Genomic DNA, 111,228 nt, shown 5'->3' on the forward strand with positions numbered 1-111,228 from the left:
GTCTCTCCCCCCTCCTTTTTCTCTCCCTGTGCCTCTTTCGGCTCTTTTCTCCCTTCCCCCCCCCCCCCCCCCCCCCCCCCCCACCCCCCGGCGAGGCTGAATTTGCGCGGCCAGCGCCGCAATGAGCGGGCGAGGCGAGGATGTGCGACGGCAGCGCCGAAAAGGCTGGCGCAGCCGAACCAAGCGGCCCAACCGAAGACGGTGGCGCAGCCAGGCCAGGCGGCGTAGCCGGAGACCGCGGCGCAGCCGGACCCGGCGGCCCAGCCGGAGACCGCGGCGCAGCCCAGCCAAGCGGCGCAGCCGGACACCGCGGCGCAGCCGGGCCAGGCGGCGCAGCCAAACCAAGCGGCGCAGCCTAAGAGGCCGCGTAGCCAAGCCAGGCGGCGCAGCCGGAGACCGCGGCGGGGGCGGAGGGGTGGCTTCGGTGGGGGGTCAGGCGGCCCTGGCTTCGAGGCGGGCCCCGAACTCCCGTACCGCCGCCTCCTCCCGGTACGGCTCCAGTCGCGTGCGGAAGTCCTCCAGGTACTCCGCCCCCCGGTTCGACCGCAGCCCCTCCAGCAGTTCCGCCGCCTTCGTCGCGGTCTGGCAGGCCTGTTCCACCTCGCGCTGCTGGACCTGTGCCGCCGCCAGCAGCAGCAGCCCGATGGCCCGGCGCCGCGCCTTGCCCGCCGGGAGGCCCCGCAGTGCCTCCTCCGCCCGCTTGCCCGCCGCATCCGCCTGGCCCAGGTCCCGGTGGCAGTGCGCCAGCTCGTCCGCGAGGTACGCCTCGTCGAAGTGGCGGATCCACACCGGGTCGTCGCCCGACTCCGGTTCCGCCCGCTCCAGCGCGCTGACCGCCCGCGCCGACAGCACCGCCGTGGCCCGGGTGTCCCCCAGCAGCGCGTGCCCGCGCGCCTCCGCGGCGTAGAACATGGCCTCGACGCGCGGGGTGACCTGCCCCCGCGTGCCCTCCTGGGCGGCCCGGGCCAGCTGCGCGATCTCCCGCGGGTTGCCCAGTTCGGCGGCGAGGTGGCTCATGGACGCGGCCAGCACGTACCCGCCGTAGGCGCGGTCGCCGGCCGCCTGGGCCAGCCGTAGCGCCTGGATGTAGTACCGCTGCGCCAGGCCCGGCTGGCCGGTGTCCACCGCCATGTAGCCCGCCAGCTCCGTCAGCCGGGCGACGGCCGCGAACAGCGACCGCCCCACCGGCTCCCGGTAGGAGCCGCCGATCAGCCCGGACACCACCGAGTTGAGGTAGTGGACGACCACCGGCCGGACGTGCCCGCTGCCGAAGCGGTGGTCGAGGTCCTTGAGCGCCTCGGTGGTGGCCCGTACCGCCTCGACGTCCGGCATGCCGACCCGCGAGCCGCCGCTGCGGGCCACCTGGGTGTCGGCCCCGGTGATCAGCCAGTCACGGCTCGGCTCGACGAGCGCGGAGGCGGCCACGCTCGAACCGGCCAGGAAGTCGCGGCGGCCGACGTCGCTGCGCCACAGCTCGCAAACCTGCTCGATCGCGCCGATGACGGTCGGCGAGAACTGGAGGCCGACGCCGGAGGCGAGGTTCTTGCCGTTGGCCATGCCGATCTCGTCGATGGTGACGGTCCGGCCGAGCTTGCGCCCGATCGCCTCGGCGATGATTCCGGGTGCGCGGCCGCGCGGCTGCTGGCCGCGCAGCCAGCGGGCCACGGAGGTCTTGTCGTAGCGGAGATCGAGGCCGTGCTCCGCGCCGCACATGTTCACGCGCCGGGCGAGCCCGGCATTGGAGCACCCGGCTTCCTGGATGAGCGCCTGCAGCCGTTCGTTCGGCTGGCGGGCGACGAGAGGCCTGGCTGCCATGAAAACCCCCTGCTGACCGCGGGTGATCCGTTGGAATGATCACTTCCCGCCTGATGTGCGGAGAATCTTCCGCTCTGCGTCGTGTCGCTACCCAACTCCAGCGCCCCGGCCTCCTACGCGCCCCCACGCGTGCATCAGTGCGCCCCGTATGCAGGATCGATGCTCCGTCCACCCGCCGGTTTACGCCCGTAACCCCGGGTGACCCGGGGAGTTGTGATGGGCGTGGAAGAGACCATCGGAGTCACGGAGACCGCACCCATCCCCAAGCAGCGGGGCGAACTGCTGCTGGACCATGCCGTGCGGTACGCGGAAGAACGGCACTGGGACGTCTTCGCCGGCACCTGGCTGGAGCCCGGCGACGGCCGGGAGCTGTGCTCCTGCGGAGCGGCGGACTGCCCCGCGCCCGGCGCCCACCCGGCGGTGAAGGACTGGGCGGCCCAGGCCACGGGCAGCGCGGTCCAGGTCCGGCGGGTCTGGGCGAAGCACCCGGAGGCCTCGATCCTGCTGCCCACGGGCCGGACGTTCGACGCGCTGGACGTCCCGGAGTCGGCCGGCTTCCTGGCGCTCGCACGGCTGGAGCGGATGCAGCGCACGCTCGGGCCGGTCACCCTGACGCCCGACCACCGGATGCTGTTCTTCGTCCTGCCGGGCGCCGGCGTCAAGGTCGGTGACCTCGTACGGAAGCTGGGCTGGTCGCCGAGCGGCATCGACCTGGTGGCGCGCGGCGAGGGCGAGTACGTGGCCGCGCCGCCCACCCGCTTCGGCGGCCGCGGCGCGGTCCAGTGGGCGCGGCGGCCCACACCGGCGAACCGGTGGCTGCCGGACACGGAGGAGCTGATCGACGCGCTGGCGTACGCGTGCGGGAGCGAGGCGGCGGCGGACCGCAAGCGCCGCCAGGCCTGACGTGAAGTTCATGATCGGAAAGTCATGACATAAGTAACTGCTCGGCCTCTCCCCCTCCTCCTATGGTGAGGAAGGAACGACCAACGGGGACGCTAGAGAGGCAGGCGCATGCCGGACCAGGGCGATGCGACGGGTGGAACGTACGGGACGGGCGGCGCGCGAACCGCGCCGTCCGCCGTGCGGGTGGAAGGTCTGTGGAAGCGCTTCGGCGAGCAGGTGGCCGTGGCCGGGATCGATCTGGAGCTGCCCGCGGGCCAGTTCATCGGCCTGGTGGGACCGAACGGCGCGGGCAAGACGACCACGCTGTCGATGGTGACCGGGCTGCTGCGCCCGGACATGGGGCGGGTGTTCGTCGCGGGGCCCGACGTGTGGGCGGACCCGACCGAGGTGAAGGCTCGGATCGGGGTGCTGCCCGAGGGGCTGCGGCTCTTCGAGCGGCTGTCGGGGCGCGAACTCCTCGGCTACATGGGCCGCATGCGCGGGCTGCCGGGCGAGGAGACCGACAAGCGGGCGACGCAGCTGTTGGACGTCCTCGACCTCGCGGGCTCGCAGCACAAGCTGGTCGTGGACTACTCGACGGGCATGCGCAAGAAGATCGGCCTGGCGGCCGCGCTGCTGCACAACCCCGAAGTGCTGTTCCTGGACGAGCCGTTCGAGGGTGTCGACCCGGTATCGGCGCAGACCATCCGCGGGGTGCTGGAACGTTACACCGCGTCCGGCGCCACGGTCGTCTTCTCCTCCCACGTGATGGAGCTCGTCGAGTCGCTGTGCGACTGGGTGGCCGTGATGGCCGCCGGCCGGATCCGCGCCGCGGGCCCGCTGGCCGACGTACGGGGCTCCGCGCCCTCCCTCCAGGCGGCCTTCCTCGAACTGGTCGGCGCGCACGGGCGCGACGCGGCCGGGGACGCGCTGGAGTGGCTCGGCGGCGGCTCCGGGACGGTCACGCGATGACGTCGCCCGCTTCGCCTGCCACGCCGACCACCTCCGGCGCCTCCGCCACAGGTGCCACTGGTACCACGGGTGCCACCGGCGCCCGTGCCGGCGCTGCCGCCCCGGCGGCCGCTTCCGCCACCTCCGTCGCGGCGGTCCCACTGACCTCGATCTTCATCCGCCTCAAGCTGTCGCTGCTGCGCAACGGCCTGAAGGGCTCCTCCAAGCGCAAGGCCGCCTACTTCTCGTCGCTGGCGTTCGCCCTGCTCGTCGGCTTCTTCCTGACGCTCGGCCTGGCCCTGCTGCGCGGGAACGCGCACGCGGACACGGTCGTCGTCCTGCTGGCCGCGATCCTGGCGCTCGCCTGGGCGTTCATGCCGCTGTTCTTCCCCACCGGCGACGAGACGCTCGACCCCAGCCGGCTCGTCATGCTGCCGCTGCGCCCGCGTCCCCTCGTACGGGCCCTGTTCGCGTCGTCACTGGTCGGCATCGGGCCGCTGTTCACGCTGTGCCTCGCGGCCGGCTCGGTGATCGCCGTCGCGCGCGGCGCCGCCGGAGCGGTGGCCGCGGTGGTGGCCGCGCCGCTCCTGCTGCTCGGCTGCGTGGCCCTCGCGCGGGCGGTGGCCACGGCCAACGTACGGCTGCTGACCAGCCGCAAGGGGCGTGACCTGGCCCTGCTCAGCGGTCTGCTGATCGCGGTGGGCGGGCAGCTGGTCAACTTCGGCAGCCAGCGCCTCTTCCAGGCGGGCGGCCTGTCGACGCTGGAGCCCGTCGAGGCGGTGGTGCGGTGGCTGCCGCCGGCGACCGCCGTCGGCATGGTGGACTCGGTGAGCGAGGGCGCGTACGGGGTGGCGGCCGCCCAGCTGGCCCTGACCCTGGCCGCCCTGGCCGGCCTCCTGTGGTTCTGGGAGCGGAGCCTGACGCAGCTGATGGTCACGCCGGACGGTTCGACCATCGCCGCCGCCCGGCCGGCGAAGGAGCGGGGCGCGGGCGGTTTCTGGGCGCTGCTGCCCTCCGGCCGGACCGGCGCGGCCGTACAGCGCACCCTGCGCTACGCCGTCCGCGACCCGAAGACCAAGGCCTCCTGGGTGACCGCGCTGGCGATCGGCCTGATCGTGCCGGTCTTCAACGCCCTCCAGGGCACCGGGTCCGTCTACCTCGCCACCTTCGGCGCGGGCATGCTGGGCATGCAGATGTACAACCAGTTCGGGCAGGACACCTCGGCGTTCTGGATGGTCGCGCAGACCATCTCCGGACCGCGCGACGCGTACGTGGAACTGCGCGCCCGCGCCGTCGCGCTGGCCCTCGTCACGGTCCCGTACACGGTGCTCGTCACCGTGGCCACGGCCGCGCTGACCGGCAGCTGGAGCGCCTTCCCGGCGGCCGCGGGCGTGGCCCTGGCCCTGCTCGGCTCGATGCTCTGCTCGGGGGCGCTGGCCTCGGCCCGCTTCCCGTACTCCATCCCGTCGGACGGCGCGTTCAAGAACGTCGTCCCGGGCCAGGCCGGGCTGGCCTGGGCGGGCATCTTCGGCGGGCTGCTCGCCTCGACGGTGATCTGCGCCCCGGTGATCGCCCTGACGATCTGGCTCAACGTGGCCGACCACCAGGGCGTCTCCTGGATCGTGCTCCCCCTTGGCGTGGTCTGGGGCGCGCTGGCCACCTGGGCGGGCCTGCGGCTGGCGGCCCCGAGGGTGGCGCGCAAGCTGCCGGAGATCCTGGAGGCCGTCAGCAAGGGCTGACGGGCACGGGCTCACGCACGCCGAACGGGCCGGTCCGCGCTCCCTCTCGGGTGCGCGGACCGGCCCGTTCCGCGCCTGCGGTGGCCGCCGGCGTCGAGGCGCCGGCGTCGAGGCGCATGCCGTTCTCGGCCGTGACCGTGGTGTGCGCTCCCTGGCGGTCCGTCAGGAGGCTTCGGCCTTGATCCCGTCCAGGAAGGGCTCCAAGGCCGCACGCCAGGCCGTCGGCTGGTCGTAGTGGAGGTAGTGGCCGGCGTCGGGGATCTCCGCGTACTGCCCGGCCGGCAGGACGCGGACCATCTCCTGGGCCTCCGCGCGGCCCAGCTCGCCGTCCAGGCCGCGGACCACCAGCGTCGGGCAGCGGACCTTGGCCAGCTCCTCCCAGTGGGCGTCGTGGACCCAGGTCTCGCGGGCGGTCAGCATCTCGCGGCGGGAGAAGAGGGGGCGCCAGCCGTCCGGGGCCTCGTGCATGACCTCGGCGAAGAAGGCACCGCGGCCGGGATCGGGCCGCTCCACCCGGGGGTCGTCCTCGCCGAACCAGCGGCGGGCCGCGTCCTGGGTGGGGAAGGGCAGGGGCCAACGGTGGAACCAGTCCTCCCATTCCTGCTGGGAGGCAGCGCCGAGGGCGGAGGCGCGCATGTCGCAGATGACCAGGGCTTCGACCAGGTCCGGGCGGCGGGCCGCGAGCTGCCATGCGGTGAGGGCGCCCATGGAGTGGCCGATCAGGGTGACGGGGGCGAGGCCGAGCTGTTCGACGGCGGCCTCGGCGTCGGCCACGAACGCCTCGCGTCCGAAGGAGGCGTGGGACTCGGGGCCGCCGGGCGGGCGGTCGCTCTGGCCGTGTCCCCGCTGGTCCAGGGCCACCACGCGGCGGCTCTCGCGGAGCCAGCGGGCGGTGCCGGACCAGTGGAAGGCATGGCCCATCAGACCGTGCAGTAAGAGCACCCCGGGGCGGGGGTCGGCCTCGGCGGCCGTTTCGCGGAATTCCCAGGCGGCCAGGCGGACTCCTCCGGCCCCTGTCACATCGACGCGCTGTACCACCGCAGATGCACCCCCTTCGCTCCCCGCCAGACTATCGAACCCGCATTCGAAAACCGGGTTCTCGCCTACAACACCGCTCTTTCGAGTGACCTTGCTCAAGGATTGGCCGCCGCTGCCGATGGAGATCCTTTCAACAGGGAGGCGGGCCGCTCGGGGAAGACGGTCCGAAGGGGAGACCTTGAGAGCTCGGGGCTCCGGGTCACAAGGGGAGGACCGGTCCCGGCGCCGCGAGGCGCCGGGACCGCCCACTTCCCACCACTCCAACGAATCGAGCCGACGCCGGCAACGAATCGACGCCGGCGGGCATGACCGCCTGCGTCGAAGTCGAGGTCGCGGAAGCCGTCCGGGTCGTCCAGGTCAGCGCTTCGCCACGAACACGTGGGAAGCGACCTCCGCGTCCAGCTCGGCGGCCTCGCCGCCACTGCCGACCAGCACCCCGCCCGGGGACTCCGTCACGCTCACCACCGAGCCGGGCTGAACGCCCGCCCGCCGGAGCGTGTACATCAGCTGGGCGTCCGTCTGGATCGGCTCACCGATCCGGCGCACGACCACGGTCTTGCCCTCCGTACCCGGGTCGAGCTCGGACAGGCTGACCATGCCGTCCTCCAGGAACGGGTCCGCCTCGGCCTTCTCGCCCAGCTCCTCCAGCCCCGGGATCGGGTTCCCGTACGGCGACTCGGTCGGGTGGCGCAGCAGCTCCAGCACCCGCCGCTCCACCGCCTCGCTCATCACGTGCTCCCAGCGGCAGGCCTCGGCATGCACCTGCTCCCACTCCAGGCCGATGACGTCGACGAGCAGGCACTCCGCGAGCCGGTGCTTGCGCATCACGCGCGTCGCCAGCCGCCGCCCCTCCTCGGTCAGCTCCAGGTGCCGGTCGCTGGCGACGGCCACCAGGCCGTCCCGCTCCATCCGCGCCACCGTCTGGCTCACCGTCGGGCCGCTCTGGTCCAGCCGTTCGGCGATACGGGCGCGCATGGGGACCACACCTTCCTCCTCCAGCTCGAGGATGGTGCGGAGATACATCTCCGTGGTATCGATCAGTCCGGACATTCGTGCCCCTCGGATTGCGTGCGCTGGCCCTGTCCCCAATTCTGACGCATCGGGCCGACAACCGTCCCGTGCCGAGGGTCAAGACGGGTCCCGGACATCTCGTGGCGCCCGTATTGACACGCCCTTGGTCCAGACCGCACGGTGAGCGGCGGACACGGACGCACCCCCACCTCCGGAAGGGCCATCGTCGTATGAGCGAGAGCAAGCTGGCCGGTCAGTTCTTCGACGCCGCCATCGGTCTGCTGGAGCGGGTGCGGGACGAGGAGGCCCCGCACATCGCGGAGGCCGGCTCCCTCGTCGCCGACGCCGTCGCCGGCGGCAACCGGCTCTTCGCCTTCGGGGCCGGGCACTCCTCGCTGCCCGCCCAGGACGTCGTGTACCGGGCCGGCGGCATGGCCCTCATGAACTTCCTCGCCGTCCCCGGCACGGTCGGCATCGACGTCATGCCCGCGACCCTGGGCAGCGCCCTGGAACGGGTCGACGGCCTCGCCGGCGCCGTCCTGGACAGCAGCCCCGCCTCCGACGGCGACGTCCTCGTGATCATCTCCCTCTCCGGGCGCAACGCCCTGCCGGTGGAGATGGCCATGAACGCCCGCGCCATCGGCCTCAAGGTCATCGGCGTGACCTCGGTGGCGTACGCCACCGAGACCAAGTCGCGGCACGTCTCCGGCGGCTTCCTCAAGGACCACTGCGACGTCGTCATCGACAGCAAGATCGCGGTCGGGGACGCCGAGCTGAGCATCGACGGCATCGACGCGCCCTTCGCCCCCGCCTCCACCGTCGTGACCAGCGCGATCATGCAGGCGGTCATGGCGGCCGCGGCCGGCGAGCTCGCCGCCCGCGGGGTGGAGCCCCCGCTGCTGCGCTCGGGCAACGTCGACGGCGGCCACGAGTGGAACGGCCGCGTGATGCAGGAGTACGGCGACCGGATCTTCTACCGGCACTGACCGGGCGGTCGCTGTGCTGTGACCGGTTCACCGGGTTGCGACGCCCGGCAAACCTTTCCGGTCACAGCACTAAGCCGGCGGATGCCCTCCCGCCGCCAGGTCCAGATCGGCGGCCACCCGGGCCGCGACCTCCTCCGCGTACTCGGCGTCCGCCCGCTCGAAGGCCACCCGCGTGGGCCCGCGCACGAAGGTCAGCGCGCCCAGCGTCCGCCCCCGGCTGCGCAGCACCGTGCACAGCACGTGCGCCGCGCCCTCGGGCCACTGGCGGGCCCGCGCCCACTCCGCGTCGGCCTCCCCGCGCGGGGCGGAGGTGCGCACCGAGCCGATCCGGTCCAGGGCCTGGAGGGCCGGATGCCCGGCCGCGTACCGGACCGGGATGGACCCGGGCCCCGGCAGCACCGGCGGGGACGCGGCGGACCGTACGAGCCTTCGCCGCTCGGGGTCGGCCGCGGGATCCAGTACGTCCAGCAGCACGTGCTCGGCGAAGCCGGCCAGGGCGAAGTCCAGGCGTACGGCGGCCGCCTCGGCCGGGTCCTCGCACTCGGCGGCGGCCCGCCCCGCCCGGTGCAGCTGGTGGGACCGGAACCGCAGCTGCGCGGTGTCCAACTGCTCCTGCCGGGCCTGGGTGACGTCCTGGAACAGCCAGCCGACACCCAGCGGCACCGGTTCCTCCGCGAGCGGCGAGGCCAACCGCAGGAACCCGCACCGCCAGCACCTGCGCCGCACCCCCTCGGCGGTCCGCACCGACACCCACATCTCCACCGGCGCGGGCGGCGCCCCCTCGGCGAGCACGTGCTGGAGCGCGCCTTCCAGTTCCTCCACGCCCTGGGTGAGCAGCTCGCCGAGCGGGCGCCCGAGCAGGGCGGTGCGGCCCGTCCCGAAGGCGCGCGCGGCGTGCGCGTTGACCACGGCGGGGCGCAGGTCGACGTCGACGAGGACGACGCCCCACGAGGCGTCCTCCATCAGGGCCTCGCTCAGCGCGATGGACCGCTCCAGGTCGATCTGCGCGTGCACCTCGCTGAAGGCGCAGTACACCCCGGCGGGTTTCCCGTCCGCGCCCGGCACACCGGCCGACTGGGTCCGTACGAGGACGCGCCCGCCGTCCTTGGTGAGCAGCGCGAACTCGTGCACCTGCCGGCCGGGCACGTGCTGGGCGGCCATGAGTCTGTCCTGCACGTCGTGCGCGTCGGCGGCCCGCACCGCCCACCCCTCGAAGCCCTTGCGTCCCACGGCCTCGCCCGCGGACCAGCCCAGGATCCGCTCGGCCTCGCGGTTCCAGTGGGTGATCACGCCGTCGGCGTCGAACGCGCACAGGGCGGCGTCCATCCCGTCCAGCAGCGCGGCGAGCAGATCGTCTGCGGTCTCGTTACGTCCGGAAGCAGTCACCTGGCACCCCCAGCAGGTGTTCGCGTGTGCGGCACGTCGGATCATTCAACTGGAACGTGACGCAGCCCACACCACTTTCCGCGGATTGGGTACGGGAAATCCGGTCAGGAGCCGCCGAAGAGGACGTGCGAGAGGACCGATCCTGCTCCGTGCCGGCGCCACTCCCTCCCGCCGAGGCGGGGCGAAATAAACGGTTGTGGCTGCCGCGACGCCTGCCTAGGCTCGGACGTACACGAGAAGGGAGGTGGTTGCCGCAATGTACGGAAACCGGACGCGTGAGGTGGCTGCGGGCTAAAGCGCCCGTCGTCGCACGCACCCAGTGCGGTGCCCGGCGGGATCGCCAGGCGCCAATCCACCGCAGTCACCCGACCCGCGGGCTCGCCGGTACGTCCGGCCGGCTTCTCTCACTGCAGGAGAGAGACCCAGAGCCCGCGGGTCGCCTGCGTTTGCCGCTCCCGCACGGGGTGAGCAGGGCCCGGGCGGCCACCGCCCGGAGCGCTTCGCACGGGCAGGCCCGCCGACCGGGGCCCTCCCGCACGCCGCCGCACGGCTACGGGCAGAGCCGCTCGACGCGCCACTTGCCCTCGTCCAGGACGTAGCGCAGCCGGTCGTGCAGGCGGTTCTCGTGGCCCTGCCAGAACTCCACCGCTTCCGGGACCACGCGCAGACCGCCCCATTCCGGCGGGACCGGGACCTGCTCGCCCTCCGGGTAGCGGGCCTCCAGCTCGGCGTAGCGGCGGTCCAGTTCCGCGCGGGAGCCGATGACGCTGGACTGCTCGCTCGCCCAGGCGCCCAGCTGGGAGCCGTGGGGGCGGGAGCGGAAGTACGCCGCCGTCTCGTCGCGGCCGATGCGGGCCGCGGTGCCGGTGATGATCACCTGGCGCGAGATGGGGTGCCAGGGGAAGAGCAGGGCGACGTACGGGTTCTCGGCGAGCTCGCGGCCCTTGCGGGAGGCGTAGTTGGTGTAGAAGACGAAGCCGCGCCCGTCGAACTGCTTCATCAGCACCGTGCGCGAGCTGGGTCGGCCGTCGGGGGTGGCCGTCGAGACGACCATCGCGTTCGGTTCGAAGAGGTGCGAGTCGGCGGCCTGCTGGAACCACAGGGCGAACTGGTCCATCGGATGCTCGGCGAGGGTCTCCTCGAAGACGATCTCCGAGCGGTACTGCTTGCGCATCGTGGCGGGGTCAATGTCCTGATCGGTCACGCTGGCCATCCTGCCGCAGCCGGGCCGGCGGCGGTGTGCCGTATGTCACGCTTCCGCAGTCGGGGCGGAGCGGCCAAAATCTTGGGGCCGGTCCGAAGGTCCCCGCGCGGGTGACCATCGGCCGTGCCGGGCATCAACGGGGATGACCGCGCCGGACCGCGAGTCACGCCGGGAGCCGCGCGTGTTCGCACTATCTGAGGAGCCGCCTGATGTCCGACTTCGTACCCGGGCTCGAAGGGGTCGTCGCGTTCGAGACCGAGATCGCCGAACCGGATAAGGAAGGCGGTTCCCTCCGCTACCGCGGGGTCGACATCGAGGATCTCGTCGGGCACGTCTCCTTCGGGAACGTCTGGGGCCTGCTGGTCGACGGTGCCTTCAATCCCGGCCTGCCCGCCGCCGAACCCTTCCCCATCCCGGTGCACTCCGGTGACATCCGCGTCGACGTGCAGTCCGCGCTCGCGATGCTCGCCCCGGTGTGGGGCCTGAAGCCGCTGCTGGACATCGACGAGCGGACCGCCCGCGACGACCTGGCGCGCGCGGCCGTGATGGCGCTGTCGTACGTCGCCCAGTCCGCCCGCGGCCAGGGCCTGCCGATGGTGCCGCAGCGGGAGATCGACAAGGCCGAGTCCGTGGTCGAGCGGTTCATGATCCGCTGGCGGGGCGAGCCGGACCCGCGGCACGTCAAGGCCGTCGACGCGTACTGGACCTCGGCCGCCGAACACGGCATGAACGCCTCCACCTTCACCGCGCGCGTCATCGCCTCCACCGGGGCCGACGTGGCGGCCGCCCTGTCCGGGGCCGTCGGGGCCATGTCCGGGCCGCTGCACGGAGGCGCGCCCTCCCGTGTGCTCGGCATGATCGAGGAGATCGAGCGCACCGGCGACGCCGTGGCGTACGTGAAGAAGGCCCTGGACAAGGGCGAGCGGCTGATGGGCTTCGGGCACCGCGTCTACCGCGCCGAGGACCCGCGCGCCCGCGTGCTGCGCCGCACCGCCAAGGAGCTCGACGCGCCGCGCTACGAGGTGGCCGCCGCGCTGGAGAAGGCCGCGCTGGAGGAGCTGCACGCGCGCCGCCCCGACCGCGTACTCGCCACCAACGTGGAGTTCTGGGCCGCGATCATGCTGGACTTCGCGGAGGTCCCGGCGCACATGTTCACCTCCATGTTCAGCTGCGCCCGTACCGCCGGCTGGTCGGCGCACATCCTGGAGCAGAAGCGCACGGGCCGCCTGGTGCGGCCGTCGGCCCGCTACACGGGCCCGGGCCGGCGCAACCCGCAGGAGATCGAGGGTTACGCGGACATCGCCGAGACCGCGTGAGCGCGTGATCTCGTAGCCGGACGACCGCTGGGCGCCGTATCCCGATCCGGGGGTGCGGCGCCCCGCCGTTTCTCCTTGGTTCCTCCTGCCGGGGGCTCAGGCCAGGGCGGCGTCGAGGATGCGGGACCACTGGGCCACCACGCGGGCCCGGCGGGCCGTGTCGTCGGTGAGGACGTTGGCCAGCCCCAGGCCGCGCGCCATGTCGAGGAGCCCCTGCACGGTCTCCCGTACGCCCGGCACGGACTCGTCGGCGCCCAGCAGCTCCACGGCGATGCGGTGGGTCTCGCGGCCCACCCGGGCCTCCAGTTCGGTGACCTGGGGGCGCAGCTGCTCCTCGTTGGAGGCGGCGACCCACAGCTGGAGCGCGGCCCGGAAGAGGGCGCCCGTGTACAGGTCCACGAGCGCCTCCACCACCGCGGGGCGGGCGGCCGGACCGGCGTGGAACAGGTCGCGCAGGGCCGTGGAGCGTTCCTCGGCGACGTACTCGACAGCCGCGGTGAACAGGTCCTCACGGGTCGGGAAGTGGTGCTGGGCCGCGCCGCGCGAGACGCCGGCCCGTTCGGCGACGACGGCGACGGTGGAACCGGCCCAGCCGTGTTCCGCCAGGCAGGACACGGCCGCCTCCAGCAGGTGGCGGCGGGTGACGCGGCTGCGCGCCTGCTTGGGTCCGGCCGAGTTGGTCACAGTGCCCATGACGGGTCCCGGCGCTCGAAGCGTGCGGTGATGCCCTCACGGGCCTCGGCGGACGCGAAGAGCTCCCCGGACAGCTCCGTCAGGCGCGCGCCGTCCCGGTGCAGGGCCTCGCGCACGGCGGCGGCGGTCAGCGCCTTGGTCGCGGCCAGGCCCTGCGGGGAGGCCTTGCGCAGGCCGGCGAGTACGGGTTCCAGGGCCTCGTCCACGTCCTCGGCGTGCAGGGTGAGCAGCCCGATCCGGGCGGCCTCGGCGGCGTCGAAGGCTTCGGCGGTGAGGAAGTAGCGGGCGGCGGCGCGCGGGTCCAGGCGCGGGAGCAGCGGCATGGAGATCACCGCGGGGGCGAGGCCGAGGTGGGTCTCGGTGAAGGCGTACGAGGACTTCGGCCCGGCGGCGGCGATGTCGCAGACGCCGAGCAGCCCGAGGCCGCCGGCCCGGACGTGGCCGGTGACCCGGGCGACCACGGGCTTGGGCAGCTCCGCGATCTCGCGGAGCAGGGCCAGGAAGTCGGCCGGTGCGCTGGGGGACTTGAGGTCGGCGCCGGAGCAGAAGGTGGTGCCGGTGTGGGTGAGGACGAGGGCCCGGACCGCCGGGTCCGCGGCGGCGGTGGCGAGGGCGGCGCGGGTCGCTGCCACGAGCTCCGCGGAAAGGGCGTTGCGGTTGCCCGGGGAGTCGAGCGTCAGGGTGGTGACTCCCGCCGCCGTCGTCGTGTGAACGGGTTGGACCATGTCTCCTCCGGAGGGGTGTGCGGGTGTCCGTGCTGGCCGGGATCCTCCCGGGGAGGGTATGCGGGCCGCCTGCGTCGTGGCACCACAGGGCCGGGCCGCCTGCGGCGTGGCAGCGCAGGACCGGGCCGCCTGCGGCGTGGCACCGCAGGGCTCTGCGAGGCCCGGCTCCGCCGGCCCCTGGGGCTCCGCCCCAGACCCCGCGCCTCAAACGCCGGCGGGGCTGAAGAGCGCGGCGAGGCCGAAGGATCGGGGATCCGCCCCGCGCCTCGATCGCCGGCTGGGCTGGATTTGGCCGGCGTCAGCCCTGCGAGCGGAGCGCGATTCCAGCCCCTCCGGCGTTTGAGGAGCGGGGTCCGGGGCGGAGCCCCGATCCTTGAGCCCCGCCGGCGATTGAGGCGCGGGCGGAGCACCGGTGGGAGACGTTAGTAGGACTTGGGCAGGCCCAGGGTTTGGTGGGAGACGAAATTGAGGATCATCTCGCGGCTGACCGGGGCGATCCGGGCCACGCGGGAGGCGGTGATGAGGGAGGCGAGTCCGTATTCGCGGGTGAGGCCGTTGCCGCCGAGGGTGTGCACGGCCTGGTCCACCGCGCGCACGCACGCCTCCCCCGCCGCATACTTCGCCATGTTCGCGGCCTCCCCGGCCCCCATGTCGTCCCCCGAGTCATACAGGCGGGCAGCCTTCTGCATCATCAGGCGGGCCAGTTCGAGCTCGATGTGCGCCGCGGCCAGCGGATGCGCCACTGCCTGGTGCGCACCGATCGGCTCCTTCCACACCTGCCGGGTCTTCGCGTAGTCCACGGCCTTGGCGAGGGCGTGGCGGCCCATCCCGATGGCGAAGGCGGCGGTCATGATCCGCTCCGGGTTGAGCCCGGCGAACAGCTGGAGCAGGCCCGCGTCCTCGTCGCCGACCAACGCGTCCCCGGGCAGCCGCACCTCGTCCAGGACCAGTTCGAACTGCTTCTCCGCGGCCTGGAGTTCCATGTCGATGACCGAGCGGGTGAAGCCGGGGGTGTCCCTGGGGACGATGAACAGGCACGGCTTGAGGCGCCCGGACCGGGCGTCCTCGGTGCGGCCGACGATCAGCGTGGCGTCCGCGATGTCGACGCCGGAGATGAAGACCTTGCGGCCGGTGAGGATCCAGTCTCCCCCACCGTCGCGGCGGGCCGTGGTGGTGATCCGGTGGGAGTTGGAGCCGGCGTCGGGTTCGGTGATGCCGAAGGCCATGGTGCGGCTGCCGTCGGCGAGGCCCGGGAGCCAGGCCTGCTTCTGCGCTTCGGTGCCGAATCGGGCGATGACCGTGCCGCAGATGGCGGGCGAGACGACCATCATCAGCAGGGGGCAGCCGGCCGCGCCCAGTTCCTCCAGGACGATGGACAGTTCGGCGATGCCGCCGCCTCCGCCGCCGTACTCCTCGGGGAGGTTGACCCCGAGGTAGCCGAGCTTCGCGGCGTCGGCCCACAGCTCGTCGGGGTGGCCTCCCTCTCGGGCGACGCGGGCGAGGTACTCGCGGCCGTAGCGCTGCCCGAGGGCGGCGACCGCCGTGCGCAGGGCCTGGTGCTCTTCGGTCTCGACGGTGCTGGTGGCGGAGCTCATGACTGCGTTTCCTCCTGGACTACGGCGAGCAGGGCGCCGAACTCGACCTGTTGGCCGGTGACGGCGTGGAGCGCGGTGAGCGTGCCGGAGGCGGGAGCGAGGATGCGGTGCTCCATCTTCATGGCCTCCAGCCAGAGCAGGGGCTGCCCGGCGGTGACGGGGCTGCCGGGGGCGAGGCCCTCGGCGATGCGGACGACGGTGCCGGGCATCGGGGCGAGCAGGGAGCCCGGTTCCGTCCGGTCCTGGGGGTCGGGGAAGCGGGGGACGGGGGTGAGGGTGTGGGCGCCGAGTGCGGAGTCCACGTAGATCTCGGTCGCGTCGGGCTTGTTCGAATTACGTTTCACGTGGAACACCCGCCGGATTCCCTCGATTTCGAGGGTGACGAGGGTGGGGGTGGCGGCCAGGACCCGGATCCCGGGGTGATCGACGAGCCGGCCGTCCTGGTAGCGGACCTCGTACTCGGCGCCGGCCGCGGTGTAGCGGCGGATCTGCGGTTGGGAGCGGACGTTGCGCCAGGCGCCGAGACGGGCGGCGAGCGGGGCGTCCGCGGCGGGGGCCGCGTCGGCGAGGGCGGCGGCGAGGGCCGCCTGCGTGGCGTCCGCGGGTGCCTCGGTGAGGGTGTCGAGGTGGCGCTCGTAGAAGCCGGTGTCGAGCTGCCCGGCGGCGAACTCGGGATGGCGCAGGGAGCGTACGAGGAGTTCGCGGTTGGTGGTGAGGCCGTGGATGCGGGCTCGGGCGAGGGCGTGGGCGAGGGCCCGTACGGCCTCGGCGCGGGTCGGGGCGTGGGCGATGACCTTGGCGAGCATGGGGTCGTAGTGGATGCCGACCGTGTCCCCGTCGGTGAAGCCGGTGTCCACGCGGACCTGGCCGGGGACGTCGAGGGTGTGCAGGGCTCCGGTCTGCGGGCGCCAGTCGCGGGCCGGGTCCTCGGCGTAGAGGCGGGCCTCGACGGCGTGACCGGTGGGCTCCGGCGGCGACGTCGGCAGGGCCTCGCCCTCGGCCACGCGCAGCTGGAGGGCCACGAGGTCGATCCCGAAGACGGCTTCGGTGACCGGGTGTTCCACCTGGAGGCGGGTGTTCATCTCCAGGAAGTACGGGCGTCCGTCGGCGGTGACGAGGAACTCGACGGTACCGGCGCCCCGGTAGGAGACGGCGCGGGCGGCGGCGACGGCGGCGGTGTGGAGGTTCTCCCGCAGGGTGTGCGGCAGGCCGGGCGCCGGGGCCTCCTCGATGACCTTCTGGTGGCGTCGCTGGAGGGAGCAGTCGCGGGTGCCGAGCGCCCAGACGGTCCCGTGGGCGTCGGCGAGGATCTGCACCTCGACATGGCGGCCGCGCTCGACGTAGGGCTCGGCGAAGACCTCTCCGTCACCGAAGGCCGAACGGGCCTCCGCCGAAGCCGCGTCGATGGCCTCCGCCAGGCCGGCGAGGTCGCGGACCACGCGCATCCCGCGCCCGCCACCGCCGGCCGCGGCCTTCAGCAGCAGGGGCAGGTCCGCGGGGGTGGCGGCGGCCGGGTCGACGGGATCCAGGAGCGGTACCCCGGCGGCGCGCATCAGGTCCTTGGCGCGGGTCTTGGAGGCCATGGCCTCGATGGCCTCGGGCTGCGGGCCGACCCAGATCAGGCCGGAGGCCAGGACCTCGCGGGCGAAGTCGGCGTTCTCGGAGAGGAAGCCGTAGCCGGGGTGGACGGCGTCGGCGCCGGCGGCGAGGGCGGCCTTGATGATCAGGTCGCCGCGCAGGTAGGTGTCGGCGGGGGCCGCGCCGGGCAGGCGTACGGCCGCGTCGGCTTCGCGCACGTGCAGGGCGTCGGCGTCCGGGTCGGAGTGGACGGCGACGGTGGCCAGGCCCAGGGCACGGGCGGTGCGGAAGATCCGTACGGCGATCTCGCCGCGGTTGGCGACGAGCAGCGAGGTGATCGGCTGGGTCATGTGCGGGCTCACATCCGGAAGACGCCGAAGCCGCCACGGGCGCCCTCGACGGGGGCGTTGTGGACGGCCGACAGGCACAGGCCGAGGACGGTGCGGGTGTCGCGCGGGTCGATGACCCCGTCGTCGTACAGCCGCCCGGACAGGAACATCGGCAGGGACTCGGACTCGATCTGCGCCTCGACGAAGGCGCGCATTCCGGCGTCGGCCTCCTCGTCGTAGGGCAGCCCCTTCACGGCGGCGGACTGCCGCGACACGATGGAGAGCACTCCGGCGAGCTGCTGGGGCCCCATGACGGCGGACTTGGCGCTGGGCCAGGCGAAGAGGAAGCGGGGCTCGTAGGCGCGGCCGCACATGCCGTAGTGGCCGGCGCCGTAGCTCGCGCCGATGAGCACGGAGAGGTGGGGGACGCGGGAGTTGGAGACCGCGTTGATCATCATCGAGCCGTGCTTGACGATGCCGCCCTGCTCGTACTCCTTGCCGACCATGTAGCCGGTGGTGTTGTGGAGGAAGAGCAGCGGGATGTCGCGCTGGTTGGCGAGCTGGATGAACTGGGCGGCCTTCTGGGACTCGGCGCTGAACAGCACGCCCTGCGCGTTGGCGAGGATGCCGACCGGATAGCCGTGCAGGGTGGCCCAGCCGGTGACGAGGCTGGTGCCGTAGAGCGGCTTGAACTCGTCGAAGTCGGAGGCGTCGACGATGCGGGCGATGACCTCGCGCGGGTCGAAGGGCGTCTTGAGGTCGGGCGGGACGATGCCGAGGAGTTCCTCGGGGTCGTACTTCGGCTCCTCGGCGGGGAGCGGATCGGGGTGCGGTTTGCGGTGGTTCAGGCGCGCGACGACCCGGCGGGCCTGGCGGATCGCATCGTACTCGTCGAGCGCGTAGTAGTCGGCGAGACCGGAGGTGCGGGCGTGCATGTCCGCCCCGCCGAGGGACTCGTCGTCGCTCTCCTCGCCGGTGGCCATCTTGACCAGCGGCGGACCGCCGAGGAACACCTTCGAACGGTCCTTGATCATGATGGTGTGGTCGGACATCCCGGGGATGTACGCGCCTCCGGCGGTGGAGTTGCCGAAGACGACGGCGACGGTCGCAATGCCGGCGGCCGAGAGCCGGGTGAGGTCGCGGAAGATCGCGCCGCCCGGGATGAAGATCTCCTTCTGGGAGGGGAGATCGGCGCCGCCGGACTCCACGAGGCTGATGCAGGGCAGGTGGTTCTGCCGGGCGATCTCGTTGGCCCGGAGGGCCTTCTTCAGCGTCCACGGGTTGGAGGCGCCGCCGCGGACGGTCGGGTCGTTGGCGGTGACCAGGCACTCGACGCCCTCGATTGTGCCGATGCCGGTGACCATGGAGGCGCCGACCGGGTAGTCGCTGCCCCAGGCGGCCAGCGGGGACAGCTCCAGGAACGGCGTGTCCGGGTCGAGGAGCAGCTCGACGCGCTCGCGGGCCAGGAGCTTGCCGCGCCGCCTGTGGCGGGCCGTGTACTTCTCGCCGCCGCCCTGGAGGGCCTTCGCGTGCTCGGCGTCGAGGGCGGCGAGGCGTTCCAACGCGGCGGTACGGGCCTGCGCGTGCTCGGGGGCGTGCGGGTCGACGGTGGTGCGGAGGCGGGTCATGGGCCGGTCCCCTCCGGGGCGGTCGCGGGCAGCAAGTGGGTCGGGATGTCCAGGTGACGGGCGCGGAGCCATTCGCCGAGGGCCTTGGCCTGGGGGTCGAAGCGGTGGCCGGAGGCGACGCCGGCGCCGAGGATTGCGGTGATGGTGAAGTTCAGTGCGCGGAGGTTCGGGAGGCGGTGGCGCGTCACGGGCAGGGCCCGGGCTTCGGGGAGCAGTTCCCGCAGCAGCTCGACGGTGAGGGTGCGGTCGAGCCACGCCCAGGCTTCGTCGGTCTCGACCCAGACTCCGATGTTGGCGTCGCCGCCCTTGTCGCCGCTGCGGGCCCCGGCCACTGCCCCCAGGGGGGCGCGGGTGGTGGGCCCTTCGGGGGCTCCGCCCCCGCGCCCCCGCGCCTCAAACGCCGGCGAGGCTGAACAACCGGGGCTCCGCCCCGCACCCGGCGCCTCGAACGCCGGCGCGGCTTCAAGATCGGGGCTCCGCCCCGCACCCCGCTCCTCAAACGCCGGAGGGGCTGGATTTCGGCCGGCGTTTGAGGCACGGGGGTCGGGGCGGAGCCCCGACGGGGTCTGGGGCAGAGCCCCGGTTTCGGGAAGGGGCGGGGTGGGGGCGAGGCTCCGCGCAGCGGGGATCGGGAGGCGGGTGCCGTTCGGGAGGACTGCCACGTGGGGGACCGCGGCGGCCGGGGTCAGCGTCGAGGTGAAGGTGCCGTACGGCTGGGCCGGGCCCGGGGGCGTGGTGACGTGGAAGCCCGGGTAGCTGCCCAGGGCCAGTTCGATCGCCGTCGAGGTCAGGACGCGGCCCACCCGGTCCGGCGACGGGTCGCGGACGACCAGACGCAGCAGGGCGCTCGCCGTCTCCTCCGTCGGGGCGTCCTCGTGGTCCGTGCGGGCGAGGGTCCAGTCGGCGGTGGCCACGCCCTCCAGGGCGTCGGAGAGCTGCGCGCGGACCAGGGCCGCCTTCGCTTCGATGTCGAGGCCGGTCAGGACGAAGACGACCTCGTTGCGCCAGCCGCCGATGCGGGTGACGCCGACCTTGAGGGTGGAGGGCGGGGGTTCGCCGAGCACGCCGCAGACGCGCACGCGGTCGGGGCCGTCCTCGGCGAGGCGGACCGTGTCCAGGCGGGCGGTCACGTCGGGGCCGAGGTAGCGCACGCCCTGGGTCTCGTAGAGGAGTTGGGCGGTGACGGTGCCGACCGAGACGATCCCGCCCGTGCCCGGGTGTTTGGTGATGACCGCCGAGCCGTCGGCGGAGATCTCCGCGAGCGGGAACCCGGGGCGGCGGACGTCGTGCGCGGTGAAGAAGGCGTAGTTGCCGCCGGTGGCCTGGGTTCCGCACTCCAGGACGTGGCCGGCGACCACCGCCCCCGCCAGCCGGTCGTGGTCGTCGGGGGCCCAGTCGAACCACCAGGCCGCCGGGCCGCTGACGAGTGCCGCGTCCGTGACCCGGCCGGTTACGACCACGTCAGCGCCGGCCCGCAGGCAGGCGGTGATGCCGGCGCCTCCGAGGTAGGCGTTGGCGGTCAGTGCCCCGTCCTCGTGCGGAGTGAGGTCGTCCCCCTCGACGTGGGCCACGGTGACGGGGACGCCCACCTTGGCCGCGAGGGCCCGTACGGCGTCGGCGAGTCCGGCCGGGTTGAGGCCGCCGGCGTTGGCGACGATGCGTACGCCCCGCTCGTGTGCGAGCCCGAGCCCCTCCTCCAGCTGGCGCAGGAAGGTCTTGGCGTAGCCGAGGTCCGGGTTCTTCAGGCGGTCGCGGCCGAGGATCAGCATGGTCAGCTCGGCGAGGTAGTCCCCGGTCAGCACGTCGAGCGGGCCGCCGGTCAGCATCTCGCGCAGGGCGTCGAAGCGATCGCCGTAGAAGCCGGACGCGTTGCCGATCCGCAGCGGGCGGTCGGCGCGGGGCCGGGGCGTCATCGGCCGGCCCCCGGCTCGCGCCCCGCCCCCGGCCCCCGCTCGCGCCCGACGCTCGGCTCCCGCCCCGCCCCCGCCGGGCCCGCGAAGGCCTGGGCGATGTCCAGCCAGCGGTCCGCGTCGGGGCCTGCCGCGGTGAGGGCCAGGTCGGCCCGGTGGGCCCGCTGGGTCACCAGGAGGCAGAAGTCGAGCGCCGGGCCGGTGATCCGCTGCGGGGCGTCCGGCGGCCCGTACGTCCACAGACCCGCGCCCTCGGGGGCCGTCAGCTCGACCCGGAACTCCTCGGCGGGCGCCGGCAGTCCGCGTACGGCGTAGGCGTAGTCGCGGGCCCGTACGCCGATCCGCGCCACGTGCCGCAGCCGCGCGGTCGGGGCGCGGCGCACGCCGAGCGCGTCGGCGACGTCCTGACCGTGCGCCCAGGTCTCCATCAGCCGGGCGCTCGCCATGGACGCGGCCTTCATCGGCGGCCCGTACCAGGGGAACCGGGTGTCGGGCGAGGCCGCGGCGAGCGCCTCGTCGAGGGCGGCCCGCGTGGTGCGCCAGCGGGCGAGCAGTTCGGCGGGCGGCAGCGCCGCGCCCTCTTCCGCGCCCTCGTCGACGAAGGAGTCGGGGGCCTTCAATGCCTCCTCGACCATGACGCCGAAGCCGGCGGCGTCGGTGAGGGAGAGCAGCGAGGCGCGGTCGGTCCAGTGCAGGTGGGCGATCTGGTGGGCGATGCTCCAGCCGGGCGCGGGGGTCGGCAGGGCCCAGTCGGGATCCGTCAACCCCCTCACCAGAGCTTCGAGTTCGCGGCCCTCCTCGCGCAGATCTGCGAAGACGGCGACGGCTGCGTCGACGGCGGACGGATCGGGCACGGTGCGCTCCCCTCTCGGCGTGAGGGAAGACTGGCAGCACCCAGGAAAACAATCAAGCATGCTTGCATGATTTTCTCGGCGGGCGGCGCCTTCCCGCCACCCACCCGAAATCGGCGGCAGGAAAAGGGAGTTGCCGCGCCGCCCCGCCGACCGCAGGTCCCGCGGCGCGGCGGCCGCCGAGCACGGAGGGGGCGATTCAGGCCGTAAGCCGGAAACTCGCGATACGTCACCGGATGTCCCGTCGATACTGAACGTTCCGCTCCGGGCCCGGGCGGGCGCACCACGTTCGATCCGCATTCACTCCACGTTCGATCCGCTCCGGATCCACGACGAAGAGGATGGACTGACGTGACTCCAGCCGCCCAACCCCCCTTCTCCCTCTATCCCGAACTCGACGCCAATGCCCTCAACGTCTTCGTCGCCGCCCTGGAAAGCGGCGACGTCACCGGCCTCGCCCCCGCCCGCGCCGCGGAGGTCGCCGAGGTCCGCTCCCGCGTCGTGTTCACCCGCGGCAAGGTGACCGGCGCCGACGGGGACCTCCTCGACGCCGCGCTCTGGCGGCACATCGGGGCCCAGCCGCGCCCGGTGATCGTCATGCCCTCGCCCTGGACCAGCCTGGGCTGGCTGCCGTACGCCGTCCAGGCCAGCCTGTTCGCGGCCCGCGGCTACAACGTCCTCGCCTACTCCGCCCGCGGCTTCGCCGGCTCCGAGGGCCAGGTCGACGTGGCCGGCCCCCTCGACGTCGCCGACGGCAGCCGGGCCCTGGACCACCTCATCGAGCGCAGCTCCGGGCCCGTGACGAAGATCGGCTTCCTCGGGGACTCGTACGGCTCCGGCATCAGCCAGCTGGTCGCCGCGCACGACACCCGCGTCGACGCGGTGGTCGCGCTCAGCAGCTGGGGCGACCTCGGGGAGGCGTTCTACGAGAACTCCACCCGCCACGTCGCCGCCGTACGGGCCCTGCTCAAGGCGGCCGCGAAGGCGCGGCTGAGCCCGCAGACGCACAGCGTCTTCGACAACGTCCTCGGCAACCGCGACATCCCCGGCACCCTGCGCTGGGCGGAGACCCGCTCGCCCTTCAGCCACATCAAGGAGCTCAACCGCCGCCAGGTGCCGGTCTTCTTCTCGCACGCCTGGCACGAGACGCTCTTCCCTCCCAACCAGACCCTGAAGATGTTCAACGAACTGACGGGCCCCAAGCGCCTCGCCGTGTCCGTCGGCGACCACTCCGGGCCCGAGATGACCGGCATGCTCGGCCTGCCGAACCGGATCTGGACGGACGCCCACCGCTGGTTCGACCACCACCTCAAGGGGATCGACAACGGCATCGGAGCCGAGGGCCAGGTGCTCGGCGAGGTCATGTGGAGCAGGACCCTCGAACCCCGCCCCAGCTGGCCCTCCCTCACCGAGAGCGTGCAACGCCTGCACCTGGTCGACGAGGGGGAGCTGGCCGAGGAACCGCAGGCCGGCTGGACCGCGACCGTCGTGTGCGGGGTGGACACCCCGGCGACCGTCGCCGACAAGGTCGTCGAGTCCGGATACGACGAGATCGCCGGACGCCCGAAGGTCTACCCGACCTACGACATCGACCGCACCCTCGCCGCCGTATGGGAGGCGGAGCCGGCCGCGGAGACCGTCCGGCTGCGCGGCACGCCGCGGCTGCGCGTGACCTACCGGGCGGCGAACCCCGGCTCCACCTTCGTCGCGTACCTCCTCGACGCGGCCGCCGACGGCACGGCCCACCTCGTCACGCACGCCCCGTACACCGACACCGACTCCCCGCCGGACAGCCTGGTCAGCGCGGACATCGACCTCCAGGCGACGGCGTACGACGTCCCGCGCGGCCACCGCCTGATGCTGGTGATCGACGCCCGCGACCCGTTCTACGGCGACGCCAACCTGCCGCGCGCCACGCTGGCGTTCACCTCCCCCGAGGCGACGCCCTCATACCTGGACCTGCCGCTCGGCTAGGCCTCGGGGACCAAGGACCCCCCGGGCAGTCCCCGCCGCCCTCCCCGCAGACACGCGCGCCCGGCCGGACCCCCGTGGCCGGCCGGGCGGGCGTGTGCGTCAGCGACGACGCACGGTGTGGCCCGTCCGGTTGCACCGCCCGGGCCCCGGATTCCGGCCGGGTCCGTGGCGACGTCCGTCAGGCGGGCTGCTCGCGCATCTGGGAGCGGACCGCGCCCATGCTGGCCGCGATCACGAGGGCGATGGCCAGGGCGTCCAGCGTGGACATGGCCTGGTCCAGCACGAGGAAGCCCGCGGTGGCGGCGATGGCCGGCTCCAGGCTCATCAGGATCGCGAAGGTCGGGGCCGGCATCCGTCGCAGGGCGAGCATTTCCAGCGTGTAGGGCAGGACGGAGGACAGCACGGCCACGCCGAGGCCCAGTGCGAGGGTGCTCGGGACCAGCAGGTCCGTGCCCGCGCCGGCGATGCCCAGCGGCAGCGAGAGGAGCGCGGCCACCGCCATCGCCAGGGCCAGCCCGTCCGCCTGCGGGAAGCGGCGGCCCGTACGCGCGCTGAACACGATGTACGCCGCCCACATCGCGCCCGCCCCGAGCGCGTAGGCCGCGCCCAGCGGGTCGAGCGAGCCGAAGCCGGGGCCGCCCCCGCCGTGTCCGGAGAGCAGGACCACGCCGCCGAAGGCGAGGCCGGCCCACAGGAGGTTCACCAGGCGTCGGGAGACGAGGACGGACAGGGCGAGCGGCCCGAGCACCTCCAGGGTGACGGCCGGGCCGAGCGGGATCCGGTCGATCGCCTGGTAGAAGAGCCCGTTCATGCCGGCCATGGCGACGCCGAAGGCGAGCACCGTGCCCCAGTCGGAGCGGGAGTAGCCGCGCACCTTGGGCCGGCACAGGAGCAGCAGCACGACCGCGGCGGCCGCGAGGCGCAGGGTGACGACGCCCGCCGCGCCCGCCCTCGGCATGATCATGACCGCGAGGGCGGCGCCGAACTGCACCGAGATCCCCGCCGAGATCACCAGCGCCACCGGCCCGAGACCACGGCCGCGGCCCTGGGTCTGACCGTGGCCCTGGCCCTCGGCGGGCAGCGGGGCCGGTACGGGGGCGGGGGCCGCCGCGGCGGCCGAAGCGGAAGATGACGAGGGTGCGGGCATTTCTCCAGATTACGCGCTTCGTAAGGAGTGTCGAGCCGTGTCTTGCCTTACAAGCCGTCGGCCAGGAGCTCCGCCAGGTGGCGGGCCCGGACCCCGCCCAGCTGGGCGATCTGGGTGCGGCACGAGAAGCCGTCCGCCTGGACCAGTGCGTCCGGACCGGCCGCGCGCAGCGCCGGGAGCAGCTGTTCCTCGGCGCAGGCCACCGACACCTCGTGGTGGCCCGGCTCGAAGCCGAAGTTCCCGGCCAGACCGCAGCAGCCGCCGCTGAGCTCGCCCACGAGGCCGGCGCGCTCGCGCAGCCGCCGGTCCGCCGCGTCGCCGAGGACCGCGTGCTGGTGGCAGTGGGTCTGCCCGGCCACCGCGCGGTCGAGGCGGGGTGGCCGCCAGTGCGGGGCGTACTCCTCCAGGGTCTCGGCGAAGGTGCGGACGGCTGCCGCCAGGCGGGCCGCGCGGGGGTCGTCGGGGAGCAGGGCGGGGAGGTCCGTGCGGAGGGCCGCGGCGCAGCTGGGTTCCAGCACCACCACGGGTGCCCGGACGTCGCCGATGGCGGTCAGGGTGCGGTGGAGGACCTTGCGGGCACGGTCGAGGCGGCCGGTGGAGACGTAGGTGAGGGCGCAGCAGACCGTTCCGCCGCGGGGGCCGGACACCTGGAGGCCGGCCGCCCGCAGGACCCGTACCGCTGCGTGGCCGGCCTCCGGGGCCAGGTACTCCGTGAAGGTGTCGGGCCAGAGGGTCACGGCGGGGCCCTGCGGGCCGCTTCCGGGCTCGGCCCGGACCCGCGCGTCAGCCCGAGGCCAGGCTGACGCGCGGCCGCTGAACGGCTCGGCCGCCAGGGCCGGGAGCGGCCGTTCACGGGTCAGGCCCGGAAGGGGGAGGAGGCGGGCCAGCGCGTTCGCCGCTCTCGCCCCCCGCACCCGGGTGATCAGGCGGAGCCAGGTCGGGAGGCCGCCCAGGGCGTAGTGGGCGAGCGGGCGGACGCGGCCCGACCAGTGGTGGTGCAGGAACTGCGACTTGTAGGTGGCCATGTCCACGCCCACCGGGCAGTCGCTGAGGCAGCCCTTGCAGCCCAGGCACAGGTCCAGCGCCCCGGCGACCTCCGCCGAGCGCCAGCCGTCCCGCACGATCTCCCCCGCCAGCATCTCGTGCAGCAGCCGGGCCCGGCCGCGCGTGGAGTGCCGTTCCTCCCCCGTGGCCCGGTACGAGGGGCACATCACCCCCGGCCCGCCGACGTCCGTGGTTCGGCACTTGGCGACCCCGACGCACCGCGCAACCTCACCGGCGAACGGCGTGGCCGGCAGCACCGCGAAGCGGAGGTTCTCGTCGAGCCGTGCGGGCCGGACCAGCATCCCCGGGTTCATCCCGCCGGCCGGGTCCCACACGTCCTTGTACGCGCCGAACAGCCGCATCGCCTCCGGCCCGTACATGCGCGGCAGCAGTTCGGCCCGGGCCTGGCCGTCGCCGTGCTCCCCCGACAGCGAGCCGCCGTGCGCGACGACCAGGTCGGCCAGTTCGCCGGAGAAGGCCCGGAAGCGGGCCACGCCGTCCGCCGAGACGAGGTCGAAGTCGATCCGGACGTGCACACAGCCCTCGCCGAAGTGCCCGTACGGGGATCCGCGCAGCCCGTGCGCCGCCAGCAGCGCGCGGAAGTCCCGCAGGTACGCGCCCAGCCGGGCCGGCGGCACCGCGCAGTCCTCCCACCCCGGCCAGGCCATCTCCCCTCCCGGCAGCCGCGTCGCCGTGCCCGCCGCGTCCTCCCGGATCCGCCACAGGGCCCGCTGCCCCGCCGGGTCGGTGACCACCACCGCGTCGAGGGCGTCGGCGGCCCGTACGAGTTCCCGCGCCGCATCCTCGTCGCGCATCTCCACGAACAGCCAGGCCCGGCCCCGCGGCAGTCCCGCCGCCCCGCGCACCAGGTCCTCGGCCATCCCCTCCACCGTCAGCGGCCGGTGCGGGAGCAGCCCGGCGGCCGCGTCCGCCGCCGCGCTCTCGTCGGCGTACCCGAGGACGGCCAGGACCGGCGCGCGCGGCGCCTCCACCAGGCGTACGACGGCCTCCGTCACCACCCCGAGCGTGCCCTCGCTCCCGCAGAAGGCCCGTGCGAGCTCCACCCCGCGCTCGGGCAGCAGCGCGTCGAGTCCGCCGTAGCCGGAGATCCGCCGGGAGAAGCCGCCGCCCATCCCGGTGCGCAGGACGGCCAGGTTCGCGTCGACCAGTTCGCGCAGCCCCTTCGGCGCCCCCGACCAGCCCGTGCCGATCCGGTGCGCGGCGCCCCCGTACGCCGTCACCGCCAGCTCGGCGACGTTGTCCGCGGTGGTGCCCCAGGCGACCGAGTGGGCGCCGCACGCGTTGTTGCCGATCATCCCGCCGAGGGTGCAGCGGGAGTGCGTGGAGGGGTCCGGCCCGAAGGTCAGTCCGTACGGGCGCACCGCGTCCCGCAGCCGGTCGAGTACGAGGCCGGGCTGGACCACGGCGGTGCGGGCGGCCGGGTCCACCGACACCAGCGCGTTCATGTGCCGGGTGAGGTCGAGGACCACTCCGGTGCCGGTGGCCTGGCCCGCGATGGATGTGCCGCCGCCGCGCGGGACGACCGGGACCCCGGCTTCGGCGCACACGCGCAGGGCCGCCGCCACGTCCTCGGCGTCGCGCGGGGCGACCACGCCGACGGGGACGCGCCGGTAGTTGGAGGCGTCCATGGTCGTCAGGGCCCGGGCGGCGGCCCCGAAGTCCACCTCGCCGCGCAGCTCCGCCCGCAATGTCCGTTCGAGTTCCCCGGGTGACGTCACGGCACCACCCTCGCACCGTCCGGCCGCGTCTCATCGGGTGGACGCGCCTCCGACGCGCGGTCCGGGACCGGATACGCTCCGCTTGTGGCCGAGATCCAGATTCCCGCTGACATCAAGCCCGCCGACGGACGCTTCGGCGCGGGCCCCTCCAAGGTGCGGACCGAGGCGCTGGACGCCCTCGCCGCCACCGGTACCTCCCTGCTCGGAACCTCCCACCGCCAGGCCCCGGTCAAGAACCTGGTCGGCTCGGTGCGTCAGGGCATCCGGGACCTCTTCTCCCTCCCCGAGGACTACGAGGTGATCCTGGGCAACGGCGGCTCCACCGCCTTCTGGGACATCGCGACGGCCGGTCTGATCGAGCGGAAGTCCCAGCACCTGACCTTCGGTGAGTTCTCCTCCAAGTTCGCCAAGGCCGCGAAGCTCGCGCCGTGGCTGGACGAGCCCTCCGTGATCTCCTCGGAGCCGGGCACGCACCCGGAGCCGGTGGCCGAGGCGGGCGTGGACGTGTACGCGTACACGCACAACGAGACCTCGACGGGTGTCGCCGCGCCGGTCAAGCGCGTCGCGGGCGCCGACGCCGGTTCACTCGTCCTGGTGGACGCGACCTCGGGCGCCGGCGGTCTGCCGGTGGACATCACCGAGACGGACGTCTACTACTTCGCCCCGCAGAAGTCCTTCGCCTCGGACGGCGGCCTGTGGCTGGCCGCGTTCTCCCCGGCCGCCCTGGAGCGCGCCGCCCGCGTGCACGCGTCGGGCCGGCACATCCCGGAGTTCTTCTCGCTGCCGACGGCGATCGACAACTCGCTGAAGAACCAGACGTACAACACCCCGGCGCTGGCCACCCTCTTCCTGCTGGACCAGCAGCTGGAGTGGATGAACAGCCAGGGCGGCCTGGAGTTCACCACCGGCCGTACGGCGCAGAGTGCGCGCAACCTGTACGGCTGGGCGGAGGCGTCGAAGTACGCGACCCCGTTCGTCGTGGACGCCGACAAGCGCTCCTCGGTCATCGGCACGATCGACTTCTCGGACGACATCGACGCGGCGGCCGTCGCCAAGGTGCTGCGCGCCAACGGGATCGTGGACACCGAGCCGTACCGCAAGCTGGGCCGCAACCAGCTGCGCATCGCGATGTTCCCGGCGGTCGACCCGGCGGACGTGCAGAAGCTGACGGCCTGCATCGACTACGTGATCGAGAAGCTCTGACGGTCCGTACCGATCGGTTCCGAGGCCCCTGGTGACGTGAAGTCGCCGGGGGCTTCGGCGTTCCGTTCCCGTTCCCGTGCCCGTGCCCGTTCCCTCCCCCCTCCCCCTTCCCCGCACGGTTTCGGCCAGCGTCCGAGCTCAAGCAGAGGGAAAGTCCGCATTCCAGTTGCCTCCGGGGGCGGGCGTCCCGCGCAGGGTACGGAAGAGCCCGGCCGGTGGACGGACCGTTCAATGCGCCGACGGGATCCGGCCATTCGAAGATCGCGAGCGGGTGGGGGAGGTTGGTCCGACCACGGGGGCGACGCCTACTGTCGTCCCAGGTCACCACCGGTTCGCGCTCGTCAGCTGATCATCGGTGGGCCTCCCCGCCGTTTGACCCGGTGCGGACGGTCCACGAGCTGCCGGCCGCCCCCGCGATGCCGGGCCACTCCCTCCCGTGGCCCGGCGTCCGGAGCGACGGCGGCACCTCGGTCGAGCCGCGCCCGATCACCTGCGGCGGCCGGCTCGCCCCGGACCGCCCCCCGGATGCCGGCGTCGTCGTGTTCGCGCACCTCACGGGCGAGGCGTAGTTCCGTACGCGATACCTTCAGGGGTCCGGAGGGCACCTCCGGTGGGCAACTCTTGACGGCAGCACAGCGTGGAGGCAGCGGCGTGAGCGTGCGAGTGACGGCGGCACAGAGCGGCGTGGACCCCTTCGGCACGGCCCGGCTGCGGCGCGGGGTGCTCGACGCCTGGGGCGCGGGCCCCGCCCGGTTCCGCGAGGACGCCAACGCCGAGGAGGACCTCGCGCTCGGCGGCTACCGGGACCGGCTCGTCATCGAGCTGGCGCAGAACGCCGCCGACGCCGCGGCCCGGGCCAAGGTGCCCGGCCGGCTGCGGCTCACCCTGCACGAGGGCGAGAACGGCCGGGCCCTGCTCGCCGTCGCCAACACCGGCGCCCCGCTCGACGCCACGGGCGTCGAGTCGCTGAGCACCCTGCGCGCCTCCGCCAAGCGGGAGCCCTCCGGTGACAGCGTCGGCCGCTTCGGCGTCGGCTTCGCGGCCGTCCTCGCCGTCTGCGACGAACCCGCGGTCCTCGGCCGGCACGGCGGCGTCCGCTGGTCCCTGGCCGAGGCCCGCGAACTGGCCCGGGACGCCGCCGTCGGCAGCCCCGGCCTCGGCGACGAACTGCGCCGCCGCGACGGCCACGTCCCGCTGCTGCGGCTCCCGTTGCCCGCCGAGGGCACCGCCCCCGACGGCTACGACACCGTCGTGGTCCTCCCGCTGCGCGACGCCGCTGCCGAGGACCTGGTGGAGCGGCTGCTGGCGGGGATCGACGACGCCCTGCTGCTCACCCTGCCCGGGCTGTGCGAAGTCGTGGTGGAGACCCCCTCCGGCGGCTCCCGCGCGCTGCACCGGCGCGACGAGGGCCCGTACACCGTCATCGAGGACACCACCGCCTCCGGCACCCGCACCAGCCGCTGGCGCACCGTCCGCCACGGCGGTCCCATCGAGCGCGCCCTGCTCGCCGACCGGCCCGTCGAGGAGCGGCTGCGCCCCGCCTGGGCGGTGTCCTGGGCCGTACCCGTCGACTCCGAGGGCGCCCCGCTGCACCCGGCCACCGCTCCCGTGGTGCACGCGCCGACCCCCACCGACGAGCCGCTGGGCATCCCGGCCCTGCTCATCGCGACCCTGCCGCTGGACACCACCCGCCGCCACCCCGCGCCCGGACCGCTGACCGACTTCCTCGTGGAGCGCGCGGCCGACGCGTACGCCGAACTCCTCGGCACCTGGGACCCGGTGAGCACCGGCCTCGTCGACCTGGTCCCGGGCCCGCTCGGCAAGGGCGCACTGGACGGGGCCCTGCGCGCGGCCGTGCTCCAGCGGCTCCCCCGTACGGCCTTCCTCGCACCGGCCGTACCGCCCGAGCACGCCGAGGAGCGCGCCGCCCTGCGCCCCTTCGAGGCCGAGGTGGTGGAGGGCGCGGGCGCCGACACCGTACGCGTCCTCGCCGAGGTCCTGCCGACGCTGCTGCCCGCGGGCCTGGAGCGCCGCGCCGAGCTCCGCACCCTCGGCGTGGGCCGGCTCCCGCTGGGCGACGCGATCGAGCGGATCGCGGGCATCGAGCGGACCCCCGAGTGGTGGCACCGGCTCTACGACAGCCTCGCCGGGGTGGACCCGGACCGGCTGTCCGGACTGCCCGTGCCGCTCGCCGACGGCCGCACGACGATCGGGCCGCGCCACGTCCTGCTGCCGTACGCGGACACTCCGGCGGACCTGGCCCGGCTGGGGCTGAAGGTGGCCCACCCGGACGCGGCGCATCCGCTGCTGGAGAAGCTCGGAGCCCTGCCGGCCACGGCGCGGGCGGTGCTGACGACCCCGCAGGTGCGGGCCGCCGTCGCCGGCTCCCTCGACGCCGGGGAGGTCTGGGACGAGGACGCCGACACCCTGGACGCGGACGAGCTGGCCGAGGTCGTCCTGGGGCTGGCCCGGGACGCCGACCTGGCGCCGGGCGACGAGCCCTGGCTGGGCGCGCTGGCCCTGCCCGACGAGGACGGCGAACTGGTCCCGGCGGGCGAACTGCTGATGCCGGGCTCGGCGCTCGCCTCCGTCATCCGCGAGGACGAGGTCCCGTACGTGGACGCCGAGCTGGCGCAGCGGTGGGGCGAGGGCCCGCTCACCGCCTGCGGGGTGCTGGCGACGTTCCAGCTGGTGCGCGCCACCGACGTGGTGCTCGACCCGGACGAACTGGAGCCGCGCGAAGGGGACTTCGCCGAGCCGGACGACGCGGGACTGCTGGACGCGGTGGACGTGTGGTGCGAGGACCTGCTGGACCAGCTGCCGGACACCCCGGTGCCGCCGGTGGCGACCGAGCTGGTCGCCGTACGGGACCTGGACCTGGTCGACGACGACTGCTGGCCGCAGGCCCTGGCGATGCTCGCGCAGCCGCCGCTGCGCGACGCGCTGACCCAGCCCGTACGGGTGCTGCTGCCGGACGGGACCACGCAGTCCGTGCGCTCGTACACCGCGTGGTGGCTGCGCGACCACCCGGTGCTCGACGGCCGCCGCCCGGCCGGCCTGCGCGCGGCGGGCGGCGACCCGCTGCTGGCGGGCCTCTACACGCCGGCGGACGCCACGGGCTTCGGGGACGAGCAGGTCCTGCGGGCGCTGGGCGTACGGACCACCGTGCCGGCCCTGCTCGACGAGCCCGGCGGCGCGGCCGAGCTGCTGGCCCGGCTCGCCGACCCGGAGCGCGAGGTGACGGCCCGGCAGCTGCACGGCCTGTACGGGGCGCTGGCCGATCTGGACCCCGAGCAGGTCACCCTGCCGGACGAGCTGCGCGCGGTGGTGGACGGCGAGGTCCGTGTGGTGGACGCCGCCGACGCCGTGATCGCCGACGCCCCGGACCTGCTGCCGCTGACGGCGGGGCTCCCGCTGCTGCCGGTGCCGCCGTCCCGCGCGGCGGACCTCGCGGAGCTGCTGCAGGTGCGCCGCCTGTCGGAGACGGTCCCGGCGGAGGTGACGACGCCGGGTGAGGTGCACGAGGTCCCGGAGTCGGTGCGCGTGCTGCTGGGCCCGGCCACCCCGGCGACGTACGTGGAGCACGAGGAGCTGGTCGCGGGCGGCACGGAACTCGACTGGCGCCGCACCCCCGACGGCACCCTCCACGCGTCCACCCTGGAGGGCGTGGCGGCCGGCCTGGCCTGGTCGGCGGGCCAGTGGCCGCGCCGCTTCGAGGTGGCGGCGCTGCTGGAGGACCCGTCGCGCACGGCGGAACTGGCGCGGGACCGCTGGTTCGACTGAGGCTGCTCCGGCTACGGCTGGTTCGGCCGAGGCTGGTTCGGCTGAGGCTGGTTCGGCCGGGGTGCGGCGCCGGTGGGCGTCGCGTTCAGCGGCAGCAGCTGCGGGCGCTTAGCGGCGCGGCCGTCGCCGGAGGAGCGGCCGCGCAGGCGGCGGCCCAGCCAGGGGCCGAGGAACCCGGTGACCCAGCGCAGTTCGGCCGCGGCGGTCGCGGCGGCGGACCGGCCGGCGGCGTGCGGCCGCGGCGGCAGGGGCAGGGTCCAGCTGTCGTCGCTGCCGGGCAGGCGCAGGGCGTGCGCGAGGGCCGCGGCGATCCGTTCGTGGCCGACGGAGCTGGCGTGGAGGCGGTCCGTGGTCCACATCCGCGGGTCGTTCACGGCGGCCGGCCGGGCGGTCTCGGCGACGGTGACCCCGTGGCGGGCGGCCGCGGCGCGGATGCGGTCGTTGAGGTCGGCTATCCGGGGCGAGACGGGCCGGGCCAGGGGCACGATCCTGCCCAGGTCGGGGAAGGTCACGGTCGCCACGTGGGCGCCGGCGGCCGTGAGCGCGGCGAACATCTCCTCCAGCTGCCCGGCGACCTCCGCGGCGTCGAAGCGGGGCCGGAGCATGTCGTTGACGCCTGCGACGACGGTGGCCAGGTCGGGGCGCAGGGCCAGGGCGGGGCCGAGCTGTTCGGCGCGGACCTGGCCGGCGAGGCGTCCCCGTACGGCCAGATTGGCGTACTGGAGGCCGGGGTTGACGGCCGTCAGGTGTCCGGCGAGCCGGTCGGCGAAGCCGCGCAGGCCCGTCGTGTCGTCCCCGTCGCCGAGGCCTTCGGTCTGACTGTCGCCCAGGGCGACGTAGCGCAGGTACTCACCGTTCGGCACGGTTCAGCCTCTCCCTCAGGACGGCGGCACTGCGGCGGCACCAGTCGCGGTGGCCCTGCTCGAAGGCGATGCCGCGCAGGCCCGTCAGGTACCCGCCGATCCGCTCGCCGCGCAGCAGGTACTCCTCCTCGTCCAGGTCGCCGCGCATCTTGCGCAGCACCCTGCCGAGGAGCTCGATCTTGGCCTCGGCCGCGGCCGCCCGCTCCTCGAGCTGGTCGATCACGGGCGCGGTGCCGATCCGGTCGGCGTTCTGGACCTTGACGAGGAGGTCGTCCCGGATGACGTGCGGCTTGGCGGCGGCCGCGGCGAAGTCCTCCAGCTCGGCGCGGCCGGCGTCGGTGACCTGGAACATCCGCTTGTTGGGCCGGCTCTCCTGGACCACCTGGCGGCCCTCGACCAGCCCGTCCCCCTCCAGCTTGGTCAGCTCGGCGTACAGCTGCTGGGGGGAGGCGTGCCAGAAGTTGGCGACGCCGATGTCGAACGACTTCGCCAGCTCGTACCCGCTGTACTCGCCGTCCAGCAGTGCCGCCAGTACGGCGTGCCTCAAGGCCATCGCGGCAGCCCCTTCCCTTTCCTCGCCCTCCCCCGCATCATACTCATGAATATGACTACTCAATTTTATGAGTATGAGGAGGGGCCATGAGGGAACTGGACCAGCAGAGCGCCGAACGCTTTCGCGCCGCCGTCGAGAAGGGCGACCTGAGCGCGGTCGAGGACCTGTTCACCGAGGACGTCCGGCTCTACAGCCCGGTGAAGTTCACCCCCTTCGAGGGCCGCCCCATGGTGCTGGGCCTCTTCGGGGTCCTGTTGCGGATCTTCGAGGACTTCCGCTACGTCGGCCACTTCGAGGGCACGGCCGAGACGAGCGCCGACGGCACGCAGGCCCCCTCGGCGATCCTGGCCTTCCGCGCCACCGTGGACGGCAAGCAGATCCACGGCATCGACCTGCTCCAGTTCGACGAGACGGGCCGCGTCAAGGAGTTCACGGTGATGGTCCGCCCCCAGTCCGCCGTCCAGGCCCTCGGCCAGGCAGTCCTCGCCGGCCTCCGCTCCGAGGGCCTCGCCTAGGCAGGGAACCTGCGGTTCACCCAGTGGAAGGTGAACTCGATCAGGGTCGCGGCGGCCGCGGCCACGGCCACCGCGAGCCAGGGCATCGTCGCGCCCTCCAGCTTGAGCTGGAAGAAGTCCTGGAGCCACGGGACCACCAGGACGATCAGGAAGGCCGCGCCCATCGCGCCGACCAGGGCGACCCGCCACCACGTGTACGGGCGGGCGATGATCACCAGGACCCACATCGAGGTCAGGAACAGCGTGAGCGTCGCCGCGCTGCTCTCGGCCTCCAGGGCGCCCGGGCCGGTGTAGTGGTGGCGGGCGACCAGGTAGCTGACGAAGGTGGCGGTCCCCGCGATCACGCCGCCGGGGATCGCGTACCGCATCACGCGTTTCACGAAGTGCGGCTTCGCGCGCTCCTTGTTCGGGGCGAGGGCCAGGAAGAAGGCCGGGATGCCGATGGTGAGCGTGGACAGCAGCGTCAGGTGGCGCGGGAGGAAGGGGTACTCGACCTGCGAGCAGACCACCAGGATCGCGAGGAGGACCGAGTACACCGTCTTGGTGAGGAAGAGGGTCGCGACCCGGGTGATGTTGCCGATGACGCGGCGGCCTTCGGCGACCACCGAGGGAAGGGTCGCGAAGCTGTTGTCGAGCAGTACGATCTGCGCGACGGCGCGCGTGGCCTCCGAGCCCGAGCCCATGGCGACGCCGATGTCCGCGTCCTTGAGGGCGAGCACGTCGTTGACGCCGTCGCCCGTCATGGCGACGGTGTGGCCCTTGGACTGGAGGGCCCCGACCATGTCCCGCTTCTGCTGCGGGGTCACGCGCCCGAACACGGAGTTCTCGTCGAGGACCCGCGCCATGTCGGCCTGTTCGGTCGGGAGCTTGCGGGCGTCCACGGTGTTCTCCGCACCCGGCAGCCTCAGCTTGCCGGCGACCGCACCGACGGAGACCGCGTTGTCGCCGGAGATGACCTTCGCGTGGACGTTCTGGTCGTCGAAGTAGCGCAGGGTGTCGGCCGCGTCGGGCCGCAGCCGCTGCTCCAGGACGACCAGGGCGGTCGGCCTGACCCCGGTGGCGACGTCCTCGTCGTCGAGCTCGCGGCCGGAGCGGGCCAGCAGCAGGACCCGTAGGCCCTGCTCGTTGAACACGTTGATCTCGTCGAGGGCCGGGTCCCCGGCGGGGAGCAGTACGTCGGGGGCGCCGAGCAGCCAGGTGTTGTTCTCGCCGTCGCCCTCGCTGAAGCTGGCGCCGCTGTACTTGCGGGCGGAGGAGAAGGGCAGCGACTCGGTGCAGCGCCACTCCGCGCTGTCGGGGTAGGCGTCGATGATCGCCTGGAGGCTTGCGTTGGGCCGCGGATCGGACTCGCCGAGCGCGCCGAGCACCTTCTTGACGTACGCCGTCTCCGCGCCGCCGAGCGGGCGCAGCTCGGTGACGTCCATGCCGCCCTCGGTGAGGGTGCCGGTCTTGTCGAGGCAGACCACGTCGACCCGGGCGAGGCCCTCGATGGCGGGCAGCTCCTGCACCAGGCACTGCTTGCGGCCGAGTCGGATCACACCGATGGCGAAGGCCACCGAGGTCAGGAGGACGAGTCCCTCGGGGATCATCGGGACGATGCCGCCGACGGTCCGGGCGATGGAGTCCTTGAAGTTGTTCTCCTTGACGATCAGCTGGCTGATGATCAGGCCGATGGAGGTCGGGATCATCATCCAGGTGACGTACTTGAGGATCGTGGAGATGCCGGAGCGCAGCTCGGAGTGGACGAGCGTGAAGCGGGAGGCCTCTTCGGCGAGCTGGGCGGCGTAGGCCTCGCGGCCGACCTTGGTGGCGGTGAACGCGCCGCCGCCGGCGACGACGAACGACCCGGACATGACCGGGTCGCCGGGCCTCTTGAGGACGGGGTCGGCCTCGCCGGTGAGCAGGGACTCGTCGATCTCCAGCCCCTCGGCCTCGCCGACGGCCCCGTCGACGACGACCTTGTCGCCGGGGCCGAGCTCGATGACGTCGTCGAGGACGATCTCGGAGGTGGAGATCTCGGCGGTGCGGCCGTCGCGGCGCACGCTCGGTTTGGCCTCGCCGATGACGGCGAGGCCGTCGAGGGTCTTCTTGGCGCGCAGTTCCTGGATGATGCCGATGCCGGTGTTCGCGATGATCACGAATCCGAAGAGGCTGTCCTGGATCGGCGCGACGAAGAGCATGATCACCCAGAGGACGCCGATGATCGCGTTGAAGCGGGTGAAGACGTTGGCGCGGACGATCTCGGTGGTGGAACGGCTGCTGCGGACGGGGACGTCGTTGACGTCGCCGCGCGCGACGCGCTCGGCGACCTCGGCGGTGGTCAGCCCGCCGGGCCTGAACCGGGGCGCGGGAGGACGCACCGGGTGGACCGGATCGAGCTCCGCCCCCGCGTCGATGGCGGCGCCGGCTCGCTCCGGCCCGTCCCGCTCGATCTTCGCCCGCTGCGTCATGTCTTCGACGTTAAGCGCGGTTCGAACGCTTCACCCGCCGAGCGGCGGGAATGTCCGACCTCGGGATGACCCGAATCGTCCCTGGGGAGGGGACGGGGTGGCGGCGGGTCGGCGGCGCGGCGGGGCGGGCCGGCGGCGCGGCGGGCCGGCGGCGGGGCGGGTCGGCGGCGCGGCGGGTCGGTTGCACCGGGCCGGTGTGGGGGGCCTGTCGCGGCGCGACCTAGCGGGAGCGGGGGTCGGTTGTGGTGGGGGCGGGCGCGCGCCGGGGCGTCTCCTCGGGCGCCAAACGTGGCGAGGGGTCGGACAGCTCGGCGGCAGTGCGTTTGGCACCCTGCGGGGATCACCCCGACACACACCCACCCCCACCCCAACCGACCCGGCTCGCCGCGCAAATTCAGCCTCCGCCGCGCAAATTCAGCCCCTCCGGCGTTTGAGGAGCGGGGTACGGGGCGGAGCCCCGATCCTTGAGCCGCACCCTCGACCGGGCCGCACCAATTCGGCCTCGCCGCGCAAGTTCAGCCCCTCCGGCGATTGAGGAGCGGGGTGCGGGGCGGAGCCCCGATCTTTGAGCCGCACCTCGGCCGGGCCGCACCATCCGGCCTCCGCCGCGCAAATCAGCCCCTCCGGCGATTGAGGAGCGGGTCCGGGCGGAGCCCGGCGGGGGGCGGGGCGGAGCCCCGATCTTTGAGCCGCAGCCTCGGCCTCGTCGGCGCTTGAGGCGCGGGCGGCGGCTACGGGTGGGGCTCGGCCTGTTCGGCCGCGTGACGCTTGAGCGCAGCATCCCGCCCGCGGACGTACCAGATGCCGATCAGGCCGAGGAAGCCGCCGGCCGCGCAGGTCCAGACCCACCACAGCTGGCCGCGGTCGGCGAACCACCCGTAGAAGGGGAGCTGGACGAGGAAGAGGGCGAACCACAGGATCGTGCCGCCTGTGACGGTCGCGACGACGGGGCCCTCCAGGGGCTCGGGCGCCTCATGCTTCGCAGTCCATTTCGCCATGCGGCAAGTCTAGGCGGGCGGCTCCACGGTCTACGCGCGGAGATGGACGCCCCTTCGCTCATGTGTTCATACTGAAACGGTTTGGGCGTGGCCCATTTCCTTCGTATGAACCACCCAATGAGGACCGTATGAGCACCCCCACGGCCACGGCCCCGGACCCTTCCCTCCAGGGGCCCTCCGGAGGAATCGACCGCTACTTCAAGATCTCCGAGCGCGGGTCCACCGTCGCCCGCGAGGTCCGCGGCGGCTTCGCCACCTTCTTCGCGATGGCGTACATCATCGTGCTCAACCCGATCATCCTGGGCAGCGCGAAGGACATGTACGGTCACCAGCTCGACAACGGTCAGCTCGTGACGGCCACCGCGCTGACGGCCGCCTTCACCACCCTCCTCATGGGTGTCATCGGCAACGTCCCGATCGCGCTCGCCGCCGGCCTCGGCGTCAACACGGTCGTCGCCCTCCAGCTCGCCCCCCGCATGAGCTGGCCGGACGCCATGGGCATGGTGGTCCTGGCCGGCTTCGTGGTGATGCTGCTGGTCGCCACCGGCCTGCGCGAGCGGGTCATGAACGCCGTGCCGCTGGGCCTGCGCAAGGGCATCGCCATCGGCATCGGCCTGTTCATCATGCTGATCGGCCTGGTCGACTCGGGCTTCGTCTCCCGCATCCCGGACGCCGCCCACACCACCGTCCCGCTCCAGCTCGGCGGCACCGGCCACCTGGACGGCTGGCCGGTCCTGATCTTCGTGATCGGCGTGCTCCTCACCCTGGCCCTGCTGATCCGCAAGACGCCGGGCGCGATCCTGATCTCCATCGTGGCCATGACCCTCGTCGCGGTCGTCGTCCAGCTGATCGCCAAGGTGCCCGACACGGGCTGGGGCCTCACCGTGCCCGAGTGGCCGGGCAACCCGGTGGCCGCGCCCGACTTCGGGCTGGTGGGCCAGGTCAGCCTGTTCGGCGGCTTCGGGAAGGTCGGGGTGCTGACCGGCATCCTCTTCGTCTTCACCGTGCTGCTGTCCTGCTTCTTCGACGCCATGGGCACGATCCTGGGCGTCGGCGACGAGGCGAAGCTGATCGACAAGGAGACCGGCGAGTTCCCCGGCATCAACAAGGTCCTGCTGATCGACGGCCTGGCCGTCGCCTCGGGCGGCGCCACCTCCTCCTCGGCCACCACCTGCTTCGTGGAGTCGACGGCCGGGGTCGGCGAGGGAGCCCGTACGGGCCTGGCGAACGTCGTGACCGGTGCCCTCTTCGCCGTGGCGCTGTTCCTCACCCCGCTCGCCACGATGGTCCCGTCCCAGGCCGCCACCCCCGCCCTGGTGGCGGTCGGCTTCCTGATCCTGGCGGGCTCGATCAAGGACATCGACTGGAGCGACTTCACCATCGCCGTTCCGGCGTTCCTGGCCATGGTGATGATGCCCTTCACCTACTCGATCACCAACGGCATCGGCATCGGCTTCATCACCTTCTGCGCCCTGCGCGCGGCGACCGGCCGGGGCCGCGAGGTCCCGGTGGCCATGTACGTGGTGGCGGCGGTGTTCGTCTTCTACTACGCGATGCCGGCCCTCGGCCTCACGTAGGCCCCGCCCGGGCTCACGTCAGCCCGTAGAACTTCTCTGTCTCGTCGACGGCGGCCTTGAAGCGCTCGTCGAAGTCATCGCGGATGAGCGTCCGGACCACATAGTCCTGGACGCTCATTCCGCGTTTGGCGGCGTGAGTCCGGAGCCTGTCGAGGAGCTCCCCGTCTATGCGCATGCTCAGCACATGTGTCCCCATGTCGAAAGAGTCGGGGCAGAGGGTGCGGACGCGTGTCACTTTCGGCCGCCGACTCACCCGTACGAGTGACCCCGCGCACGACCGCCAAAAGTGGTGTTCCTTAGAGAGAGTAATGAGTTACTCTAAATACATGCCTGACCTTTCCCATGGCGACGATGCTGCCGCCGTGAACGACCTCCGCTCCGCCGTCATGCGGCTGGGGCGGCGCCTGAAGCACCAGCGCGTCGACGAGTCGCTGAGCCCCACCGAGATGTCGGTGCTCGGCACCCTCGCCCGCTGTGGCCAGGCCACACCCGGCGAACTGGCGCGGCGGGAGCACGTCCAGCCGCCGTCGATGACGCGCATCGTCGCGTTGCTGGAAGCCAAGGGACTGGTCACGCTGGAACCGCACCCCGACGACCGCCGCCAAAAGGTGGTCCGCCAGACGGAGGAGGCCGAAGCGATGCTCGAAGAGAGCCGCCGCAAGCGCAACGCCTTCCTGGCCGGGCTCGCGGCCGAGCTGACCGAGGACGAATGGGCCAAGCTGCGCGAGGCCGCACCCGTCCTGGAGAAGCTCGCGCACCTGTAGGAACGACGCCAGGAGGCGAACGCTTTTGAGTACGGGAACCGGAGCAGACTCCGCACCCGGCCACACATCCACCCCTACTAAGGCCCCTGCGGGCCCCGCGGGCAGGAACTCGATGTTCAGCTCGCTGAGGATCCGGAACTACCGGCTCTTCGCCACCGGACAGGTCGTCTCGAACACGGGCACCTGGATGCAGCGCATCGCCCAGGACTGGCTGGTCCTCTCCCTGACCGGCTCCGCCTCCGCCGTCGGCATCACCATCGCCCTGCAGTTCCTGCCGATGCTGATGTTCGGCCTCTACGGAGGCGTCCTCGCCGACCGGCTGCCCAAGCGGCCCCTGCTCCTCGCCACCCAGAGCGCGATGGGCCTGACCGGCATCGCACTCGCCGCCCTCACCCTGGCGGGACACGTCCAGGTCTGGCACGTCTACCTCGCCGCCTTCCTGCTCGGCCTCGTCACCGTCGTCGACAACCCGGCGCGGCAGACGTTCGTACCCGAGATGGTCGGCAAGGACCAGGTCGCCAACGCCGTCAGCCTGAACTCCGCCAACTTCCAGTCCGCGCGGCTCGTCGGCCCGGCGATCGCCGGTGTGCTGATCACCGCCGTCGGCTCCGGCTGGGCCTTCCTGCTGAACGGCCTGTCGTTCGCCGCGCCCATCGCCGGCCTGCTGATGATGCGGACGAAGGAACTGCACCCGGTCGAACCCCGGCCCCGCGCCAAGGGACAGCTGCGCGAAGGCCTGCACTACGTCGCCGGCCGGCCCGAGCTGATCTGGCCGATCGTGCTCGTGGGCTTCATCGGCACCTTTGGGTTCAACTTCCCAATCTGGCTGTCGGCGTTCGTCAGCGACGTCTTCCACGGGGACGCGGGCACCTACGGACTCTTCAACACCCTGATCGCGGCCGGCTCCCTGGCGGGCGCCCTCCTCGCGGCCCGGCGCGGCCACTCCCGCCTGCGGCTGCTGGTGGTCGCGGCCGTGCTGTTCTCGGTGCTGCTGCTCGTCACGGCCTTCGCGCCCGGCTTCCGGCTGTTCGCGGCGCTGCTCGTGCCGATCGGCGTCTTCGGCCTGACGGTCAACGTCACGGCGAACTCCAGCGTGCAGATGGCCACCGACCCCGAGATGCGGGGGCGGGTCATGGCCCTGTTCATGATGGTCTTCACCGGCGGCACCCCGCTGGGCGCCCCGCTGCTGGGCTGGATCACGGACACCTACGGTGCGCGGATCGGCATGGCCGCGGGCGGTGTGATCTCGCTGGCCGCCTCTGTCGCCATCGCCGTGGTCCTGGCGCGCGTCGGCAACCTCCGCGTGCGGCTCAGCCGCCGGGGCGTGACCTTCGTCCCTGCGGCCACCACCTCGCGCCGCCGCGAACTGGTGACGGTCGTCTGACCCTCCCGAGCTCAAAGACCGGGGCTCCGCTCCGAACCCTGCCCCAAACTCCGTCCGGGGGGACCCCCCTCCTCAAACGCCGGAGGGGCTGAACAGGCCGAGGCCGGCCATATCCAGCCTCGCCGGCGTTTGAGGCGCAGGGTTCGGGGGCGGAGCCCCCGCAGCGGCGGTGCGCGCGGCTACGCTCGCGGCATGAGACTGTTCGCAGCCGTGCTGCCGCCGGCCGCGGCCGTCGCCGAGCTGGCCCGGGCCGTGGACGCGGTCCGCGACGACCGGCTGACGTGGACCGCGCGAGCGGGCTGGCACTTCACGCTCGCCTTCATGGGCGAGGTACGCGACGACGTCCTGCCCGAGCTGCACGCCCGCCTCGACCGCGCGGCCCACCGCACCGCCCCCTTCCCGCTGCGCCTGCACGGCTGCGGGCACTTCGGGGACCGCGCGCTGTGGGTCGGCGCGGCCGGGGAGCTGGCCGCCCTGCGGATGCTCGCGGAGCGGGCCGACGCCGCGGCCCGGCGGGCCGGGGTGCCGATGGAGCAGCACCGCCGGTACACCCCGCACCTCACCCTGGCCCGCAGCCACGGCCATGGCCACGGCGGCCACGGCCACGGCGCCGTCACGCCCCTGCGCCCGTACCTGGACGCCCTCGCGGACTTCGAGGGCACGCCCTGGCAGGTCGACACGCTCAGCCTCGTCCGCAGCAACCTCCCCGTCAGCGGGGTTCCGGGCGAGCAGCCCCGCTACGAGACGGTCGGGTCCTGGCCGCTGCGCGGTTGAGCCGTACCGCGTACGGGATCATCCGCGGCCCGCGTTAGGCTCGACGGGTGGATCCCAAGACCAGAAACCGTGTGATGGCCGGTGTGCTCGTGCTGATGTTCGTCGTCGTGGCCGTGGCGGCTGCCGTCGGGCAGTAGCTACCAGGCGAAGGCCTCCGGCGACGCCCCGGGCCCGGGGAAGATCTCGTCCAGGGCCGCCAGGACCTCGTCCGAGAGCTCCAGCTCCACCGCCCGCAGCGCCGAGTCGAGCTGCTCCTGCGTGCGCGGCCCGACGATCGGCCCGGTGACCCCCGGACGCGTCAGCAGCCAGGCCAGGCCGACCTCGCCCGGCTCCAGGCCGTGCTTGTCCAGCAGGTCCTCGTACGCCTGCACCTGCGCACGTACGGAGCTGTTGGCGAGCGCGTCGGCGGACCGGCCGGAGGCGCGGCGGCCGCCCGTCGCCTCCTTCTTGATGACCCCGCCCAGCAGGCCGCCGTGGAGCGGGGACCAGGGGATGACCCCGAGCCCGTACGCCTCGGCGGCCGGGATGACCTCCATCTCCGCACGCCGCTCGGCGAGGTTGTAGAGGCACTGCTCGCTGACCAGCCCGAGCCGGCCGACGCGCGCCGCGGTCTCGTTGGCCTGGGCGATCTTCCAGCCGGGGAAGTTCGAGGAGCCCGCGTAGAGGATCTTGCCCTGCTGGATCAGGACCTCGACGGCCTGCCAGATCTCCTCGAAGGGGGTCAGCCGGTCCACGTGGTGGAACTGGTAGAGGTCGATGTAGTCCGTCTGGAGCCGCTTGAGGCTGGCGTCGACGGCCCGCCGGATGTTCAGCGCCGACAGGCGGTCGTAGTTGGGCCAGGTCTCGCCCTCGGGCGCCATGCTGGCGTAGACCTTGGTGGCGAGCACCGTCTTCTCGCGGCGCCGGCCGCCCTGGGCGAACCAGGTGCCGAGGATCTCCTCGGTGCGGCCCTTGTTCTCGCCCCAGCCGTAGACGTTGGCGGTGTCGAAGAAGTTGATCCCCGCGTCGAGGGCGGAGTCCATGATCGAGTGGCTTTCGGGCTCACCGGTCTGGGGGCCGAAGTTCATGGTGCCGAGTACAAGTCGGCTGACCTTGAGGCCGGTACGTCCGAGCTGTGTGTACTTCATGGGGCACTAGCCAACTGCTTGGAGTGCGCTCGAAGCAAGACCCTCTCGTGAAAGGGGTGTTACAGCACGTCGTTCTGCACCCGGTCGGGCCTGTACGGGCCGCCGATCCCCCACGCCTGGTGCAGGACGGCCGCGAACTCCCCCGCCAGCCGGTGCTCGCCGGAGGCGTTGGGGTGGGTGCCGTCGTAGGTGTCGTGGTGGATGTCGTACGCGTCCGGGCGCGCGGCCAGCAGGACCGGCGAGGCGGAGGTCGTCAGGTCGGCCACCGCCTTCGCGAGGAGCTCGTTGAAACGGGCGACCTCGGCCGCGAACGGCGCGTCCTCCTCGGCCCGGCTGTTCGGGATGACGGGCAGCAGCACCATGCGGATGCCGGGGCGGGTGGCGCGGGCCTCCGCCATGAACCGGCGGACGTTGGCGGCGGTCTGCTCGGCGTCGGTGTAGAAGCCGAGGTCGATCAGGCCGAGGGAGACGAGCAGGACGTCGGCCCGGGCGGCGCCGGCGGCGGGGCCTATGAGCGGGGCCATGTGCTGCCAGCCCTCGCCCCAGCCGGCCAGGTGGCGGCGGGCGTGCGCGGGGAAGTCCGGGTCGGCGTACGCGTCGGAGCCCTCGTACAGCTCGGTGCGCGGGCCGACGATCCGGTAGGGGCCGCCGAAGGTCGAGTCGAGGTGCTGCCACATGCGGTAGCGCCAGGTGAAATCGCCGGCGCGTCCGATGGTCATGGAGTCGCCGACGAACATGAAACGCATCCGGTCATCATCGCGGATCGCGCGACAGAAACCTCTGTGACGCCGGACACGGGGTACGTACTGGCAGGCTGGGGGCATGCGCATGCCCCTGCCGTCCGCCGCCGGCACCGCCGTTGCCGCCGCCGTCGCCTCCGTGGCCCTCGCCGCCGCCCTCGCCGTGCCGCCCGGCGCGGCCTTCGCGGCGGGGGCCCCCGGATCCTCCTCGTTCACCATCTCCGATCCGCGGATCAAGGAGTCCAGCGGGCTCGCCGCCAGCCGGATCCACCCGGGCGTGTACTGGACGCACAACGACAGCGACGACGGCCCGTACGTCTACGCGGTGGACTCCGCCACGGGCAGGACGGTGGCCCGCGTGACCCTGACCGGGATCGGCAGGCCGCGCGACGTCGAGGCGATCTCGCTGGGGCCGGACGGGCAGCTCTACGTCGGCGACATCGGCGACAACCGCAACGGCACCTGGGACCACGTGTGGATCTACCGCTTCCCGGAGCCGAAGCAACTGGGCGACGTCACGGTCAAGGCCGCGCAGTTCACGGTGCGGTACGCCGACGGGCCGCGCAACGCGGAGGCGCTGATGGTGCATCCGGTGACGGGGCGGGTGTACATCGCGAGCAAGGACGAGAACAAGGGCGGGCTGTACGAGGGTCCCGCGGAGCTCTCGGCCGACGGGTCGAACGTGTTCCGGCGGGTCGCCGACGTGCCGTGGGTGACGGACGGGGCGTTCTCCCCCGACGGGAACCGGCTGACCCTGCGGGGTTACTTCTGGGCGCGCACGTACCCGTGGAAGGACGGCAGGCCGGAGGGCGAGGGCGAGCGGGTGGACGCGCCGTGGCAGGGGCAGGCCGAGTCGGTGACGTACACGCCGGACGGCTCGACGCTGATGTTCGGCGCGGAGGGGGAGGGCAGCCGCGTGATCGCCGTCCCGGCGGGCGCGGCCCCGACCGCGGGCGCCTCGGCCGCGCCGCCGGCCCCCGGCGCGCCGGGGCCGTCGGCCGCGGAGCCGACGGGGAGCTTCGGCAAGGGAGCCGTGGTCCTGGCGGTCGGCCTGGCGGCCGTCTTCGCCACCAAACGCCTCCTGGCCCGCCGCCGCCGCAATTGAAGCCCGCCGCTTGGCTGCCGCCCGGCAATTCCGGCCCCGCCGACGTTCGAGGCGCGGGGTGCGGGGGCTGGTCCCCGCCCCCGCCGCTGCTGGGGCTCCGCCCCGGACCCTCCCCCAGACTCCGTCCGGGGGGACCCCCCCTCCTCAAACGCCGGAGGGGCTGGATATGCCGCTCCGCGGCCAACCAGCCCTCCGGGCGAAGGCACAGGCCGGCGCCGGCCAAATCCAGCCCCGCCGGCGTTTGAGGCGCGGGGGTTCGGGGGCTGGCCCCCGACCGCGGCGCCGCACCGACCACGCGCTTCGACGCCCCGCCGCTGCTGGGGCTCCGCCCCAGACCCTGCTCCTCAAACGCCGGAGGGGCTGGAATTGCCGCTGCGCGGCCAACCAGCCCCTCCGGGCGGAAGGCACAGGCCGGCACCGGCCAAAATCCAGCCCCGCCGGCGTTTGAGGCGCGGGGGTGCGGGGGCGGAGCCCCCGGAAACGGCGCCGCACCCGACCGTGCGCGGAGCTACTCCTCCCGGATGGGGACGCGGCCGTTGACCGTGGGACCGGCGGAGCCACCGGCAGGGGGCTGGCCCATCGAGGCCAGCAGCTGGCGGGCCACGCCCAGGCCCGTGCCGCCCATCGTCAGGGCCTTGGCGAACATCTCCGACATGCCCTCGGCCCCGTTCAGCAGCACCATGTGCTCCACGTTCCCGAAGGCGCCCGCGCCGGCCTCCACGATCGCCGGCCAGTTCTCGGCCAGCTGCTGCGCGACCACCGCCTCCTGGTTCTCCGCCAGCGCGGCGGCCCGCGCCTTGATCGCTTCCGCTTCGGCCAGACCGCGCGCCTTCGCCGACTCCGCCTCCGCGAGGCCCCGCGCCTGCGTCGCCGCCGCCTCGGCCTCACCCGTCGCCCGCGTCGCCTTCGCCGACGCCAGACCGCGCGCCTCCGTGGCCGTCGCGTCCGCGGTCGCCGCCGTCGTCACCCGCGTGGCCTCCGCGGCCGCCGCGAGCTCCGTCTCCTTCGCCTTCGCCTGCGCCGCGGAGATCCGCGCGTCGCGCTCGGCCTCCGCCCGGGTCCGCGTCTCGTACGCCGCCGCGTCCGCGGGCTTGCGTACGTCCGCCTGCAGCTGCTGCTCGCGCCGGTGCGCCTCGAGTTCCGCGACGCGGGTCTCCTGGACGACGACCTCCTGCCGTGCGGCCGCCTCGGACAGCGGGCCCGCCTGACGGGCCGTCGCCGCCGCCTTGTCGCGTTCGGCCTGGTAGCCGGCCTGCAGGATCTCGCTGTCGCGCGTCGCCTCGGCCATCCGGGCGAAGGCCGCCTGTTCGGCCTCCGTGGCCAAACGGTTCGCCTCGGCCTGGGCGATCCGCGCGTCCCGCTGCACGGCGGCCGCGTGCGGCATCGCCAGGTTCTTGATGTAGCCGGTGGGGTCCTCGATCTCGTGGATCTGCAGCGAGTCGACGATCAGGCCGAGCTTCTCCATCTCGGTGCCGCAGGCCATCCGGGTCTGGCCCGTCAGCTTCTCGCGGTCGCGGATCATGTCCTCGACCGTCAACCCGCCCACGATGGACCGCAGATGGCCCGCGAAGACGATGTGCACCCGCTCGGGCATCATCTTCTGCTGGTCCAGGAAGCGGCGGGCCGCGTTGGCGATCGACACCAGGTCGTCGCCGACCTTGAAGATGACCACGCCCTTGACGCGGAGCGGGATGCCCTGGTGGGTGACGCAGTCCACCGACAGCTGCGTCTCGTTGAGGTCCAGGGACAGTTTGCGCACCGCCTGCACCCCCGGCAGGACGAGCGTTCCGCGCCCGGTGACGATCCGGAACCCCATGCCCTGACCGACGCCCTCGGTCTTGTGCGTGGAACCGGAGATGACGAGTGCCTCGTTGGGCTCGGCCACCCGCCACATGAGCTTGAACAGGCCTATCGCGGCCACGATTGCGGCGAGAACGATTCCCGCCACGACGCCGATAGCCATCGGCAACGCCCCCTTTGTCGCAGTGCCGTTCGGCACCGGTGAGGGCGAGTCTGCGCCTGCCGCGACCCGGCGTGAAGACGGGAACGCGTTCTTGTCGCCATCTTGATACGCACAGGTCGCACGCCGATGGGCGGTGTCTCAGTTGTCGTAGGCCGCCATCACGTACACCGTGCGCGGCGGCTGGTACTCGACCACCGTCACCACCGTGCCGACGGCCAGCCGGCCGGTGCCGTGGACCGGGTGCGCGAGGAAGTGCTCCGCCCCGCCCCGGATCCGTACGATCACCTCGCCCACGAGACCCGGCCCGACCGTCCCGGTCACCCGGCCGGTCATTCCCACCATGTCCGTGTACGCGCCCGTGTCCCCCATGGGGCGAGGGTACGCCGCCGGGCCGCGCGGCGACCCGGCCGCGGCGGTGCGCCCTTACGAGTGGCCGAGGTCCTCGGCAGGCAGGTCGGAGACCGGGACCGAGCCGGTGTCCTCGGACACGACCGGCCGCAGGGTGAACTCGTCGGAGGCCATCGAGTCGAGCACCGGCGGAGCGGGCCGCGGCGGCGTCGGCATGACCGCGGCCTCCGAGTGGCCGCCGCAGCCGTAGGACAGCGACACCAGGCGGCCGTCGGCCGGGCTGAACTCGTTCGCGCAGACACCGAAGGCCTGGCCGAGCGAGCCGCCGATCGCGACGAGGAAGCCGCAGGAGACACAGGACGCGGGCGCGGCCTGCGCCATCGGGGTCTTCGCGCCGAAGTTCTCGTCCCAGCGGTCGGCCGCGCTGTGCAGCCCGTACCGCGACAGCACGCGCGCCCGGCGCATGCCCAGTTCCTCGGCGACGGACGTGATGGAGCCCCGTACGGGGACCACCGCGCGGTCGGTGACGTCGGCGTCCTCGGCCTCGACCAGTTCGGCCATTTCGGCGGAGACCACCGAGTTCGGCGGCGGGGCGTCCTCTCCGGACCAGCCCGGCTCCAGGCGCAGGTCCTCGGCGTCGGTGGGCAGCAGGTCGCCGGGGCCCATGTCGCCGGGACGCAGCCGCTCGCTCCACGGCACCCACTCGGGGGCCAGCAGGGCGTCCTCGCCGGGCAGCAGCACCGTTTCGTCGAGCGTGACGTTCTTCGCGCGGGAGGCACGGGTCACGGTGACGGCCCAGCGCCAGCCCCGGTAGCCCGGTTCCTTGGACTCGAAGAAGTGGGTGACGACGCGGTCGCCCTCCGCGACGGCGGAGACGTGCGCGCCCACCACTCCGGGGAAGGCGGCCTCTTCGGCCGCCGCGCGGGCGAGTTCTACCGCCTCGACGCACAGGCGGTCGGGGGTACGCGGGGTACGGCTTCGCGTCGTCGCAGCACTCACTGGTCTCGTTCTCTCCTACGCCGTCTCACGTGTGCGCCGTCCGTACTGTCGTCCACAACGACCCGTCGGTGCTGTCCGTACGTGGCGCGGGCGGAGCGGACCAGAGGGCCGCGTCGACGTCCGCACCCGATCGGACTCCGGGCGCACCTCACTGCGACCCATTCTGCGGGATCACGAAGAGGCGCGCGGCCAGGAGCAACCGCCGGTGGCGCGCTACGCACGCTACCTCCTCTTAAGCCTCGGGCACACATGCAAGGTCCGATTCGCGGACAAGCCACCGGCTCCGCGACGCGCCGGGAGGCGCCCACGGGGGCCCGGTGGGGCACTATGTCGAGTGTGGCACCCGCACGGTCGTCCGACGACGGCTCGGGACCGGCCAAGCGGGCCGGCCGGGCTGTCGGGCGTGCCCTGCACCTTCCGTTCACGGGTACGGCGCGCGGGATCCGGCGCGCCACGCACGCGCACGGGGCGGGGGAATCGGGCCTCGGCAAGCTGATCGAGCTGCACGCCATCAACGGCGCCGGCGACATGATGATCACGGTGGCACTCGCCTCGACGGTGTTCTTCTCCGTGCCCACGGACGAGGCGCGCGGCCGGGTGGCCCTGTACCTGGCGATCACGATGGCCCCCTTCACCCTGCTGGCCCCGGTGATCGGGCCGCTGCTGGACCGGCTGCCGCACGGCCGCCGGGCGTCGATGGCGGCCGCGATGCTGGCCCGGGCGCTGTTGGCGCTGATCATGTCGGGCGCCGTGGAGACCGGGGGCATCCAGCTGTATCCGGCGGCCCTGGGCGTACTGGTCGCGTCCAAGTCGTACGGGGTCGTGCGCAGCGCGGTGGTGCCGAGACTGCTGCCGCCGAAATTCTCACTCGTCAAGGCGAACTCGCGGGTCACCCTGGCCGGGCTGCTGGCCACGGGCGTGGCGGCGCCGGTGGGCGCCGGACTGAACGCGATCGGGCCGCAGTGGCCGCTGTACGGGGCCTGCGCCATCTTCGTGTGGGGGGCCTTCGCGGCGTTCACGCTGCCGCACCGGGTGGACGAGGCGAAGGGCGAGCGCCGGGCGCGGCTGTCCACGCACGAGGCGCACTCGAAGCGGCCGGGGCTGCGGACGGTCAGCCGCTCGGTGCTGTGCGGGCTGCTGGCGAACGCCTCGATGCGCGCGCTGTCCGGGTTCCTGATCTTCTTCCTGGCGTTCCTGCTGCGCGAGCATCCGCTGGCGGGGCAGAGCGCGGCGGTGTCGCTGGGCATCGTGGGCGTCTCGGCGGGCGTCGGCAACGCCTGCGGGACGGCGGTCGGCGCGTGGCTGCGGGCCCGGGCGCCCGAGGCCATCATCGCGTCGGTGCTGTGCCTGACGCTCGGGGTCGCGGTGCTCGCGGCGATCTTCTTCAGCGGGCTGTTCATGGCCGTGCTGGGGGCGACGGCGGGCTTCTGCCAGGCGCTGGCGAAGCTCTCGCTGGACGCGATGATCCAGCGGGACGTCCCGGAGGCGGTGCGCACGTCGGCGTTCGCCCGTTCGGAGACGGCGCTCCAGGTGGCGTGGGTGCTGGGCGGCGCGATCGGCATCGCCCTGCCGCTGAACGGCGTACTCGGCATGTCCGTCGCCGCGGCCATCGTCGCCCTCGGCACGACGATGGCGCTGCGCGGTGTCGCCGCGGCGCCCCGCCACCCCAGCGCCTCCCGACCCCGGGTCGCCTGATCCAGCCTTGCCTGGGGGGCGCCCGCCGCCCACCCGGAGCAGCCGGCCGCTGCCGCGCAGCCGGTGGACCGCGACGCCGGCCCCCTCCCCCGGACGGAGTCGGGGGGAGTTCGAGGCGAGAGGTCCGGGGCGGAGTCCCGGCAGCGGCGCCGCTGCCCCCGAGCCCCCGCGCCTCAAACGCCGGCGGGGCTGGATTTTCCAGCCCGCCCGGCGTTTGAGGGCACGGGCGCGGAGCGCGCGTACGGGGTCCGGGGCGCAGCCCCGGCGTGAGAGCCGCAGCCGAGTCCCGCGCCGCGCCGCAGGCCAGCGGTACCCCATGCAGCGGCGCAGCCCAGGGGCCCGATAGCCTTCGGCTCATGACCGCACCGCTTTTCTCGGGTAGGGCCCGCCGCAGCGTCGCGGCCCTCGGAGCCGTGTCCGCCGGCCTCCTCCTCCTCTCCGCCTGCGGGGAGGAAAAGCCGACACCGCTGGCGACCGTGACGGTCGGCACCTCGTCGGTGTCCACCGAAGCCTCCTGCCAGGGCGGCAAGGAGCCGCTGTCCATGGAGAAGGTCCAGGAGTGCCTGACCAACCTCAAGGACCCCAAGACCATCGAGTACGCCCGCGGCGACACCCTGCGCCTCGGGGTCGAGCCGGAGGTCGTCGAGGACGGCAAGCGCTGGTCGGCGGTGCTCGACGGCCAGCCGATCACCGAGCCCTCCTCGAACACGTACCGCAGCTTCCCGGGCGCCGACGTCTTCGCGACCGGCGGCCAGGGCGAGGCGCCCGCCTCGAAGAAGCTGGCGTTCCTGCAGATCGGCGAGGACGGCAAGCCGCTCGCCGTCTGGTCCTTCAACCTCAAGCTCAAGTAACCGGACGGCACCGGTGCGCGCGCTCGTCGTGACCGCGGTGGTGGCGGAGGCCGACTCCGTCATCACCGGTCTGACCCCTCATCCGGACGCTCCCGGTCCTGAGCCGCGCACGCTTTCCGGCGGGTACCTCATCACCCGCCGGGACCTTCCGGGCATCGCCTTCGACGTGCTCGTCGGGGGCGTCGGGCCGGCGGCCGCCGCCGCCGGCACCGCCACCGCCCTGGCACTCGGCGAGTACGAGCTCGTCGTCAGCGCCGGCATCGGCGGCGGGTTCGATCCCGCCGCCCCGCCCGGCTCCCTGGTGGTCGCGGACGCGATCGTCGCCGCGGACCTGGGTGCCGAGACCCCCGACGGTTTCGTGGACGTGAGCGCGCTGGGCTTCGGGCGCAGCGTGCACCTGCCGCCCACCGAGCTCGCCGCGCGCGCCGCCGAGACGACCGGGGCGCTGCTGGCGCCCGTGCTGACCGTCTCCACCGTCACCGGGACCGCCGCGCGGGCCGCGGAGCTCGCCGCCCGGCACCCGATGGCCGGGGCCGAGGCCATGGAGGGCTTCGGGGTCGCGGAGGCGGCGGCCGGGCACGGGCTGCCCGTACTGGAGATCCGCGCCGTGTCCAACGCCGTGGGGCCGCGCGACCGTGCCGCCTGGCGGATCGGGGACGCGCTCGCCGCGCTGACCGCCGGCTTCCGCGTGCTGGGGCCCGTACTCGCGAACTGGGGAGAACGTCATGAGCACGATCACCGGTGAACCGCTGAGGATCGCCTATTCGCCCTGCCCGAACGACACGTTCGTCTTCGACGCCTGGGCGCACGGCCGGGTCCCGGGAGCGCCCGCCCTCGACGTCACCTTCGCGGACATCGACCTCACCAACGGCATGGCCGAGCGCGGCGAGCTGGACGTGCTGAAGGTGTCGTACGCGGTGCTGCCCTGGGTGCTGGAGGAGTACGCGCTGCTGCCGTGCGGCGGTGCGCTCGGACGCGGCTGCGGCCCGCTGGTCCTGACCCGGGAGCCCGGCCTGGACCTGGCGGGGAAGACGGTCGCGGTGCCGAGCGAACGCTCCACCGCCTACCTGCTGTTCCGGCTGTGGGCGGCGGACGTGCTGCCCGAGGGCGTCGGCGAGGTCGTCGTCCTGCCGTTCCACGAGATCATGCCGGCCGTGCGCGACGGCCGGGTGGACGCCGGGCTGGTCATCCACGAGGCCCGGTTCACCTATCAGGACTACGGGCTGCACCGCCTGGCCGACATGGGCGAGCACTGGGAGTCCACGACCGGTCTGCCGATCCCGCTCGGCGCGATCATCGCGAAACGCACGCTGGGTGCGCGGCGGCTGCGCGAGCTGGCCGAGTCGGCCCGTACGTCGGTCCGGATGGCGTGGGACGACCCGGAGGCCTCCCGCCCGTACGTGCGCGCGCACGCGCAGGAGCTGGACCCGGCCGTCGCCGACCAGCACATCGGGCTGTACGTCAACGAGTTCACCGCCGACCTCGGCGATTCCGGCTATGCGGCGGTGCGCGGCCTGCTGACCCGAGCGGCCGCGGAGGGACTCGTACCGGCCATCGCGCCCGACGCCCTGGCCTTCCCGTAGCGGCGTCCGCCTGCCGTACGACTGCGCCCCGCCGCTCTTTCGAGTGGCGGGGCGCAGGTGTGCGTACGGGGGTCAGACGTCGAGCTGGTCGGCCACCGCGCGCAGCAGACCGGCGATCTTCGTGCCGTGCACCTTGTCGGGGTAGCGGCCGCGCTCCAGCATCGGGGTGATGTTCTCCAGCAGGGTCGTGAGGTCCTGCACGATCGAGGCGAGCTCGTCGGGCTTGCGGCGCTGCGCCGCCGCGACGGACGGCGCCGGGTCCAGTACCGTCACCGAAAGTGCCTGGTCACCGCGCTGTCCCGCGACGACACCGAATTCGACGCGCTGGCCGGGCTTGAGGGCGTCGACCCCGGCAGGGAGCACCGACGAGTGGACGAAGACGTCGCCGCCGTCGTCGCGGGAGAGAAAGCCGAAGCCCTTCTCACTGTTGAACCACTTGACCTTGCCGGTAGGCACGTCCGTCCTCTGTCCTTGTGCTCGTCGGGGTCCGGGGGGCCGTGAACGGCTCCGGACAACAGCGCAGCGGGCCATGTGTGACCCGCCACCTCAAGGCTAATGGTCGGGGACCGGGTGACAAGACGTTCCCCGGTCCTTCGCCGTCGGCTGCCTTCGGCCAGGGAACTACCCTGGTGGGGTGACTGTTACTCCTCATTCCGACGAAGCGCGGCCCGGCGACGGGCTGGTCAAGGCCGGTGGCATCGTGTTCATCGCCGGGGCCGTGGCCACGCTCGCGACGATGGCCCCGCTGTTCCTCGACGTCGATCCGTTCCCCCCGTACGCGTGGGCGGTGTGCATGCTCATGGGCGTCGGCTTCGCCATCTCCGCGGCGGGCGTGCTCCGCTCGGCCGCCGCGCAGCGCAAGGCGGCCCGGGCCTCGCAGGCGTAACGGCGCTCAGACGGGCTGCGCTGCGACGTACCGGGCGAGCCAGTCCGGGAGCGCGGTGAGGTCGGGCAGCACCACGTCCGCGCCCGCCGCGCGCAGTTCGGGCTCCGGGCACGGGCCGGTCGGCACCGCCACGGACAGCGCGCCGGCCGTGCGGGCCCCGCGCACGTCGCCCACGTGGTCACCGACGTAGACCTGCGCGCCGTACTCGCGCAGCGCGCCGGCCTTGGCCTCCGCCCAGAGCCAGCCGATGACCGCGTCCGGCTCGATGCCGAGGTGCGCCAGGTGCAGCCGGGCGTTGGGCTCGTGCTTGGCCGTGACGACGATCGCGCGGCCGCCGAGCGCCTGCACGGCCTCGATCGCCTCGCGGGCGCCGGGCATCGCCGGGGTCGGCTCGATGGCGTAGGTGGGGTAGATCTCGCGGTAGCGGTCCGCCATCGCCGGGATCTCGGCCTCCGGGAACCAGTACGCGAGCTCCTCGTCCAGCGGCGGGCCCAACCGCGTGACCGCCTCGTCGGCGTCGATGAACGTCCCCGTCTCGGCCGACAGGGCCCGGTAGGCGGCCCGGATGCCCGGACGGGAGTCGATGAGGGTCATGTCGAGGTCGAAGCCGACGGTGAGGTTCATGGCGGCCATTGTGCCGAGGCGGGGTGACAGGAGGCCGACACCGGGCCTACGACGGGCGAACGGCGCGGGGTCCGGGGCGCAGCCCCGGTCCTCTCAGCGCCGGCGGGCCCGCCACACCAGGTAGACCACGGAGGCGGCGGCGGCGCCCCGCGGCAACCACGGCCACATGCCCTGCACGGCCCCGCTCAGCTGCTCGTCGGCCAGCGTCTCGCCCCACTTGCCGTTCATCCGGCCCCACAGCCACACCCCCGCCCCCGCGAGGACCACGCCGGGCGGGCCGAAGACGGCCCACTTCCGCTCGGCCGGCCGCAGCACGCGCGAGGCGTACGGCAGGAGCCAGCCGATGATCAGCAGCAGCCAGTACCCGGTGGCCACGCCGACGACGAGGACGGCGGCAGCCAGCAGCAGGAAGGCGTTCGGCCGCGGCCGGGCCACGGCCGCGGCCGCCGCCTCCGCCTCGCCGCCCGCGGCTGCGGCGGCGGCCTCCTTCCGGGCCCGCCGCCGCTCGCGCAGGAACCGTACGAGGCCGCGCACGGCCGAAGGCGGGGGCCCGGGCGGGTCCTGCGCCGCCTTCCCGGCGCCGTTCCCCGTGGCCTTCCCCGCCTCGTCCCGCTCCTCCTCGACGAACGCGTCCGGGAACTCGATGCCGCCCGCGAAGCCGTCGACCTGCGGGCCCGATCCGTACGCGCCGGGCGACATCCGCCACCACTGCGGCTCGGCCCCGCCGGACGGGCCCAGCTCGTCGAGCCCGGCCAGGTGCGGCGGCACGTTCACGGGCTCCGCCGCCGGCTTCGGCGCGGGGGCCGGCGTACCCGGGCGGCGCAGGCGGCCGGGGGCCCGCTGGACCGGTACCGACGCGCCCGGATCGGACGGCGCGCCGGACCCGGGGGCGGGGGCGGCGGGGCCCGGCCGGGAGCCGTGGGTGTCCAGGACCTCCTCCGGCGTGCCGATGCGCTCCAGGATGCGGCGCACGGCCGCCGGGGTCTCCGGTTCGTACTTGGCGCGCCGACGGTCGATCTCGTCGCGCAGGCCCGCCACCAGGCGCATCCGGTCGCCGGAGGAAAGCTGCCGCTGCTGGGCCAAGTCCCCGACGCGGCTCAGATATTCGTAGACCAGATGGTCGCTTTCGATCCCCATGCCCCGGCTCCTCCCGTACCGCCCATCCGAAAGGTAGCGCGTGCGCCCGTGGAGCCGCCGCGGGCACAGCGGATACCGTTGGCCGGATGGGGACCGGCCGACCGTCCGGCCGACGCGACCAGGAGGCGACTGTGCCCGAGGCAAGCACTGCCGGGGGATCCGGCGGAAGCGGAGCCCCGCGCTCCCTCGCCGAGGCGCTGCGCGCCCGCGACGACGCGGCGCTCTCCACGCTGCTGCACGCCCGCCCGGACCTGCTCAGTCCGGTGCCCGGCGACGTGACGCAGCTGGCCACCCGCGCCGGGACCCGGGCCTCGGTGGTGCGGGCGCTGGAGCGCCTGGACCGCTTCGCGCTGCAGACGGCCGAGGCGCTCGCCGTGGCCCCGGACCCTTGCCCGTACCCGGTGTTGGAGTCCCTGCTGACCGGCGAGGAGGGCACCACCGGCGAGGACAACGGCGCCCGCGCCGCGCTCCCCCGCGCCCTGGGCGCCCTGCGCGACCAGGCCCTGGTGTGGGGCGACGACGACCGGCTGCGCCTGGTGCGCACCGCCCGCGAGCTGCTCGCACCCTCCGCGCAGCGGCCCTCCCCGACCGGCCTCGGGCCCACGGTCGCCGAGGCCACCGCCGGCATGTCGCCGACCCGGATCCAGGAGATCGTGGCGGCGGCCGGGCTGCCCGCGACGCACGACCCGGTGTCCGCGGTCGCGGCGCTGACCGGGCTGTTCACCGACCCGGAGCGGATGTCCGCGCTGCTGGACGAGGCTCCGGCGGAGGCGCACCAGGTGCTGGGGCGGCTCGTGTGGGGGCCGCCGTACGGTGAGGTGACCCCCAGTCCGACCGCGCCGGTGCGCTGGCTGCGCGACCGCGGGCTGCTGCTGCCCGCGACGGCGCGGACCGTCGTACTGCCCCGCGAGGTGGCGCTCCACCTGCGCGGCGGCCTCGCACACCGGGACACCGCGCCGGTGCCCCCGCCGGTGGTCGCGCACCGCGAGCACCGTCCACAGCTTGTGGACGCGAACGCCGCCGGGCAGGCGCTGGCCGCGCTGTCCACCGTCGAGGAGCTGGTGAAGTCCTGGGAGCACGCCGCTCCGCTGGTGCTGCGGGCGGGCGGGCTCGCGGTACGGGACCTGAAGCGGGCCGCGGCCACCCTGGACACGAGCGAGCCGTCGGCGGCCTTCTGGATCGAACTCGCCTACGCGGCCGGACTGCTGGCCAGCGACGGGGAGGCGGACGAGCGGTACGCGCCCACGCCCGCCTTCGACGACTGGTGCGAACTGCCGCCCGCCGAACGCTGGTCGGCGCTGGTGACGGCCTGGCTGCCGGCCACCCGCACGGCCGGCCTGGTCGGCGAGCAGGACGCCAAGGGGCGCACGCTGTCCGCGCTCGGACCCGAGCTCGACCGCTCCGCCGCGCCCGAGGTGCGCCGGCGCGTTTTGGAACTCCTCGCCGCCCTGCCCGAGGGCGGGTCCCCCGACGCGCAGGCCGTGCTGGACCGGCTCGCGTGGGAGCGTCCCGTACGCGGTACGAGCGATCTGCGCACCCGCCTCGCGCGCTGGACGCTGACCGAGGCGGAGGTCCTCGGCGTGACCGGCCGGGGCGCCCTGTCCGGGCCCGGCCGGGCCCTGCTCGCGCACGAGGACCCGGCGCCGCTGCTGGCCCCCCTCCTCCCCGAGCCGGTGGACCACGTGCTGCTCCAGGCCGACCTGACGGCGGTGGCCCCCGGCCCGCTGCGCCGGCCGCTCGGGGACACCCTGGCGGTGCTGGCGGACGTGGAGTCCAAGGGCGGGGCGACGGTGTACCGCTTCACGCCCAGCTCGGTGCGCCGGGCCCTGGACGCCGGCCATGCCGCCGCCGACCTGCACGCCTTCCTCAAGGAACACAGCCGCACCCCGGTCCCGCAGCCCCTCGCCTACCTCATCGACGACGTGGCCCGCCGCCACGGCCACCTGCGCGTCGGCGCGGCCTCCTCCTACGTGCGCTGCGACGACGACGCGATGCTGGGCGAGATCCTGGCCGACAAGCGCTCGGCCGGGCTGGGGCTGCGCCGCCTGGCCCCCACGGTCCTGGCCGCGCAGGCCGAACCGACCACCCTGCTGGAGGGATTGCGGGCGATGGGGTACGCGCCGGCCGCGGAGTCCCTGACCGGCGACGTACTGGTGGCGCGGGCCGACGCGCACCGCGCACCGGCCCGCTCGGCGCCCGTACCGGTCCCGGACGGCCCGCCGGTGCCGGACGCGACGCTGCTGGCGGCGGCGGTACGGGCGATCCGCGCGGGCGACCTGGCGGCGACGGCGGTCCGCAAGGACCCCGCGCCGTCCACCGGCACGCCGGGCGAACTCCCGCGCACGAGCGCGGCGGAAACCCTGGCGACCGTCCAGGCGGCGGCCCTGACCGGCTCGGCGGTGTGGATCGGCTACGTAAACGCGGACGGCGCCGCCAGCCAGCGCGTCATCGCCCCGGTCCGCGTGGAGGGCGGCTTCGTCACCGGCTACGACCACACGGCCGACGAGGTCCGCACCTACGCCCTCCACCGCATCACGGGCGTGGCGGAACTGGCGGAGGACCAGGTCTAGTGCGGTGACCGGGCCGTCGAGGGCGCGGCACCGCACGGAAAACGGCTGGCCGGCCGCCGGGCCGTCCGGCACGGTGGGCCCATGCACGCCGCCACTCCCACGCCCACACCCGCACCCGCACCCGCACCCACCCGCCAGATCCGCGCCTCGCACACCGCCACCACGGTCACCGTCTACCAGGCGTACGCCCCCCGCATAGGCGAGCCGGCAGCCCGCGACGGCCGTTTCCCGCCCGCCTGGAAGCGGGAGCGGATGACGTGGATCAAGCCCTCGTTCCTGTGGATGATGTACCGCTGCGGCTGGGCCACCAAGGTCGACCAGGAGACCGTGCTCGCCGTCGAGATCAGCCGCGAGGGCTTCGACCGGGCCCTGCGCGAGGCCTGTCTCTCCCACTACGTGCCGGGCGTGCACGCGGATCGGGCCGCCTGGCAGGAGTCCCTGCGCGGGGCGCCCGCCCGGGTCCAGTGGGACCCGGAGCGCGACCTCCACCTGAACCCGCTGCCGTACCGCTCGCTCCAGCTGGGCCTGTCCGGTCCGGCCTCGCGCGCGTACGCCGACGAGTGGACGGTCTCCATCCGCGACGTGACGCCGCTGGCCCGGCGGATCCACGGCCTGCTGCGGTCGGGCGAAGCCGAGGCGGCACGCGCGCTGCTCCCTGCGGAGACCCCGTACCCGGCGGGCCCGCTGGAGCACCTCGGTGCGGGGGCCGCCGTCAGTCCCGGATGAGCAGGACGACGAATCCCGCGACGACGCCCAGCAGCACGCAGAACCAGGCGACGCGGGGCCGCGACTCGCGCAGCACCGGGAGGTAGTGGTCGGCGGCGAAGCGGCCCGGCCCGGTCAGGGTGAGGGCGACGACCCCGGCGAACAGCAGCACTTCGAGTTCCACGCCCTTCGGCGGGAAGTAGGCGCTCAGCCCCCGGACGTCGAGGACGTTGATGAGGACGCCGATCAGGGCGGCGCCGGCGAGCGGGGTGAGCAGGCCGAGGGCGAGGCCGAGGCCGCCCAGGGTCTCGGACAGGCCGGCGATGATCGCCATGGCGTCCCCGGCGGGATAGCCGGCCATCGTGAAGCCCTTGCCGGTGGCGTCGAGGCCGGGGCCGCCGAACCAGCCGAAGAGCTTCATGGTGCCGTGGCCGACCATGCTGAGGCCGACGACGAGCCGGAGCACGAGCAGGCCGATGTCGTGGGTGGCGGTGGTGGCGGGGGTGGCGGGGGCCGAGGCGGCACGGAAGAGCGCCTGGTCCCGTCGATCTTGCGTCATGAGCGTCCGTTCCTCCGTCGCCTGCGAGCGACGGCCACCGTATGACGCCGGTCCGCGATGACCCGGCCGCAACGTCGCCGACCCCCGCCGACGACCCGTTCGGCCGCAGGCCGCCACGGCCGGGCGTGGGCGAGGTCGGCCCGGCCGGCCGGTCGGCTGCGCCGCGGGTCGGCTGCGCCGCGGGTTGGCTGCGCCGCGGGTTGGCTGCGCCGCTCGGGCGGGCTACGGCGGGCGGTTGCACCGGGGCCTGGTCGGGTGCGGGGGTCGGTTGGGGTGGGGGCGGGCGCGCGCCGGGGCGTCTCCTCGGGCGCCAAACGTGACGGGAGGTCGGACAGCTCGGCGGCAGTGCGTTCGGCACCCTGCGGGGATCACCCCGACACACACCCACCCCCACCCCAACCGACCCAGCTCGCCCCGCCAATTCAGCCCCGCCGCGCAAGTTCAGCCCCTCCGGCGTTTGAGGAGGGGGGGGTCCCCCCGGACGGAGTCTGGGGGAGGGTCCGGGGCGGAGCCCCGATCTTGGGGCCGGGCCCTCGGCCGGGCCGCGCCGATTCGGCCTCGCCGCACCAAATTCAGCCCCTCCGGCGATTGAGGAGCGGGGTACGGGGCGGAGCCCCGGGCTTTGAGCCGCACCGGCCGGCGCCGCGCCCCGCCGGCGGGGTGCGGGGCGGAGCCCCGGGGAGAATCGCCCGCCGCGCCCGGGGATACGGCAGACTGGAGGTTTGGCCGCCCGCGCCCGGGCGGCCGTCTCACCGCCGGAAAGGGACGCGCGTGAACGGACCGCTCATCGTCCAGAGCGACAAGACCCTCCTGCTCGAGGTCGACCACGAGCTCGCCGGAGCCGCGCGGCGCGCCATCGCTCCGTTCGCCGAGCTGGAGCGGGCCCCCGAGCACATCCACACCTACCGGATCACCCCGCTCGGCCTGTGGAACGCCCGGGCCGCCGGGCACGACGCCGAGCAGGTCGTCGACGCGCTCGTCGAGTACTCCCGCTACCCCGTCCCGCACGCGCTGCTCGTCGACGTGGCCGAGACGATGGCGCGCTACGGCCGCCTCACCCTCTCCAAGCACCCCGTGCACGGCCTGGTCCTGACCAGCACCGACCGGCCCGTGCTGGAGGAGATCCTGCGGTCCAAGCGGATCACCCCGCTGGTCGGCGCGCGGCTCGACGCCGACACCGTGGCCGTGCACCCCTCCGAGCGCGGGCAGATCAAGCAGACGCTGCTCAAGCTGGGCTGGCCGGCCGAGGACCTCGCCGGTTACGTCGACGGCGAGGCGCACGCCATCGACCTCGCCGAGGACGGCTGGGCGCTGCGCCCGTACCAGCAGCAGGCCGTCGAGGGCTTCTGGCACGGCGGCTCCGGCGTGGTCGTGCTGCCCTGCGGCGCCGGCAAGACGCTGGTGGGCGCCGGGGCCATGGCGATGGCCAAGGCGACCACGCTGATCCTCGTCACGAACACCGTCTCGGCCCGCCAGTGGAAGCACGAGCTGGTCAAGCGGACTTCGCTGACGGAGGAGGAGATCGGCGAGTACTCCGGTACCCGCAAGGAGATCCGGCCCGTCACGATCGCCACGTACCAGGTCCTGACGACGAAGCGGAAGGGTGTCTACCCGCACCTGGAGCTGTTCGACTCCCGGGACTGGGGCCTGATCGTCTACGACGAGGTGCACCTGCTGCCGGCGCCGGTATTCAAGTTCACCGCCGACCTCCAGGCCCGCCGCCGCCTCGGTCTGACGGCCACCCTCGTGCGCGAGGACGGGCGTGAGTCGGACGTCTTCTCGCTGATCGGGCCGAAGCGGTTCGACGCGCCGTGGAAGGAGATCGAGGCGCAGGGCTACATCGCGCCGGCGGACTGCGTCGAGGTCCGCGTCAACCTGACGGAGTCGGAGCGGCTCGCGTACGCGACCGCCGAGACGGAGGAGAAGTACCGCTTCTGCGCGACGACGGCGACGAAGCGGAAGGTCACGGAGGCGCTGGTGCGCAAGCACCGGGGCGAACAGACCCTCGTCATCGGGCAGTACATCGACCAGCTCGACGAGCTCGGCGAGCACCTGGACGCCCCCGTCATCAAGGGCGAGACCTCCAACGCGCAGCGCGAGAAGCTCTTCAACGCCTTCCGCGAGGGCGAGATCAGCGTGCTGGTCGTGTCGAAGGTCGCGAACTTCTCCATCGACCTGCCGGAGGCCACGGTCGCCATCCAGGTGTCGGGCACCTTCGGCTCCCGCCAGGAGGAGGCGCAGCGCCTGGGCCGTGTCCTGCGTCCGAAGGCGGACGGCCACGAGGCCCGCTTCTACTCGGTCGTCGCGCGCGACACCATCGACCAGGACTTCGCGGCGCACCGCCAGCGCTTCCTGGCCGAACAGGGCTATGCCTACCGGATCATGGACGCCGACGAGCTGCTGGCGAGCGACTGACCGAGGGGGCGCCGAGCACTACGCTGGCTGCATGCCGCACCAGGAGATCTACGAGGTCCTCTTCACCGAGTCGGCGGGCCGCGACCGTGATGGGTTGGAGCCCGTGCGCCGCGCGTCCTTCGACAAGGCGCTCGAGATCCTGGCCCGCGATCCGTACACGGAGCTCTCGCGGCCGATAGGAGCGGGCGAGCAGGATCGTGAGATCCGGCTCACCTCAGAGATCGTGGCCGAGTACATGGTGTCGCGCGGGCGCCTGCTGCTCGTGGTCCTGCGGGTCTTCGACGACGCGGACATCCTGCTGCCCGAGGGCTGACCTCGGCGCGGGGACCCGCCGGGCGATCAGCAGGGCCAGCAGGGGGACGGACCAGACCCACAGGGCCGGCCAGTCCGGCAGCGGGGTGCTGCGGGCGGCGGCGGGCAGTTGGCGCATCCAGGCCCTTGCCGAGCGCGGCGCCCGGCCGGCCGAGGTCCCACAGGACCAGGCAGGCGAGGGCGAGGTTGACCTGGCCGGGGAGCGGCGCCTGGAACAGCGGCCCCAGCCACAGTCCGGCGACGGTGGCGGCCAGGACGGGCCCGGGCCTGGCCGCCAGTCCCGCGAGCCGCCAGGACAGGCTGATCAGCAGGGCGAGCAGCCCGGCGTCACCGAGGAGCAGGACGGCCTTCAGTACGCCGGCGGGCAGCCCGGCGGCCGGTGTGAACAGGATCGCCGCGAACGGCGGATACGCGGCGGACGGACGCCACTCGGCGGCGGAGAACCCGTCGAGGAGGGCATCGGCCACCGGCACCCGCAGCGCGACGCCGAGCACGCCCAGCACGAGCAGCGACCCGGTCACCAGCACGCCGGCGAAGGGCAACGGGAAGCGGCTGTGGGCAGGGCTCCGGGTCACGCGCGAGACCCTAGTGGATCACCCAACGCACCCAGGGGTGTTGCCGGTACGGGCGCGACCACCCCGCCGCCGGCGAGCGCGGGCGGCGGCAGTGGTCAGCGGCGTATGACGCCGGCGTCCTCGGCGTATTCGCCCAGGACGACGACGCTCACGGCCGCCGCGGCGAAGATCCTGGCGGCGTGCAGGGCGCGGCCGAGGCGGTGGGTGGGACGGGCGTCGGAGAGGGGGGTGGCGCCGCGCGGGCGGCCACCCTGGACCGGGGTGAAGGTTGCGGTGCTCATGTGTCCATGGTGCTTTTCCGCCCCGCCCGCCACATCGCCCTGGGGGCTGAACCTCGGGCCCCGCGGCATCCTCCTCCCGGCCCATGCCGACCCCTCGGGACCTCCCTGAGGTATGACACTCCCCCGTATGACACCCGTACGGGGGTCCCGTGCGGGACGGACGAAATCCATTCGCGCCGCCCCGCCCCGGTGGTTAGAATCTCCGCTCTTGCCGCCTCCCACCGCCTCATCGGGGAGAGCCGCCCCCCGGTTGGAAACCGGCGGGCTTCTGTTCCGCACCAGCAGCTGGAGGCAGTCCCGTGCCCGCGCACGCCCCCGAGTCCGAGTCCGACCCGCTCGCCCGCGAACGGGCCCACCTCTCTCGCTCGCGCTCCGCCCTGCGCGCGATGCGCGAGGACGTCGAGGCCCTCGACATCCGCGACGTGACCGCGAACTGGGTCAACGCGATCGTCCTCCAGGCCCAGATCGACGACCGCATCAAGGCCCTCGCCGACCTCTCGCACACCCCGCTCTTCTTCGGCCGCCTCAACTACCTGCACGCCCCCGGCGCCGAGCTCGCCGAGGGCGCGGAGGGCGAGCAGTTCTACATCGGCCGCCGCCACGTCCACGACGCCGACGGCGATCCGATGGTCATCGACTGGCGCGCGCCCGTCTCGCAGCCGTTCTACCGGGCCTCCAAGGCGGACCCGCAGGACATCGCGCTGCGCCGCCGCTTCGGCTACACCGGCGGCGAGCTGACCGCGTACGAGGACGAGCACCTGTCCGACCCGGCCGAGGCCGCCGCCGTCAGCAAGCTGCTCCAGCAGGAGATCGAGCGCCCGCGCGTCGGCCCCATGCGGGACATCGTCGCCACGATCCAGCCGGAGCAGGACCAGATCGTCCGCTCCGGCCTGTCCGGCTCCGTCTGCGTGCAGGGCGGTCCCGGCACCGGGAAGACCGCCGTCGGCCTGCACCGTGTCGCGTACCTCCTCTACGCGCACCGCGACCGCCTCGCCCGCACGGGCACGCTCGTCATCGGGCCGAACCGTTCCTTCCTGAACTACATCGAGCAGGTCCTGCCCGCGCTGGGCGAGCTGGAGGTCAAGCAGGCCACCGTCGACGACCTGGTCGCCCGCGAGGGCCTGGAGGTACGCGGCACGGACGCCGCCGAAACCGCCGTGGTCAAGGGCGACGCCCGGATGGCGGAGGTGCTGCGCCGCGCGCTCGGCTCGCACGTCACCGCGCCGACCGAGCCGCTGATGGTGGTGCGGGGTTCGCGGCGCTGGCGGGTGCCCGCGTACGAGATCGCCGAGATGGTCGAGGAGCTGCAGAAGCGCGACATCCGCTACGGCGCGGCCCGCGACGCGCTGCCGCAGCGCATCGCGCACGCGGTGCTCGTACGGATGGAGCAGGCGGGCGAGGCGCCGGACGACCGCGTGCAGGACGCGGTGGCCCGCAACGCGGCGGTGAAGGCCGCGGTGAAGGCGGTCTGGCCGGCCGTCGAGCCGGCGAAGCTGGTGCTGCGCCTCCTGTCCGACCCGGACTTCCTCGCCCTGCACGCGGCGGACGTCCTCACGGCGGACGAGCAGAAGCTCCTCCTGTGGCCGAAGCCGTTCCGGAGCGTGAAGTCGGCGAAGTGGTCGGCGGCGGACCTGGTCCTCATCGACGAGGCCGCGGACCTGGTGGAACGGACGCACTCGCTGGGCCACGTCGTGGTCGACGAGGCCCAGGACCTGTCGCCGATGCAGTACCGGGCGGTGGGCCGGCGCTGCACGACGGGCTCGGCGACCGTTCTCGGCGACCTCGCGCAGGGCACCACCCCGTGGGCCACGCGCAGCTGGGACGAGGCCCTGACGCACATGGGCAAGCCGCAGGCGGTGGTGGAGGAGCTGACGGCGGGCTTCCGCGTGCCGCGCGAGGTGATCGCGTACGCCTCCCGGCTGCTGCCGTCGATCTCGCCGGGCCTGGCCCCGGTCTCCTCGGTCCGCGAGACCCCCGGGTCCCTGCAGGTCTCGCAGACCTCGGATCTGACGGCGGACGTGGTGGCGGCCTGCCGCGCGTCGCTCGCCCACGAGGGGTCGATCGGCCTGATCGCGGCGGACGCGCGGATCCCCGTCCTCGCGCAGGCCCTGCTGGCGGCGGGGCTGCCGTACCTGTCGCCGGGCGAGGAGACCACGGCCGAGTCCCGCCTGACCCTCGTCCCCGCCTCGCTGGCGAAGGGTCTGGAGTACGACTACGTGGTCCTGGACGAGCCCGCCGCGATCGTCGACGGCGAGCCGGACGAACGCACGGGCCTGCGCCGCCTGTACGTCTGCCTCACCCGAGCCGTCTCGGGCCTCTCCCTCCTCCACTCGGCCCCCCTCCCCGCCGCCCTGTCCTGACCCGCGCCACCCACGGGGCCCCGGCCCTGGGGTCAGGTCAGGGCGGCGCGCCATTCGGCGACGGCTTCGGCCGAGACCGGGTGGTCCCACCCTGAGGGGCGGGCCGCGCCGCCGATGTGGAACGCGTCGAGGCCGGCCGAGCGCAGTGCCGGCAGGTGCGAGAGGGTCAGCCCGCCGCCGACCAGCATCCGCGCCCCGTACCCCGGCTCGCCCCGCCGCGCCGCCTCGGCGACCAGCACCGGCAGTCCCTCCTCGACCCCGGCCGCCGAGCCGGCGGTCAGGTACGTGTCCAGCCCGGGCAGGTCGGCCAGCGCCTTGCGCAGCTGGTCGCGGTCCGCCGCGCGGTCGATCGCCCGGTGGAAGGTCCAACGGCAGCCGGCCAGCTCCGCGACGACCGCCTCGACGGCGGCCAGGTCGGGGGTGCCGTCCGGGTTCAGGAAGCCGAGGACGAACTCCTGCGCGCCCTCCGCCCGCAGCTCGCGGGCCGCGCGGACCAGGACGGAGACGTCGCCCGCCGCGAAGCCGTCCGTCTTGCGGAGCATCACGCGCAGCGGGATGTCGACCGCCGCCCTGATCGCCGCGAAGGTCTCGCGCGGCGGGGTGAGCCCGTCGGCGGCCATGTCGGTGACCAGCTCGAGTCGGTCCGCCCCACCGGCCTGGGCCGCGATCGCGTCCTCCGCGTCGAGGGCGATCACCTCCAGGAGCGCACGGTTGCTCATTCGTTGCCGTCCTTCGTCCGGTAGGAAAAATAGGTCTAGTCCAATATCCAGGGTACGGGCCTCCACCCGGGCTCCACCAGCACAATCACGCCACCCCCACAATGTGCCCATGGACACAGGCACCCAGCACCGCGACACCCCCCGCAGCACCGGCCCCGACACCACGGCCCTCCGGGCCCGTTGGCGGGCCACCGTCACCGCCGCCGGAGCCGGCGCCGACCGCGATCCCGACCCGTACGCCGAGCGCCTGCTCGCCGCCTGGGCGGAGCCGCAGCGCCGCTACCACACCACCGCGCACCTGGCCGACGTACTCGCGCGGATCGACGTACTGGCTCCGCACGCCGCCGACCTCGCCGCCGTGCAGCTCGCCGCCTGGTTCCACGACGCCGTCTACCGCCCCGACCGCTCCGAGAACGAGGAGCGCAGCGCCGCCCTGGCCGAGCGCGCCCTCCCCGAGCTGGGGGTGGGGGCCTCCCGCACCGCCGAGGTGGCCCGGCTGGTCCGGCTCACCGTCACCCACGACCCCGCCCCGGGCGACACCGACGGCGAGGTCCTCTGCGACGCCGACCTGGCCGTCCTGGCCGGCGCCCCGGAGGCCTACGCCGCCTACGCGGCCGCCGTGCGCGCCGAGTACGGGTTCGTCCCGGACGAGGCCTTCCGCACCGGCCGCGCCGCCGTGCTGCGCCAGTTGCTCGACCTGCCCCGGCTCTTCCGCACGCCGTACGGCGCCGCGCACTGGGAGGCCCCGGCCCGCGCCAACCTCGCCGCCGAGCTCGCCGCACTGGAGGCCCCGGACGGCTCCGAAGCCTCCGATGCGCCCGACACCCCCGAGGCCTCCGAAACCCCCGGGGGAATGTGATCGCTTTCGCGCTGGTTGGTGACAGTCATGCCCGCAGATGCCGCACGCCCCCGCATGCCCGTCGCCGTCTACGTCCTCGGACTGTCCGTCTTCGCGCTCGGCACCAGCGAATTCATGCTCTCCGGGCTGCTGCCACCGATCGCCGAGGACATGGGCGTCACCATCCCGCAGGCGGGCCTGCTCATATCCGCCTTCGCGATCGGCATGGTGGTCGGCGCGCCGCTGCTGGCCGTGGCCACCCTGCGGCTGCCGCGCCGCACCACCCTGATCGCCCTCATCAGCCTCTTCGGCCTCGGGCAGGTCGCGGGTGCGCTGGCCCCCACGTACGAGCTCCTCTTCGCCTCCCGCGTCGTCTCGGCCTTCGCCTGCGCCGGCTTCTGGGCCGTGGGCGCGGCCGTCGCCATCGCCATGGTCGACCGCGACCAGCGGGCCCGCGCGATGGCCGTCATGATCGGCGGGCTGTCGATCGCCAACGTCCTCGGCGTGCCCGCCGGCGCCTTCCTCGGCGAGCACCTGGGCTGGCGCTCCGCGTTCTGGTCGGTCGCAGCGGCCTCCGCGGTCGCCCTCGCCGGCATCCTGGCGCTGATCCCGAAGATCCCGCTGCCCGCCGAGAAGCCCTCGCTCGGGCGCGAGCTGCGCATCTACCGCGACCGCCAGGTCTGGCTCTCCATCGCCGTCACGGCGCTGGCCGCGGGCGGCGTCTTCTGCGCCTTCAGCTACCTGTCACCGCTGCTCACGGACGTGGCCGGGCTGGACTCCCGGTGGGTCCCGTGGGTCCTCGCGCTCTTCGGCACCGGCGCGCTGGCCGGCACCACCGTCGGCGGCCGGGTCGCCGACGCGCACCTGTTCGGCGTGATGATCTGGGGCATCACCGCCTCGACCGTCTTCCTCGGCGCACTCGCCCTGCTGGCCTCGTTCCAGGTCGCGGTGGTCGCCCTCGCCTTCCTGATCGGCTTCTCGGCCTTCTTCACCGCCCCGGCGCTCAACGCCCGCATGTTCAACGTGGCCGGCGCCGCCCCGACCCTGGCCGGCGCCACCACCACGGCCGCCTTCAACCTCGGCAACACCGGCGGCCCCTGGCTCGGCGGCACCGTCATCGACGCGGGCCTCGGCTTCGCCGCCACCGCCTGGGCCGGCGGCGCGATGACGGTCACCGCCATCGCCCTCGCCGTGGTCGCCCTGCGCCTGGACCGCCGTACGCCGCCCCACCCGACCCGCGTGGTCGCCTCGGGCAGCCCGGCCCCGGGCCGCGCCGCGGCGCCCGCGGGGGCCCCGGCGGGCGCCTGACCCGGTCCCGGCTCCGGCCCGGTCCCGGCCCCGGCCCCGGCTCCGGTCCCGGTCGCCGCTCCGGACCCGGCTTCCTACGATGGGAAGGTCCGCTCGGGGACCAGGGGACCGCTCGGGGACGTGCGTCAGAGGTGATGCTCCATGGGCCGGTACCGCACGCCCACCGTCTTGGCCGCCGCCTCCCTGCTGCTGACCGCGCTGTGCGCGGGCCAGGCCCCCGCGTCCGCCCCGCCGGGCCGGGCCGACATCGACCCGGCGACCGCCGAGCAGCTCGACGACGCGATCACCGCGGCCATGCGCAAGGCCGCCATCCCCGGTGTGGGCGTGGGCCTGTGGATCGACGGCGAAGACCCCTACGTGCGCGCCTTCGGCACCGCCGACAAGGCCACCGGCGTCCCCATCAAGACCGACATGCACACCCGCATCGGCAGTGTCACCAAGACGTTCACCGTCACCGCCGTCCTCCAGCTCGTCGACGACGGGAAGGTACGGCTCGACGCGCCGATCTCGACGTACCTCGACGGCGTGCCCGGCGGCGACGAGATCACCGTCCGGCAGCTCGCCGACATGCGCAGCGGCCTCTACAACTACACCGAGGACCCCCGCTGGACGGCCGTCTTCAAGGCCGACCCGCACCGCTCCTGGACCCCGCGGCAGCTGCTGGACATCGCCTTCCGGCACCCGGCGGGCTTCGCGCCGGGAGCGCGCTGGGAGTACTCGAACACCAACACCGTCCTGCTCGGCCTGCTGGTCGAGAAGGTAGGCGGACAGCCCCTGCACACCTACCTGCAGCAGCACGTCCTCGAACCGGCCGGCCTGGACGCGACCTCGCTGCCGACCGGAGCGGAGATCGCGTCCCCGTACGTGCACGGCTACACGAACTTCACCCCGAACGGCGCGACCGTCGACGCCTCCACCTGGAACCCCTCCTGGGGCTGGTCGGCCGGCGCGATGATCTCCACCATGGACGAGCTGCGCTCCTGGGTCCCGACCCTGGTCACCGGGAAGCTGCCCGACGGCGACCGCCTGCTGGAGCCGGGCACCCAGGCCCAGCGGCTGCGCATGCTGCCCACCGGGCACCCCGACGTGGGCTACGGGCTCGGCATCGCCGAGCTCGACGGCTGGATCGGCCACAACGGCGAGCTGCCCGGCTACGAGACCATCGCCGTCCGGCTCCCGCAGGCCCGCGCCACCATGGTGATCGTGGTGAACTCCGACGTCGACGGGAAGTTCGGCAGCCTGAGCTCCCTCATCGCCAACGCGGTCACCAGGATCGCGACCCCGGACCACGTCTGGGACCTCCCGCCGGCGGCCCAGCCCAACACCGTCCCGGAGCCGTCCGCACCCGCGACCCCGGCCCCGAAGCCGAGCTCCTGACGTCCGGGCCTGTCTCCTGGCAGCTCCGACGCCTCGGAAGCGGGCCGATTACTCTGTCGTGATGGCCAAGAGGACCGAGTCGGAACTGGTGGTCGACCTGCGAGGCAGGCCGATCGAGACGCTCGATGATTTCTGGGACGCCGTGGCCGAGCCTTGCGGACTGCCGGATTGGTTCGGTCGGAACACCGAAGCCTGGCGGGACACCATCCAGACGCGGGGCATCTCCGAGGTCATCGACAGCCATGACGTCCTGGTCGTGCACGTGGACAAACGAGGAGTCTTCGCCGCCCGCAACCGTGAGGCCCGAGACCTGCGGAGCGCCTTCTCGGGGAAGCAGTCGCGCCTGGTCGTGCACGAGCTGCCCTGATCGTGCGCGAGCTGCTCCGATCGTGCACGAGCTGCCCTGATCGCCGCGTCGAGCGGGACGGGGCCCTGCCAATACCGCGTCGGGGGATGCGGATCCCGGCCAGGACGGCCTCGATGCCGGAGCATCCACCCGCCCGCCCAGCTAGGCCGCCGGGCGGCCCTTCGGGCGGCGCAGGCCGGCCGCGGTGAGCCGGCGGACGAGTTCCTTGCTGCCGATCTCCACGGCGCCCGCGCCGACCGCGTCCGCGTACCGGTACGAGGGCACGTCGTAGTGGTCCCGCTCGAAGGCCCGCGGCGGACAGCCGATGCGGGCCGCGAAGGCGTGCAGCTCCTCGTACGAGACGTCGCTGACCAGGTGGGACCACATGCGGCCGTGGCCCGGCCAGGTCGGCGGGTCGATGTAGACGGTCACGGGCGGCTCACCGGAGACCGAAGACGGGGCCCAGGCCGCCGACCGCGGCCACTTTCACGCCCGCCTCCGAGCACACCCAGTGCGGGTCGGGTCCCAGTTCCGGTTCCACGTCCAGCGCGTGCGGATCGCCGTGGGTGCAGACCGGGCACAGCGGCCAGCGGCCGTACTTCTCCAGCAGCGCGTCCTGCACGTCCTGGGCTACGAGCCCGGCGAGGTAGTCGACGCCCTCCGGCCACTGCTCCACCCACCACCGGCGGTGCGTGACCGAGTCCTCGACGAGGGAGACGACATCGGCGTCGGCGACCTCGCCGGCGGCGAGATCGGCGAGAACAAGTGCACGGGCGACGTGCAGCGCCTGTTCCAGGGGGGTTGCGTGGTCCATGGGCCCATTGTGGACCTGAGGAGGCCCGGCGACGAAGGCCCTCTTTGCAGGGGCCGTATGGCGTATTGACGCTCACCATCACCGAAAATAACTTTCAGGTGTGATCGAGAACACGAAAGAAACTTTCACTCCGCGTCCGAAGACGGAGACACGGACCGGGCCCGCCCCCGCGCCCTCGGCCCTCCGGGCCCGGGTACGGAGCCTCGCTCCGTCCATGACGCGCTCCGTGCGGGCCGTCGCCGAGGCCGTCGCCTCGGACCCGGCCGGCTGCGCACGTCTCACCGTCTCCGGTCTCGCCGCGCACACCGGCACCAGCGAGGCCACCGTCGTCCGCGCCGCCCGCCTCCTCGGCTACCCCGGCTACCGCGACCTGCGCCTCGCGCTGGCCGCCCTCGCCGCCCAGCAGGAGTCCGGCGCCGCCCCCGCCGTCACCGTCGACATAGCCGTCGACGACCCGCTCGCCGACGTCGTCGCGAAGCTGGCCCACGAGGAGGCGCAGACCCTCACCGACACCGCCGCCGGACTCGACCTCACCCAGCTGGCCGCCGCCGTCACCGCCCTCGCCACCGCCCGCCGCATCGACGTCTACGGCGTCGGCGCCTCCGCCCTCGTCGGCCAGGACCTCGCCCAGAAGCTGCTGCGCATCGGGCTCGTCGCGCACGCCCACGGCGACCCCCACCTGGCCGTCACGGGCGCCGTCCAGCTGGGCCCCGGCGACGTCGCCGTCGCGATCACCCACTCCGGCTCCACGGGCGACGTGATCGAGCCGCTCCGGGTCGCCTTCGAGCGCGGCGCCACCACCCTCGCCCTCACGGGCCGCCCGAACGCCCCCGTCGCCCACTACGCCGACCTGGTACTGGCCACCTCCGCCGCCCGCGAGACCCAGCTGCGCCCGGCCGCCATGTCCAGCCGGACCAGCCAACTGCTCGTCGTCGACTGCCTCTTCGTCGGCGTCGCCCAGCGCACGTACGACACCGCCGCCCCCGCCCTCGCCGCCTCCTACGAAGCCCTGGCCCACCGCCACACGCCCCGCTGACCACCCCCACCCGCCACCCCAGCCCCGCCGGCGTTTGAGGCGCGGGGTCCGGGGCGGAGCCCCGATCGTGAAGCTCAGCCCGCCCGCCGACCACCACCCACCACCCGCCAAGGAGCCCGCCCCACCGATGACCGCACACGCAGACCTCCGCGCCCAGCTGGACACCCTCACCACCGAGGCCTTCCGCCAGGACCTCGCCGAGATCGACCGGCTGTCCACCCTCGACATCGCCCGCACCATGAACGCCGAGGACGCCACCGTCCCGGCCGCCGTCGCCACCCAGCTCCCGCACATCGCCGCCGCGATCGACGCGATCGCCGTACGGATGGCCCGCGGCGGCCGCCTCGTCTACGCGGGCGCCGGCACGGCCGGCCGGATGGGCGTCCTGGACGCCAGCGAGTGCCCGCCCACCTTCAACACCGACCCCGCCGACGTCGTCGGCCTCATCGCGGGCGGCCGCTCCGCCATGGTCACGTCCGTCGAGGGCGCCGAGGACTCGCCGGAGCTGGCCGCCGCGGACCTCACCGCGCTGGGGATCGGCCCGGACGACACGGTCGTCGGCATCTCCGCCTCCGGCCGCACCCCGTACGCGATCGGCGCCGTCGCCTTCGCCCGTACGCGCGGCGCGCTGACCGTCGGGCTCTCCTGCAACGCCGGCTCCGCCCTCGCCGCGGCCGCCGAGCACGGCATCGAGGTCGTCGTCGGGCCCGAACTCCTCACCGGCTCCACCCGCCTGAAGGCCGGTACGGCCCAGAAGCTGGTCCTCAACCTCATCTCGACGATCACCATGATCCGGCTGGGCAAGACCTACGGGAACCTGATGGTCGACATGCGCTCCTCGAACGAGAAGCTGCGCGCCCGCGCCCGCCGCATCGTGGCGCTGGCCACCGGCGCGCCCGACGCCGAGATCGAGGCCGCGCTCGCCGCCACCGACGGCGAGGTCAAGAACGCCGTCCTCGTGATCCTCGGCGGCGTCGACGGCCCGAAGGCCGCCGAACTGCTCGCCGCCTCGCACGGCCACCTCCGCGCGGCCCTCACCGAAGCCCGCTGACGAAGCTCCCTGCCGAAGCCGCTGCCGAAAGCCCCGCATCCCGTCCACCACCCGACGCAAGGCGACCACCACATGTCCACTGACAAGAACCGCGCCACAGCCGCCGCGATCCTTCCTCTGGTCGGCGGCCCGGACAACGTCACCTCCATCGCGCACTGCATGACCCGACTGCGCATCACCCTGCGCGACCGTTCCCTGGTCCAGGACGAGGCCCTGCGGGCCCTCCCGGCCGTCCTCGGCGTGGTCGAGGACGACACCTACCAGATCGTGCTGGGCCCGGGCACCGTCGCCCGCGTCACCCCGGAGTTCGAGGCACTGGTCGAGGAAGGCCGCGCGGCCACCCCGGCCACCCCCGTCCCTCCCGTTACCCCCGCCGCCCCGGTCACCCCCGGCGCCCCCACCCCGCACGCCGTCACCGCGGAGGACCTGCAGGCCCAGGGCGCGGCGCTGAAGGAGGCCCAGAAGGCCCGCAACGCCACCCCGTTCAAGCTCCTCCTGCGCCGGATCGCGAACATCTTCGTCCCGCTGATCCCGGCGCTGATCGGCTGCGGCATCATCGCCGGGCTGAACGGCCTGCTGACGAACCTGGGCCGGCTGCCCGCCGTCGTCCCGGCGCTCGCCGCCATCGCGTCCGGCTTCATGTCGCTCATCGCCGTGTTCGTCGGCCACAACACCGCCAAGGAGTTCGGCGGTACGCCGATCCTGGGCGGGGCGGTCGCCGCGATCATCGTCTTCCCGGGCGTCGCCAAGATCGACGCCTTCGGCCAGCAGCTCTCCCCCGGCCAGGGTGGCGTCCTCGGCGCGCTCGCCGCGGCCCTGCTCGCCGTGTACGTCGAGAAGTGGTGCCGTACGTGGGTCCCCGAGGCCCTGGACGTCCTGGTCACCCCGACCCTCACCGTCCTGATCTCGGGCCTGGTCACCCTCTTCGGCCTGATGTTCCTCGCCGGTGAGGCCTCGGCGGCCATCGGCACCTTCGCCGACCGGCTGCTCGCGACCGGCGGCGCCTTCGCGGGCCTGGTCCTCGGCGGTCTCTTCCTTCCCCTCGTGATGCTGGGCCTGCACCAGGCCCTGATCCCCATCCACACCACGCTCATCGAACAGTCCGGCTACACCGTCCTGCTGCCCATCCTCGCCATGGCGGGCGCGGGCCAGGTCGGCGCGGCCATCGCCGTCTACTGCCGGCTCCCGCGCAACGGTTCGCTGCGCGCCACCATCAAGTCCGCCCTCCCGGCCGGCTTCCTCGGCGTGGGCGAGCCGCTCATCTACGGCGTCTCCCTCCCCCTCGGCCGCCCCTTCGTCACCGCCTGCGTCGGCGGCGCGGCCGGCGGCGCCTTCGTCGGCCTGTTCAACCAGCTCGGTGTTGCCTTCGGCTCCACCGCCATCGGCCCCTCGGGCTGGGCCCTGTTCCCCCTGCTCGACGGCAGGTCGAGCGTCGGCGTCACCCTCGCCATCTACGCGGGCGGCCTCGCCGTCGGCTACCTCGTCGGCTTCGCCGCCACCTACTTCTTCGGCTTCACCCGCCAGATGCTGACCGACCTCAACACCGACCCGGACGCGACCGCCGCGGCCGCCGAGCCCCCCAGGGAACCGGCCCTGACCTGACGCCCTCCCTTGCCATGACCGCGCCGGAGGGAATGCGCCGCAGGAGCTTGCCCTCCAGTTGGTCGAGGGCCCTAGCGTCGGCGGCCATGACCTCCCTCGACACCGTCCGGCACGGTCCGGCGCGCCCGGCCCTCCCCCGCGCGTACCTCGTCTGGCTCGCCGGCACCCGCGCCTCGCTGCTCGGTGACGCCGTCCTGTACTTCGCCCTCGGCTGGGCGGCCAGTGCCCACGGCGGCGGTACGGGCGCCCTGGTCCTGACCGCGATCACCCTCCCGCGGACGCTGCTCCTGCTGCTCGGCGGCGCCGTCGGCGACCGGTTCGGTGCGCGCCGGGTGATGGTCGTCGGGGACGCCGTGATGCTCACGGCCACGCTCGCGCTGGCCCTCGCGAGCTCGCGCCCGGACCCCTCCCCCTGGCTCCTGGTCACGGTCGCGGCCGTGGTCGGCACGGTCGACGCGTTCTACCTGCCGGCCGCCGGGTCCATGCCCCGCAGCCTGGTGGGCGAGGCGCGGCTCCCTCGGGCGTTGGCCGTGCAGCAGGCGGCCGGGCAGGTCGCCTCGTTGCTCGGGGCTCCGCTGGGCGCCGTACTCGTCGCGGCCGCCGGCCTGACCGGCGCGGCGCTCGCCGACGCGGGCACCTTCGCGGTCGTCCTCGTCGTACTCCTGCGCGTCCGGCCGGCCCATCCCGTGGAACGGTCCCCTCGCGGGGAGGGCCTCCTCGCCGGGGCGGCGGACGGGGTGCGGGTCGCCGCGGGGGACCCGGTCCTGCGGTCCGCGCTGCTGCTGACGGCCGCCGCCGCGTGCTTCCTCCTGCCGGTGGTGTCCCTGCTGAACCCGCTCCTGGCCCGGGAGCACGGCTGGAGCGCCGGGGCCGCCGGCCTGATCGCCGGCGGCCAGAGCCTGGGGGTGGTCGTCGTGGCGCTGGCGGTCTCGCGGTGGGGCACCGTGCGCCGGATCGGCCGGGGTGCGGCGCTGGGGCTGTGTGTCGCGGCGCCGGGCGTGGCCGCGGTGGCGCTGGCCGGGGAGACCGGCGCGGCCGTCGCCGTGGCCGTTGCGGGGGCAATCGTCACCGGTGCGGGTTCTGGGATGTTCGCCTGCCACATCGGCCCGCTGGTGCTGAACGGCGCCCCGGGCACCCACCTGGCCAGGCTGCAGGCGTCGCTGACGCTCGTTCAGAGCCTGGCGCTGGTGGTCGGCAACAACGCCCTCGGCGCACTCGCCGACGCCCGCGGGGCCACGGCCGCCACGGCGCTCTGCGCGGCGGGCACCTGCGCCGCGGGCCTCACGGGCCTCGCCCTGAAACCCCTGGGCCGTCTGCGCCAGCCCTAGAACCCCGCCCCAATCGCCCTCACCACACCCCCACCGCCGCCGGCGTTCGAGGCGCGGGGCCCACATCCAGCCCCGCCGGCGTTTGAGGCGCGGGGCCGAGCTCCGGTCTGGCGTGTGCGCGAGGATGCGTCCATGATCGACTCGATACCCCCCGTGGTCCCGGCCGGCCGGATGCGCGAACTCCCCCAGCCGGAGTTCGACCTCCCGCACGGCATGCGCCTGCGCCCCTGGGCGGCCCCGCAAGACGCCCCCGCCCTGGTCGACTGCTTCCTCGACCCCGACATCCGCCACTGGAACCGCCCGAGCCGCCTCGACCTCCCCGGGGCCGAGGAACGGATCGCCCGCTTCCACGAGCGCTGGCAGGCCGAAGAGGCCGCCATCTGGGCCATCGCCCCCGCCACCGGCGGCCCCGCCCTCGGCCTGATCGGACTCGCCGACCTCGACCTCCCCGGCGGCAGCGGCGAGATCCTGTACTGGCTGCTGCCCGCCGGCCGCGGCTGCGGCGTCATGGTCCCTGCCACCACGCACGTCACCCGCTGGGCCTTCGACGACCTCGGCCTGCACCGCGTCCGCATCACCCACTCCGTGGCCAACCCGGCCTCCTGCGCCGTCGCCACGAAGGCCGGGTTCCCCCTGGAGGGCACCATGCGCGGCGCCCTCCTGCACGCGGACGGCTGGCACGACGAGCACCTGCACGCCCGGCTGCGCACCGACTCCCCGGTGTAACCGGCTCACTTGGGCGCGGGCGCGGGCGCCGGCGCGGGCGCGGGCGCCGGTGTGGGCGCGGGCGTGGACGGGCTCTCGCCCTTTTCGGTGGCACGTGCCTTCTCCAGGAGCTCCCGGTACGGCGTCTGCGCCGTGGCGCCGCGCACCTGCGAGAGGCCGTACCGTTCACTGGCCTCCTGGTTCTCCAAGGGCAGGTTGGGAACGAAGGAGATCCGTTCACCCGGGGGTGACACATGCACGTCGACACGCGGCCAGTTGCCGCTGTCGACCCGCCACACGGTGATGCGCTGCTTGCCTCGGGTCACGTTCAACATTTCGCTGCTGTTCGAAATATTGGCCCAGTACCTCGAGGTCGCACCGCCCGGATCCCCTGGCTCGCACATCACTCCGAAGCGCCACTTCCCTTCCAGGTTGGCGCGCTTGAAATCACTGGCCATGGTCATTCTGTCTTTCCTGATCACGTACACCTCGGTCTGGGCCCTGATCGCCTCATAACCGCGCTTCTCCGGCTCCGTGACCTCGACGACCACGTCCTGTGCGACTTCCTCTCCCGGATTCAACACGCGACCGACCGGGGTGACGAACTCGCCGTAGTAGATCAATTTGTACTCGCCGGTCTTCACCTCGGCGGGACCGCTCGCAGGGCCGCCATGGAGCCAGTAGCTGCTGCCGAGGACGTAGACGGGAACCTGTCCGGCGTTCTTCACATACAGATGGGCCGTCACGAACATCGACGCCCCTTCCTTCACCTGGTTCGACTCCCTGAACTCGGCCCCGCTCTGGATCAAGGGGGTCGTCACGTAGGGAACGTAGATCTGTGCGTAGGCCAGGTTGGCGACGCCGAGAAGAGTGGAGATGAAGACCCCGATCGCGATCTTCCTGGGAATGGTGAGACCCTTCCACGCCCGACATCTGGCCAGTTCGACCAGGGCCACCGAAGACCAGACGAGGAGGCCCACCGCGATCAGGGTGTAGCCGGTGAAACGCTCGCCCATCTGCAGCAGAACGACAGAAACACTGCAGAGGAGGGTGATGACGACTCCGATGAGAACGACCACCCCCGAGTAACTCCACAGCCGCAGTATCCAGAAGTCGACGGCGGCCACGGCGGCGAGCACCTCCACCAAGGCCACGACCAGAATGGTGAATCCGGCGATGCGCCCGCCGTAGGTCAGGGCGTCACCACTGTCCGCTATTCCGATCCGGAAGAGCAGCCATCCCGTCACGAGGAGGCCGAAGACCAGGCACACACAGGTGATTCGCCGGCTCCACGCCTGGTCGGGCCAGTAAGTGCCGTCCTCGCCGAGGAAACGGACGGGGTGTCCGTCCTCGATACCCTCACGCCTCAGGAGGCTCTGGAGTTGCTCCTCGGACCAGACCCTGCCCACCGACCTGCCGTCGATCAGGACCTTCCGCAAGCCGAGATCATCCGGTGCGCCCACGGTCACGATGCGCGTGTTCGCCATGACTCCAGCCTGCCGCTTGTCCGCGGCAAGCGCTTCCGGAGCCGGCACCGCACGTGCGCCCGCGCGTCAGGGTGCGCCCGGCGCGGCGAAGGGGGAAGCTGGTGTTGAGGTGTTGCCGTCCCTCGTCCCCACGGGAGTTCTCATGCGAGCACGACTTCTCGGCTTCACCGCCGCCCTCGTACTGGCCGCGCTCGGCGCCACGATCCCCGTCGCGCAGGCCGCCGTACCGGCCGTCACCGGGCCGGTGTGCGCGGACGGGGGCGGAACGGTGGAGTACGACTCCACCGCCGGTCAGTGGATCTGCCTGAACGGCGCGTACGACGGCGAGCTCATCTCCAAGACCTGAGCGGCGGCCGTACGCGCTTCACGAAAACAGCTCAGCCGGCGGCGGCACGCAGGAACCGCACCAGGTCATCGGTGTCGTACCCGAGCTTCGGACCGCGCTCGGCGGCCATCAGCAGCAACTGGCCCACGATCTCGGCGCCCCAGCCGTCCGTGCCGTCCTGCGACCACTCCCACAGCTTCTCGATGCCGAGGTCGGACATGAGCAGCCCGTGCTCCGCCCGGATCTCCCGGCAGGTCTCGGCCACGGCGTCCAGCAGCCGCGCGCCCGGCCGTTCGCAGCGGAGCCCGAAGTACCCGCCGACGTCCTCGACGGCGCAGCCCTCCGGCGGCCTTGCCTTGAGTCCCTCGTAGCGCTGGTCGTCGAACCCCGGATGGTCGCCGAGCGGGCAGTGGATCAACATGAACCGCTGCCGGCCCTGCGGCGCGGGCGGCAGCGGCCGCCTCGCGGTCAGCCCGAAGGCCTCGTGCACCAGCGCCGTGGCCTCGTCCGCCGTATCGGCCGACCGCCTCTCCCGCCGGTCCCCGTCATCGCCGACCGCGGTCCACAGCCCGCCGCCCTCGTCGTACCGCACGCGCACGGACAGTCCCGTCCCCCCACGCCTCCACCCGCCCGGGCCGACCACGGCCTCCAAGCCGCGCAGCCGCCAGCCCAGCTCGAAGGCGAACTGAGCGGCATCGACCGCCTCGCTCACTCGCCGGCCGCCCGCTCGTGCAGTACGGCTGCCAGCCGGAGGGCGGTGTCCAGATTGCAGCGGCCGAGGTCCACGAGCGGCAGCCCGTACGAGCCCGCCGCCGAGACCCGTTCCACGTCGAGCGACGGGAACAGCACCCCCACCCCGGCCAGGGACTCCTTGAGCTGCCGCACCGCCTCCTCGGCCGCCTGCATGCGCTCCTGTGGAGTGAGCACCATGACATGTCACCTTTCTACTCTGAGTGTTCGCCTTCGACACACAGAGTGGCGACGGGCTCGCTAGCCTTCAAGGAAGCACCGAGAACAACCCCACCTGTTGGCCCGGGAGTTGCCATGGCAGGTAAGAACCTCGACCCCTCCTCCTCACCCCGCGCCCTGCTCGGCGCCGAGCTCCGCGTGGCACGCGAACGAGCCGGGCTCAGCCAGGCCGAGTTGGGCGAACCGCTCTTCGTCAGCGGCTCGTTCATCGGCCAGCTCGAAGCCGGCACGCGCCGCATGCACATCGAGTTCGCGCGCCAGATAGACGACATCCTCGACACGAACGGCTTCTTCGTCCGCAACTGCGGGGCCGCCGCCAAGTCCAAGTACCCGGACCACTTAGCGGCGGCGGCCGAAGCGGAGGCTCTGGCGACGACGATCCGGGAGTACGCGCCGCAGCTGATCCCTGGGCTGCTCCAGACGGCGGCGTACGCGCGCGAGGTCTTCCGCGCGTACCAGCCGACGGCGACGGAAGAGACCATCGACGAGCTCGTCACGAACCGACTGGCACGGGCCGCGCTGTTGAACGATCCAACAACCCCGATGTTGTGGTGCGTCCTTGACGAGGCGGTACTGCGCCGGGCCGGGGATAACCCGGCCATCCTGGCAGAGGCCTTGCGCCACATTGCAGCCCTGATCCGCTCCCGCCGGATCATCGTCCAGGTTCTCCCGTTCAGCGCAGGCTTCCACGCGGGCCTGGATGGCGCCCTCAAGCTGATGACCTTCGAAGATGCGCCCCCGCTTGCCTACGTCGACGGCATCGGGATGGGCCAGTTGTTCGACGATCCGGCCACCGTCGCCCGCCACACCCTGACCTACGATCTCCTCACGGCCAACGCGCTGTCACCGCGCAAGTCCCTGGCCTTGATCGAGTCGGTGGCGGAGGAATACGAAAATGACCAGCAAGCCTGAGTACGACCTGTCAGCGGCCGTTTGGCACAAGTCCAGCTACAGCGGCGGCGACGGCGGCAACTGCCTGGAGATGGCCACCTGGCGGAAGTCCACCCACAGTGCGGGCGATGGCAGCAACTGCCTGGAAGTCGCCGACGGCCACCCCGGCATCGTCCCGGTGCGGGACTCCAAGGTTCCGGACGGACCTCACCTCACCTTCCGGGACACCGCCTGGACGGCGTTCGTCACCAGCCTCTGACCTTCGCCAGCACCACGTACGACGGCAGTTCGCCCGCCGGGTCCAGGTTCACGAACGTGTAGCCCTCCGGGCCCTGCGGGTAGATCTCGAACCGCCTGCCCAGGGGGACGTCCCGGAGGATCGTGGGCTCGGCCTTCGCCCTGCCCGTGGTCCCGTCCAGGTGCCACAGGTGCGTCCGTGCGGCGGTCGACGTCACCACGTCGACCCCGCCCGGCTCCCGGCCCCGCACGAGCCCGAGGACCGTCGCGCCGTCGAGCGCGGCGTGCCACACGCGCCTGCCGTCGAGTACCGAGTACGCGGAGACCCCCGGGACCTTGCCCTTCACCGGGGTGATCAGCAGGTCACCGCTCACCACCGGCGCGGGCCCCTCGGTCAGGTCTTCCCGCGGGCCCGCCACCGGCACCGCGCCCCGCTCGCGTCCGACGTCGTCGAACATCAGCACCGAGCCCCCGACGCGCAGCACGATCGGCTGCGCCGACAGCATCCGCACCTGCGCCGACGGGCCTGTGGCGCGCAGCGGGCTCTGCCAGGCCGGGGTGCCGGTCCGCGCGTCCAGCGCGAGCAGCCGCGACGAGCCGCCGCCCGGGCAGTCCTCCACGTACAGCACCCGGTCCCCGGCTCCGTCGAGTGCGCGGACCCGGCAGCCGGCCGGTACCGGCGCCCGCCAGCGTTCGTCGCCCGTGCGCAGGTCCAGGCCGAGGAGGGCGCCCTCCGTCACGGCGACGGCCGTATCGCCGACCGCGGCCACGGGCACCTCGGCCGCGTCCCGGCCCGGCGCCACCGGGAGGTCCTTGGCCCAGAGCTTCCCGCCGTCCTTCAGGTCCACGGCCAGTACCTGCCCTCCGCAGCCGTCGGGGGTGCGCGCGGCGGCGACCAGCCCGATCTCGTGGGGGACGGTCCGGCTCACGGCGCAGAAGGTGACGTCCCCGCCCGCGCCCAGCCCGCCGGCCGAGCGACCCCCGCCGTCGTAGAGGCGCAGGCCGTCCGCGCGGACCCGTACGAGCCCCGACGAGGGGCGCAGCCAGGCGCCGACCGGCCGGGCCGACTCCGGCTTCTCCCGTTGCCACCAGGTCCACACGTACGCCTGCGGGCCGCGCATCCCCTCGTACGCCTGCCAGGCCGGCCACAGCGCGGCCAGTGCGACGGTCGCCGCGAGGCACCGGACGAGCGCGCCCCCGGCGGCGCCGCGGGCCCGGGCCAGCAAGACGTACGCGACGAGGCCCAGGGCGGGGGTGAGCAGGAGCAGCCGGCCGGCGCCGCGGGTCCAGTCGACGAAGGCCATCCGCCCGAGCAGGACGAGGTACAGCGCGGTGACGGTGGCGACCGCCACGCCGGCGACGAACAGGGCGCGCGGCAGCCACCGCGCGCCCTGAGGTGTGTGGTGGTCCATGATCCCCCCTTGGGCGCAGCCTAGTTGGCGCGTCCCTCGGGGGATCCGGTCACCCGGTCCGGGTCAGAGGCCCGCGGTGAAGAGCAGCTTGTTCGGGCTGGCGGGGCTGAGCCTGGTCAGCACGTCCTTGGTGGTCTCCTGCTCGAGGAACGCGGCGATCTCCCCGGGCGCCGCGCTCGGGTGCGCCTGCTTGTAGAGGACGGCGACACCGGTGGCGTGCGGTGCGGCCATCGACGTGCCGTCCAGGGACACGCTGCCGCCGCCGAGCCTGGCGGAGACGATGGCCTGGCCGGGTGCGTACAGGGTGACGCACTGCCCCCAGTTGGAGAAGTCGGTCTCCTCGTCCCACTGGTTGCTCGCCGCGACCGTGAGCACCTTCCCCGCGGACGCCGGCGAGACCCCGCACGCGTCCTTCGCGGAGTTGCCCGCCGCGACGACCGGCAGCACGCCCGCGTCGGTGACCGCGTCCGCGGCGTCGTTGACGGCCTTCGACAGCTCCCCGCCCAGGGATGCGTTCAGCACCGCCGGCTGCTTGGCGTTCTTCGCCACCCAGTCCAGGCCGGCGATGATCCCCGACCAGGTGCCCTTGCCGTCGCAGCCGAGGACGCGGACGCTGACCAGGCTCGCCTTGCTCGCGATCCCGTACGTCCTGCCGGCGACCGTGCCGGCGACGTGCGTGCCGTGGCCCTGGCAGTCCTGGCCGTCGCGGCCGTCACCGATGGCGTCGAAACCGAAGCCGGCGCGGGTCGCGTCGGGCCCGCCGAACTCCGTGTGGTGGTAGTCGATGCCGGTGTCGAGGATGTACGCGGTCACCCCGGCGCCGTTGCCCTGAACGGTGAAGTCGTTGTCCAACGGCAGGTTCTTCTGGTCGATGCGGTCCTGGCCCCACGAGTTCGACGGGGAGCGCGTCCCCTCCGCGGAGGTCGGCGTCGGCACGGACTGGACCGAGGCGTCCTCCTCGACCGACTTCACCCCCGGGGCGTTGCGGACGAGCGTCAGCTCGAGCGAGGTCAGGGGCACCGCGAAACCCGTCATCGCCGAGGTGTAGACGAACGACGGCTTCAGACCCAGCTCCTTCGCGATCCTCGCCGCGTCCTGCCCCTTCTCCAGGGTCACGATGTACTTGCCGGGCACCGGCTTGGCGGCCTTGACCAGCGGGGCGGGCTCCGGCTCCGGCGCCGCGGCGGAGGCCGTACCGGCCGCTACGGGGGTGACGGCGAGGAGCGTGGCGGTGGCCAGGCATGCGAGCAGGCGCATGGAAGGAACTCCCTGACGGGGTCTCGGCAGACGAACACGGGTGAGCCGCCCTCCCGGCACCAGGTGCTCACGCGGGGCGGCCCTCAGCTCCATCGGTGCCACCTCCCACCGGGTTGAACCAACCCCTCACCTGGTTGCCCGTCCGGCGCCCGCGCCGGATGGGCGTTCGTCCGGCCGTGCGGAAAGGGTTGTCCCGCTGCGCCGCCCCGGCCCGCCCCCGGACCTCGTCCCCCACACCGCCGCAGCAAGATCACCCGTACGGCCCGCCCCCACACCAGGGAGCGCTCACCCGGTGCGCCGCCCGTGCCCCCGCCTCACCCCGGGACCTCGTTGACCTGCACCGCAGCGCGTGATGGCCTCGTCCCATGCGCAACCGTCTGAGCCGAGCCCTGCCCGTGGCCGTCGCCGTCCTGGCCGCCGTCACCGTCACCGTCGCCCTGCCCGCGTCCGCAGCCACCGCCGCCGAGTCCGTACCCGTGTCCCACGCGGTTCCCGCCGACCACGCCACGTACATCGTCACCGTGCACCCGGGCCTCGACCCGGCGGCCGTCGCGGACGCCTACGGGATCACCCCGCTGCACGTCTACCGCGAGACGCTGAACGGCTTCGCCGCCCGCCTGACCCCCGAGCAGGTCGAGGACCTGCGGGCGACCGCGGTCGTGGAGTCCGTCGAGAAGGACGGCAGCGCGGCCACGTTCGGCCCGGGCATCTGACCTCGGCCGCATCCCCCGAACACCCCCGCCTTTACGCGCCGCTTAAAGTAAGGCGGATCAACTCATCGGTTGATCGGGGGGCCGGGGGGATCGGGGAGGCCGATGAACAGCGCGACCGACGTGTTCGAGCCGCTGCACGCGGAGGATCCGCAGACCGTGGCCGGGTACCGCCTCGCGGCCCGGCTCGGCGCGGGCGGCATGGGCCGGGTCTACCTCTCGCACACGCCGGGCGGCCGCCCGGTGGCGATCAAGGTGGTCCGGCCGGAACTGGCCGAAGACCCGGCGTTCCGGCGGCGGTTCCGCCGCGAGGTGGTGGCCGCCCGACGCGTCCGGGGGGCCTACACCGCCGAGGTCATCGACGCCGACGCCGACGCGGTACCGCCGTGGCTGGCGACCCTCTACGTACCCGGGCCCTCGCTGTCGGAAGCCGTCGCCCAGCGCGGACCGCTGCCGGTGCCCGCGGTGCTGTGGCTGATGGCGGGCGTGGCCGAGGCCCTGCAGGCCATCCACGCCGAGGGCATCGTGCACCGGGACCTCAAGCCGTCGAACGTACTGCTGGCCTCCGACGGGCCCCGCGTCATCGACTTCGGCATATCGACGGCGTCCGACACCACCGCCCCCACGGCCACCGGCAGCACCATCGGCACCCCCCAGTACATGGCCCCCGAACAGGCGCTGGCGGGCGAGACCACCGCCGCCACCGACGTCTTCGCGCTGGGGCAGACGGCGGCGTTCGCGGCACTGGGCGAGCCCCTGTACGGCACCGGTCCCTCCATGACCGTGCTGTTCCGGATCGTGCACTCCAGCCCCGACCTGTCGCGGCTGCCGGAAGAGCTGCAGCCGCTGCTCGCCCGCTGCCTGGCCGCGGACCCGGAGGAACGGGCCACTCCGACGGAGATCGTGGAGTGGTGCCGCAAGCAGCTGGGCGAGGACGCCGACGACACGAGCGGCGGCGGCCCGGCGATCTGGCGGGAGGTGCTGGGGCCGGAGGTGGTGGTCCCCGATCCGGCCCCGACCCCGGCCCCGTACCCCACCCCGGCGCACGCGACGCCGATCGTCTGGGGACCGAAGCCGGTCACCCCGGAGGAACGGCGCAAGCGCGGCCGGCGCGCCGCGGTGATCATCACCACGCTGACGGTGATCGGAACGCTGATGGTGGGCGGCCTGGTCTGGCTCCTGGTGGACGCGGCGCAGAAGGTACGCCAGAAGGAGGCAGCCGCAGCCGCCGCCGCATCCCGATCGCCCGGCCCGGTGGCGTCGGGCGCGTCCGGCTCGCCCACCGGCGGCAAGGCGGCCACCGGACCCGCATCGGGCGCGCCCAAGTCCCCCGAACCGTCCAAGCCGCCCACGCCGGTCCCGTACCCGGGGGTGTGGCTGGGCGAGGAGAACTCGATCGACATCAAGGACGGGGTCACGCGCAAGGACGGTGACCGGGGCGGCGACATCCGCCTGGAATGCGACCGCCAGGACTGCGAGCTGACGAGCGACACCAGCGTGCTGATCACGATGTACGGCAAGGCGGGCTCGGCCAACTACGAGACGTGCCGGGCCTATGGCGAGGTTGCCAAGCCGCACGCGATCCCGCTCGCGGCGGTTGCCGCCGGCACGGAGATCTGCGTCAGGCGTTCCTCGGGGGAGGTCGCGATGTTCGTGGTCCAGATCGAGTCGAACACGCGGGTGGCGGGCCTGCCGAGCTGGCTCACGATGGACATGACGGTCTGGCGCACGCCCTAGCCCGCCTCCCCCTGCCGAGGCTCCGCCCCGCACCCTCCCCCAGACTCCGTCCGGGGGGACCGCCCCTCCTCAATCGCCGGAGGGGCTGAATGGGTGCGGCGAGGCCGAATTGGTGCGGCGCAGCGGGAAGGTGCGGCTCAAAGATCGGGGCTCCGCCCCGGACCCCGCGCCTCAAACGCCGGCGAGGCTGGATTTGGTGTTGGTCGGCCGGGGCGGTTGGGGTGGGGGTGGGTGTGTGTCGGGGTGATCCCCGCAGGGTGCCAAACGCACTTCCGCCCAGCCCTCCGACCCCTCGTCACGTTTGGCGCCCGAGGAGACGCCCCGGCGCGCGCCCGCCCCCACCCCAACCGACCCCCGCACCCGACCAGGCCCCGGTGCAACCGGCCCCCGTACCCGGCCCGAGCGGCGCAGCCAACCCGCAGCCAACCCGCGGCGCAGCTGGCTAGCCCCGCGCCGCCTCGATGAAGGCGCGGATCAACTCCGGCGACTTCACGCCGCGTTCCCGCTCCACCCCACTGGACACGTCCACGCCCCAGGCGCCGGTTACCTCGACCGCCTCCCGCACGTTGCTCGGGTTCAGCCCGCCGGCCAGCAGCCACCGCCCCTCGGGCGCGGCGAAGTCCGCCGAGCCCCAGTTCCACGGCTTGCCGGAGCCGGGGTCGGGGGCGTCGAGCAGGAGCAGGTCCTCGCCGTACTGGCCGCAGCGCTTCACGTGCTCGGCGGTGGCCCGCAGCAGCGTCCGGCCCTCGGCGCGCAGCGCCGCGAAGTCCCCGGGCCCCTCCTCGCCGTGCAGCTGAACCCCCCGTACGCCGCTCTCCTCCGCGAAGCGGCGCACCTCCGTGACCGGCTGCCCCCGGAACACGCCGACGGTCAGCACACCGTCCGGCACCCGCGCGGCGAGATCCCGCGCGGTGGCGGCGTCGACGGTGCGCGGGCTGCCGGGCGCGAACACGAACCCCACGGCGTCGGCCCCGGCCGCCACGGCGGCGTCGAGGTCCCGCGCGGTCTTCAGCCCACAGATCTTGACGAAGAGGTCAGCCATGCGCCCAGCCTATGCCGGGGGCTGCGCCGCGGGTTGGCTGCGGGTTGGCTGCGCCGCTCGGGCGGGGTTCGGGGGCCGGTTGTTCCGGGGCCTAGCGGGGAGGGGGGTCGGTTGTGGTGGGGGCGGGCGCGCGCCGGGGCGTCTCCTCGGGCGCCAAACGTGACGACAGGTCGGACAGCTCGGCGGCAGTGCGTTTGGCACCCTGCGGGGATCACCCCGACACACACCCACCCCCACCCCAACCGCCCCGGCTGCGCCGCACCATCCGGCCTCCGCCGCACAAACTCAGCCTCGCCGGCGTTTGAGGAGGGGGGGTCCCCCCGGACGGAGTCTGGGGGAGGGTCCGGGGCGGAGCCCCGATCTTTGAGCCGCACCATCCGGCTGGGCCGCGCAAAAAATCAGCCTCGCCGGCGTTTGAGGCGCGGGGTCCGGGGCGGAGCCCCGATCCTTGAGCCGCACCGTTCGGCTGCGCCGCACCACATTCAGCCCCGCCGGCGATTGAGGCGCGGGGCGGAGCCCCGGCTTTGAGCCGCACGCCGCGTCGGCCGGGAACGCCCGAGGGCGGCACCCCGTGCGGGGTGCCGCCCTCGTTCGAGAACAGCCGATCGGACTTCGGGCCGGAGCCCGGGGTCGATCAGAAGTCCATGTCACCGCCCGGCATGCCGCCCGGGGCACCGGCGCCGGCCTTCTCGGGCTTGTCGGCGATGACGGCCTCGGTCGTCAGGAACAGCGCGGCGATCGACGCGGCGTTCTGCAGCGCGGAGCGCGTGACCTTCGCCGGGTCGATGATGCCCTCGGCGATCATGTCGACGTACTCGCCGGTCGCGGCGTTCAGGCCGTGACCGATCGGGAGGTTGCGCACCTTCTCGACGACGACGCCACCCTCGAGACCACCGTTGACGGCGATCTGCTTCAGCGGGGCCTCCAGGGCGAGCTTCACGGCGTTGGCGCCGGTCGCCTCGTCACCCTCGAGCTCCAGCTTCTCGAAGACCGCGGAAGCCTGGAGCAGGGCCACGCCACCACCGGCGACGATGCCCTCCTCGACGGCCGCCTTCGCGTTGCGAACGGCGTCCTCGATGCGGTGCTTGCGCTCCTTGAGCTCGACCTCGGTCGCGGCACCGGCCTTGATGACGGCCACGCCGCCGGCCAGCTTCGCGAGGCGCTCCTGGAGCTTCTCGCGGTCGTAGTCCGAGTCGGAGTTCTCGATCTCGGCGCGGATCTGGTTGACGCGGCCCTGGACCTGGTCGCTGTCACCGGCACCGTCGACGATGGTGGTCTCGTCCTTGGTGATGACGACCTTGCGGGCGCGGCCGAGCAGGTCGAGACCGGCGTTCTCCAGCTTGAGGCCGACCTCCTCGGAGATGACGGTGCCGCCCGTGAGGATGGCGATGTCACCGAGCATGGCCTTGCGGCGGTCGCCGAAGCCCGGGGCCTTGACGGCGACGGACTTGAAGGTGCCGCGGATCTTGTTGACGACCAGGGTCGACAGGGCCTCGCCCTCGACGTCCTCGGCGATGATCAGCAGCGGCTTGCCGGACTGCATGACCTTCTCCAGGAGCGGCAGCAGGTCCTTGACCGAGCCGATCTTGGAGTTGACGATCAGGATGTACGGGTCGTCGAGGGACGACTCCATGCGCTCCATGTCGGTGGCGAAGTACGCCGAGATGTAGCCCTTGTCGAAGCGCATGCCCTCGGTGAGCTCGAGCTCCAGACCGAAGGTCTGCGACTCCTCGACGGTGATGACGCCTTCCTTGCCGACCTTGTCCATGGCCTCGGCGATGAGCTCGCCGATCTGGGTGTCGGCGGCGGAGATGGAGGCCGTCGAAGCGATCTGCTCCTTGGTCTCGACGTCCTTGGCCTGGGCGAGCAGGGCGGCGGAGACGGCCTCGACGGCCTTCTCGATACCACGCTTGAGGGCCATCGGGTTGGCGCCGGCGGCCACGTTGCGCAGGCCCTCGCGGACGAGCGCCTGGGCCAGCACGGTGGCGGTGGTCGTACCGTCGCCCGCGACGTCGTCCGTCTTCTTGGCGACTTCCTTGACCAGCTCGGCGCCGATCTTCTCGTACGGGTCCTCGAGCTCGATCTCCTTGGCGATGGAGACACCATCGTTGGTGATCGTGGGGGCGCCCCACTTCTTCTCAAGGACGACGTTGCGACCCTTGGGGCCAAGGGTGACCTTGACGGCGTCGGCGAGCTGGTTCATCCCACGCTCGAGGCCGCGGCGGGCCTCCTCGTCGAACGCAATGATCTTGGCCATCTGAAGTGGTCCTCCCGGACAGCGGTGGATTGCTCCCAGGACCGCGCCCGCGCCCGCGACGGACGGCCTGCGTGCCCGGCGGTTCCTTCCCACCGGACCCTGCGGGCCTCACCGACCCGGTCCTCGTTCAGTAGCACTCTCACCGGGAGAGTGCTAATGCCAATGATTAGCACTCGACCCCCGAGAGTGCAAGCGGCTTCGAAGAAGCCTCGGGGACCGGGCGTGGCGCGGGCGCACGTACGAGGGGCCCGCATCCCGTGTCCGGGATGTGGGCCCCTCGTAAGGTCGTGCAGGTCTTCGTTGAACGCTGTGCGTCGGTGGTCGATCGCTCCAGGACTAGCCGAGCGCGAGCTTGACCATGTCCGCCTGAGGACCCTTCTGGCCCTGCGAGATCTCGAACTCGACCCGCTGACCCTCTTCAAGGGTGCGGTACCCGTCCATCTGGATGGCGCTGTAGTGGACGAACACATCCGCACCACCGTCGACCGCGATGAAGCCGTAGCCCTTCTCCGCGTTGAACCACTTGACGGTGCCCTGAGCCATGCCTAACTCCCCTATTACTGGCCCTTGCGCGGGAACGCACTTCGCGTTCCCGGGTCAGAACTTGCGTCGGAACGCGTCGACCGAGGCTGAATGTATCTGCGCGAGTGCTGTCTGCAACAGGTCAATCCGACGAGAATTCTGGACACGGGGAAACATTGAAATAGAGTGAAAATTTGCCATACTCCCGGGCAACTCGGGCCTGACATATCTCGCCAAAGCCCCATACCGCGCTTGCACATTGACCCGATGTCGACCCTCACGCGACCCGTTCATATGCGGCGGGCAAGTCCGGCGGAGGGGACTTCCCCAACTCTACCGCGCCCAATCAAGCAGAATTACCCCCTCCGCTTTTAGCGGAGGGGGTAATTTCGGTTTGCGCGTGTCACCTGCCGGGTGACAAAGGAACCCTGAGGATCAGCAGCCGCCCGCGACGGCCGGAATGATCGAGACGCCGGCGCCGTCCGGCGTCTTCGCCTCCAGCCCGCCCTCGAAGCGCACGTCGTCGTCGTTGACGTAGACGTTCACGAAACGGCGCAGCTTGCCCTGGTCGTCCAGGACGCGCGCGGCGATGCCCGGGTGGCTCGCCTCCAGGGACTGGATGACCTCGGCGAGGGTCGCGCCCTCGGCGGGCACCTCGGCCTGACCGCCGGTGTAGGTGCGCAGGATGGTGGGGATGCGGACGTTGACGCTCATGGCGCTACTGCCTTTCCGGTAGAGCAGGAGGGGGAGGGGTGTCCGGCGGGTCGGGGCGGGGACCCGGCCCCGACCCGCCGGACACCCGCTAGGCCAGGCCGGCGGCGCGGAACGCGTCCAGGCTCGGGCGGATGGTGGCGGTCTGCCCGCTCTCCGCGGCCACCGCCTCCAGGGTCTTGAGGCCGTCGCCGGTGTTGAGGACGACGGTGGTCAGCGTCGGGTCGAGCTGCCCGTTCTCGATGAGCTTCTTCGTCACGCCGACGGTCACGCCGCCCGCGGTCTCGGCGAAGATGCCCTCGGTCTGCGCGAGGATCCTGATCGCCTCGACGACCTGCTCGTCGTTCACGTCCTCGACGAAGCCGCCGGTGCGCCGCGCGATGTCCAGGACGTACGGGCCGTCCGCCGGGTTGCCGATCGCGAGGGACTTGGCGATGGTGTTCGGCTTCTGCGGGCGGACCACGTCGTGACCGGCCTTGAAGGCGGTCGACACCGGGGAGCAGCCCTCGGCCTGGGCGCCGAAGATCTTGTACGGCTTGTCCTCGACGAGGCCGAGCTTGATCAGCTCCTGCAGACCCTTGTCGATCTTCGTCAGCTGCGAGCCGGACGCGATCGGGATCACGAGCTGGTCGGGCAGCTGCCAGCCGAGCTGTTCGCAGATCTCGTAGGCGAGGGTCTTGGAGCCCTCTCCGTAGTAGGGGCGCAGGTTGACGTTGACGAAGCCCCAGCCCTCGCCCAGCGGGTCGCCGATGAGCTCGGAGCAGAAGCGGTTGACGTCGTCGTAGTTGCCCTCGATGCCGACCAGGTCGCCGCCGTACACACCGGCCATGACGACCTTGCCCTGCTCCAGGTCGTGCGGGATGAACACGCAGGAGCGGAAGCCGGCCCGGGCGGCCGCGGCGCCGACGGCGCCGGCCAGGTTGCCGGTGGAGGAGCAGGACAGGGTGGTGAAGCCGAAGGCGCGGGCGGCCTCGACGGCGATGGCCACGACGCGGTCCTTGAAGGAGTGCGTCGGGTTGCCGGAGTCGTCCTTGACGTACAGCTTGCCGGTGACCCCGAGCTCCTTGGCCAGGTTCGCCGCGTCCACGAGCTTGGTGAAGCCCGGGTTCAGGCTCGGCTTGGAGGCCACGTTCGCGGGGACGGGCAGCAGCGGCGCGTAACGCCAGATGTTGGTGGGGCCGGCCTCGATCGCGGCGCGCAGCGCCTCGGGGTCCCCGGTCGGGAGGTCGTAGGCGACTTCCAGAGGTCCGAAGCACTCGGCGCACGCGAAGATGGGGCCGAGCTCGAAGCGGGTACCGCACTCGCGACAGGAAAGACCGTTGGCAGGTCCGAGATCGACAGAGGTGGCGACAGTCTGTGCAGCCATGATGGCGAGGCCCTTTCTCCTCATCTTCCCCATGGCGCACTTCGCCATGAGACGGAATTGGCACCTTCCCTAGCCGGGGACCTCGCTGACGTCGCTGAGCGATCGCGAGAACCGACTGGAGGGTTGCCGGGGCTTCAACGGGCCGTGTCCCTCTGCCCCTCTGGATGAGCGGTATGGCACCGGCACACGCGCTCTGTGGCGCGCCGGTGCGTTTGTACGCGGGGACCCCCGGCATGCGGTGGTCCTTCGCGTTGTTCAAGACTGTAACCGAAGGGCCGGGCGGTTGAGACAGCCGTCCGAACCGCGAGATGGATCTCAAATCGGCCGATAACGCCGACACGCAGGGAGTGCTGAGGGTGCTGGAAGAGGTGGAGCGCTGGCTGGCAGACCGCTCCTGGTCAGCCGCCGACCGACCGCTCGACCAGCTGCTCGACCGGAAACGGGCGGCCGGGACCACGGTCAGCGTGGTGCTGCCCGCGCTGGACGAGGAGGCGACGGTCGGCGCGATCGTCGAGGTCATCCGGCGCGAGCTGATCGAGGGACTGCCGTTCCCCCTGGTGGACGAGCTGGTCGTGGTCGACTCGGGCTCCACCGACCGTACGGCGGAGGTCGCGGCGAAGGCCGGCGCCCGGGTGGTGCACCGCGACGAGATCCTGCCGAGGATCCCGGCGCTGCCCGGCAAGGGCGAGGTGCTGTGGCGTTCGCTGCTGGCCACCAGCGGGGACGTCGTCTGCTTCGTCGACGCCGACCTGCGGGACTTCTCCGCCGCCTTCGTCTCGGGGATCGTGGGACCGCTGCTGACCGAACCGGACGTGCAGTTCGTCAAGGCCATGTACGACCGCCCGCTCGGTGACGCCCCCGGCCAGGGCGGCCGGGTCACGGAACTGGTGGCCCGCCCCCTCCTCAACCTGCACTGGCCGCAGCTGGCCGGCTTCGTCCAGCCGCTGGGCGGCGAGTACGCCGTACGCCGCTCCCTGCTGGAGCGGCTGCCGTTCCCCGTCGGGTACGGCGTCGAGCTGGGTCTGCTGGTCGACGCGCTGCACACGGTCGGCCTGGACGCGCTCGCCCAGGTGGACGTCGGCGTACGCGTCCACCGCCACCAGGACGGGCAGGCACTGGGCCGGATGGCCGCCGCGATCTACCGCACCGCCCTGCTGCGGCTCTCCCGCGGGCACTCCCCCGGCTACCGCTGGGGGTACCCCCTGGTACGGCCGGAGCTGACCCAGTTCGAGCGGGGGCCGCAGGGGTTCGTGCCGCGGACGTACGCGGTGGACACCGAGGAGCGGCCGCCGATGCTCGGCATCAGGGAGTACGCGCTGCGCCGCGTGGCGTGACGTCGGCCTGGAAAGTTTGAGCGAGTCCGGGCCGGGCTAGGTTCGCGGCATGGCTTCTCAGGTACTCGTAGCCGCGAACCGCGGCCCCCTCTCGTACGCGATCGACGCCGAAGGCGGTCTCAGCGCCCGGCGCGGCGGGGGCGGACTCGTCTCCGGACTGTCCGCGGCCCTCGCGGAGCAACCGGGGGCGCTGTGGATCTGCGCGGCGCTGTCGGAGGCGGACCGGGAGGCGGTCCGGCGGGGGGTGTCCGAGCCGGGCGTCCGGATGCTGGACATCGATCCCACGGTGTACGACGACGCCTACAACGGCATCGCCAACTCCGTGCTGTGGTTCACGCACCACCACCTGTACGACGTCCCGCGCGAGCCGGTCTTCGACGCGGAGTTCCGGCGGCGGTGGCAGGCGTACGTCGAGTACAACGACGCCTTCGCCCGCGCCCTCGCCCAGGAGGCGGCGGAAGGGGCCCGCGTCCTGGTGCAGGACTACCACCTGGCGCTGGTCCCGGGGCAGTTGCGGGCGCTGCGGCCGGACCTGCGCATCGGGCACTTCACGCACACGCCGTGGGCCTCGCCGGAGACCATGGGCATGCTCCCGGACGACATCCGCAGCCAGCTGGTGTGGGGGATGCTCGGGGCGGACCGGCTGGGCTTCCACACGGCGGAGTGGGCGGCCAACTTCATCAGCGGCGGGACCATCGAGGACGCGCGCGGCATCGCGGCCGGGTCCTTCCCGTCCGGGACCCCGGAGCGCGGGGTGTGGCACCGCCGGACGGCCCCGGACGGGCGCGGCTACGGGAAGCGGCAGTTCACCGAGGTGACCGCATACCCCCTCGGGGTGGACGCGGACGAACTGCGCGCGCTGGCGCACCGGCCCGAGGTCGACGAGAAGCTGGCGCGGCTGCGGGCGGAGGTCGGCGGCCTGAAGACGATCGCCCGGGTGGACCGGACCGAGCTGTCGAAGAACGTCCTGCGGGGGCTGCTCGCGTACCGGGAGCTGCTGACGGTCCACCCCGAGTGGCGGGGCCGGGTCATCCACCTGGCCTCGGCGTACCCGTCCCGGCAGGACCTGGCGGTGTACCGGGCGTACACGCAGTCGGTGCGGGAGCTGGCGGCGGAGATCAACGAGGAGTTCGGCACGGCGGACTGGCAGCCGGTGCTGGTGTCGGTGCAGGACGACTTCGCGCGGTCGCTGGCGGTGTACCGGATGGCGGACGTGGCGCTCGTGAACCCGGTACGGGACGGGATGAACCTGGTCGCGAAGGAGATCCCGGTGGTGTCGGAGGCGGGGTGCGCGCTGGTGCTGTCCACCGGGGCGGGGGCGTACGACGAGCTGCGGGCGGACGCGTTGACGGTGAACCCGTACGACGTGTCGGCGACGGCGGAGGCGTTGCACGCGGCGCTGTCCATGCCGGACGCCGAGCGTGCGGAGCGCACGAAGCGCCTGGCCGCCGCCGCCACCGCCCTCCCCCCGGCCGCCTGGTTCGCCGCCCAACTGGCCGACCTCCAGTCCTGACCCGCCAATCCAGCCCCGCCGGCGTTTGAGGCGCGGGGGTCCGGGGGCCGGCCCCCGGCAACGGCGCCGCACCCGGAAGCAAGCGGTTCGGCCCCCGCGCCGCTGCTGGGGCTCCGCCCCGCACCCTCCGGGCAGGAGTCACAGGCTGACGCCGGCCACATCCAGCCCCGCCGGCGTTTGAGGCGCGGGGGTCCGGGGGCCGGCCCCCGGCAACGGCGCCGCGGGGGCCTACGGCCTGGTCAGGCTGCGGCGGCCTTGGCCAGGGCGGCGAGGAAGGCCACGACCTCGCCCGGTCCGGCGAGGACCACGTCGGCTCGGGCCGCGAGCTCGGGGACCTCGGCCGAGCCGCTGCAGACGAGCAGGCCCGGGAGGCCGTCGGCGCGGCGCTTCTCGACGGCCGAGTACGCCGCCAGGTCACCCAGGTCGTCGCCCGCGTACAGCACCGCCTCCGCGTCCTGCTCCGCGAGGAACTCCGTGAGGGCGACGCCCTTGTCCATGCCCGGGGGGCGGAGCTCCAGGACCGCGCGGCCCGGCTCCACCATCAGCCCGTGCCGCGCGGCCAGGTCGGCCAGGGGTTCGCGCAGGGCGGCGAAGGCCGCCGCGGGGTCCGCGGCCCGCCGGGTGTGCACGGCCAGCGCCCGGCCCTTTTCCTCGATCCAGGTGCCCTGCCAGGCCCCGATGGAGTCGAGGAAGCCCGGCAGCTCCGCCCGTACCGCCGCCACCCCGGGGTGCTCGGCCGGGGCGTGCACGAGGCCGGTGACGGCGTCCCAGCGCTCCGCGCCGTAGTGGCCGAGGACGACGAGGTGTTCCAGGCCGGCGACCCCCGCGAAGCCTCCGTAGCGGACGGCGACGCTCGCCGGCCGGCCGGTGATCACGGCCACCGAGGCGACCTCGGGGGCGAGCGCGGAGAGGGCCGGGACGGCTCCGGGGTGGGCTCTGGCCTGGTCCGGATCCGGGACGATGTCGGCGAGGGTGCCGTCGAAGTCCAGGGCGACCACGGACCGGCGGGGTGCGCGGAGCAGGGCTTCGAGTCCCTCGCGTCCGGCTGCGGTGACGGGCATCGGCAAGTCGTACGGATGGCTCCCCATACGCACGACCCTAACGGCCCAGCGCGGCGACGGCTACGGCACGGGCGGGGCCCGTCGCCCGGCCCGCAGCGGGCCCGTCGCAGGGTCCGTCGGCGAGCCCGTCGCAGGGCCCGTCAGCGAGCCCGGCGCAGGGTCCGTCACCGAGTCCGGCGCCCGGCCCGGCGCGCGGCCGCCGGACCGCCGCGGCCCTACCGCCGGGCCCGCCGGGCCTCGCGGATCCGCCGGAGACGGTTGACCGTGCCCGGGGCGTGGGCCAGGGCCCGCGGGTCGTCCATCAGCGCGTTGAGCAGCTGGTAGTAGCGGACGGGGGTCATCCCCAGCCCTTCCCGGATGGCCCGTTCCTTGGCTCCGGGCCCGGGCCAGGTGCGTCCCTCGTACGCGAGCACCGCGGCCTCCGTGGCCGTCAGCTGCCCCTCGTCCGTCATACCGCCAGATTAACGCCGCCGTCTGACACCCGGCCCGCCGCCACCGTTCAGCGCGGGTCCGAGGCCCGCGCCGCCGTGGCGATCTCCTCCAGCACCTTCGCCGGCTGCCCGCCGGGCTGGACGGTCTTGCCGATGTTCTGCTTGATGTCCTCGCTGACGCCCGCCCAGGACTTCTTGCCGACCGGGTACAGCCGTGAGCCGGGCAGCGCCGTCAGGAAGGGCTTCAGCTGCGGGGCATGGCCGCCGGTGGCGCCCTGCTTGGCCAGGTAGCCGCTGGTGGTGGCCGGCAGCAGGTCGTACATGTCCGTGAAGGTCGTCACGTTCTTCGGCTCGTACAGGTAGTCCAGGAACTTCCCGGACTGCGCGCGGTGCCCGTTCTTGAAGGCCATGACCCAGTCGGCGACGCCCATGGCCGGCTCCGCGGACCCGGTGGCCGTCGGCAGCGGGACCATGCCGAATTTCACACCCTTGGCCTCGGCCTGCTTCATCAGCGACGGGTGGCCGTTGAGCATGCCCACCTCGCCCTTGGTGAAGCCGTCGAAGGCGGCCTGCCGGTCCAGCTTCCCCGGCTCGACGGGGCCGGTCAGCCCCTGCCCGACCATCTTGTCCCGCAGGAACTCCAGCGCCTTGACGTTGTCGGGGGAGTCGATCGAGTAGGACTCCTCGTTGTCGGTGTAGCCGCCGCCGCCCGCGAGCATCCACATCATCGTCTCGGCCTGCGCCTCCTCGCGGCCCAGCGGCAGCGCGAAGGGGGTGGGCACGCCCGCGCCCTTGAGCTTCTTGGCCGCCGCCTCCAGGTCCGCCCAGCTCTTGGGCTGCCAGCCGGCCTTGGCGTCCTTGCCGATCACGCCCGCGTCGGCGAGCAGCTTCTCGTTGTAGAAGAGCAGCCGGGTGCTGGAGACGAAGGGCATGCCGTACTGGGTCTGCTTGACCTTCCCGGCGTCCGCGAGCGGGGCGAGGAAGTCGGCCTCGGTCTTCACCGAGAGCAGCTCGGCCGTGGAGTACAGCTTGCCGGCGGCCGCGTAGTCGGCGTAGGCGCCGATCTGGGCGATGTCCGGCGCCTTGCCGGCCTTGACCATCTCGGCGACCTTGGCGTCGACCTCGGACCACGAGTAGACGGAGACCTCGACCTTCACGCCCGGGTTGGCCTTCTCGAAGCCGTCGGCGAGGCCCTTCCAGTACCCGGCCGAGGAGTTCTGCGGATTGTCCCCGTAGTCGGCCGCCACGACCCGCAGGGTCACCTCGTTGTCTCCGGTGAGCCCGTCGGCGGCTCCGCAGCCCGTCAGCGTCACGGCGGTCAGGCATAGCGCGGCGCCCGACGCGGCCAGGCTCAGGTAACGGCCCTTCACAGTTCTCGATCCACCCCTTGTTGTACGTACGATCCAACGTAAGGTCTACACCACTTTGGCGGCTCGTCCACATCGGGATCCCGGCCGGGGCCCGGATTTTGTATGGCCACTCAACAATCCCCCTCAATGGACTAGACCTTTCCACGCCGAGCACGCGAGACTGTCCCTGTGAAACCCGTGAAACACGTCATCGCCCTCGATGTGGGCGGCACCGGGATGAAGGCCGCCCTCGTCGCCGACGACGGCACCCTGCTCCACGAAGCGCGCCGCGCCACCGGCCGCGAGCGGGGCCCCGACGCCGTCGTCGAGACGATCCAGGACTTCGCCGCCGAGCTCCTCGACACCGGCCGCGAACGCTTCGGGCGGCCCGCGTCGGCCGCCGGCGTCGCCGTGCCCGGCATCGTCGACGCCGACCGCGGGCTCGCCGTCTACGCGGCGAACCTGGGCTGGCGCGACGTACCGATGCGCGCCCTGCTCAGCGCCGCACTCGGCGGCATCCCGGTGGCCCTCGGCCACGACGTGCGCACGGGCGGACTCGCCGAGGGCCGCATCGGAGCCGGCCGCGGCGCCGACCGCTTCCTCTTCGTGCCCCTCGGCACCGGCATCGCCGGAGCCATCGGCATCGCCGGCCGCATCGAGGCCGGCGCCCACGGCTACGCGGGCGAGATCGGGCACATCGTGGTACGCCCGGGCGGCCCCGCCTGCGGCTGCGGCCAGCACGGCTGCCTGGAGACCCTCGCCTCGGCCTCCGCCGTCAGCCGCGCCTGGGCGGCCGCCTCGGGCGACCCCGGGGCCGACGCCGCGGACTGCGCCAGGGCCGTCGAAGCCGGCGACGCGCGCGCCCGCGCGGTCTGGCTGGCCGCCGTCGGCGCCCTCGCCGACGGGCTGGTCACCGCCCTCACCCTGCTGGACCCGCGCACGCTGATCATCGGTGGCGGGCTGGCCGAGGCGGGGGAAACCTTGTTCACACCACTACGGACGGCCGTGGAGGAGCGCGTGACGTTCCAGCGGCTCCCCCACATCGTCCCGGCGGCCCTCGGGGACACCGCCGGATGCCTGGGCGCAGGGCTGCTCGCCTGGGACCTACTCGCCACGGAGGTACCTGCCTGATGTCCGGAAGCGCGCGCAGCACTGTTCTGTCCGGCGCCAGGGTGGTGCTGCCCACCGGAACCGTGGCGGGCGGCCGGGTCATCGTCGACGGCGACCGCATCGCCGGCAGCGCCCACGAGGGCTCGCGGACCGTGGACCTGTCCGGGCACTGGATCGTCCCCGGCTTCGTCGACATGCACAACCACGGCGGCGGCGGCGCCTCCTTCACCTCCGGCACCGCGGAGGACGTCCTCCAGGGCGTCCGCACCCACCGCGAGCACGGCACCACCACCCTGGTCGCCTCCACCGTCACCGGCGACCTGGACGAACTGGCCCGCCGCGCCGGGCTCCTCGCCGAGCTCACCCGGCAGGGCGAGATCGCCGGCATCCACTTCGAGGGGCCGTTCATCAACCCCTGCCGCAAGGGCGCGCACAAGGAGGACCTGCTCCGCGACCCCGATCCGGCGGAGGTCCGCAAGCTGATCGACGCCGCCCACGGCACGGCCCGCATGTTCACCCTCGCCACCGAACTCCCGGGCGGCCTGGACTCCGTACGGCTGCTCGCCGAGCACGGGGTGATCGCCGCGATCGGGCACACGGACGCCACGTACGAGCAGACCCGCGCCGCCATCGACGCGGGCGCGACCGTGGCCACCCACCTCTTCAACGCGATGCCGCCCCTCGCGCACCGCGAGCCCGGCCCGATCGCCGCGCTGCTGGAGGACGAGCGGATCACCGTCGAGCTCATCAACGACGGCACCCACCTGCATCCGGCCGCCCTGGAACTGGCCTTCCACCACGCGGGCGCGCACCGCGTGGCGCTGATCACCGACGCGATGGACGCCGCCGGATTCGGCGACGGCACCTACCACCTCGGCCCGCTGGAGGTCGAGGTCAAGGAGGGCGTGGCCCGGCTCGTGGAGGGCGGCTCCATCGCCGGCTCCACCCTGACCCTGGACACCGCCTTCAAGCGCTCGGTGACCCTCGACAAGCTGCCGGTGGAGTCCGTGGTCCAGGCGATCTCCGCCAACCCGGCCAAGCTCCTCGGCCTGTACGACGAGATCGGTTCGCTGGAGCCCGGCAAGTACGCGGACCTCGTCGTCCTGGACGCCGCCTTCGACGTCAGGGGCGTCATGCGGCGCGGCGAATGGGTGGTCAGCCCCCTCGCCGCGGCGGCGATCTGACGGCCAAGCGGCTGTAACGACGAAGGCGGTCGGCCCGAGGACTGGGCCGACCGCCTCGGGTTTGGCATGATCCCGGCAGCAACAGACCCGGGGGTGCCCATGATCCTGACCGTGACGCTCAACACCGCACTCGACGTCACGTACCGCGTGCCGAGGCTGCTTCCGCACGCCTCGCACCGGGTCGCCGCCGTCACCGAACGCCCCGGCGGCAAGGGCGTCAACGTCGCCCGCGTCCTGGCCGCGCTCGGCCACGAGGTGACGGCGACCGGCTTCGCGGGCGGGCGGGTCGGCTCCGTCGTCCGCGAACTGCTCGCGCACTGCCCGCAGGTGGTGGACGCCCTGGTGCCCTGCGCGGACGGCAGCCGCCGCACCCTGGCCGTGGTCGACGACGCCTCCGGCGACACCACCCAGTTCAATGAACCGGGCCCGCTGATCACGCCCGCCGAATGGTCCCTGTTCCTCGCGCGGTACGAGGAGCTGGTCCGCGGCGCCCGCGCCGTGGCCCTGTGCGGCAGCCTCCCGCCGGGCGTACCCGTCGGCGCGTACGCGGTCCTCGTACGGGCGGCCCGCGCGGCCGGGGTCCCCGTCCTCCTCGACACCGGCGGCGAGGCCCTGCGCCGCGGGGTCGCCGCCCGGCCCGAGATCATCAAGCCGAACGCCGCCGAGCTGGCCGAGCTCACCGGGTCCCGCGACCCGCTGCCCGCCACCCGCGACGCCCGCCGCCGGGGCGCCCACGCCGTGGTCACCTCGCTGGGACCGGACGGCCTGCTGGCCGTCACCGCCGAGGGCACCTGGCAGGCCGCCCCGCCGCGCGCGCTGGCCGGCAACCCCACCGGAGCGGGCGACTCCGCGGTCGCCGGCCTGCTGTCGGCCCTGGTGGAGGGGGCGGACTGGCCGGACCGCCTCACCCGCGCGGTCGCCCTGTCCGCGGCCACGGTCGCGGCCCCGACGGCGGGGGAGTTCGACCCCGCCGTCTACGAAGAGCTGCGGCACGCCGTCTCCGCCCGCGTCGCGGTCGGCAGTTGAGGGGACGTCAACTCCCGTGGGAAACGAGTCCGGCTCCACCGCGCGTGCGGTGGAGCCGGACTCGTTGCGGCGTCGACGGAGCGAGCGCCCGGGCGAACCCCGGGGGATCAGAAGTTCTCGAGCCAGAGCTGGTCGATGTTGACGTTGCAGCTGTTGCCGGCCTCGCACGACAGCTTGATCGTGTTGGTGCCCTTGTCGAGGTTCACCTGACCCCAGGTCGTCTGCCAGCCCTTCTCCCAGTCACCCTTGGGCGACTTGGCGAAGTTGCGCATGCTGATCGGCGCGTCGTTCGGCTTGCCGTTGACGGTCAGGGTGCCGTTGGCGTCCTCGCCCGGGATGCCGAAGCGCACGTAGAACTTGTACTTCCCGGCCTTGGGGACGTCCAGCGTCCACGTCACGGCCGCGCCGGGCTTGTTGAACCCGCCGACGTACTGGCCGCCCGAGCTCTTCGCGCCCGGGATCGTGCTCTCCAGGGCCGCGCCGCCCGTGATGGACATGCCCGCGCCGGCCGCCTCGCCCTTGGGCAGCGGGGCCTGGGAGGGCGCCGGAGAGCCGCTCGGGGGCGCGGCCGAGGGGTTCTGCGGGGCCGCCGACTGCTGGCCGCCGTTCGCCTGGTCCGGGGCCTTCTTGTCCTTGTCCTTGTCGCCGAAGGCCAGGGCCGCGCCGATGCCGATCACGACCGCGCCGACCACCGCGACGGCGGCGATCAGCAGACCTCGACGGCTGGAGCCACCGCCGGAGCCGTGGCCGGAGCCGTGGCCGCCGGAGTGCGAGATCGCCTGGGTCTGGTGCTGCGGGGCCTGCGGCTGCTGCGGAACGCCGTAGCCGCCCGCCTGGAGCGCCTCAGGAGCCTGGTACTGGGCCTGGTAGGGCGGCTGCTGCGTGGGGACCTGACCGCGCTGGCCGCCGTTGCGGCGCTCGCCGACCGTTCGCACCTGGTGGTGCGAGGTACGGGGAACACCGGGCTGCGCGCCGGAATGACCGCCTACCCCCGGTCCCGGGTAGCCGTATGCGCCGCCCTGACCTGGCGGTGTGGCTCCGGCCGCCTGGCCATCCTCGTAGAGGTAGCCGAACGGATCGTCGTCCTCGGGCTTGTTCGCCCCACCGTGCGGGCCGTTGTTCGCGGGCGTCGTCATCGCAGGTCACTCCTTTCGACCCCCGGGAGCCTACCCCGAACACGTGCGCCCACGGGCGACAGACCGCCTCAGCCGGCCCTGCGGTGCGCCTTGGAGCGCGACCGCTTCTCGATGTACATCCGCTGGTCGGCGGAGCGCAGCACCTCGTCCGCCGACATCCCGCAGCTCGCCCAGCCGATGCCGAAACTGGCTCCCACCCGGACCGCACGTCCGTCGACCCGGATCGGCGGGATGATCGCGTTGCGGAGTCGGACGGCGAGATCGGCGGCGTCCGCCGCACCCAGCCCGTCGGCCAGGACGACGAATTCGTCACCACCCAGCCGAGCGACGGTGTCACCGTCCCTGACGCCCGTCGTGAGCCGCCGGGCGACCTCGATCAGGACCGCGTCGCCCGTGTGGTGCCCGAACCTGTCGTTGATCGACTTGAAGCCGTCGAGGTCGCAGAAGAGCACCGCGAGCCCCTTCGTCCCGTCGTCGATATCGGTCGCCGGCGCCACAGTGTGCACGTGGTGGTCGTACGGGCCGTCCTCCGGCGTCGCGGCCGGCGCCCCGGGGAAATCGAAGGGGTCGGACCCGGTGTACCGGTCGGGTCCGTCGGCCTGAAAGCCGTGCTCACCGGCACCACCCGCCTCCGTGCGCACCTCGTAGCCGTCGTGCACCGGGCGCCCGTCGTGTCCGTCGCGCCCCTCGAAGGCCGCGTCCAGGGCCTCGATCGCGGTGGCGCGCACGGACTGTGGCCTGCGGCACAGCCGCGCGCCGAGCCGGGACCGCAGCTCGGCGCTGTTGGGCAGGCCGGTCAGCGAGTCGTGGCTGGCGCGGTGGGCGAGCTGGAGCTCGTGGCGCTTGCGCTCCTCGATGTCCTCGACGTGCGTCAGCAGGAACCGCGGGCCGTCGGCGGCGTCGGCGACGACGGAGTTGCGCAGCGAGACCCATACATACGTGCCGTCGCGCCGGCCCAGGCGCAGCTCGGCGCGCCCGCCCTCGGCGGAGGTCCGCAGCAGGGTGCCGATGTCCTCGGGGTGGACCAGGTCGGAGAAGGAGTAGCGGCGCAGCACGGAGGCCGGCCGGCCGAGCAGCCGGCACAGCGCGTCGTTGGTCCGCAGCAGCCGGCCGTGCTGGTCCCCGCCCATCTCGGCGATGGCCATGCCGCTGGGCGCGTACTCGAAGGCCTGCCGGAAGGACTCCTCGCTGGCGCGCAGCGCCTGCTGTTCACGCTCCAGCCGGACCAGGGCCCGTTGCATGTTCGCCCGGAGCCTCGCATTGCTGATCGCAATCGCGGCCTGGAAGGCGTACATCTGGAGCGCTTCGCGCCCCCACGCGCCGGGGCGGCGGCCGTTGCGCGGTCTGTCCACCGAGATGACACCCAGAAGTTCCCCGCCGGACGCGTACATGGGGGCGTAGAGCCGGTCCTCGGGGTGCCACTCGTCCTCGAAGCGCGGATCGGGGCCGTCCGTGTGCCACTGGGGGACGTCGTCCTCCATGAGGATCCAGCCCTCGGTGTGCGGGATGAACCGGAGCCCGTCCCAGTTCTCACCCATCGTCAGGCGGCGTTCCCAGGAGGCGCGGGAGCCGACGCGGCCGGTGATGAGCGCCTCGGCGGCGGGGTCTCCGGCGAAGGCGGCGACGACCAGATCGCCGTCAGGGCGTACGAGGTTGACACAGGCGAGTTCGTAACCGAGGCCCACGACGATGCCGTCCACGACGGTCTGCAGAGTGTCCGCCAGGCTCCGGGCCGTGTTGAGATCGGCCACCACCCGGTGCAGCTGCCGCAGGGTCGCAAGACGGACGTACGGCTCCGACTCGGTCTCCATTGCTCGCTCTCCCCGAGACCTCGACAGCAACTCCAGGTTTGTCATCGGCGTTTCGTTGCGGTGTCCCGTCCACTGAATCACAGTGAGCTGTGCGGCAGGTACACAGGGTCAACAAATCTTGCTCTCTGTGACTCAAGTCACATGAGATGAATAACGGTGCGTGGAAAGGCTCGTGCCGACTGGGAGCGCTCCCCCACATTCCCGAGAGCAAACGATACGCCGGGGCCTAGGCCAAGGGGCGGGGGCGCGACTCGGACCAGGGCCCGATGTGTGGCGCGGAAGGGCGAGATTAGCGTTTCAGCGTGCTGAAGACGACCCCCGTGCCCCACCCCTCCCACGGAAACCCGCATGCTGAGGGAGTGAGCAATGACGAGTTCCGAGCCGCGATGTCCCGGCTGGCGGCGGGCGTGTGCCTGATCACCGCACACGAGACCCCCCTGACGGCGGACGGTCCGCGCGGCGAGGACGTCGGCATGACGGCGACCGCCTTCATGTCCGTGTCCCTGGACCCGCCGCTGGTCCTGGTGAGCGTGCGCGAGGGCTCCCGGATGGACGACCTGCTCGCGGAGCAGCCCCTCTGGGCGGTCTCGGTCCTCGCCGACCACCAGCTCCAGGTCGCGGGCCGCTTCGCGATGAAGGGCCGCATCAGCGACCGCCTGCTCTTCGCGGACCTGCCGTACGTACGCGGCGAGGCCTCCGGCGCCCCGCTGCTGACCGGCGCCCTGGCCACCCTGGAGTGCCGCACCGAGAACCGCGTCGAGGCGGGCGACCACACCCTCGTCATCGGCCGCGTCCTGACGGCGGCCCTCCCGTCCCCGGACCAACAGCCCCTGACGTACTTCCGCGGCCGCTACCGGCACCTGAACGGCCAGTAGCCGGCATCCGGCCCAGCCGCACGGTCCGGCCCCCGCCGGCGTTCGAGCCGCGGGGTCCGGGGCGGAGCCCCGATCTTTCGGCCTGGGCCGCCGGCGCTACCAGTCGCGCCCGGTACGCCCGCGCTTGGTCTCGGCCCGCGCCTTCTTCTCCCGCAGCCGCCGCTCGTTGATCCCCCGCGGGATCTTCGTCGCCCGCCGCTGCCTCGGGGGCGGAGCCGTCGCCTCCGCCAGCAGCGAGGCCATCCGCACCAGCGCCATCTCCCGGTTGCGGAACTGCGAGCGGTGCTCGGAGGCCCGTACGGTCACCACCCCGCCCACCAGGCGGGACGCCAACCGCTCCAGCGCCCGCTCCTTCCACACGTCCGGCAGCGCCTTCGTCGCCGCGAGGTCGAACATCAGCTCCACCCGCGAGTCGGAGGTGTTCACGTGCTGCCCGCCGGGCCCGGAGGAGCGCGAGAAGCGCCAGGCGAGCTCGCCCTCGGGGAGCACGACCGAACCGCGGATGACATAAGGACCAGGCATGCCCCCTATGATCCGCGCCCGCCCCCGCCCGCGTCACTCAGATTTCACGGCGGGAACCCGACAGGCCTCTCGTCGCGTTATAGGGGGCAGCGGTAGTTTGACCGCCTGTACGTGCATGTTGGATGAGGAAAGGGACATTCCCATGGCTGTCAGCCTGTCCAAGGGCGGCAACGTCTCGCTCACGAAGGAGGCCCCCGGCCTCGCTGCCGTCACGGTCGGCCTCGGCTGGGACGTCCGTACGACGACCGGTGTCGACTTCGACCTCGACGCCTCGGCCATCGCGGTCAACGCGACCGGCAAGGTCGTCTCCGACGGCCACTTCGTCTTCTTCAACAACAAGTCCACCCCGGACCAGACCATCGTCCACACCGGTGACAACCGCACCGGCGAGGGCGCGGGCGACGACGAGGCCATCAACGTCAACCTCGCCGGCCTCCCGGCCGACGTGGACAAGATCGTCTTCCCGGTCTCCATCTACGACGCCGAGGCCCGCAGCCAGAACTTCGGCCAGGTCCGCAACGCGTACATCCGCGTCGTGAACCAGGCCGGCGGCGCCGAGATCGCCCGCTACGACCTCTCCGAGGACGCGGCGACCGAGACCGCCATGGTCTTCGGCGAGCTCTACCGCAACGGCGCCGAGTGGAAGTTCCGCGCGGTCGGCCAGGGCTACGCCTCCGGCCTCACCGGCATCGCGCAGGACTTCGGCGTCAACGTCTAAAGACGGCCGAGCGCGGCTCCAGCGCTGGTGAAGCCCCCTCCCGGCCGTCCGGGGAGGGGGCTTCGCTACCGTTCGACAGGTGATCCTCCAACCGCTCGCCCCCGTCGACGGCGCCCTCCCCGGCCCGGTCCTCACCGAGATCGCCGCCCTCTACTCGACGAACCACGCGTTCTTCGAACTCAGCGGTGACTTCCCCGACCCGGACCGCATCACCGTCGAACAGGTCGCGGCCGCCCTCGCCGACGAACTCGCCCACGACGGCGCCGAGATCCTCCTCGCCCGTTCCGCGGGCCGCCTCGTCGGCCTGGCCGCCACGCTGGCCCACCACCCGGACCCGGCCTCCGCCGGCGCGGATCCGTGGATCGGCCTGCTGCTCATCGACGCCACCGCGCACCGCGAGGGGTACGGCCGCGCCGTCGCCACCCTGGTCGAAGACCGCTTCCGCGCCGCCGGACGCACCGGCGTCCAGATCGCCGTACTCGACAACAACCCCAAGGCCCTCGCCTTCTGGCAGGCCCAGGGGTACGCCGAACTGCGCCGGGCCGAGGACCGCGAGCGCGGCCGCGCCTGCACGGTGCTGCGCAAGCCGCTCGAAGCCCCGTAGCCGACGGGCCGGTTACCTGGGCCGGCCCTCGCCGTACAGCCAGACGTCCCAGACCTTCTTCAGGTCGTGCCCCGTCTTCTCCTGCGCGTAGGCGGTGAAGTCGGCCGTACTCGCGTTACCGTGCCGGTGGTCCGCGGCCCAGCCCCGCACCAGGGCGAAGAACTTCTCGTCGCCCACCTCCTGGCGGATCCGGTGCAGGACCATCGCGCCGCGGTGGTACACCGGCTCGTCCGAGATGTGGTCGGGACCGGGCGGGGAGGCGGGCGGGAAGGCGTCCCAGCCGGAGGCGGCCGCCTCGTCGACGGACGTGTCACCGGCCAGGAACGCCTCGAAGTGCCGCTGGGCGGTGGGCCCGCCGTGATCCTCGGCCCACAGCCACTCGGCGTAGGTCGCGAAGCCCTCGTTGAGCCACATGTCCTTCCAGGACTTGGGCGACACCGAGTTGCCGAACCACTGGTGGGCGAGCTCGTGCAGGACGAGCTCCTCGCTCTCGGGCGGACCGGAGAAGACCGGCTTCGTCTGGGTCTCCAGCGCGTACCCGAGGCTGCCGGCCGGCAGCACGACCGCGCCCGCCGTGCCGAAGGGGTACGGGCCGAACCGGCCGCTGCCCCACTCCACCATCTCCGGCAGCCTGGCGAGGGGCCCCGTGCCCGCGGCCGCCTCACCCGGCGCCACGGCGGTGTAGAGGGCGGTCCCCGACGGCGTCCGCCCCGTCGTCACCTTGTACGGGCCGACGACGGCGGTGGCCAGATAGCTCGCCATCGGCTCCGGGCTGTGCCACGCGAACTCGGTCCGCCCGTCCGCACCTTCGGTACGGGAACGCAGCTCCCCGTTGGACACGGCCTCGTAGCCGCGCGGGACGGTCAGCGTGATGTCGTAGGTGGCCTTGTCACTGGGGTGGTGGTTGCCCGGGAACCAGGTCATCGACCCGACCGGCTCACCGACGCCGACCGCACCGGCCCGCGTCGCCGCGCCGGCGGAGGCGCCCCCACCGTCCTCGGTGGTGATCCACCCCTCCTTGGAGCCGTCCGCGTCCGTGAGGGTCTTCGGCTTGCCGCCGTACGCGACCTCCGTACGGAAGACCTCGCCCTTCTTCAGGTCCTCGGCCGGGCGCACGGTCAGCTCGTTGCCGGTCCGGTTGTAGCGGGCCCGGACGCCCTGCACGCTCACGCCCTCGACCTTCAGACCGCTGAGGTCGAGGTTGAAGGAGCTGAGGCCCTGTTCGGCGCGGGCGGTGATCACGGCCGTACCGTGCAGCTCCCCGTCGGCGGGGTCGTAGTCCAGGTCCAGCGCGTAGTGGTCGACCTGGTAGCCGCCGTTGCCGGCCTTGGGGAAGTACGGGTCGCGCAGGCCCGACGCGCCCGGCCGCCCCTGCACCGTGCCTCCCGTACACGCCGTGGTGAGGGCGAGGAGGGAGGCGACGGCAGGGACGGCAAGGCGGAGGAGTGCGCGGTGTTCCACGCACTCGATCCTAGGCGGGCCGTCCGTACGGGCTACTTGCCCAGGGCGTCGACACCGGCCTTGGCGAACTTCTCGTCCAGGTCGCCGCTCGGGGCGCCGGCCACACCGATGCCCGCGACGGGCGCGCCGTTCGCCTGCACCGGGGTGCCGCCGCCGAGGAAGAGGGTGCCGGGGATGTCCTTCAGGTTCGGGGTCTGGGCGAGGCGGCCCACGAGCACCGAGGTCGGGGCGTTCCAGGACACGGCGGTGAAGGCCTTGCGCTGCGCCGACTCGTAGGACTGCGGGCCGGCGCCGTCGCCGCGCAGGGTGACGATGGTGTTGCCGTTGCGGTCCACCACCGCGACCGTCACCTTCTGGTTCTCGGCCTGCGCGGCCTGCAGCGCGGCCTGGGCGGCGCGGGTGGCGGCGTCGACGGTGAGGTGCGTGGTCGTGGTGAAGTTCTTGTCGCTCGGCCCGTCCTTCTTGTCGGCGACGGCGACGGCGGCCGGGGTGGCGTCGGCGGCAGGGGTGGCGCTGGCGCTCACGGCGCCGAAGGCACCGGCGCCCAGGGCGACGGCGAGGGCGGTACCGGTGAGAACGCGGGTGCGGGTGTTCATCTCTGCTCCTGAGAACGGTGACACGGGGACGGGTGACGGGGTGACGGCATCGCTTCGGTCCGGGCCGGTCGGACCGGCTCCTTCACTTCTCCAAGCCTGTCCCCGAACCCCCCGCCACCCCGTCCCCGTACCGGCTTCCCCCGCCCACCGCACCGGTTGACCCGAGGGTCAACCGATCGGCCGATGCGGCCCGCCTCCGGCGCGGTATTTCCTGGTCACAGACTCCTCCCAGCCGGCGCCGGAGGCGCGGGGCCCGGGGCGGAGCCCCGATGGTTCAGCCCCGCCGGCGTTTGACGCGGGGTCCGGGGCAGCGCCCCGGCAGCGGCGCCGCACCCGACAATGGACGCATGCCTCGACCGAGGAGCACCCTGTGACACCCGCCCCGCCGCGCGACGACACCCGCACGCTGGCCACCGTCGCCCACACCGCCTTCTTCCTCCTCCTCGGCGCCTCCCTGCTCCGCTTCCTCCTGCGCCACCCCGGCGACCCCCGCACCCCGTGGATCATCGCCCTCAGCATCACCCTGGCCCTGCTCTACGTCCTCGGCCCCGCCCTCGGCGCCGCCCCCACCGCCCGCCGGCTCCTCTGGCTCGGCCTGGTCGTCACCACGTGGGTGGTCCTGGTCGTTCTCGCGCCGAGCTTCGCCTGGTGCGCCGTACCGCTCTTCTTCACCGCCCTGCGCACGCTCCCGCCCCGCGCCGCCGTCGTCCTGGTCGCCCTCCTCACCGGCTTCGTGGTGATCGCCCAGCTGAAGCTGTCCAAGTCCTTCGACCCCAACCTGCTCCTGGCCCCGCCCGCGGTCGCCGCCCTCGCCACCGCCGTCTTCGTCCACATGGAACGCCAGGCCCAGGCCCAGCGGGCACTGATCGACGACCTGATCCGCACCCGCCGGGAACTGGCCGCCACCGAGCGCCGCGAAGGCACCCTCGCCGAACGGCAGCGGCTGTCCATGGAGATCCACGACACCCTCGCCCAGAACCTGTCCAGCCAGCAGATGCTGCTCCAGGCCGCCGACCGCACCTGGGACACCGACCCGGCCACCGCCCGCGCGCACGTCCGTACCGCCACCGGCATCGCCGCACACGGACTCGCCGAGGCCCGTCGGCTCGTCCACGACCTGGCCCCGTCCGAGCTCGCCGACGGCGCCGGCCTCGCCGCGGCGCTGCGCGCCCTGGACGCCGGCCCGGACATCGAGGTCCGCTTCCACCTCGAAGGCACCCCCGCCCCGCTCCCGGACCGCGTCCAGTCCGCCCTGCTGCGCATAGCCCAGGGCGCGCTGGCCAACGTCCGCGAGCACTCGGGCGCCCGTACGGCCGCACTCACGCTCAGCTTCCTCGGGGACCAGGTGGTCCTGGACATCGCCGACGACGGCCACGGATTCGCCGAGCCCCGGACCGACGCCGCCGAGCGCGGCCACGGCCTGCCCGCGATGCGGGCCCGGGTCCGCCAGCTCGGCGGCACCCTCACGATCGAATCCGCGCCGGGCGAGGGCACCGTCCTCTCCGCGGCCATCCCCCTGGAGCCGGCCCCATGACGACGATCCTGCTCTGCGACGACCACGTGGTGGTCCGCGCCGGCCTCCTCGCCCTCCTCGGCAGCGAGCCGGACATCGAGGTGCTCGGCGAGGCGGGCAGCGGCGAGGAGGCCGTCGCCCTGGCCGCGAAGCTCCGCCCCGACGTGGTCCTCATGGACCTCCAGCTCGGCGACGGCATCGACGGGGTGGAGGCCACCCGGCGCATCACCACCGCCCCCAACCCCCCGCACGTCCTCGTCCTCACCACGTACGACACGGATGCGGACATCACCCGGGCGATCGGCGCGGGCGCCACCGGCTACCTCCTCAAGGCCGAACGCCCGGAGGAACTCTTCGCCGCCATCCACTCGGCCGCCCAGGGCCGCACCACCCTCTCCGCGCCCGTCGCCAGCCGCGTGATGGCCCACATGCGCGGCACCCGCCCCACCCTGACCGACCGCGAACTGGACATCCTCGGCCAGTTGGCCCGCGGCCTGGGCAACCGCGACATCGCCCGTGCGCTGTTCATCAGCGAAGCCACAGTCAAGACCCACCTGGGCCGCATCTACGACAAACTCGGCGTCGACACCCGCGCGGGCGCGGTCTCGGTGGCCAAGGAACAGCGCCTGCTGCCCTGACACCGGAGGTGAGCGGCCCCGGGCGCACGTGACACCATCGGGTACGTGCTCGACATCGGCTACTCCCTCTCCCGGCGCTTCCCCGACCCCCCGCAGACCGACTACCGCTCGGCGGACGTCCACTCCCTGCGGCACGACCTGTTCTGCGGGGACGTCTACCTCGCGGACACCACCACGGACCGGGAAGTGTCCACAGCCTGGGGATGGGTGCCCGTACTGGACTTCGCCTGGGCGCTGTGCGACATCGTCGAACAGCTCGACCAGGACCCCCGCGGCAACCGCTCGGCCCACCGCCAGCACGCGGAACTCGACTTCACCGAGTCCACGGACCGGATGCTCTTCGAGCGCCGCTTCGGCTGGGTCGACGTGGAGGCCGACTGGATGCCGGCCGAGGAGGCCCCGCTGACCTTCAGCCACCGCCTGCTGCGCCGCGAGGCCCGGGACTTCCTGCACGACCTGGTCGCGGACCTCGTCGACATGCACGACGGCCTCGCCGACAACCCCGTCATCTGGACCCTCCAGGCCAAATTCCCCCGCGTCCCAGCCTGACCCCGCCGGCCCCTCCAGCCCGCCGGCCCCTCCAGCCCCGTCGGCGTTTGAGGCGCGGGGTCCGGGGCGGAGCCCCGATCTTCAGCCCCGCCGCTCCCCTCCAGCCCCGCCGGCGTTTGAGGCGCGGGGTCCGGGGCGGAGCCCCGATCTTCAGCCCCGCCGGCGTTTGAGGCGCGGGGGCCCGGGGGCAGCGCCCCCGCAACGGCGCCGCACCCGGCATCGCACCGATCGCACCGATCCGGCCGCCGTCACAGCACCCGCACCCCCAGCTGGGAAGCAAGCGCCGGGGCGAGGTCGAACAGCTGCGCCGGGCTGATCACGGCCCCGGCCAAGGCGTCCACGCCCCGCGCGATCCCCAGCTCCGTGGCCTCCCGCAGGTCCACGTCCTGCAGCCGGACCCCGCTGAAGTCCACCCCGCGCAGCGCGCAGTCCCGGAACTCCACCCGCTCCAGCACCGCCCCCGCGAAGTCCGGCTCCACCAGCACGCACCCCTCGAAGACCACGTCCTTG

At 73.3% G+C, this 111,228-nt stretch carries 102 protein-coding genes and 1 riboswitch (1 of these 103 running past the window's edge); of the genes, 50 read left to right on the top strand and 52 right to left on the bottom strand.

What is annotated here, in order from left to right:
- Nucleotides 1–432 precede the first annotated feature (432 nt).
- Nucleotides 433–1,815 (bottom strand): transcriptional regulator, encoded by a 1,383-nt coding sequence (locus ACZ6JT_RS24980; protein WP_469212994.1) that lies wholly within the window; start codon nucleotides 1,813–1,815, stop codon nucleotides 433–435.
- Between the two features lie 216 nt (nucleotides 1,816–2,031).
- On the opposite strand from ACZ6JT_RS24980, the gene ACZ6JT_RS24985 reads away from it, so the two are divergent.
- From ACZ6JT_RS24985 to ACZ6JT_RS24995, 3 genes are all read left to right on the top strand, one after another.
- Entirely contained in the window at nucleotides 2,032–2,718 is a 687-nt protein-coding gene (locus ACZ6JT_RS24985) for a bifunctional DNA primase/polymerase (RefSeq protein ID WP_469212996.1), read from the top strand.
- Nucleotides 2,719–2,826: 108 nt separating this feature from the next.
- Entirely contained in the window at nucleotides 2,827–3,669 is an 843-nt protein-coding gene (locus ACZ6JT_RS24990) for an ABC transporter ATP-binding protein (RefSeq protein WP_469212997.1), read from the top strand.
- Nucleotides 3,666–5,387 (top strand): transporter, encoded by a 1,722-nt coding sequence (locus ACZ6JT_RS24995; RefSeq protein WP_469212999.1) that lies wholly within the window; start codon nucleotides 3,666–3,668, stop codon nucleotides 5,385–5,387. Before ACZ6JT_RS24990 ends, ACZ6JT_RS24995 begins: the two co-directional genes overlap by 4 nt.
- 162 nt (nucleotides 5,388–5,549) lie before the next feature.
- Here ACZ6JT_RS24995 and ACZ6JT_RS25000 read toward each other — a convergent pair whose 3' ends face one another.
- Nucleotides 5,550–6,425, bottom strand: a complete 876-nt coding sequence (locus ACZ6JT_RS25000; protein WP_469213001.1) for an alpha/beta fold hydrolase — start codon at nucleotides 6,423–6,425, stop codon at nucleotides 5,550–5,552.
- Between the two features lie 357 nt (nucleotides 6,426–6,782).
- On the bottom strand, nucleotides 6,783–7,475 hold the full coding sequence (locus ACZ6JT_RS25005; RefSeq protein ID WP_030706734.1) for a metal-dependent transcriptional regulator: 693 nt from the start codon (nucleotides 7,473–7,475) through the stop codon (nucleotides 6,783–6,785).
- A gap of 191 nt (nucleotides 7,476–7,666) precedes the next feature.
- Here ACZ6JT_RS25005 and ACZ6JT_RS25010 point away from each other — a divergent pair, with 191 nt between their 5' ends.
- Nucleotides 7,667–8,422, top strand: coding sequence for an SIS domain-containing protein (locus tag ACZ6JT_RS25010; protein WP_469213003.1), 756 nt, complete (start codon nucleotides 7,667–7,669; stop codon nucleotides 8,420–8,422).
- A gap of 69 nt (nucleotides 8,423–8,491) precedes the next feature.
- Here ACZ6JT_RS25010 and ACZ6JT_RS25015 read toward each other — a convergent pair whose 3' ends face one another.
- On the bottom strand, nucleotides 8,492–9,808 hold the full coding sequence (locus ACZ6JT_RS25015; protein ID WP_365473095.1) for a PAS domain-containing protein: 1,317 nt from the start codon (nucleotides 9,806–9,808) through the stop codon (nucleotides 8,492–8,494).
- A gap of 550 nt (nucleotides 9,809–10,358) precedes the next feature.
- Nucleotides 10,359–11,021 (bottom strand): pyridoxamine 5'-phosphate oxidase, encoded by a 663-nt coding sequence (pdxH, locus tag ACZ6JT_RS25020; protein ID WP_469213006.1) that lies wholly within the window; start codon nucleotides 11,019–11,021, stop codon nucleotides 10,359–10,361.
- A gap of 200 nt (nucleotides 11,022–11,221) precedes the next feature.
- Here pdxH and ACZ6JT_RS25025 point away from each other — a divergent pair, with 200 nt between their 5' ends.
- Nucleotides 11,222–12,328, top strand: a complete 1,107-nt coding sequence (locus ACZ6JT_RS25025) for a citrate synthase 2 (protein ID WP_388830826.1) — start codon at nucleotides 11,222–11,224, stop codon at nucleotides 12,326–12,328.
- A 96-nt stretch (nucleotides 12,329–12,424) separates the two neighbouring features.
- Here the strand turns inward: ACZ6JT_RS25025 and ACZ6JT_RS25030 are convergent, their stop codons facing one another.
- From ACZ6JT_RS25030 to ACZ6JT_RS25060, 7 genes are all read right to left on the bottom strand, one after another.
- Nucleotides 12,425–13,021: a TetR/AcrR family transcriptional regulator gene (locus ACZ6JT_RS25030; protein ID WP_469213007.1), complete on the bottom strand. Its 597-nt coding sequence runs from the start codon at nucleotides 13,019–13,021 to the stop codon at nucleotides 12,425–12,427.
- On the bottom strand, nucleotides 13,009–13,746 hold the full coding sequence (locus ACZ6JT_RS25035; RefSeq protein WP_469213008.1) for an enoyl-CoA hydratase family protein: 738 nt from the start codon (nucleotides 13,744–13,746) through the stop codon (nucleotides 13,009–13,011). Before ACZ6JT_RS25035 ends, ACZ6JT_RS25030 begins: the two co-directional genes overlap by 13 nt.
- Nucleotides 13,747–14,168: 422 nt before the next feature.
- Nucleotides 14,169–15,341 carry an acyl-CoA dehydrogenase family protein gene (locus tag ACZ6JT_RS25040; RefSeq protein ID WP_469213010.1) on the bottom strand — a complete coding sequence of 391 codons (1,173 nt, stop codon included), beginning with the start codon at nucleotides 15,339–15,341 and terminating at the stop codon, nucleotides 14,169–14,171.
- The gene (locus ACZ6JT_RS25045; protein ID WP_469213011.1) at nucleotides 15,338–17,269 is read right to left on the bottom strand and encodes an acetyl/propionyl/methylcrotonyl-CoA carboxylase subunit alpha; all 1,932 of its coding nucleotides are present in this window, start codon (nucleotides 17,267–17,269) and stop codon (nucleotides 15,338–15,340) included. Before ACZ6JT_RS25045 ends, ACZ6JT_RS25040 begins: the two co-directional genes overlap by 4 nt.
- An 8-nt stretch (nucleotides 17,270–17,277) precedes the next feature.
- Nucleotides 17,278–18,876, bottom strand: coding sequence for an acyl-CoA carboxylase subunit beta (locus tag ACZ6JT_RS25050; RefSeq protein WP_469213013.1), 1,599 nt, complete (start codon nucleotides 18,874–18,876; stop codon nucleotides 17,278–17,280).
- The gene (locus tag ACZ6JT_RS25055) at nucleotides 18,873–20,789 is read right to left on the bottom strand and encodes an acyclic terpene utilization AtuA family protein (RefSeq protein ID WP_469213015.1); all 1,917 of its coding nucleotides are present in this window, start codon (nucleotides 20,787–20,789) and stop codon (nucleotides 18,873–18,875) included. The genes ACZ6JT_RS25050 and ACZ6JT_RS25055 overlap by 4 nt, the downstream gene beginning before the upstream one ends.
- Nucleotides 20,786–21,640, bottom strand: a complete 855-nt coding sequence (locus ACZ6JT_RS25060) for a TIGR03084 family metal-binding protein (RefSeq protein WP_469213017.1) — start codon at nucleotides 21,638–21,640, stop codon at nucleotides 20,786–20,788. Before ACZ6JT_RS25060 ends, ACZ6JT_RS25055 begins: the two co-directional genes overlap by 4 nt.
- 348 nt (nucleotides 21,641–21,988) lie before the next feature.
- Here ACZ6JT_RS25060 and ACZ6JT_RS25065 point away from each other — a divergent pair, with 348 nt between their 5' ends.
- A complete protein-coding gene (locus ACZ6JT_RS25065) occupies nucleotides 21,989–23,611 on the top strand; it encodes an alpha/beta fold hydrolase (RefSeq protein WP_469213018.1) in 1,623 nt (540 codons plus the stop codon).
- 178 nt (nucleotides 23,612–23,789) lie between these two features.
- Here the strand turns inward: ACZ6JT_RS25065 and ACZ6JT_RS25070 are convergent, their stop codons facing one another.
- Together ACZ6JT_RS25070 and ACZ6JT_RS25075 are read right to left on the bottom strand one after the other, a co-directional pair.
- Complete coding sequence (locus ACZ6JT_RS25070; protein ID WP_469213020.1) at nucleotides 23,790–24,758, bottom strand: EamA family transporter; 969 nt, start codon at nucleotides 24,756–24,758, stop codon at nucleotides 23,790–23,792.
- A gap of 47 nt (nucleotides 24,759–24,805) precedes the next feature.
- The gene (locus ACZ6JT_RS25075) at nucleotides 24,806–27,541 is read right to left on the bottom strand and encodes an FAD-binding and (Fe-S)-binding domain-containing protein (protein ID WP_469213022.1); all 2,736 of its coding nucleotides are present in this window, start codon (nucleotides 27,539–27,541) and stop codon (nucleotides 24,806–24,808) included.
- 84 nt (nucleotides 27,542–27,625) lie between these two features.
- On the opposite strand from ACZ6JT_RS25075, the gene serC reads away from it, so the two are divergent.
- The 3 genes from serC (at nucleotide 27,626) to ACZ6JT_RS25090 (ending at nucleotide 32,527) form a co-directional block, all read left to right on the top strand.
- The gene (gene serC / locus ACZ6JT_RS25080) at nucleotides 27,626–28,744 is read left to right on the top strand and encodes a phosphoserine transaminase (RefSeq protein WP_469213024.1); all 1,119 of its coding nucleotides are present in this window, start codon (nucleotides 27,626–27,628) and stop codon (nucleotides 28,742–28,744) included.
- 380 nt (nucleotides 28,745–29,124) lie between these two features.
- A complete protein-coding gene (locus ACZ6JT_RS25085; protein ID WP_469213025.1) occupies nucleotides 29,125–29,313 on the top strand; it encodes a hypothetical protein in 189 nt (62 codons plus the stop codon).
- Nucleotides 29,314–29,395: 82 nt separating this feature from the next.
- A complete protein-coding gene (locus ACZ6JT_RS25090; RefSeq protein ID WP_469213027.1) occupies nucleotides 29,396–32,527 on the top strand; it encodes a sacsin N-terminal ATP-binding-like domain-containing protein in 3,132 nt (1,043 codons plus the stop codon).
- Nucleotides 32,528–32,538: 11 nt separating this feature from the next.
- Here ACZ6JT_RS25090 and ACZ6JT_RS25095 read toward each other — a convergent pair whose 3' ends face one another.
- Entirely contained in the window at nucleotides 32,539–33,390 is an 852-nt protein-coding gene (locus ACZ6JT_RS25095) for an SGNH/GDSL hydrolase family protein (RefSeq protein ID WP_469213028.1), read from the bottom strand.
- Nucleotides 33,377–33,943, bottom strand: a complete 567-nt coding sequence (locus ACZ6JT_RS25100; protein WP_469213030.1) for a PadR family transcriptional regulator — start codon at nucleotides 33,941–33,943, stop codon at nucleotides 33,377–33,379. Before ACZ6JT_RS25100 ends, ACZ6JT_RS25095 begins: the two co-directional genes overlap by 14 nt.
- 86 nt (nucleotides 33,944–34,029) lie before the next feature.
- Between ACZ6JT_RS25100 and ACZ6JT_RS25105 the strand changes: the two genes are divergently transcribed.
- Nucleotides 34,030–34,458 (top strand): nuclear transport factor 2 family protein, encoded by a 429-nt coding sequence (locus tag ACZ6JT_RS25105; RefSeq protein WP_469213031.1) that lies wholly within the window; start codon nucleotides 34,030–34,032, stop codon nucleotides 34,456–34,458.
- Here the strand turns inward: ACZ6JT_RS25105 and ACZ6JT_RS25110 are convergent.
- A complete protein-coding gene (locus tag ACZ6JT_RS25110; protein ID WP_469213032.1) occupies nucleotides 34,455–36,908 on the bottom strand; it encodes a cation-translocating P-type ATPase in 2,454 nt (817 codons plus the stop codon). The genes ACZ6JT_RS25105 and ACZ6JT_RS25110 overlap by 4 nt on opposite strands.
- Before the next feature lie 731 nt (nucleotides 36,909–37,639).
- Nucleotides 37,640–37,906, bottom strand: a complete 267-nt coding sequence (locus ACZ6JT_RS25115) for a DUF2530 domain-containing protein (RefSeq protein WP_469213034.1) — start codon at nucleotides 37,904–37,906, stop codon at nucleotides 37,640–37,642.
- A 128-nt stretch (nucleotides 37,907–38,034) separates the two neighbouring features.
- On the opposite strand from ACZ6JT_RS25115, the gene ACZ6JT_RS25120 reads away from it, so the two are divergent.
- Nucleotides 38,035–39,483, top strand: coding sequence for an NCS2 family permease (locus tag ACZ6JT_RS25120; RefSeq protein ID WP_469213035.1), 1,449 nt, complete (start codon nucleotides 38,035–38,037; stop codon nucleotides 39,481–39,483).
- Between the two features lie 13 nt (nucleotides 39,484–39,496).
- Here ACZ6JT_RS25120 and ACZ6JT_RS25125 read toward each other — a convergent pair whose 3' ends face one another.
- Nucleotides 39,497–39,679 (bottom strand): hypothetical protein, encoded by a 183-nt coding sequence (locus tag ACZ6JT_RS25125; RefSeq protein ID WP_030156886.1) that lies wholly within the window; start codon nucleotides 39,677–39,679, stop codon nucleotides 39,497–39,499.
- 130 nt (nucleotides 39,680–39,809) lie between these two features.
- Here ACZ6JT_RS25125 and ACZ6JT_RS25130 point away from each other — a divergent pair, with 130 nt between their 5' ends.
- From ACZ6JT_RS25130 to thpR, 3 genes are all read left to right on the top strand, one after another.
- Nucleotides 39,810–40,247 carry a MarR family winged helix-turn-helix transcriptional regulator gene (locus tag ACZ6JT_RS25130; RefSeq protein ID WP_319728456.1) on the top strand — a complete coding sequence of 146 codons (438 nt, stop codon included), beginning with the start codon at nucleotides 39,810–39,812 and terminating at the stop codon, nucleotides 40,245–40,247.
- A gap of 25 nt (nucleotides 40,248–40,272) precedes the next feature.
- Nucleotides 40,273–41,631 (top strand): MFS transporter, encoded by a 1,359-nt coding sequence (locus tag ACZ6JT_RS25135; protein WP_469213038.1) that lies wholly within the window; start codon nucleotides 40,273–40,275, stop codon nucleotides 41,629–41,631.
- A gap of 192 nt (nucleotides 41,632–41,823) precedes the next feature.
- A complete protein-coding gene (thpR, locus tag ACZ6JT_RS25140) occupies nucleotides 41,824–42,405 on the top strand; it encodes an RNA 2',3'-cyclic phosphodiesterase (protein ID WP_469213039.1) in 582 nt (193 codons plus the stop codon).
- Between the two features lie 137 nt (nucleotides 42,406–42,542).
- On the opposite strand, the gene ACZ6JT_RS25145 is transcribed toward thpR, so the two are convergent.
- Nucleotides 42,543–43,532 carry an aldo/keto reductase gene (locus tag ACZ6JT_RS25145; RefSeq protein WP_469213041.1) on the bottom strand — a complete coding sequence of 330 codons (990 nt, stop codon included), beginning with the start codon at nucleotides 43,530–43,532 and terminating at the stop codon, nucleotides 42,543–42,545.
- Nucleotides 43,533–43,591: 59 nt separating this feature from the next.
- The gene (locus ACZ6JT_RS25150) at nucleotides 43,592–44,278 is read right to left on the bottom strand and encodes a GDSL-type esterase/lipase family protein (RefSeq protein WP_469213043.1); all 687 of its coding nucleotides are present in this window, start codon (nucleotides 44,276–44,278) and stop codon (nucleotides 43,592–43,594) included.
- Between the two features lie 76 nt (nucleotides 44,279–44,354).
- On the opposite strand from ACZ6JT_RS25150, the gene ACZ6JT_RS25155 reads away from it, so the two are divergent.
- Nucleotides 44,355–45,377, top strand: a complete 1,023-nt coding sequence (locus tag ACZ6JT_RS25155) for a WD40 repeat domain-containing protein (protein WP_469213045.1) — start codon at nucleotides 44,355–44,357, stop codon at nucleotides 45,375–45,377.
- A gap of 508 nt (nucleotides 45,378–45,885) precedes the next feature.
- Here the strand turns inward: ACZ6JT_RS25155 and ACZ6JT_RS25160 are convergent.
- The 3 genes from ACZ6JT_RS25160 to ACZ6JT_RS25170 form a co-directional block, all read right to left on the bottom strand.
- Entirely contained in the window at nucleotides 45,886–47,340 is a 1,455-nt protein-coding gene (locus ACZ6JT_RS25160; RefSeq protein ID WP_469213046.1) for a flotillin family protein, read from the bottom strand.
- 138 nt (nucleotides 47,341–47,478) lie between these two features.
- Nucleotides 47,479–47,682: a hypothetical protein gene (locus ACZ6JT_RS25165; protein WP_037805440.1), complete on the bottom strand. Its 204-nt coding sequence runs from the start codon at nucleotides 47,680–47,682 to the stop codon at nucleotides 47,479–47,481.
- Nucleotides 47,683–47,763: 81 nt separating this feature from the next.
- On the bottom strand, nucleotides 47,764–48,687 hold the full coding sequence (locus tag ACZ6JT_RS25170) for a DUF3027 domain-containing protein (RefSeq protein ID WP_469213047.1): 924 nt from the start codon (nucleotides 48,685–48,687) through the stop codon (nucleotides 47,764–47,766).
- 327 nt (nucleotides 48,688–49,014) lie between these two features.
- On the opposite strand from ACZ6JT_RS25170, the gene ACZ6JT_RS25175 reads away from it, so the two are divergent.
- The 4 genes from ACZ6JT_RS25175 to ACZ6JT_RS25190 all read left to right on the top strand — a co-directional run bounded on the left by ACZ6JT_RS25175 (nucleotide 49,015) and on the right by ACZ6JT_RS25190 (nucleotide 52,816).
- A complete protein-coding gene (locus tag ACZ6JT_RS25175; RefSeq protein ID WP_469213048.1) occupies nucleotides 49,015–50,382 on the top strand; it encodes an MFS transporter in 1,368 nt (455 codons plus the stop codon).
- 356 nt (nucleotides 50,383–50,738) lie between these two features.
- Nucleotides 50,739–51,233: a DUF2771 domain-containing protein gene (locus ACZ6JT_RS25180; protein ID WP_376617296.1), complete on the top strand. Its 495-nt coding sequence runs from the start codon at nucleotides 50,739–50,741 to the stop codon at nucleotides 51,231–51,233.
- 13 nt (nucleotides 51,234–51,246) lie between these two features.
- Complete coding sequence (locus ACZ6JT_RS25185; protein ID WP_469213049.1) at nucleotides 51,247–51,978, top strand: futalosine hydrolase; 732 nt, start codon at nucleotides 51,247–51,249, stop codon at nucleotides 51,976–51,978.
- A complete protein-coding gene (locus ACZ6JT_RS25190) occupies nucleotides 51,959–52,816 on the top strand; it encodes a 1,4-dihydroxy-6-naphthoate synthase (protein ID WP_469213051.1) in 858 nt (285 codons plus the stop codon). Before ACZ6JT_RS25185 ends, ACZ6JT_RS25190 begins: the two co-directional genes overlap by 20 nt.
- Nucleotides 52,817–52,888: 72 nt before the next feature.
- Here the strand turns inward: ACZ6JT_RS25190 and ACZ6JT_RS25195 are convergent, their stop codons facing one another.
- On the bottom strand, nucleotides 52,889–53,272 hold the full coding sequence (locus tag ACZ6JT_RS25195; protein WP_030012939.1) for a cold-shock protein: 384 nt from the start codon (nucleotides 53,270–53,272) through the stop codon (nucleotides 52,889–52,891).
- A 178-nt stretch (nucleotides 53,273–53,450) separates the two neighbouring features.
- Between ACZ6JT_RS25195 and ACZ6JT_RS25200 the strand changes: the two genes are divergently transcribed.
- Nucleotides 53,451–53,702, top strand: a complete 252-nt coding sequence (locus tag ACZ6JT_RS25200) for a hypothetical protein (RefSeq protein WP_385816887.1) — start codon at nucleotides 53,451–53,453, stop codon at nucleotides 53,700–53,702.
- 6 nt (nucleotides 53,703–53,708) lie between these two features.
- Here the strand turns inward: ACZ6JT_RS25200 and ACZ6JT_RS25205 are convergent, their stop codons facing one another.
- A complete protein-coding gene (locus ACZ6JT_RS25205; RefSeq protein WP_469213054.1) occupies nucleotides 53,709–54,335 on the bottom strand; it encodes an HAD family hydrolase in 627 nt (208 codons plus the stop codon).
- An 84-nt stretch (nucleotides 54,336–54,419) separates the two neighbouring features.
- Nucleotides 54,420–55,463: a hypothetical protein gene (locus tag ACZ6JT_RS25210; protein ID WP_469213056.1), complete on the bottom strand. Its 1,044-nt coding sequence runs from the start codon at nucleotides 55,461–55,463 to the stop codon at nucleotides 54,420–54,422.
- An 86-nt stretch (nucleotides 55,464–55,549) separates the two neighbouring features.
- Between ACZ6JT_RS25210 and ACZ6JT_RS25215 the strand changes: the two genes are divergently transcribed.
- Together ACZ6JT_RS25215 and ACZ6JT_RS25220 are read left to right on the top strand one after the other, a co-directional pair.
- Nucleotides 55,550–58,033, top strand: a complete 2,484-nt coding sequence (locus ACZ6JT_RS25215; RefSeq protein ID WP_469213057.1) for a helicase-associated domain-containing protein — start codon at nucleotides 55,550–55,552, stop codon at nucleotides 58,031–58,033.
- 81 nt (nucleotides 58,034–58,114) lie between these two features.
- On the top strand, nucleotides 58,115–58,759 hold the full coding sequence (locus ACZ6JT_RS25220) for a DUF4291 domain-containing protein (RefSeq protein ID WP_469213058.1): 645 nt from the start codon (nucleotides 58,115–58,117) through the stop codon (nucleotides 58,757–58,759).
- Here ACZ6JT_RS25220 and ACZ6JT_RS25225 read toward each other — a convergent pair.
- Entirely contained in the window at nucleotides 58,746–59,297 is a 552-nt protein-coding gene (locus ACZ6JT_RS25225) for a DoxX family protein (RefSeq protein WP_469213059.1), read from the bottom strand. The two genes, ACZ6JT_RS25220 and ACZ6JT_RS25225, sit on opposite strands and share 14 nt — an antisense overlap.
- A 771-nt stretch (nucleotides 59,298–60,068) precedes the next feature.
- On the opposite strand from ACZ6JT_RS25225, the gene ACZ6JT_RS25230 reads away from it, so the two are divergent.
- Complete coding sequence (locus ACZ6JT_RS25230; RefSeq protein WP_469213061.1) at nucleotides 60,069–61,712, top strand: DNA repair helicase XPB; 1,644 nt, start codon at nucleotides 60,069–60,071, stop codon at nucleotides 61,710–61,712.
- A gap of 31 nt (nucleotides 61,713–61,743) precedes the next feature.
- Complete coding sequence (locus tag ACZ6JT_RS25235; RefSeq protein ID WP_469213063.1) at nucleotides 61,744–62,025, top strand: hypothetical protein; 282 nt, start codon at nucleotides 61,744–61,746, stop codon at nucleotides 62,023–62,025.
- On the opposite strand, the gene ACZ6JT_RS25240 is transcribed toward ACZ6JT_RS25235, so the two are convergent.
- On the bottom strand, nucleotides 61,922–62,599 hold the full coding sequence (locus ACZ6JT_RS25240) for a glycosyltransferase 87 family protein (protein WP_469213065.1): 678 nt from the start codon (nucleotides 62,597–62,599) through the stop codon (nucleotides 61,922–61,924). The two genes, ACZ6JT_RS25235 and ACZ6JT_RS25240, sit on opposite strands and share 104 nt — an antisense overlap.
- A gap of 95 nt (nucleotides 62,600–62,694) precedes the next feature.
- A complete protein-coding gene (locus tag ACZ6JT_RS25245) occupies nucleotides 62,695–62,880 on the bottom strand; it encodes a hypothetical protein (protein ID WP_362859533.1) in 186 nt (61 codons plus the stop codon).
- 299 nt (nucleotides 62,881–63,179) lie between these two features.
- On the opposite strand from ACZ6JT_RS25245, the gene ACZ6JT_RS25250 reads away from it, so the two are divergent.
- The gene (locus tag ACZ6JT_RS25250) at nucleotides 63,180–65,240 is read left to right on the top strand and encodes a HelD family protein (RefSeq protein WP_469213068.1); all 2,061 of its coding nucleotides are present in this window, start codon (nucleotides 63,180–63,182) and stop codon (nucleotides 65,238–65,240) included.
- Between the two features lie 32 nt (nucleotides 65,241–65,272).
- Here ACZ6JT_RS25250 and ACZ6JT_RS25255 read toward each other — a convergent pair whose 3' ends face one another.
- Nucleotides 65,273–65,959, bottom strand: coding sequence for a copper homeostasis protein CutC (locus ACZ6JT_RS25255; protein WP_469213069.1), 687 nt, complete (start codon nucleotides 65,957–65,959; stop codon nucleotides 65,273–65,275).
- Between the two features lie 109 nt (nucleotides 65,960–66,068).
- Here ACZ6JT_RS25255 and ACZ6JT_RS25260 point away from each other — a divergent pair, with 109 nt between their 5' ends.
- From ACZ6JT_RS25260 to ACZ6JT_RS25275, 4 genes are all read left to right on the top strand, one after another.
- Nucleotides 66,069–66,818, top strand: a complete 750-nt coding sequence (locus tag ACZ6JT_RS25260; RefSeq protein WP_469213071.1) for an HD domain-containing protein — start codon at nucleotides 66,069–66,071, stop codon at nucleotides 66,816–66,818.
- Between the two features lie 54 nt (nucleotides 66,819–66,872).
- Nucleotides 66,873–68,105: a Cmx/CmrA family chloramphenicol efflux MFS transporter gene (locus ACZ6JT_RS25265; RefSeq protein ID WP_469213288.1), complete on the top strand. Its 1,233-nt coding sequence runs from the start codon at nucleotides 66,873–66,875 to the stop codon at nucleotides 68,103–68,105.
- Between the two features lie 141 nt (nucleotides 68,106–68,246).
- Nucleotides 68,247–69,482 carry a serine hydrolase domain-containing protein gene (locus ACZ6JT_RS25270; RefSeq protein ID WP_469213073.1) on the top strand — a complete coding sequence of 412 codons (1,236 nt, stop codon included), beginning with the start codon at nucleotides 68,247–68,249 and terminating at the stop codon, nucleotides 69,480–69,482.
- Nucleotides 69,483–69,543: 61 nt separating this feature from the next.
- The gene (locus ACZ6JT_RS25275) at nucleotides 69,544–69,849 is read left to right on the top strand and encodes a barstar family protein (protein WP_469213075.1); all 306 of its coding nucleotides are present in this window, start codon (nucleotides 69,544–69,546) and stop codon (nucleotides 69,847–69,849) included.
- A gap of 141 nt (nucleotides 69,850–69,990) precedes the next feature.
- Here ACZ6JT_RS25275 and ACZ6JT_RS25280 read toward each other — a convergent pair whose 3' ends face one another.
- Both ACZ6JT_RS25280 and ACZ6JT_RS25285 read right to left on the bottom strand, forming a co-directional pair.
- Entirely contained in the window at nucleotides 69,991–70,260 is a 270-nt protein-coding gene (locus ACZ6JT_RS25280) for a DUF4031 domain-containing protein (RefSeq protein WP_383569849.1), read from the bottom strand.
- A gap of 7 nt (nucleotides 70,261–70,267) precedes the next feature.
- A complete protein-coding gene (locus ACZ6JT_RS25285) occupies nucleotides 70,268–70,642 on the bottom strand; it encodes a hypothetical protein (protein WP_361759131.1) in 375 nt (124 codons plus the stop codon).
- Nucleotides 70,643–70,745: 103 nt separating this feature from the next.
- On the opposite strand from ACZ6JT_RS25285, the gene ACZ6JT_RS25290 reads away from it, so the two are divergent.
- The 5 genes from ACZ6JT_RS25290 to ACZ6JT_RS25310 all read left to right on the top strand — a co-directional run bounded on the left by ACZ6JT_RS25290 (nucleotide 70,746) and on the right by ACZ6JT_RS25310 (nucleotide 76,385).
- Nucleotides 70,746–71,678, top strand: coding sequence for a MurR/RpiR family transcriptional regulator (locus ACZ6JT_RS25290; RefSeq protein WP_469213290.1), 933 nt, complete (start codon nucleotides 70,746–70,748; stop codon nucleotides 71,676–71,678).
- Between the two features lie 127 nt (nucleotides 71,679–71,805).
- On the top strand, nucleotides 71,806–72,729 hold the full coding sequence (gene murQ, locus ACZ6JT_RS25295; RefSeq protein ID WP_469213077.1) for an N-acetylmuramic acid 6-phosphate etherase: 924 nt from the start codon (nucleotides 71,806–71,808) through the stop codon (nucleotides 72,727–72,729).
- Between the two features lie 72 nt (nucleotides 72,730–72,801).
- A complete protein-coding gene (locus ACZ6JT_RS25300; RefSeq protein WP_469213079.1) occupies nucleotides 72,802–74,331 on the top strand; it encodes a PTS transporter subunit EIIC in 1,530 nt (509 codons plus the stop codon).
- A gap of 86 nt (nucleotides 74,332–74,417) precedes the next feature.
- Entirely contained in the window at nucleotides 74,418–75,659 is a 1,242-nt protein-coding gene (locus ACZ6JT_RS25305; RefSeq protein WP_469213081.1) for an MFS transporter, read from the top strand.
- A 132-nt stretch (nucleotides 75,660–75,791) separates the two neighbouring features.
- Nucleotides 75,792–76,385 (top strand): GNAT family N-acetyltransferase, encoded by a 594-nt coding sequence (locus tag ACZ6JT_RS25310; protein WP_469213083.1) that lies wholly within the window; start codon nucleotides 75,792–75,794, stop codon nucleotides 76,383–76,385.
- Nucleotides 76,386–76,390: 5 nt separating this feature from the next.
- Here ACZ6JT_RS25310 and ACZ6JT_RS25315 read toward each other — a convergent pair whose 3' ends face one another.
- Nucleotides 76,391–77,851 carry a hypothetical protein gene (locus ACZ6JT_RS25315; protein WP_469213085.1) on the bottom strand — a complete coding sequence of 487 codons (1,461 nt, stop codon included), beginning with the start codon at nucleotides 77,849–77,851 and terminating at the stop codon, nucleotides 76,391–76,393.
- Between the two features lie 142 nt (nucleotides 77,852–77,993).
- Between ACZ6JT_RS25315 and ACZ6JT_RS25320 the strand changes: the two genes are divergently transcribed.
- Nucleotides 77,994–78,197 (top strand): hypothetical protein, encoded by a 204-nt coding sequence (locus tag ACZ6JT_RS25320; protein ID WP_469213087.1) that lies wholly within the window; start codon nucleotides 77,994–77,996, stop codon nucleotides 78,195–78,197.
- A 31-nt stretch (nucleotides 78,198–78,228) separates the two neighbouring features.
- On the opposite strand, the gene ACZ6JT_RS25325 is transcribed toward ACZ6JT_RS25320, so the two are convergent.
- A complete protein-coding gene (locus tag ACZ6JT_RS25325; protein ID WP_469213089.1) occupies nucleotides 78,229–78,888 on the bottom strand; it encodes a hypothetical protein in 660 nt (219 codons plus the stop codon).
- On the bottom strand, nucleotides 78,885–79,106 hold the full coding sequence (locus ACZ6JT_RS25330) for a hypothetical protein (RefSeq protein ID WP_030718954.1): 222 nt from the start codon (nucleotides 79,104–79,106) through the stop codon (nucleotides 78,885–78,887). Before ACZ6JT_RS25330 ends, ACZ6JT_RS25325 begins: the two co-directional genes overlap by 4 nt.
- A 114-nt stretch (nucleotides 79,107–79,220) precedes the next feature.
- On the opposite strand from ACZ6JT_RS25330, the gene ACZ6JT_RS25335 reads away from it, so the two are divergent.
- Together ACZ6JT_RS25335 and ACZ6JT_RS25340 are read left to right on the top strand one after the other, a co-directional pair.
- A complete protein-coding gene (locus ACZ6JT_RS25335) occupies nucleotides 79,221–80,057 on the top strand; it encodes a helix-turn-helix domain-containing protein (protein ID WP_469213091.1) in 837 nt (278 codons plus the stop codon).
- Complete coding sequence (locus tag ACZ6JT_RS25340) at nucleotides 80,041–80,295, top strand: DUF397 domain-containing protein (protein ID WP_469213092.1); 255 nt, start codon at nucleotides 80,041–80,043, stop codon at nucleotides 80,293–80,295. Before ACZ6JT_RS25335 ends, ACZ6JT_RS25340 begins: the two co-directional genes overlap by 17 nt.
- Here ACZ6JT_RS25340 and ACZ6JT_RS25345 read toward each other — a convergent pair.
- Nucleotides 80,282–81,685, bottom strand: coding sequence for an outer membrane protein assembly factor BamB family protein (locus ACZ6JT_RS25345; protein ID WP_469213094.1), 1,404 nt, complete (start codon nucleotides 81,683–81,685; stop codon nucleotides 80,282–80,284). The genes ACZ6JT_RS25340 and ACZ6JT_RS25345 overlap by 14 nt on opposite strands.
- 63 nt (nucleotides 81,686–81,748) lie before the next feature.
- Nucleotides 81,749–82,942, bottom strand: coding sequence for a S8 family peptidase (locus tag ACZ6JT_RS25350; RefSeq protein WP_469213095.1), 1,194 nt, complete (start codon nucleotides 82,940–82,942; stop codon nucleotides 81,749–81,751).
- 365 nt (nucleotides 82,943–83,307) lie between these two features.
- Here ACZ6JT_RS25350 and ACZ6JT_RS25355 point away from each other — a divergent pair, with 365 nt between their 5' ends.
- Complete coding sequence (locus ACZ6JT_RS25355; protein WP_469213097.1) at nucleotides 83,308–83,655, top strand: protease inhibitor I9 family protein; 348 nt, start codon at nucleotides 83,308–83,310, stop codon at nucleotides 83,653–83,655.
- A gap of 102 nt (nucleotides 83,656–83,757) precedes the next feature.
- Nucleotides 83,758–85,389: a serine/threonine-protein kinase gene (locus ACZ6JT_RS25360; RefSeq protein WP_469213099.1), complete on the top strand. Its 1,632-nt coding sequence runs from the start codon at nucleotides 83,758–83,760 to the stop codon at nucleotides 85,387–85,389.
- A 442-nt stretch (nucleotides 85,390–85,831) separates the two neighbouring features.
- Here the strand turns inward: ACZ6JT_RS25360 and ACZ6JT_RS25365 are convergent, their stop codons facing one another.
- The 5 genes from ACZ6JT_RS25365 to thrC all read right to left on the bottom strand — a co-directional run bounded on the left by ACZ6JT_RS25365 (nucleotide 85,832) and on the right by thrC (nucleotide 91,287).
- Nucleotides 85,832–86,431, bottom strand: a complete 600-nt coding sequence (locus ACZ6JT_RS25365; RefSeq protein WP_469213101.1) for a phosphoribosylanthranilate isomerase — start codon at nucleotides 86,429–86,431, stop codon at nucleotides 85,832–85,834.
- Between the two features lie 634 nt (nucleotides 86,432–87,065).
- Complete coding sequence (gene groL / locus ACZ6JT_RS25370) at nucleotides 87,066–88,688, bottom strand: chaperonin GroEL (RefSeq protein WP_030387326.1); 1,623 nt, start codon at nucleotides 88,686–88,688, stop codon at nucleotides 87,066–87,068.
- A 336-nt stretch (nucleotides 88,689–89,024) separates the two neighbouring features.
- The gene (locus tag ACZ6JT_RS25375; protein WP_030009783.1) at nucleotides 89,025–89,231 is read right to left on the bottom strand and encodes a cold-shock protein; all 207 of its coding nucleotides are present in this window, start codon (nucleotides 89,229–89,231) and stop codon (nucleotides 89,025–89,027) included.
- A 414-nt stretch (nucleotides 89,232–89,645) separates the two neighbouring features.
- Nucleotides 89,646–89,924 carry a MoaD/ThiS family protein gene (locus ACZ6JT_RS25380; protein WP_030718872.1) on the bottom strand — a complete coding sequence of 93 codons (279 nt, stop codon included), beginning with the start codon at nucleotides 89,922–89,924 and terminating at the stop codon, nucleotides 89,646–89,648.
- 88 nt (nucleotides 89,925–90,012) lie between these two features.
- Nucleotides 90,013–91,287, bottom strand: a complete 1,275-nt coding sequence (gene thrC, locus ACZ6JT_RS25385) for a threonine synthase (RefSeq protein ID WP_469213103.1) — start codon at nucleotides 91,285–91,287, stop codon at nucleotides 90,013–90,015.
- A 17-nt stretch (nucleotides 91,288–91,304) separates the two neighbouring features.
- Nucleotides 91,305–91,458: riboswitch (SAM riboswitch) on the bottom strand.
- 185 nt (nucleotides 91,459–91,643) lie between these two features.
- On the opposite strand from thrC, the gene ACZ6JT_RS25390 reads away from it, so the two are divergent.
- On the top strand, nucleotides 91,644–92,621 hold the full coding sequence (locus tag ACZ6JT_RS25390) for a glucosyl-3-phosphoglycerate synthase (protein ID WP_469213292.1): 978 nt from the start codon (nucleotides 91,644–91,646) through the stop codon (nucleotides 92,619–92,621).
- A 49-nt stretch (nucleotides 92,622–92,670) separates the two neighbouring features.
- A complete protein-coding gene (locus tag ACZ6JT_RS25395; RefSeq protein WP_469213105.1) occupies nucleotides 92,671–94,134 on the top strand; it encodes an alpha,alpha-trehalose-phosphate synthase (UDP-forming) in 1,464 nt (487 codons plus the stop codon).
- 239 nt (nucleotides 94,135–94,373) lie between these two features.
- On the opposite strand, the gene otsB is transcribed toward ACZ6JT_RS25395, so the two are convergent.
- The 3 genes from otsB to ACZ6JT_RS25410 all read right to left on the bottom strand — a co-directional run bounded on the left by otsB (nucleotide 94,374) and on the right by ACZ6JT_RS25410 (nucleotide 96,996).
- A complete protein-coding gene (gene otsB, locus ACZ6JT_RS25400) occupies nucleotides 94,374–95,222 on the bottom strand; it encodes a trehalose-phosphatase (protein ID WP_469213107.1) in 849 nt (282 codons plus the stop codon).
- Nucleotides 95,223–95,410: 188 nt separating this feature from the next.
- Nucleotides 95,411–95,647, bottom strand: a complete 237-nt coding sequence (locus ACZ6JT_RS25405) for a DUF3263 domain-containing protein (protein ID WP_469213109.1) — start codon at nucleotides 95,645–95,647, stop codon at nucleotides 95,411–95,413.
- Nucleotides 95,648–95,694: 47 nt separating this feature from the next.
- Nucleotides 95,695–96,996 (bottom strand): ABC transporter substrate-binding protein, encoded by a 1,302-nt coding sequence (locus tag ACZ6JT_RS25410; protein ID WP_469213111.1) that lies wholly within the window; start codon nucleotides 96,994–96,996, stop codon nucleotides 95,695–95,697.
- Nucleotides 96,997–97,173: 177 nt separating this feature from the next.
- Here ACZ6JT_RS25410 and ACZ6JT_RS25415 point away from each other — a divergent pair, with 177 nt between their 5' ends.
- The 3 genes from ACZ6JT_RS25415 (at nucleotide 97,174) to ACZ6JT_RS25425 (ending at nucleotide 100,295) form a co-directional block, all read left to right on the top strand.
- Nucleotides 97,174–98,106 carry an ROK family protein gene (locus ACZ6JT_RS25415; RefSeq protein ID WP_469213294.1) on the top strand — a complete coding sequence of 311 codons (933 nt, stop codon included), beginning with the start codon at nucleotides 97,174–97,176 and terminating at the stop codon, nucleotides 98,104–98,106.
- Entirely contained in the window at nucleotides 98,106–99,269 is a 1,164-nt protein-coding gene (gene nagA / locus ACZ6JT_RS25420; RefSeq protein ID WP_469213113.1) for an N-acetylglucosamine-6-phosphate deacetylase, read from the top strand. Before ACZ6JT_RS25415 ends, nagA begins: the two co-directional genes overlap by 1 nt.
- Before the next feature lie 99 nt (nucleotides 99,270–99,368).
- Nucleotides 99,369–100,295 (top strand): 1-phosphofructokinase family hexose kinase, encoded by a 927-nt coding sequence (locus ACZ6JT_RS25425; RefSeq protein ID WP_469213115.1) that lies wholly within the window; start codon nucleotides 99,369–99,371, stop codon nucleotides 100,293–100,295.
- Between the two features lie 107 nt (nucleotides 100,296–100,402).
- Here the strand turns inward: ACZ6JT_RS25425 and ACZ6JT_RS25430 are convergent, their stop codons facing one another.
- Together ACZ6JT_RS25430 and cdgB are read right to left on the bottom strand one after the other, a co-directional pair.
- A complete protein-coding gene (locus tag ACZ6JT_RS25430; RefSeq protein ID WP_469213117.1) occupies nucleotides 100,403–101,431 on the bottom strand; it encodes a CBM35 domain-containing protein in 1,029 nt (342 codons plus the stop codon).
- A 68-nt stretch (nucleotides 101,432–101,499) separates the two neighbouring features.
- Nucleotides 101,500–103,242 (bottom strand): diguanylate cyclase CdgB, encoded by a 1,743-nt coding sequence (gene cdgB / locus ACZ6JT_RS25435; protein ID WP_469213119.1) that lies wholly within the window; start codon nucleotides 103,240–103,242, stop codon nucleotides 101,500–101,502.
- A 386-nt stretch (nucleotides 103,243–103,628) separates the two neighbouring features.
- Here cdgB and ACZ6JT_RS25440 point away from each other — a divergent pair, with 386 nt between their 5' ends.
- Nucleotides 103,629–104,117, top strand: a complete 489-nt coding sequence (locus ACZ6JT_RS25440; protein ID WP_469213296.1) for a flavin reductase family protein — start codon at nucleotides 103,629–103,631, stop codon at nucleotides 104,115–104,117.
- A 96-nt stretch (nucleotides 104,118–104,213) separates the two neighbouring features.
- Here ACZ6JT_RS25440 and arfB read toward each other — a convergent pair whose 3' ends face one another.
- Entirely contained in the window at nucleotides 104,214–104,639 is a 426-nt protein-coding gene (gene arfB, locus ACZ6JT_RS25445) for an alternative ribosome rescue aminoacyl-tRNA hydrolase ArfB (protein ID WP_030718838.1), read from the bottom strand.
- A 142-nt stretch (nucleotides 104,640–104,781) separates the two neighbouring features.
- On the opposite strand from arfB, the gene ACZ6JT_RS25450 reads away from it, so the two are divergent.
- On the top strand, nucleotides 104,782–105,357 hold the full coding sequence (locus tag ACZ6JT_RS25450; protein ID WP_362395804.1) for a TerD family protein: 576 nt from the start codon (nucleotides 104,782–104,784) through the stop codon (nucleotides 105,355–105,357).
- 79 nt (nucleotides 105,358–105,436) lie between these two features.
- Nucleotides 105,437–105,961, top strand: a complete 525-nt coding sequence (locus ACZ6JT_RS25455) for a GNAT family N-acetyltransferase (protein ID WP_469213121.1) — start codon at nucleotides 105,437–105,439, stop codon at nucleotides 105,959–105,961.
- A 12-nt stretch (nucleotides 105,962–105,973) separates the two neighbouring features.
- On the opposite strand, the gene ACZ6JT_RS25460 is transcribed toward ACZ6JT_RS25455, so the two are convergent.
- Entirely contained in the window at nucleotides 105,974–107,422 is a 1,449-nt protein-coding gene (locus ACZ6JT_RS25460; RefSeq protein WP_469213123.1) for a M1 family metallopeptidase, read from the bottom strand.
- Nucleotides 107,423–107,454: 32 nt separating this feature from the next.
- Nucleotides 107,455–108,018 (bottom strand): GlcG/HbpS family heme-binding protein, encoded by a 564-nt coding sequence (locus ACZ6JT_RS25465; RefSeq protein WP_469213125.1) that lies wholly within the window; start codon nucleotides 108,016–108,018, stop codon nucleotides 107,455–107,457.
- Nucleotides 108,019–108,388: 370 nt separating this feature from the next.
- Here ACZ6JT_RS25465 and ACZ6JT_RS25470 point away from each other — a divergent pair, with 370 nt between their 5' ends.
- From ACZ6JT_RS25470 to ACZ6JT_RS25480, 3 genes are read left to right on the top strand one after another with little or no spacing between them, the layout of a single operon-like run.
- Entirely contained in the window at nucleotides 108,389–109,552 is a 1,164-nt protein-coding gene (locus ACZ6JT_RS25470; RefSeq protein WP_469213127.1) for a sensor histidine kinase, read from the top strand.
- A complete protein-coding gene (locus tag ACZ6JT_RS25475) occupies nucleotides 109,549–110,169 on the top strand; it encodes a response regulator (protein WP_469213128.1) in 621 nt (206 codons plus the stop codon). The genes ACZ6JT_RS25470 and ACZ6JT_RS25475 overlap by 4 nt, the downstream gene beginning before the upstream one ends.
- A gap of 45 nt (nucleotides 110,170–110,214) precedes the next feature.
- A complete protein-coding gene (locus ACZ6JT_RS25480) occupies nucleotides 110,215–110,718 on the top strand; it encodes a hypothetical protein (protein WP_469213129.1) in 504 nt (167 codons plus the stop codon).
- A 248-nt stretch (nucleotides 110,719–110,966) separates the two neighbouring features.
- Here the strand turns inward: ACZ6JT_RS25480 and ACZ6JT_RS25485 are convergent, their stop codons facing one another.
- Nucleotides 110,967–111,228, bottom strand: partial view of a pentapeptide repeat-containing protein gene (locus ACZ6JT_RS25485; RefSeq protein ID WP_469213131.1) — the end only. It continues 410 nt past the right edge of the window; the window shows 262 of its 672 coding nt (coding positions 411–672); its start codon lies beyond the right edge, outside the window; its stop codon occupies nucleotides 110,967–110,969.

The organism is Streptomyces sp. NPDC046308 (genome assembly GCF_055588065.1).

Bases quoted from the DNA above. Each gene is read 5' to 3' on its own strand.
- ACZ6JT_RS25030 (WP_469213007.1), bottom strand. From the start codon at position 13,021: ATGGGCACTGTGACCAACTCGGCCGGACCCAAGCAGGCGCGCAGCCGC.
- ACZ6JT_RS25305 (WP_469213081.1), top strand. From the start codon at position 74,418: ATGACCTCCCTCGACACCGTCCGGCACGGTCCGGCGCGCCCGGCCCTC.
- ACZ6JT_RS25465 (WP_469213125.1), bottom strand. From the start codon at position 108,018: ATGAACACCCGCACCCGCGTTCTCACCGGTACCGCCCTCGCCGTCGCC.
- ACZ6JT_RS25245 (WP_362859533.1), bottom strand. From the start codon at position 62,880: ATGAGCACCGCAACCTTCACCCCGGTCCAGGGTGGCCGCCCGCGCGGC.
- ACZ6JT_RS25210 (WP_469213056.1), bottom strand. From the start codon at position 55,463: ATGGGGATCGAAAGCGACCATCTGGTCTACGAATATCTGAGCCGCGTC.
- ACZ6JT_RS25330 (WP_030718954.1), bottom strand. From the start codon at position 79,106: ATGGTGCTCACTCCACAGGAGCGCATGCAGGCGGCCGAGGAGGCGGTG.
- ACZ6JT_RS25165 (WP_037805440.1), bottom strand. From the start codon at position 47,682: ATGGTGGGAATGACCGGCCGGGTGACCGGGACGGTCGGGCCGGGTCTC.
- ACZ6JT_RS25335 (WP_469213091.1), top strand. From the start codon at position 79,221: ATGGCAGGTAAGAACCTCGACCCCTCCTCCTCACCCCGCGCCCTGCTC.
- ACZ6JT_RS25180 (WP_376617296.1), top strand. From the start codon at position 50,739: ATGACCGCACCGCTTTTCTCGGGTAGGGCCCGCCGCAGCGTCGCGGCC.
- ACZ6JT_RS25430 (WP_469213117.1), bottom strand. From the start codon at position 101,431: ATGACGACGCCCGCGAACAACGGCCCGCACGGTGGGGCGAACAAGCCC.
- ACZ6JT_RS25375 (WP_030009783.1), bottom strand. From the start codon at position 89,231: ATGGCTCAGGGCACCGTCAAGTGGTTCAACGCGGAGAAGGGCTACGGC.
- ACZ6JT_RS25025 (WP_388830826.1), top strand. From the start codon at position 11,222: ATGTCCGACTTCGTACCCGGGCTCGAAGGGGTCGTCGCGTTCGAGACC.
- ACZ6JT_RS25220 (WP_469213058.1), top strand. From the start codon at position 58,115: ATGCACGCCGCCACTCCCACGCCCACACCCGCACCCGCACCCGCACCC.
- ACZ6JT_RS25255 (WP_469213069.1), bottom strand. From the start codon at position 65,959: ATGAGCAACCGTGCGCTCCTGGAGGTGATCGCCCTCGACGCGGAGGAC.
- groL (WP_030387326.1), bottom strand. From the start codon at position 88,688: ATGGCCAAGATCATTGCGTTCGACGAGGAGGCCCGCCGCGGCCTCGAG.
- ACZ6JT_RS25130 (WP_319728456.1), top strand. From the start codon at position 39,810: ATGCCTGACCTTTCCCATGGCGACGATGCTGCCGCCGTGAACGACCTC.
- thrC (WP_469213103.1), bottom strand. From the start codon at position 91,287: ATGGCTGCACAGACTGTCGCCACCTCTGTCGATCTCGGACCTGCCAAC.
- ACZ6JT_RS25005 (WP_030706734.1), bottom strand. From the start codon at position 7,475: ATGTCCGGACTGATCGATACCACGGAGATGTATCTCCGCACCATCCTC.
- ACZ6JT_RS25380 (WP_030718872.1), bottom strand. From the start codon at position 89,924: ATGAGCGTCAACGTCCGCATCCCCACCATCCTGCGCACCTACACCGGC.
- ACZ6JT_RS25215 (WP_469213057.1), top strand. From the start codon at position 55,550: ATGGGGACCGGCCGACCGTCCGGCCGACGCGACCAGGAGGCGACTGTG.
- ACZ6JT_RS25475 (WP_469213128.1), top strand. From the start codon at position 109,549: ATGACGACGATCCTGCTCTGCGACGACCACGTGGTGGTCCGCGCCGGC.
- ACZ6JT_RS25340 (WP_469213092.1), top strand. From the start codon at position 80,041: ATGACCAGCAAGCCTGAGTACGACCTGTCAGCGGCCGTTTGGCACAAG.
- ACZ6JT_RS25105 (WP_469213031.1), top strand. From the start codon at position 34,030: ATGAGGGAACTGGACCAGCAGAGCGCCGAACGCTTTCGCGCCGCCGTC.
- ACZ6JT_RS25270 (WP_469213073.1), top strand. From the start codon at position 68,247: ATGGGCCGGTACCGCACGCCCACCGTCTTGGCCGCCGCCTCCCTGCTG.
- ACZ6JT_RS25350 (WP_469213095.1), bottom strand. From the start codon at position 82,942: ATGCGCCTGCTCGCATGCCTGGCCACCGCCACGCTCCTCGCCGTCACC.
- ACZ6JT_RS25040 (WP_469213010.1), bottom strand. From the start codon at position 15,341: ATGAGCTCCGCCACCAGCACCGTCGAGACCGAAGAGCACCAGGCCCTG.
- ACZ6JT_RS25395 (WP_469213105.1), top strand. From the start codon at position 92,671: ATGGCTTCTCAGGTACTCGTAGCCGCGAACCGCGGCCCCCTCTCGTAC.
- ACZ6JT_RS25405 (WP_469213109.1), bottom strand. From the start codon at position 95,647: ATGACGGACGAGGGGCAGCTGACGGCCACGGAGGCCGCGGTGCTCGCG.
- ACZ6JT_RS25320 (WP_469213087.1), top strand. From the start codon at position 77,994: ATGCGAGCACGACTTCTCGGCTTCACCGCCGCCCTCGTACTGGCCGCG.
- ACZ6JT_RS25035 (WP_469213008.1), bottom strand. From the start codon at position 13,746: ATGGTCCAACCCGTTCACACGACGACGGCGGCGGGAGTCACCACCCTG.
- ACZ6JT_RS25425 (WP_469213115.1), top strand. From the start codon at position 99,369: ATGATCCTGACCGTGACGCTCAACACCGCACTCGACGTCACGTACCGC.
- ACZ6JT_RS25360 (WP_469213099.1), top strand. From the start codon at position 83,758: ATGAACAGCGCGACCGACGTGTTCGAGCCGCTGCACGCGGAGGATCCG.
- ACZ6JT_RS25175 (WP_469213048.1), top strand. From the start codon at position 49,015: ATGTCGAGTGTGGCACCCGCACGGTCGTCCGACGACGGCTCGGGACCG.
- ACZ6JT_RS25315 (WP_469213085.1), bottom strand. From the start codon at position 77,851: ATGGCGAACACGCGCATCGTGACCGTGGGCGCACCGGATGATCTCGGC.
- ACZ6JT_RS24995 (WP_469212999.1), top strand. From the start codon at position 3,666: ATGACGTCGCCCGCTTCGCCTGCCACGCCGACCACCTCCGGCGCCTCC.
- ACZ6JT_RS25310 (WP_469213083.1), top strand. From the start codon at position 75,792: ATGATCGACTCGATACCCCCCGTGGTCCCGGCCGGCCGGATGCGCGAA.
- otsB (WP_469213107.1), bottom strand. From the start codon at position 95,222: ATGGGGAGCCATCCGTACGACTTGCCGATGCCCGTCACCGCAGCCGGA.
- ACZ6JT_RS25070 (WP_469213020.1), bottom strand. From the start codon at position 24,758: ATGCCCGCACCCTCGTCATCTTCCGCTTCGGCCGCCGCGGCGGCCCCC.
- ACZ6JT_RS25120 (WP_469213035.1), top strand. From the start codon at position 38,035: ATGAGCACCCCCACGGCCACGGCCCCGGACCCTTCCCTCCAGGGGCCC.
- pdxH (WP_469213006.1), bottom strand. From the start codon at position 11,021: ATGGCCAGCGTGACCGATCAGGACATTGACCCCGCCACGATGCGCAAG.
- ACZ6JT_RS24985 (WP_469212996.1), top strand. From the start codon at position 2,032: ATGGGCGTGGAAGAGACCATCGGAGTCACGGAGACCGCACCCATCCCC.
- ACZ6JT_RS24980 (WP_469212994.1), bottom strand. From the start codon at position 1,815: ATGGCAGCCAGGCCTCTCGTCGCCCGCCAGCCGAACGAACGGCTGCAG.
- thpR (WP_469213039.1), top strand. From the start codon at position 41,824: ATGAGACTGTTCGCAGCCGTGCTGCCGCCGGCCGCGGCCGTCGCCGAG.
- ACZ6JT_RS25115 (WP_469213034.1), bottom strand. From the start codon at position 37,906: ATGGCGAAATGGACTGCGAAGCATGAGGCGCCCGAGCCCCTGGAGGGC.
- ACZ6JT_RS25055 (WP_469213015.1), bottom strand. From the start codon at position 20,789: ATGACGCCCCGGCCCCGCGCCGACCGCCCGCTGCGGATCGGCAACGCG.
- ACZ6JT_RS25010 (WP_469213003.1), top strand. From the start codon at position 7,667: ATGAGCGAGAGCAAGCTGGCCGGTCAGTTCTTCGACGCCGCCATCGGT.
- ACZ6JT_RS25275 (WP_469213075.1), top strand. From the start codon at position 69,544: ATGGCCAAGAGGACCGAGTCGGAACTGGTGGTCGACCTGCGAGGCAGG.
- ACZ6JT_RS25265 (WP_469213288.1), top strand. From the start codon at position 66,873: ATGCCCGTCGCCGTCTACGTCCTCGGACTGTCCGTCTTCGCGCTCGGC.
- ACZ6JT_RS25365 (WP_469213101.1), bottom strand. From the start codon at position 86,431: ATGGCTGACCTCTTCGTCAAGATCTGTGGGCTGAAGACCGCGCGGGAC.
- ACZ6JT_RS25150 (WP_469213043.1), bottom strand. From the start codon at position 44,278: ATGCGTTTCATGTTCGTCGGCGACTCCATGACCATCGGACGCGCCGGC.
- cdgB (WP_469213119.1), bottom strand. From the start codon at position 103,242: ATGGAGACCGAGTCGGAGCCGTACGTCCGTCTTGCGACCCTGCGGCAG.
- ACZ6JT_RS25355 (WP_469213097.1), top strand. From the start codon at position 83,308: ATGCGCAACCGTCTGAGCCGAGCCCTGCCCGTGGCCGTCGCCGTCCTG.
- ACZ6JT_RS25045 (WP_469213011.1), bottom strand. From the start codon at position 17,269: ATGACCCAGCCGATCACCTCGCTGCTCGTCGCCAACCGCGGCGAGATC.
- ACZ6JT_RS25050 (WP_469213013.1), bottom strand. From the start codon at position 18,876: ATGACCCGCCTCCGCACCACCGTCGACCCGCACGCCCCCGAGCACGCG.
- ACZ6JT_RS25145 (WP_469213041.1), bottom strand. From the start codon at position 43,532: ATGAAGTACACACAGCTCGGACGTACCGGCCTCAAGGTCAGCCGACTT.
- arfB (WP_030718838.1), bottom strand. From the start codon at position 104,639: ATGCCTGGTCCTTATGTCATCCGCGGTTCGGTCGTGCTCCCCGAGGGC.
- ACZ6JT_RS25155 (WP_469213045.1), top strand. From the start codon at position 44,355: ATGCGCATGCCCCTGCCGTCCGCCGCCGGCACCGCCGTTGCCGCCGCC.
- ACZ6JT_RS24990 (WP_469212997.1), top strand. From the start codon at position 2,827: ATGCCGGACCAGGGCGATGCGACGGGTGGAACGTACGGGACGGGCGGC.
- ACZ6JT_RS25300 (WP_469213079.1), top strand. From the start codon at position 72,802: ATGTCCACTGACAAGAACCGCGCCACAGCCGCCGCGATCCTTCCTCTG.
- ACZ6JT_RS25345 (WP_469213094.1), bottom strand. From the start codon at position 81,685: ATGGACCACCACACACCTCAGGGCGCGCGGTGGCTGCCGCGCGCCCTG.
- ACZ6JT_RS25225 (WP_469213059.1), bottom strand. From the start codon at position 59,297: ATGACGCAAGATCGACGGGACCAGGCGCTCTTCCGTGCCGCCTCGGCC.
- ACZ6JT_RS25440 (WP_469213296.1), top strand. From the start codon at position 103,629: ATGTCCCGGCTGGCGGCGGGCGTGTGCCTGATCACCGCACACGAGACC.
- ACZ6JT_RS25450 (WP_362395804.1), top strand. From the start codon at position 104,782: ATGGCTGTCAGCCTGTCCAAGGGCGGCAACGTCTCGCTCACGAAGGAG.
- ACZ6JT_RS25160 (WP_469213046.1), bottom strand. From the start codon at position 47,340: ATGGCTATCGGCGTCGTGGCGGGAATCGTTCTCGCCGCAATCGTGGCC.
- ACZ6JT_RS25205 (WP_469213054.1), bottom strand. From the start codon at position 54,335: ATGGCCGCCATGAACCTCACCGTCGGCTTCGACCTCGACATGACCCTC.
- ACZ6JT_RS25260 (WP_469213071.1), top strand. From the start codon at position 66,069: ATGGACACAGGCACCCAGCACCGCGACACCCCCCGCAGCACCGGCCCC.
- ACZ6JT_RS25235 (WP_469213063.1), top strand. From the start codon at position 61,744: ATGCCGCACCAGGAGATCTACGAGGTCCTCTTCACCGAGTCGGCGGGC.
- ACZ6JT_RS25125 (WP_030156886.1), bottom strand. From the start codon at position 39,679: ATGGGGACACATGTGCTGAGCATGCGCATAGACGGGGAGCTCCTCGAC.
- ACZ6JT_RS25110 (WP_469213032.1), bottom strand. From the start codon at position 36,908: ATGACGCAGCGGGCGAAGATCGAGCGGGACGGGCCGGAGCGAGCCGGC.
- ACZ6JT_RS25190 (WP_469213051.1), top strand. From the start codon at position 51,959: ATGAGCACGATCACCGGTGAACCGCTGAGGATCGCCTATTCGCCCTGC.
- nagA (WP_469213113.1), top strand. From the start codon at position 98,106: ATGTCCGGAAGCGCGCGCAGCACTGTTCTGTCCGGCGCCAGGGTGGTG.
- murQ (WP_469213077.1), top strand. From the start codon at position 71,806: ATGACCGCACACGCAGACCTCCGCGCCCAGCTGGACACCCTCACCACC.
- ACZ6JT_RS25285 (WP_361759131.1), bottom strand. From the start codon at position 70,642: ATGGACCACGCAACCCCCCTGGAACAGGCGCTGCACGTCGCCCGTGCA.
- ACZ6JT_RS25100 (WP_469213030.1), bottom strand. From the start codon at position 33,943: ATGGCCTTGAGGCACGCCGTACTGGCGGCACTGCTGGACGGCGAGTAC.